The sequence below is a fragment of the Proteus sp. FME41 genome (assembly GCF_014897315.1).
Classification (GTDB): Bacteria; Pseudomonadota; Gammaproteobacteria; order Enterobacterales; family Enterobacteriaceae; genus Proteus.
Genome location: NZ_JABUYL010000006.1, coordinates 115,343 through 197,174, shown reverse-complemented (window position 1 = coordinate 197,174; position 81,832 = coordinate 115,343). Strand labels below are relative to the sequence as shown.

The 81,832-nt window shown below is 39.5% G+C and carries 70 protein-coding genes and 1 tRNA gene (1 of these 71 only partly in view); 24 read left to right on the top strand and 47 right to left on the bottom strand.

Annotated features, from left to right (window positions below):
• On the top strand, window positions 1–1,172 hold a 1,172-nt coding region (locus INT04_RS08015), incomplete at its 5' end, for an autotransporter outer membrane beta-barrel domain-containing protein (protein ID WP_226894025.1).
• Window positions 1,173–1,260: 88 nt separating this feature from the next.
• Here INT04_RS08015 and INT04_RS08010 read toward each other — a convergent pair.
• The 6 genes from INT04_RS08010 to INT04_RS07985 form a co-directional block, all read right to left on the bottom strand.
• Window positions 1,261–1,890, bottom strand: a complete 630-nt coding sequence (locus tag INT04_RS08010; protein ID WP_193015625.1) for an ATP-binding cassette domain-containing protein — start codon at window positions 1,888–1,890, stop codon at window positions 1,261–1,263.
• Between the two features lie 53 nt (window positions 1,891–1,943).
• Window positions 1,944–2,747: an ATP-binding cassette domain-containing protein gene (locus INT04_RS08005; protein ID WP_193015624.1), complete on the bottom strand. Its 804-nt coding sequence runs from the start codon at window positions 2,745–2,747 to the stop codon at window positions 1,944–1,946.
• Window positions 2,741–3,553 carry an ABC transporter permease gene (locus tag INT04_RS08000; RefSeq protein WP_193015623.1) on the bottom strand — a complete coding sequence of 271 codons (813 nt, stop codon included), beginning with the start codon at window positions 3,551–3,553 and terminating at the stop codon, window positions 2,741–2,743. Before INT04_RS08000 ends, INT04_RS08005 begins: the two co-directional genes overlap by 7 nt.
• Window positions 3,550–4,533 (bottom strand): ABC transporter permease, encoded by a 984-nt coding sequence (locus tag INT04_RS07995; protein ID WP_413465716.1) that lies wholly within the window; start codon window positions 4,531–4,533, stop codon window positions 3,550–3,552. Before INT04_RS07995 ends, INT04_RS08000 begins: the two co-directional genes overlap by 4 nt.
• Window positions 4,518–6,101, bottom strand: coding sequence for an ABC transporter substrate-binding protein (locus INT04_RS07990; protein WP_193015622.1), 1,584 nt, complete (start codon window positions 6,099–6,101; stop codon window positions 4,518–4,520). The genes INT04_RS07995 and INT04_RS07990 overlap by 16 nt, the downstream gene beginning before the upstream one ends.
• A 401-nt stretch (window positions 6,102–6,502) precedes the next feature.
• Window positions 6,503–7,492, bottom strand: coding sequence for a glycosyltransferase (locus INT04_RS07985; RefSeq protein WP_193015621.1), 990 nt, complete (start codon window positions 7,490–7,492; stop codon window positions 6,503–6,505).
• Between the two features lie 420 nt (window positions 7,493–7,912).
• Between INT04_RS07985 and INT04_RS07980 the strand changes: the two genes are divergently transcribed.
• Together INT04_RS07980 and INT04_RS07975 are read left to right on the top strand one after the other, a co-directional pair.
• Window positions 7,913–9,286 carry a type II toxin-antitoxin system HipA family toxin gene (locus INT04_RS07980; RefSeq protein ID WP_193015620.1) on the top strand — a complete coding sequence of 458 codons (1,374 nt, stop codon included), beginning with the start codon at window positions 7,913–7,915 and terminating at the stop codon, window positions 9,284–9,286.
• Window positions 9,283–9,660 carry a helix-turn-helix transcriptional regulator gene (locus tag INT04_RS07975; protein WP_193015619.1) on the top strand — a complete coding sequence of 126 codons (378 nt, stop codon included), beginning with the start codon at window positions 9,283–9,285 and terminating at the stop codon, window positions 9,658–9,660. The genes INT04_RS07980 and INT04_RS07975 overlap by 4 nt, the downstream gene beginning before the upstream one ends.
• Before the next feature lie 130 nt (window positions 9,661–9,790).
• Here INT04_RS07975 and hycI read toward each other — a convergent pair whose 3' ends face one another.
• From hycI to efp, 14 genes are all read right to left on the bottom strand, one after another.
• Window positions 9,791–10,291 carry a hydrogenase maturation peptidase HycI gene (hycI, locus tag INT04_RS07970; RefSeq protein ID WP_193015618.1) on the bottom strand — a complete coding sequence of 167 codons (501 nt, stop codon included), beginning with the start codon at window positions 10,289–10,291 and terminating at the stop codon, window positions 9,791–9,793.
• A complete protein-coding gene (locus INT04_RS07965; protein WP_193015617.1) occupies window positions 10,288–10,698 on the bottom strand; it encodes a formate hydrogenlyase maturation HycH family protein in 411 nt (136 codons plus the stop codon). Before INT04_RS07965 ends, hycI begins: the two co-directional genes overlap by 4 nt.
• The gene (locus INT04_RS07960) at window positions 10,691–11,473 is read right to left on the bottom strand and encodes an NADH-quinone oxidoreductase subunit B family protein (RefSeq protein WP_193015616.1); all 783 of its coding nucleotides are present in this window, start codon (window positions 11,471–11,473) and stop codon (window positions 10,691–10,693) included. Before INT04_RS07960 ends, INT04_RS07965 begins: the two co-directional genes overlap by 8 nt.
• Window positions 11,470–12,024: a hydrogenase 4 subunit H gene (gene hyfH / locus INT04_RS07955; protein ID WP_193015615.1), complete on the bottom strand. Its 555-nt coding sequence runs from the start codon at window positions 12,022–12,024 to the stop codon at window positions 11,470–11,472. The genes INT04_RS07960 and hyfH overlap by 4 nt, the downstream gene beginning before the upstream one ends.
• Before the next feature lie 11 nt (window positions 12,025–12,035).
• The gene (locus INT04_RS07950) at window positions 12,036–13,769 is read right to left on the bottom strand and encodes an NADH-quinone oxidoreductase subunit C (RefSeq protein WP_193015614.1); all 1,734 of its coding nucleotides are present in this window, start codon (window positions 13,767–13,769) and stop codon (window positions 12,036–12,038) included.
• Between the two features lies 1 nt (window position 13,770).
• Window positions 13,771–15,339, bottom strand: coding sequence for a hydrogenase 4 subunit F (locus tag INT04_RS07945; RefSeq protein WP_193015613.1), 1,569 nt, complete (start codon window positions 15,337–15,339; stop codon window positions 13,771–13,773).
• Window positions 15,340–15,343: 4 nt separating this feature from the next.
• Entirely contained in the window at window positions 15,344–15,994 is a 651-nt protein-coding gene (gene hyfE, locus INT04_RS07940; RefSeq protein WP_193015612.1) for a hydrogenase 4 membrane subunit, read from the bottom strand.
• A 12-nt stretch (window positions 15,995–16,006) separates the two neighbouring features.
• On the bottom strand, window positions 16,007–17,458 hold the full coding sequence (locus INT04_RS07935; RefSeq protein ID WP_319022964.1) for a hydrogenase 4 subunit D: 1,452 nt from the start codon (window positions 17,456–17,458) through the stop codon (window positions 16,007–16,009).
• Window positions 17,459–17,464: 6 nt separating this feature from the next.
• Entirely contained in the window at window positions 17,465–18,415 is a 951-nt protein-coding gene (locus INT04_RS07930) for a respiratory chain complex I subunit 1 family protein (protein WP_319022963.1), read from the bottom strand.
• A 12-nt stretch (window positions 18,416–18,427) separates the two neighbouring features.
• A complete protein-coding gene (gene hyfB / locus INT04_RS07925) occupies window positions 18,428–20,443 on the bottom strand; it encodes a hydrogenase 4 subunit B (RefSeq protein WP_193015610.1) in 2,016 nt (671 codons plus the stop codon).
• A 1-nt stretch (window position 20,444) separates the two neighbouring features.
• A complete protein-coding gene (locus INT04_RS07920; protein ID WP_193015609.1) occupies window positions 20,445–21,065 on the bottom strand; it encodes a 4Fe-4S dicluster domain-containing protein in 621 nt (206 codons plus the stop codon).
• Window positions 21,066–21,338: 273 nt separating this feature from the next.
• Window positions 21,339–21,839: a surface-adhesin E family protein gene (locus INT04_RS07915; protein ID WP_193015608.1), complete on the bottom strand. Its 501-nt coding sequence runs from the start codon at window positions 21,837–21,839 to the stop codon at window positions 21,339–21,341.
• 2 nt (window positions 21,840–21,841) lie between these two features.
• Window positions 21,842–22,441 (bottom strand): hypothetical protein, encoded by a 600-nt coding sequence (locus tag INT04_RS07910; protein ID WP_193015607.1) that lies wholly within the window; start codon window positions 22,439–22,441, stop codon window positions 21,842–21,844.
• A 755-nt stretch (window positions 22,442–23,196) separates the two neighbouring features.
• Window positions 23,197–23,763 carry an elongation factor P gene (gene efp / locus INT04_RS07905; RefSeq protein ID WP_193015606.1) on the bottom strand — a complete coding sequence of 189 codons (567 nt, stop codon included), beginning with the start codon at window positions 23,761–23,763 and terminating at the stop codon, window positions 23,197–23,199.
• A 44-nt stretch (window positions 23,764–23,807) separates the two neighbouring features.
• Here efp and epmB point away from each other — a divergent pair, with 44 nt between their 5' ends.
• Complete coding sequence (gene epmB / locus INT04_RS07900) at window positions 23,808–24,836, top strand: EF-P beta-lysylation protein EpmB (protein WP_193015605.1); 1,029 nt, start codon at window positions 23,808–23,810, stop codon at window positions 24,834–24,836.
• Between the two features lie 107 nt (window positions 24,837–24,943).
• Here the strand turns inward: epmB and INT04_RS07895 are convergent, their stop codons facing one another.
• The 5 genes from INT04_RS07895 to INT04_RS07875 all read right to left on the bottom strand — a co-directional run bounded on the left by INT04_RS07895 (window position 24,944) and on the right by INT04_RS07875 (window position 30,103).
• On the bottom strand, window positions 24,944–25,288 hold the full coding sequence (locus INT04_RS07895; protein WP_193015604.1) for a DUF4156 domain-containing protein: 345 nt from the start codon (window positions 25,286–25,288) through the stop codon (window positions 24,944–24,946).
• Window positions 25,289–25,613: 325 nt separating this feature from the next.
• Window positions 25,614–27,245: a Na+/H+ antiporter gene (locus tag INT04_RS07890; protein ID WP_193015603.1), complete on the bottom strand. Its 1,632-nt coding sequence runs from the start codon at window positions 27,243–27,245 to the stop codon at window positions 25,614–25,616.
• 189 nt (window positions 27,246–27,434) lie between these two features.
• Window positions 27,435–29,081, bottom strand: coding sequence for a chaperonin GroEL (gene groL, locus INT04_RS07885; RefSeq protein WP_193015602.1), 1,647 nt, complete (start codon window positions 29,079–29,081; stop codon window positions 27,435–27,437).
• 52 nt (window positions 29,082–29,133) lie between these two features.
• Complete coding sequence (locus INT04_RS07880) at window positions 29,134–29,427, bottom strand: co-chaperone GroES (protein WP_193015601.1); 294 nt, start codon at window positions 29,425–29,427, stop codon at window positions 29,134–29,136.
• Between the two features lie 169 nt (window positions 29,428–29,596).
• Window positions 29,597–30,103: an FxsA family protein gene (locus tag INT04_RS07875; protein WP_193015600.1), complete on the bottom strand. Its 507-nt coding sequence runs from the start codon at window positions 30,101–30,103 to the stop codon at window positions 29,597–29,599.
• 374 nt (window positions 30,104–30,477) lie between these two features.
• Between INT04_RS07875 and aspA the strand changes: the two genes are divergently transcribed.
• The 8 genes from aspA to INT04_RS07835 all read left to right on the top strand — a co-directional run bounded on the left by aspA (window position 30,478) and on the right by INT04_RS07835 (window position 43,760).
• Window positions 30,478–31,902 carry an aspartate ammonia-lyase gene (gene aspA / locus INT04_RS07870; RefSeq protein WP_193015599.1) on the top strand — a complete coding sequence of 475 codons (1,425 nt, stop codon included), beginning with the start codon at window positions 30,478–30,480 and terminating at the stop codon, window positions 31,900–31,902.
• A 158-nt stretch (window positions 31,903–32,060) separates the two neighbouring features.
• Window positions 32,061–33,386 carry an anaerobic C4-dicarboxylate transporter gene (locus tag INT04_RS07865; protein WP_193015598.1) on the top strand — a complete coding sequence of 442 codons (1,326 nt, stop codon included), beginning with the start codon at window positions 32,061–32,063 and terminating at the stop codon, window positions 33,384–33,386.
• A 182-nt stretch (window positions 33,387–33,568) separates the two neighbouring features.
• The gene (dicD, locus tag INT04_RS07860; protein ID WP_193015597.1) at window positions 33,569–34,141 is read left to right on the top strand and encodes a division control transcriptional repressor DicD; all 573 of its coding nucleotides are present in this window, start codon (window positions 33,569–33,571) and stop codon (window positions 34,139–34,141) included.
• Window positions 34,142–34,437: 296 nt separating this feature from the next.
• Window positions 34,438–34,513: transfer RNA gene (locus INT04_RS07855), tRNA-Phe, on the top strand.
• Between the two features lie 356 nt (window positions 34,514–34,869).
• Window positions 34,870–35,517: a CPBP family intramembrane glutamic endopeptidase gene (locus INT04_RS07850; RefSeq protein ID WP_193015596.1), complete on the top strand. Its 648-nt coding sequence runs from the start codon at window positions 34,870–34,872 to the stop codon at window positions 35,515–35,517.
• Window positions 35,518–35,814: 297 nt separating this feature from the next.
• Window positions 35,815–36,450: an OB-fold-containig protein gene (locus INT04_RS07845; protein ID WP_193015595.1), complete on the top strand. Its 636-nt coding sequence runs from the start codon at window positions 35,815–35,817 to the stop codon at window positions 36,448–36,450.
• A gap of 86 nt (window positions 36,451–36,536) precedes the next feature.
• Window positions 36,537–38,732, top strand: coding sequence for a hypothetical protein (locus INT04_RS07840; RefSeq protein ID WP_193015594.1), 2,196 nt, complete (start codon window positions 36,537–36,539; stop codon window positions 38,730–38,732).
• Window positions 38,733–38,822: 90 nt separating this feature from the next.
• The gene (locus INT04_RS07835; RefSeq protein ID WP_193015593.1) at window positions 38,823–43,760 is read left to right on the top strand and encodes a DNA repair ATPase; all 4,938 of its coding nucleotides are present in this window, start codon (window positions 38,823–38,825) and stop codon (window positions 43,758–43,760) included.
• Window positions 43,761–43,822: 62 nt separating this feature from the next.
• Here INT04_RS07835 and INT04_RS07830 read toward each other — a convergent pair whose 3' ends face one another.
• Both INT04_RS07830 and INT04_RS07825 read right to left on the bottom strand, forming a co-directional pair.
• Entirely contained in the window at window positions 43,823–44,179 is a 357-nt protein-coding gene (locus INT04_RS07830) for a type II toxin-antitoxin system RnlB family antitoxin (RefSeq protein WP_193015592.1), read from the bottom strand.
• Window positions 44,176–45,255 carry a type II toxin-antitoxin system RnlA family toxin gene (locus tag INT04_RS07825; protein WP_193015591.1) on the bottom strand — a complete coding sequence of 360 codons (1,080 nt, stop codon included), beginning with the start codon at window positions 45,253–45,255 and terminating at the stop codon, window positions 44,176–44,178. The genes INT04_RS07830 and INT04_RS07825 overlap by 4 nt, the downstream gene beginning before the upstream one ends.
• A gap of 678 nt (window positions 45,256–45,933) precedes the next feature.
• On the opposite strand from INT04_RS07825, the gene INT04_RS07820 reads away from it, so the two are divergent.
• On the top strand, window positions 45,934–46,899 hold the full coding sequence (locus INT04_RS07820; protein ID WP_193015590.1) for a helix-turn-helix domain-containing protein: 966 nt from the start codon (window positions 45,934–45,936) through the stop codon (window positions 46,897–46,899).
• Between the two features lie 71 nt (window positions 46,900–46,970).
• Here the strand turns inward: INT04_RS07820 and INT04_RS07815 are convergent, their stop codons facing one another.
• The 16 genes from INT04_RS07815 to INT04_RS07740 form a co-directional block, all read right to left on the bottom strand.
• Window positions 46,971–47,255 (bottom strand): ferredoxin family protein, encoded by a 285-nt coding sequence (locus tag INT04_RS07815; protein WP_193015589.1) that lies wholly within the window; start codon window positions 47,253–47,255, stop codon window positions 46,971–46,973.
• Window positions 47,252–48,538 (bottom strand): FAD-dependent oxidoreductase, encoded by a 1,287-nt coding sequence (locus INT04_RS07810; protein ID WP_193015588.1) that lies wholly within the window; start codon window positions 48,536–48,538, stop codon window positions 47,252–47,254. Before INT04_RS07810 ends, INT04_RS07815 begins: the two co-directional genes overlap by 4 nt.
• Window positions 48,539–48,601: 63 nt before the next feature.
• Window positions 48,602–49,543, bottom strand: coding sequence for an FAD-binding protein (locus INT04_RS07805; protein WP_193015587.1), 942 nt, complete (start codon window positions 49,541–49,543; stop codon window positions 48,602–48,604).
• Between the two features lie 11 nt (window positions 49,544–49,554).
• Complete coding sequence (gene fixA, locus INT04_RS07800; protein WP_193015586.1) at window positions 49,555–50,331, bottom strand: putative electron transfer flavoprotein FixA; 777 nt, start codon at window positions 50,329–50,331, stop codon at window positions 49,555–49,557.
• A gap of 54 nt (window positions 50,332–50,385) precedes the next feature.
• Window positions 50,386–51,525 (bottom strand): acyl-CoA dehydrogenase family protein, encoded by a 1,140-nt coding sequence (locus tag INT04_RS07795; protein ID WP_193015585.1) that lies wholly within the window; start codon window positions 51,523–51,525, stop codon window positions 50,386–50,388.
• 89 nt (window positions 51,526–51,614) lie between these two features.
• On the bottom strand, window positions 51,615–52,934 hold the full coding sequence (locus INT04_RS07790) for a GntP family permease (RefSeq protein ID WP_193015584.1): 1,320 nt from the start codon (window positions 52,932–52,934) through the stop codon (window positions 51,615–51,617).
• 80 nt (window positions 52,935–53,014) lie between these two features.
• Window positions 53,015–54,148: a 2-hydroxyacyl-CoA dehydratase subunit D gene (locus INT04_RS07785; protein WP_193015583.1), complete on the bottom strand. Its 1,134-nt coding sequence runs from the start codon at window positions 54,146–54,148 to the stop codon at window positions 53,015–53,017.
• Window positions 54,145–55,389: a 2-hydroxyacyl-CoA dehydratase subunit D gene (locus INT04_RS07780; protein WP_193015582.1), complete on the bottom strand. Its 1,245-nt coding sequence runs from the start codon at window positions 55,387–55,389 to the stop codon at window positions 54,145–54,147. Before INT04_RS07780 ends, INT04_RS07785 begins: the two co-directional genes overlap by 4 nt.
• Window positions 55,386–56,213: an acyl-CoA dehydratase activase gene (locus INT04_RS07775; protein ID WP_226894023.1), complete on the bottom strand. Its 828-nt coding sequence runs from the start codon at window positions 56,211–56,213 to the stop codon at window positions 55,386–55,388. The genes INT04_RS07780 and INT04_RS07775 overlap by 4 nt, the downstream gene beginning before the upstream one ends.
• Before the next feature lie 36 nt (window positions 56,214–56,249).
• Window positions 56,250–57,485 (bottom strand): CaiB/BaiF CoA transferase family protein, encoded by a 1,236-nt coding sequence (locus tag INT04_RS07770; RefSeq protein ID WP_193015581.1) that lies wholly within the window; start codon window positions 57,483–57,485, stop codon window positions 56,250–56,252.
• Between the two features lie 66 nt (window positions 57,486–57,551).
• Window positions 57,552–59,189, bottom strand: a complete 1,638-nt coding sequence (locus tag INT04_RS07765; protein WP_193015580.1) for an AMP-binding protein — start codon at window positions 59,187–59,189, stop codon at window positions 57,552–57,554.
• A 472-nt stretch (window positions 59,190–59,661) separates the two neighbouring features.
• Complete coding sequence (locus tag INT04_RS07760) at window positions 59,662–60,984, bottom strand: MFS transporter (RefSeq protein WP_193015579.1); 1,323 nt, start codon at window positions 60,982–60,984, stop codon at window positions 59,662–59,664.
• A gap of 86 nt (window positions 60,985–61,070) precedes the next feature.
• Window positions 61,071–61,358 (bottom strand): ferredoxin-like protein FixX, encoded by a 288-nt coding sequence (fixX, locus tag INT04_RS07755; RefSeq protein ID WP_109400055.1) that lies wholly within the window; start codon window positions 61,356–61,358, stop codon window positions 61,071–61,073.
• Entirely contained in the window at window positions 61,355–62,647 is a 1,293-nt protein-coding gene (gene fixC / locus INT04_RS07750; RefSeq protein ID WP_193015578.1) for an FAD-dependent oxidoreductase FixC, read from the bottom strand. The genes fixX and fixC overlap by 4 nt, the downstream gene beginning before the upstream one ends.
• A 57-nt stretch (window positions 62,648–62,704) precedes the next feature.
• Window positions 62,705–63,643: an FAD-binding protein gene (locus INT04_RS07745; RefSeq protein WP_193015577.1), complete on the bottom strand. Its 939-nt coding sequence runs from the start codon at window positions 63,641–63,643 to the stop codon at window positions 62,705–62,707.
• A gap of 11 nt (window positions 63,644–63,654) precedes the next feature.
• Window positions 63,655–64,428, bottom strand: a complete 774-nt coding sequence (locus INT04_RS07740; protein ID WP_193015576.1) for an electron transfer flavoprotein FixA — start codon at window positions 64,426–64,428, stop codon at window positions 63,655–63,657.
• Between the two features lie 600 nt (window positions 64,429–65,028).
• On the opposite strand from INT04_RS07740, the gene caiT reads away from it, so the two are divergent.
• The 6 genes from caiT (at window position 65,029) to caiE (ending at window position 72,142) form a co-directional block, all read left to right on the top strand.
• Window positions 65,029–66,543: an L-carnitine/gamma-butyrobetaine antiporter gene (gene caiT / locus INT04_RS07735; RefSeq protein WP_193015575.1), complete on the top strand. Its 1,515-nt coding sequence runs from the start codon at window positions 65,029–65,031 to the stop codon at window positions 66,541–66,543.
• A 41-nt stretch (window positions 66,544–66,584) separates the two neighbouring features.
• Window positions 66,585–67,727 (top strand): crotonobetainyl-CoA dehydrogenase, encoded by a 1,143-nt coding sequence (gene caiA, locus INT04_RS07730; protein WP_193015574.1) that lies wholly within the window; start codon window positions 66,585–66,587, stop codon window positions 67,725–67,727.
• Between the two features lie 68 nt (window positions 67,728–67,795).
• Complete coding sequence (gene caiB / locus INT04_RS07725) at window positions 67,796–69,016, top strand: L-carnitine CoA-transferase (RefSeq protein WP_193015573.1); 1,221 nt, start codon at window positions 67,796–67,798, stop codon at window positions 69,014–69,016.
• Window positions 69,017–69,090: 74 nt separating this feature from the next.
• On the top strand, window positions 69,091–70,647 hold the full coding sequence (caiC, locus tag INT04_RS07720) for a crotonobetaine/carnitine-CoA ligase (RefSeq protein ID WP_193015572.1): 1,557 nt from the start codon (window positions 69,091–69,093) through the stop codon (window positions 70,645–70,647).
• Window positions 70,648–70,723: 76 nt separating this feature from the next.
• Complete coding sequence (caiD, locus tag INT04_RS07715) at window positions 70,724–71,509, top strand: crotonobetainyl-CoA hydratase (RefSeq protein WP_193015571.1); 786 nt, start codon at window positions 70,724–70,726, stop codon at window positions 71,507–71,509.
• Window positions 71,510–71,548: 39 nt separating this feature from the next.
• Window positions 71,549–72,142 carry a carnitine operon protein CaiE gene (caiE, locus tag INT04_RS07710; protein ID WP_193015570.1) on the top strand — a complete coding sequence of 198 codons (594 nt, stop codon included), beginning with the start codon at window positions 71,549–71,551 and terminating at the stop codon, window positions 72,140–72,142.
• Window positions 72,143–72,209: 67 nt separating this feature from the next.
• On the opposite strand, the gene caiF is transcribed toward caiE, so the two are convergent.
• From caiF to INT04_RS07690, 4 genes are all read right to left on the bottom strand, one after another.
• Window positions 72,210–72,602 carry a carnitine metabolism transcriptional regulator CaiF gene (caiF, locus tag INT04_RS07705; RefSeq protein WP_193015569.1) on the bottom strand — a complete coding sequence of 131 codons (393 nt, stop codon included), beginning with the start codon at window positions 72,600–72,602 and terminating at the stop codon, window positions 72,210–72,212.
• Between the two features lie 807 nt (window positions 72,603–73,409).
• Window positions 73,410–74,072 (bottom strand): fructose-6-phosphate aldolase, encoded by a 663-nt coding sequence (gene fsa / locus INT04_RS07700; protein ID WP_193015568.1) that lies wholly within the window; start codon window positions 74,070–74,072, stop codon window positions 73,410–73,412.
• A gap of 296 nt (window positions 74,073–74,368) precedes the next feature.
• Window positions 74,369–74,980 carry a lytic polysaccharide monooxygenase gene (locus tag INT04_RS07695; protein ID WP_193015567.1) on the bottom strand — a complete coding sequence of 204 codons (612 nt, stop codon included), beginning with the start codon at window positions 74,978–74,980 and terminating at the stop codon, window positions 74,369–74,371.
• 509 nt (window positions 74,981–75,489) lie between these two features.
• A complete protein-coding gene (locus tag INT04_RS07690) occupies window positions 75,490–75,945 on the bottom strand; it encodes a regulatory protein RecX (protein ID WP_193015566.1) in 456 nt (151 codons plus the stop codon).
• 357 nt (window positions 75,946–76,302) lie between these two features.
• Between INT04_RS07690 and INT04_RS07685 the strand changes: the two genes are divergently transcribed.
• The 5 genes from INT04_RS07685 to INT04_RS07665 all read left to right on the top strand — a co-directional run.
• Window positions 76,303–77,292, top strand: coding sequence for a hypothetical protein (locus tag INT04_RS07685; protein ID WP_193015565.1), 990 nt, complete (start codon window positions 76,303–76,305; stop codon window positions 77,290–77,292).
• Window positions 77,292–78,434, top strand: coding sequence for a BamA/TamA family outer membrane protein (locus tag INT04_RS07680; protein WP_193015564.1), 1,143 nt, complete (start codon window positions 77,292–77,294; stop codon window positions 78,432–78,434). The genes INT04_RS07685 and INT04_RS07680 overlap by 1 nt, the downstream gene beginning before the upstream one ends.
• Entirely contained in the window at window positions 78,434–79,588 is a 1,155-nt protein-coding gene (locus tag INT04_RS07675) for a DUF4056 domain-containing protein (protein ID WP_193015563.1), read from the top strand. Before INT04_RS07680 ends, INT04_RS07675 begins: the two co-directional genes overlap by 1 nt.
• Before the next feature lie 275 nt (window positions 79,589–79,863).
• Window positions 79,864–80,658, top strand: a complete 795-nt coding sequence (locus INT04_RS07670) for a protein bax (RefSeq protein ID WP_193015562.1) — start codon at window positions 79,864–79,866, stop codon at window positions 80,656–80,658.
• 163 nt (window positions 80,659–80,821) lie between these two features.
• Window positions 80,822–81,832, top strand: the 5' portion of a protein-coding gene (locus INT04_RS07665; RefSeq protein WP_193015561.1) for an MBOAT family O-acyltransferase. It continues 408 nt past the right edge of the window; the window shows 1,011 of its 1,419 coding nt (coding positions 1–1,011); it begins with the start codon at window positions 80,822–80,824; its stop codon lies off the right edge, out of view.

Here is an 81,832-nt window from a genome sequence, read left to right as displayed (position 1 = left end):
AGAAAGACCGCTTAGCTGAGATTGCCAAGCAACATGCCATTCAAGCAGAGAAAGACCGCTTAGCTGAGATTGCCAAACAGAAAGAGCAAGCTGAAATCGAAAAACAGCAAGTTCAGGTAGATAAAGATCAATTACCGAAAGAAATACTCCCAGTTGAAGACGAACTAGCGCTGCGCGCTAAAGAGAAAACAGATACCAAACCATCCATTGTTGTTAGTAAGCCTGTTGATATTGAAAACACTCATAAATCCATGCAATTAATGGCTGAAAATGGCTATAAATTAATGGATATGCAGCAAGGACAACTACGTTATTTAGCATCAGCTACCTGCTCTGTAGATACTGAAAAAGCCTGCATCAGCGGCTTTACTCATTTTCAAAAGCAACAAAAAGCCAATGCAACACAAACAGGATTAAGTGGAGCTTATCGTGTTGATATCAATCATATTCCTCTTATTGTCGGCCTCGCCATTGATACAGATATCTATTCTTCATTACCTAAAGGCTATCAATATCAAGGATATGCATTACCTTTAATAGGCTTTAGCCTAGATTTAATGCCGTCACACAATGCTAAGCTAAACCGTAATGCACTACATCTTTCTTTAAAAGGCGCTTATTTAAATCGTAAAGTTTCTATTGAAAGGCAAGTATTAGGCAATACAGAAGCGGGTAAAGGAAAGGCCAGAGTTTCTGGTTATCATATTGACTTACAAGGCTCTTATCCATATTCAATAACACATGATTTTATACTTACGCCATTTGCAGGCCTAACTTTTAATCAAATTTCTCGTTCAGCGTACAGTGAAACTCAAAATGCTCAATTTGCAGCACACTACGATGCACTCAAAACATCGTCACTGTTAGCTAAAATGGGATTAGGGGTAGATTATTTATTAGGTTCATCTTTCATACTGAATACCAAAGCAGGTCTACTCTGGAATTTATCACATCATCAAGGTGATTTTCGTAGCTATATTGATTACTTAGGTCAACAGGATATTAATTACACTGAAAATAAAAAACAACTCAAGCAACGTCCATTTGCCAATGTAGGATTAACTTATCAGTTTGATAAACGATCTTCTGTTAATACTGCCGCCAATTGGGAAATGACAACCTATCGTAATCACGATATGCAAATAGGTGTAAGTTACACTTATCGCTTCTAATTCCTTATTGTTACATTTAGCAGTTATATTTGGCTTCCTATATCAAAATATAGGAAGCTTTTTTTTAACTAATCGACTAAAACAATTATTATTTTTGGTGACTAAGAGAAAAAGAACCTTCTTTATCAACCCACCACACTTTGGTCGAAACCTTCTCAAGTAAAGCTTTATTGTGACTAAAAATAATCAAACTTAAAGGACGTTTCTGACTTTCATCGATTAATACTTGCCAAATATCGGCTTGAATTTGTGCATCTAATTGTGCAGTGACTTCGTCAGCAATTAATATTTGAGTACGAGGATCTAATGCTCGTAATAACGCAATACGTGCAAGCTCTCCGCCAGATAATTCATTAGGCCTACGTGTTAGCCACTCTTGTTTTATTTTTAATTTTTCAAGCCAGCTTTCATCGGGGGACCAAGCATCACGGACACTATCTCCAGTTGAACGAAAGGGGTTAAAACATTTATCAGGATGCTGAGGAACTAATTGAATTGGACAATACCCTTTTTCAGATAACGGTTTGCCATTAAAGAGTATTAAACCTTGGCTTGGTGCTTGCCATTGCGCTAAAACACGACCTAATGTTGTTTTCCCTGTACCACTTGGTGCAGAGATCCCGAGCCGCTCCCCTGCATCTAATGAAAAGGAGAGATCTTGCCATAACACCTTACCTGCTTGTTTAACAGATAATTGTTGTAACTCTAAAAGTGGCATAAAGATAACTCCAGCAATAACAGATGAGAGGTATAAAGATAATGCTTAATAATTCAAGATGGTAATAGATTAGGTGATGTTTCTTTTCGACTGAGAAATTGTTGTTCAGGCAACGCATTCCAGAGTGTTTTTAACCACTCACTGCCTTCATGTTGATTAAGCACCGTTGCTGGAATAATTTCATTCACTTCCCCTTGATTAAGCACCGCAATTGTATCAGCAAAGCGTGCCGCTAAGGCTAAATCATGCGTAACCCAAAGTACTGATTTACCTTGATGACATAACTCTTTTAAATGCCCTAATAATAAACACGCATGTTCATCATCAAGCCATGAGGTAATTTCATCAGCCAAAATATATTGTGCGTTAGACAGTGTCGCATTACAGGCCAATACTCGTTTAGCCATACCACCTGAAAGTTTTGCTGGATAAGTCTTCACTAATGAACCAGAAAGGTGATAAAGCCCTAATTGTTGGACGATATCGTCATGCGTGACATCAGCCCCACTTAAACGAGCTGAGCGACTTAATTGATCACCAATATTTATCAACGGATTAAGTGCGGTCACACCTTGAGGAATATAACAAAAGGTATTGCCACGATAAGCAATAAGCTCTCGTTCACTTAATACATGCCCATTAAGTTTAATCGCACCACGAACGCGCATATTGGCAGGCAAAAGCCCTAATGCACTTTGTAATAATAGACTTTTTCCCTCACCACTCCCGCCAACTAGCGCCAGCATTTTTCCGGGTTTGATATCCAATGAGATTGATTTTAGCAATGGTTGCCAGTTTCGTTTTCCTAACCAACGAAATTGTGCAATATCAATGGAAAGCTGCTCAAAACTTAACATCCTGCTCCTCTTAACCACAGTTGTTGCATTGCCTTAGCAAATTGATCAAAAATCAAGACTAGGCACATCAAAATAAACCCCGGAAACACTACCATCCACCACGAACCTGTACTTAAATAACGCAATGCATCAGCTAATAATAAGCCGAGCGAAGGCTCGTGAGCCGCTTGTCCAAAACCTAAAAAGCTTAATGCTGCACTATGTAATACAGCATGAGGAAACATCAACAACGTTCCGACAATCCACTGCGGTAATAACATAGGGATATAGTGTTTTTTTACACATTCAAAAGGTGAATTACCAATACGGCGTGATAACATCACATAGTCAGCTTCACGAACACGTTGTATTTCACCCCGTAAAATTAATGCAAGCTTAGGCCAATGGGTTAATGCTACTGCCCAAATGACACCTTGCTGTCCACCACCTAAGGTAAAGCAGATCAAAATCAGTAGTAATAGATGAGGTAGTGCCAAAAGTGCATCGACAATGCCTCTGACCAGAAAATCGCAATAGCGATTAATTGATGAGATCCCAGCAAAAATCAATGCTATTGCGCCACTGACAACTGCGCTTGTTACCCCAATATTTAAACTACTTAACATGCCTTGAAAACAACGCAACCACAGTGAACGACCTAAGTTATCAGTGCCAAACCAATATTGATCTGACGGAGCCTGATTTCTTGCTAAAAAGTCCATTGCAATATCAGTATCAGAAACAGAAAAGCCATATGTTACTAACCCAATTAACGCGAGGGTAACTAACAAAAGTCGCAATAAAGGCTTGTTCGGATCGTAAATCATGAGTCTCGCAAAATTCCTTTATTAATACGGCGTAATAACGAATTAGAAATGCTATTACCAAAGAAAATCAAAATAGTACTGAAAACGACAATACCCATTAACAGAGGAATATCACCTCGTAATCCTGCATCAACAGTGGCTTGCCCTAAACCGGGATAAGCAAACACTTTCTCTGCTAAAAGAGACCCACCGAGTAATTCACCAATTGATGCAAACTGTAAGCAAAGTGCTGGTGTAATGGCATGACGTAGAACATGAAATAGCATCATAGCCCAACCTTTATCACCTTGGGCTTTTGCAAAATGAATAAACTCACTGCTCATCACTTCGGCTACTTTAGCGCGTGTATGCAGTGCAATATTACCTGTGCCTAATAATCCAAGCGCTATCATAGGTAAAATAAGGTGTGAAAAACGCTGGCTTAGCGTTGCAGCATCGGCGCTGCTTCCCATCGGCCATGCACAACAAATTGGTGCCCAGTGCAAAGTGACTGAAAACAACGATAACAGTAGCAATCCAACCCAGAATGTCGGTAATGAGGCTAATAAATAAGAGAGTGTAGAAATGATCCTGTCCGGCCAACGATTAAGATATCGACCCGCCACTAATCCCATGACAACGCCAATCACGCCTGAAAAGATCCAAGACGAAAAGAGCAAAATAAAGGAAGGCCCAGCACGCTCTCGTATCACATCAATAACGGGCATGTTATACAACATAGAATAACCGAAATCCCCTTGAATAATTTGGCTAAACCAAAACCAAAATCGCATCCATAAAGGCTGATCAATTCCCCAACGCGCGGCAATTAAAGGGTATTGTTCAGGGGGAACATTAAGTAAATCACTCCCGATATAAGCCTTGATAGGATCAATCGGCGAAAAACTTAATAAAATAAAAACACCTGCTGTTGTCACCAACAGCAGGCAGAGTAATCGCAGGAAAAAACCTGCACTTTGACGTATTACTGACAAGTCCACTTCCAAGTATCTACACTATTTAATAATGACCATGAACCATGGATTTCAGGTGTTCCTGTACCCAGATCAACACAAGGATTTGTCAGGTAAGTATGTTGTACATTCATCAGCCAAGCCCAAGCGGCATCACCTTTCACACCCACACCATTTTTGCCATCCCACTCAACCGCTTTCCAATGAGGAACGGCTTCTTGCCATGTATGGGCATCAAGTGCGGCTTGCAGATGTTTTTCAACTTCAGGGTTTTTATAATAACCTGGATTATAATACCCCACACCAGCCGCATTAGCGCTGTAGTGGTGATATAACTCCATTGGATCAAGACTGCCCCAACCAAATAATGTTGGATTTGAGTGCATATAACGCTCAACGGTATCCCAACTTCCTGATTTAAGATCCATCTGAATACCAAGAGGTTGCACTAACGCACGAATTGACTCAGCAAGATCGCGACGTGTTGCATCACCACTGGTGTACCATAAAGTCAGTTTAGCCTCTAAACCCTCTTTTTCACGAATACCGTTTTTATTGAGTTTCCAACCTGCATCTTCAAGAATTTGTTTGGCTTTTTCAATATCACCATCTTTAAACGCGGCGTCAGTTTGATCCCAAGGTAACCCTTTTACGCCGGTATAAGCAGGGATCGCGTAACCATCAAGCACTTGCTCAGAGAGTAATTTACGATCAAGTGCATAGTTAATTGCCTTACGAATAGCAATATCTGCAGTGATATTATTACCAATATCATAGCCTTGAGCGTTTTTCTCGCCTGATTTTACCATTGGGAACACAATACCGCGGTTTTCAACGCTAGGTCTTTCCCACAATTTAGTATTCGGTAAATTCTTAGCAATGGCAGCTGTTGCGGGTGGAATACGAACAATACCTAATTGCCCACTTTGAGCAGCAGCAAAAGCGGCATCTTCATCAAGAAAAACAAAAATGAGCTTTTCAAAATCGTTTTTCTGTCCAGCATAATAAGGGTTAGCTTCAACAATTAATTGCTGACCGGGTTGGAAACTGACCATGCGATAAGGGCCTGCACCAATCGGCTTTTGTGCGTAGGTTTTTTCATCATACTTATCAGCAGAAACAATGCCTAAAGAGCCCAGTACATTCACAAAAGTACTTTGTGGCGCTTTTAACGTCATAGTGATATGTAAATCATCATCCGCTTTTGCAGAGAGGAAATTCCCCATATCAACTTTACCGCCACTGGCTGCCGCATTGTTATAAGTAAACACAATATCTTTTGCCGTTAGCGGTAAACCATCAGAGAATTTTAAATCAGGTTTTAACGTTAATTTCCATATTTTACCATCTTCACTTGGCTGGTACTCACTAAGCATATTGCTATACCAAGAGAGGTCCGCATTTTGTTTTAACAATGGGCTATGAAGAAGTAAATAGCTACCATGACTCCATCCCAGCATTGGGTCGAAACCCTCTGTTGGCTCTTCACCAATCGCTAATTTCAACGTTTGAGCAGATGTTGCAAAAGGGACGCTTAACGCGGCTAAGCAAGTTAACGTTACTAATGATTGACGCCAACCAAACCGAATAGACATAAAACATTCTCCGATTTTTTAGATACGACTTATCATCAGTCTTTCTTCATTCTGAGAAAAAAGGCTGAAATAAGATAAATAGCAGTTGTAATTATGATGTTCTGCAACTTGATGCAGACAAAGAATAAACTTGTTGCATCATAATTTTTTTCATTCAAATACTCGAATAATATTCAACATTTTATTGATATTACATAAACTTTTATTAAGCAGTAATACTCATTATGGCAAACTTCCTGTGAGCGCACAGTATTTTTCTAATAAATAAGTTATATATTTATCATTGAATTTATCAGTGAGCGTAAAACGAAATAAAGTGACTTTTTAACGCAATTAGATTATTTCATTTTATTTAATATTCACTGTAAATAAAAAAGGCACATTATTGTGCCTTTTTGTGATTACGAATTTAATATTTTCTTTAATTTAAAATAGCGTCTTCCTAAACGCCAACGTAGCCTAAGATCTTTTGCATTTCTCCAAATTAATAACCATATTCCTCTATCAAAGAACTCTTTAATTATTTGTTTTTTAACGTCAATAGATTGAATAGCATTAATTGAGTGAATAATCCCCAAACCTTCTTTTGCGATTTGCCAATAACATGCATTGATATTTTTAGCGACATCCTTATGCTTTTGATTAATAGCATCAAGCATCTCTAGTATTTTCATATAATTATGAATTGTTCGAACATGAACAGTATCATTAGGTGTTGCATGAGAAACAGATTCAGAGTGAATAAAATAGTCGTAATAGCGTTCATCAATATACTTAACACGTTTGGCTGTTAATAATACCTCCGTCGTCCATGGAATATCTTGATGATGTAAACCTGGTTCAAAATAATGACCATGAGCCAGTAAGAACTCCCGTCGATAAATATTTAGCCAAGTCACATGCAAGAATTTCTTGGAGTTTAAGGCCATTTTTAGCCATTCAGGTCCAGCGAGCACGTTGGTAGAGCGTAATCGGTTAGAAGGAAATATAGGTCGCGAAGGCCGTCCATCAGCATAAACATAATGACCATTACAGGTTAAAACATCTAAATCATTAGTTTTTGCAATATTAATCATCCTACTATACATATTACAATGAATTACATCATCAATATCAGGAAAAACAACGTATTGACCTTTTGATATATTAAATCCTGTATTTCGAGCAACAGAGACACCTTGATTTTCCTGATCAATAATAGTGACATCCGGAAATTTTTCTTTCCATTCATACAATATTGCAAGGGAATTATCTTTAGAACCATCATTAACAAGAATAAGTTCCCAACCCTCTCGTTTTTGAGATTGTAAATTAATGAAAAATTGAGATAAAAATTTTTCACCATTATAAATAGCAACCACAATACTCAGTTGAGGTATAGAAGAAGACATAACCCGCCTTTTATATTATTAGATAAAAAGAAGTTTCCCTCTAAATAGTTAGTGTTAAAAATTAAAAATAGAGTCACTAAAATAGCGAATTACTTTATTAATTTATTCTTAATAAAAAGTCATTTTTTAACTAACTAAAGATGAAAATAATTATTAATGAGGATAAGTATAATTAACTTCTTTTTATCGCTTATGAAGAAAGGGTTAAGATGATTTGTTTTTTAAAAGAAATACCTAAAGGGAAAATTAAGGTTGGAGTATAAAAGTCATGTTATTAGGCATGGTTTGATTTATTAATGAGTAATATAAGTGACATTAGCACTCATGTTTATAATTAATGAGTAATATAGGTGACATTAAATTCTTTTTTATGCTTTAATGAGTAATATAATACTCATTAAAATATGAAGAATAATTGATATGGAAAAAATAACATTACAAGCCTTCCTGAACCAAGAATGGATAGATATTGCCATTATTAATTTTCCCAAATATGATCGCATGTTATACGCCAGCAAGTATGATATTACTTATCCAATTACTGAGTTAATGTATGAAACAAGTTATTCAATAGACCATCTTTATCAAGATGATCACCATGCTGTTTCTATTAATCATCCTGTTGAGCTTTATTTTGATGATAATGGCTCACCAGGCTGGCTTAAATTCTTAGATGATATTGTACCTAGTGGAGCAAGTCGGCGATATTGGATCCAATATCTAGATATTGCTGAACTTAGCATTGAACAACAAAATTATGAATTACTTCATCACGGTACTATTTCTCCCATTGGAAACTTAAGAGTAAAAGAGTCATTACCTGTACCATCTCCCTTAAATAAAAATATCTTTTTCACTATTAATGATGTGAAAAATCGAGCGAGTGACTTTTTAGATTATGCTCAACGCAAAGGAGCAGCAGCTGGTGGTGCAACAGGGGCTGGAGGTGAGGCACCTAAATTATTATTAAGATGCAACGATAATGAGGAAGTTTGGATTGATACTTATCAAGACGATATATCTAATCTTGATAAACATTATTTAGTTAAATTTCCTAGAGGAAGCCGTTCAACTGTAGATTGTAATATCTTAAGAGCAGAATATCATTTTTATCATGAACTTACAGATATAGGGTTCGATACGATCCCAATTAAAGATATGCGTTTAGAGGAAGGTGATCATTACCCTTCTTTATGGCTACCTCGGTTTGATATAAAAATAGAAAATAATAAAATTATTCGTTTAGCCATGGAGTCTGTCTATTCCATATTGAATAAAGCGCCAGGTACAACGCTATATCATGAAACTGTTATCAAAGAATTAATAAATAAGATTAACCAAAGTAATATGGTTAATCAGTTTGGTTTTCAATTTGATACAGCAAATTTTATTATCGAATGGGTAAGGCGTGATTTATTGAATATTATTTTTGGGAACAGTGATAATCATGGACGAAATACATCTTTTATAAGACATAACAACGCGATCTATCTCGCACCTATTTATGATTTTGCACCGATGAAAGCCGATCCAGAAGGCATTGCTAGAACAACAAAATGGGGCTCTCAAAGTGAAATTGGTGGCGAGTACAATTTTATTAATATTGCAGATTCTTTATCTGATTTAATACCGCCAGAACAATTGCTTAATGCATTAAAAGAAACAGCACAACAGTTACTGACTTTAAAAGAAAGATTAGAAATGAGAGATGTACCTACACAAATTTTGACCATGCCTTCATTTGGTTTTGATTTCATACCTAATAAATTAGAACGCTGGGGATTATTACCATGAACAATGTTAACAATAAAAATCATATAGATAAGTTCCCGACTAGAGCTTCTAGAAATCATCAATTTGTCGCAACAACTGATAGAAAAAAAGTCATTAGCGAGATCATGGCACATCTATTATTTGGAGAAATAACTCAAGGAGCAGCATTGAAAATGCTGAGAATTAAAGTTCTAGGTTTGAATCAAGATCTTTATGCAAAACTCATTAATGTTTCACGTAAAACTTTATCTGAAATAGAAAATGATAGGGGTAATTACTCTGCTGATATCATTAATAAAGTATTCAAACCTTTTGGCTTAAAGGTAGGACTTGTTCCTTCTTCACCGCATATTTTATCTTCACTATTAAAAGAACACTCTCTCATTAATGAGTAATATAAGTGTCATTAAAACTTATCTTTGTAGTTAATGAGTAATATAAGTGACATTAGCAAAAAACATCCGCAGAGCGGATGTTTTAGTTTTTATTTATGTCAATAATCTATGGATACTTGTACTACATTATTTATTCTTCAATGTCTTCTTCATCACAAACGTCAAGTTCAGGAAAGTAATCAACTCGCCAAGACTTGATACCTTGATAAACATCATCAACGGCATTTTTGACCGCTTCCGTCATAGGATAATAAAATCCCACGAGATCGGGCTGGATCCCTAAAAAGGTAATATCGGGAATATCATCTTTTAATTGATCAATAAGAAAATTAAGCGGCATATTATGAGTGCTCATAATAAACATTTCCGCGATATAATCAGGATCAACCACCCTAATCTCACCCGGATTTAAACCAATATCAGCAGCATCAACAATGACAACACATTGCGGTTGTAATGCTCTTACTTGATAAGAGACATTTTCAGGTGCACTTCCCCCATTGATCACTATCCATCCTTCAATGGGGTTCGCTTCCATTAACTCAGCGAGCAGAGGGCCAGCACCATCATCGCCCATCATACTGTTGCCAACCGTTAAGACCACTTTAGGTGCTGTCATTGCGTCACTCATAGTTTTCTCTTTACAATCAAATAAATAGCAGGTTCTGCGTGAATTTCACCCAGCAAGTTGATCAGCGTTTGGCTCCACTCACTAAAAATAGGATCGTCACTTTTGGTGATAGGATCGAATGCCAACGCCAATAAGTGAGTATGTTCTGAGTTAATGTTGATTTCGCCAAATGTCAGTAATCCCTGCATTTTGCGCTTCGCTTCACCTTCAGGTAATAAATCAATCCATGCTTTATATTTTTCTAAAGGGCAAACTAGCTCATTTTTCAAGCAGTCAATCATTCCCACATGGTGACCAATCGCGAGTGAGTAATACATCACTTGTTGGGCTTGCTCAGGAATATCATCATCACTATCAACAAATTTTTGTCTTAATGACCAAAAATAGACTTTAGTATCATCAGGCATATACACCCCCTTGGCTTAATGAATAAACCAAGCGTTTTACAATCTCTGATAAACGAGGATCGTTAGCTTGTCTTAGCCATTCATCAACACGTCCACTCACTTCTTGAATAGTGGCACCTTCTAGCAACGTGAGGAAGTGATCACTGATTTGTCTTCCCTGATAATAACCTGCAAGGCGACGAGCTTCTCGCTCAATCATGACTCGTGCATCAAGAGGAATAGTAGGCAGGATCAAAGAAGCATTTTCATTCTCAACTTCAATATGTGATTCGCCTTTTAATTTTTGATCAAGTAACCCTAACGCAACCGCAAAACCATAAATAGTGGCGGCGGGGGTTGGAGGGCAACCAGGGATCCACACATCAATAGGAACGATAGATTCACTCCCCCCCCATACACAATAAAGGTCGTGAAAAATCCCACCACCACAACCACAAGCGCCGTATGAGATGCAAATTTTTGGATCAGGCGCTGATTCGTAAGCACGTAATGCAGGCACCCGCATTTGACGGGTAACGGCACCTGTAAATAATAAAATATCAGCATGACGCGGTGAGGCTACCACTTTGATACCAAAACGTTCAGCATCAAAAACCGGTGTAATTGCGGAGAAAATCTCAATCTCACAACCATTACAACCACCACAGTCAACACGATAAACATAAGCTGAACGCTGAATATCTTTCAACAATGTTTGTTTTAGCTTTTGTACCTGATCATCAAGAGTGATAGGTTGGCTAACATGATGATTAATGGGAATTTCTGGTAGACTCATTTTATTGTACTCCCAATCTCGCCCATACTAATATTTTCACGGCCATCTGATAACAGGTTATGTTTACGCTTACATTCAGGGCAGGTTTCAAACTGTGGTCGCATTGCTTCCACGGTATTTTCATCCCAACCAGATTGCACCAATAATGCCATTGCATACTCAACAGATTTTCTTGGGGTAAATGGCTGATGACACTCACGGCAATTTAATAACTTAAACGTCCCTTTAATATAAAGGTCTGACTTTTTAGTTACTGCCGTTTCAAACATATCAGATAAAACAATCGCTCTTGTTGGGCAAACTTCTTCACAGCGACCGCAATAAATACAGCGACCGATAAACAATTGCCAATGGCGTTCACCTGTTTCCAGATTGGTTTCCATGGTTAACGCATTAGCAGGACACGCTGAGGTACAAGCACCACAGACAATACACTGCTGTGCATCATATTCAGGCTTTCCTCTGAAACCATCCGGTAAATCCAACGGCTTAAATGGATATTTGGTTGTAGCTTCGCCTGTTTTGATTATGGTTTTAAACAATTTTAACATCGTTCATTCCCTCACTTGAGCGGCGAATTTTTACGTTCGATGCTATAACGTTCAATTTCTTTATAAGAAACTGTTTTAGATTTACGTTTTTTCACATCGACAAGCGTTACCCTGTCAGTACAGGAATAGCAAGGGTCAAGACTACCGATAATCAATGGCGCATCGGATACCGTATTTCCTTGCAACATATAGCGTAATACAGGCCAGTTAGCATAAGTGGCTGCACGGCAACGCCAACGGAATAATTTTTGGTTATCGCCTAACATACTCCAGTGAACATCTTCACCACGTGGTGCTTCTGTAAAGCCAAGTGCAAATTTATATGGCTGATACGTAAAGCCTTCTGTTAATAACGGGCCTTCAGGCAGGTTATCTAAGGCGTATTCAATCATCGCCAACGAATCCAGTACTTCTTTAATACGCACCATCACACGGGAGAATACATCGCCACCTTCATAGCTAAAAAGGGTTAGTGGAAGGTTGCCATAGTCTGCGAAGGGGTGATCAAACCGTACATCACGTTTAAAACCACTGGCTCTTATCATTGGACCAACCGGACTAAAATCACGAGCGACTTTTTTGTCTAAGATACCGACACCCACTGTACGCTGTTCCATGTTCGGCGTAGACAGAAGGACATCTACTAATTCCGTCACTTCTAAGCGCATCTCTCTGACTAATTGAATCGTTTTCAGACGTTGGTCTTTTAAGATATCGCGACGGATCCCACCGATTAAGTTTAAACCGTAAGTTTTACGTGCACCGGTAAGCATTTCGGCAATTTGCATAGATTTTTCACGAATACGGAAAAACTGCATAAAGCCGGTATCAAAGCCTGTAAAGTGGCTAGCTAACCCAATGTTTAATAAATGGCTATGAAGACGTTCAACTTCTAACAAGATTGAACGAATGGTGTGTGCACGACGAGGAACTTCAATACCTAACGCATTTTCAACAGACGTTACATATGCCACGCTGTGAGTAAAACCACAGATACCACAAACGCGGTCTGATAAAAAGGTCACTTCGTTATAACCCATGCGGGTTTCAGCCAGTTTTTCCATACCACGGTGAACATAGAACATGCGGTAATCTGCATCGACAATATTTTCACCGTCTACGAATAAGCGGAAGTGTCCTGGCTCATCAGAAGTAATGTGCATCGGGCCAATGGGTACAACACGTGCATCTTGTTTACCATCATTGATAAAAGGATATGTTTCAATTTCTGTCGTTGGTGCTGGGCGTTGGCGATAATCCATAGCATCTTTACGCAGTGGATACATCTCGTCAGGCCAGTCATCTGGAAGCACTAAACGGCGTTCATCAGGTAAACCAACAGGAATAAGGCCATACATATCACGGATTTCACGCTCCCCCCACACTGCGGCGGGCACACGTGGTGTCACTGATGGGAATTCTAAAGTGATTGGACTCACATGAGCTTTAACCACAATCCAGCATTTTTCGCCTTCTTCCATTGATAATGCGTAGTAAACGGCATAATCGCCATTTAAACTCCGCTCGTCATTACCAAATAAGACCGGCAACCAGCCACCTAGGCCGTAATACAGGTATTCCACCACTTCAGGAAGTGATTCTGTTTTTATTGTTATCGTCAATTGATCAGCGGTTTGTCGCTCTTCATCAAGAACAGCCGATGGGAATTTTTCACGAACTTTGGCAACATAATCTGCACCGAGTTCTTTTCCCTCTTTTCTACTGACATAATTTTGGTAGCTCACGTTACATCTCCTGAACTGATGTGGATTGATTGCTGATTAAAGCCGTTGGCCATGCATAAGCTGGTGATTCATTTTTATCAATATTCATCACGATATTAGCGGCATTTTCTAACAGCTCACTAACAGGCTTAGGAATGTGAGTTCCCATTAACAGCATCAGAGCAATCAGAATGACCATTGGTAGTGTGGTTAAAATCCCCAGTTCACCTTTAGCAACAACATCAGGTTTAGGACCAAAGACCGTTTTAGCCACCATACGAACTAATCCACCTAATACGATGGTTAATAACAATAAGAGTAGAATAGTTAAGCCAATGTGTTGAGACGCTAACCCCGCCACAACAATCATAAACTCACTGATGAAAACGTTGAAAGGAGGCATTCCCCCTAACGCTAAAGCACCACCAGCAAAAAGGGCTGCACTTAATGGCATCACTTTAAACATGCCTTTCACCACATTTAAGTCTCTAGTGCCGTATTTCAATAACACGTTACCGGAGCCACAGAACAACAAGGCTTTCGCTAAACTGTGGTTTAAAGTGTGGAATAAAGCCGCCAAAATACCGATTGGTCCGCCAATTCCTAATGCCACGGCAATTAACCCCATGTTTTCCACACTGGAATACGCTAAAAGACGTTTCATATCGCGCTGAATAAGAATAAAGAAAGCCGCGATAGTCACAGAGAGGAAACCAAAGATTAACAATAAATTACGGGTAAATTCAGTACCAATTGCCGCATCAATAATGATGTAGTAACGAATGATGATTAACAGTGCACAATTCAGTAATACAGCAGACAACAGCGCACTCACTGGACTTGGCGCTTCACTGTGCGCATCAGGTAACCAAGCATGCATTGGGAATAAACCCGTTTTGGTCCCAAAACCAATTAAAATAAAGACAAAAGCTAAATGCATCAGAGTTGGGTCTAACTGGTCTGTATATTTCAACACTTCAGTCCAGAAGATGGCCTGATCTGGATCAGGCATAAAGCTTGCGGCGTTGGCATAAACCAAAATAGTGCCGAAAAGACCAAATGCCACACCCACACTACAAATGATGATGTACTTCCATGCCGCTTCTAAAGAAGAACGTTGTCCGTAAATCCCTACCAAGAATGCAGAGCTTAAGGTTGTTGCTTCAATAGCCGCCCACATTAAGATCAAGTTATTACTGGTAATGGCTAATAGCATGGTGAATAAAAAGAGGTGGAAGAAACCATAGTAATTACACAAGGTATGTACTGAAATTTCCCCTTCATCTACTTCATGGTTCATATAGCCAATAGAATAAAGCCCTGTTAAAAAGCCGATAATACCTAAAATAACGAGGAATAATGCCCCTAGGCTATCCACATGAACCCATTTAGCAGCAGCCAATATTTCGCCATGAGACATGACATCTGCCACGGTCCCTAACGCAGCAACTAACAATACGGTGATACCAATTGCATGGATACCTGTTACGACAGGACGCGCAGCCGCTTTTAATAACGGACTTAGAAACGCCAGTATTGAAAATACCAACGGTGCAAACATTAAAATTGTTAACATGGTTGTTTGGTTCATCTCCTCACCCCTTCAGCGCGGTCAGTTGATCCACGTTCAGTGTGTTGAGCGTGCGGTAAATCTTACGAGCCAACACTGCCATTACAATCACAGCAAAGATGGCATCCGTTGCTACACCGATTTCGACCAGTTCTGGTGCTCTCCACGCTAATAACGCCAGTGTTAAATGAGAGCCGTTTTCCATTAAGCAGTAACCAAAAGCTTGTTTTAGAATATTGCGTTGCGTCACGATACACAGTAACCCCAACATAAAATGCCCTAAAGAAACCGCAAGCGCGGGTTTCAAATCCACAACCATCGGTATTTGAATAGGCTCAACAACAAACCAGCTTAAAATCACAATAACCGCCGCAAGCAACATTAAGATTGCAGGACTAATAATGCTGACATTCGCACTAGGATCGGACAGCTTACGAAATGCAAATCCTAAAATAAGTGGAACAAGCAGAACTTTAGTAAAGAAGGCGGTAATCGCCCACATTGTGAGTTGATGCGCATCTAATGTATTAGCCAAAGTGACAAAAATCATCACCAAGACAAATGATTGCAATGCATAGAACCAACAAGAAGCAATCGGCTTTTTCGCGCCAATGACCAATAGCGAGGTGATCATCATTAACCCCGCCAGATTATTTACAATAAGTGCTCCAGTCATGATTTATCTCCCTTATCCTAGCCAAGTGACGGCGATAACACTGGATGCGAAGGACATAATAATCAGTATTCCAATCACAATTTGCATTGCCATAGGAACAGGTTGTCCTTCCTCGACTTCTTTACTTGGTTTGCCTGGAACAACACGACCAAACCAGTAGATAAACCAAGTGAAGCTAGCGACGGATTCAATCAGTACTAGCACCATGATAGGTGTCATCACCCAGAAGATACTCGACAATTCAAAACCTGCAGCAAAAATTGGGAATTTACTAAAGAAGCCATTCAGCGGTGGAACACCTGCAATTGCCAGTGCAGCAACACAGAACCCCACACCCAATAATGGATACTTATTAATTAACCCTTTTAAGCGCGGTAACATCCGAGTACCACAGCTATAACTCAACGCACCCGCGACTAAGAAGAACAAGCTTTTAGCAAAGGCATGGTTAAAGATATAAGCGATACCACCTTCAAACGCTTCTCGTGGTCCAAAGATAGAGATAGATAGTGCGAGGAAGATATAAGAGAGTTGAGTAATGGTTGACCATGCTAATAGGCGTTTCATATCTTTTTGTGGCAGATACATCATAAAGCCATAAATCAATGTGATCACCGCCATGGTAATCCCCACCCAACCAATCAGATGAGGGACATCACCATTTGCTGACATAATGGCACGCGCAAAGATGTAAACACCCACTTTCACCATAGAGGCGGCGTGTAAGTAAGCACTCACCGGAGTAGGTGCTTCCATTGCATCAGGTAACCAAGCTTGCAGTGGCAACTGTGCTGATTTACCCCAAGCAGCAAAGAGAATACCGCCAAACACAATCAGTTTAGTCGGTTCATCTAAAGTGGCAATGGCGGTTAATTCAAAGGTACCAGTGCTGACAAACAAGGTTGCAGCGGCAAGATAAAGACCGATAGAAGCAACATGAGTGATCAGTAATGCTTTCATTGCTGAGCGCAGTGATTTCTCAGATTGGTAGTAACCAATGAGTCCCCAAGAACATCCCCCTGTGATTTCAAAAAACAAGAGTTGGCCCAAAATAGTTGATGAAAGCACTAAACCCGCCATCGCACCAATAAAGATCAACAAGAAGGCATAATAGCGACGAGTTCCTTCATGAGGATGCTCACGGTTGCCGTTAGTCAGATACCCCGTAGAATATAAACTTACGAGTAAACCTAAGAACACAACAGCGAAAGCAATCAAGGTACTGACACGGTCAATAGTGAAACCAAAGAGTGCAATATCACCATATTGTACTAGCGTAATTGTTGTATCGACTTTACCTTCAGCGAGGAACTGCCAACCTAAAGCAACCGTTCCTAATGTGGCCAGTAAAGCGAACAGTGTACATAACCACTTCGCCATCCGATTTGGCATTAAGGACGTAATCAACGCCCCCGCAAATGGGATGAGTAAGGTCGCAAGAGCTATATTTTCCATTGTAATCATCGCTCCTTATAGACCGGTTAAATAGAAAACAAGAGCCAGTGCCGCAACACCGAATCCTAACCATGTCACATGGTGAGTCAGCAGGAAGCGACCACGCGCTAAACTGTTTTCAACCAATGACGCTAATACAAACACGACTAACAATTTCACCGCCATTAAAACCAACGCAATGATCAACGCGATAAAGGTAAACTCAGTCGCTTTACCGAAAGGAATAAATATCGCTAAAAACAATTCAGCAACAACGACTTGTTTTAAACCAAGGCCGAGTTTCACCATCGCAAAGCCAGAACCGGAATACTCCGTTAGTGGCCCTTCTTGTAACTCTTGCTCTGCTTCTGCTACGTCAAAAGGCATTTTGCCCATTTCAATAAAGGCTGCAAAAGCACAGGCTAATAAGGCTAACAATGTGGCTGTTGGTGATATCCAACCTTGTGCTAACGTTGCGCTAATAGTGCCGACATTGGTTGAACCCACAATTAAGGCAACTACTAACAGTGAAAGCACTAAGATTGGCTCGACTAACACACCGAGTGTTAATTCGCGACTTGCCCCAATACCTGCAAATGGGCTACCTGAATCCAGACCAGATAAAGAGAAGAAGAAACGATAAAGTGCAAACAGATATATCAACGCGATTAAATCTGCTGCGCCCGCAAACAGTGATGTTGCGGTAAAGACAGGCAGTGCCATAGCAACCACCAGCATGCTTCCAAGTAAAACATAAGGCATCACTTGGAAGATAACGCCAGATTGCTCAGGTGCCACGGATTGACGTTTAAATAATTTAATAATATCTCGGTAATCTTGCATAATTCCAGGGCCTTGACGCGAATGCATCTTGGCGCGAATTGTGCGCGAAATACCGGTACATAATGGGGTTATCGCAAGCAAAAATAGCGCTTGTATCAGTGCGAATATGCCCATCATTAACGTAGGTGCTTCTTGGAAAGTCATAAGTCCCTCTCCTTACGCTGCGATGACTAAAAGCAAGATGACCAGCGCGGCAACAACGTACAGACAGTAGAGTCTAAAATCCCCGCCTTGTAGGCATTGGATACGTTTTGCAAAGCGTTGGATACCACGAACCAGAGGATAAATAATGCGTTCATCCCAGAATGGTTCGACCTTTTCAGCACCGAGCTGTGTTTTATTAAAACCACGAGACAGTAATGGAGATGGATCAAGCTGTTTACGCATGCGGTAAAGTGGTGCAAACATGCTGCGCAGTGCTTGAGTAAAGCCACCTGCTGACACCGCCATATCTTTTTCCCAGACATAACCACACGCCCAAGGATTACCTTTACGACGAAACGCAGGTTGACTGCCTTTCAGACCGAGGTAAATCAGGAATGGAATAAGCGGTAAGGCAATTAATAAAACAAATGTTAATGCTGGAGAGAACATGGCTTGCGATGCAGCATCAGGAACAAGCATTGAACCTTGAGCCACCGTTAATGCACTGGTTTCACTAAGAGACATGGCAATATTAGCAATAATCGGTGCAACAAAAGCGGCACCCACCCCTAATACAACACAAAAGAGCGCTAATAAGCCCATTGCAATGGTCATTGGCAGTGGCACTTCTTTTGCTTTTGTCGCTTGCTCACTACGAGGACCACCACAGAAGCTAACGCCATAAACCTTAACGAAACACATCGCAGCTAATGCCCCAGTGATCGCCAACATAATAATGGCAATAGGCCCACTTAAGCGCATCACAAAGTTGCCTTCGTAACTCATCGAGAACAGTGATTGATAGGTATACCATTCGCTGACAAAACCATTTAATGGCGGTAATGCTGAAATAGCCATACAACCAATTAAGAACGCCGTTGCGGTATAAGGCATCAGTTTTGCTAAACCGCCCATCTTATCCATATCACGCGTATGAATTTGGTTAATAATGGCACCAGCACCAAGGAACAATAAGCCTTTGAACACAGCATGGTTTAATAAGTGATATAAAGCCCCTAATAGACCCAGTGCCGCGATAACAGGATGGTCTGTTGCCATTCCTACCATACCAACACCGACACCCATTAAGATGATGCCGATATTTTCAACGGTATGCCATGCAAGTAAGCGTTTTAAATCATGCTCCGCTAAGGCATACATAACACCTAATACAGAAGAAACTGCACCAAATCCAAGAACGACAATTCCCCACCACATTTCTGTGGCACCTAATAAATCGATACCAACTTTGATTATCCCAAAGATACCAATTTTAACCATCACACCTGACATTAATGCCGATGCATGAGAAGGCGCTGCGGGGTGAGCTTTAGGTAACCAACTGTGTAATGGCAACATACCGGCTTTGGCACCGAAACCAAAGAAACCGAGTAAGAACACCACAGAGGCCATTGCAGGAGAAAGAGAAAGTTGACGGAATGAATCGAAATCAAGGCTACCGCTTTCACGCCACATTAAGAAGAAGGCAATCATGATTAACACGGAGCCTGCGTGAGCAATAAAGAAGTAGAGTAAACCCGCGTGGATAGATTCGTCATCTTGGTCAGCAATAACTAAGAACCAAGAAGCCAGTGACATCATTTCAAACAGGATAATAAAGTAGAATGCATTATCCATCACCACTAAGCCGACCATTGAAGCAATAAATAGATTCATAAAGAATCCCATGCTCCATGCTCCACGTCCTTTATATTCTTGCACATAAGCAAGCGAATAAAGTGCACACACGCTGACCAGTAATGAAATGACGAACACCATAAAGGCGCTCAACATATCCATGCGAACCACAAAGGCAGCAAATTCAAACGGCCCAGCGGCGGTAAACGTGGCGATTTCACCACCTAAAATAACGGGCAACGCACTTAAAATACCAAGTACACCACCGATGATTGCGCTGATCCCTGAAATAAGGATTGCCAACCCTTCCTGTTTTTTTAAAAACAGTGCAATAACGCCACCAACAACATACAGGATGACTGACCACAGCAGTAACTGAAGAGGTTCCATATTACTTCCGCTCCTGTGTCAAAGTAGATAAATCGTCAAGGCTTGTAACTGATTCCATCACAGAACCTAAGCGACGCGTTTTCATCTGCTCTTCAAGTTTGTCTTCTTCAACTAAATGCAGTGCATCTGTCGGACATACCTTGACACAAGCAGGGCCTTCATCAGAGAAAGCGCACAAATCACATTTCACTGCAATAGCACGAATACCGACATTCCATGCAAGGAAAGGATTTGTGGTTGGAAGACTTGCTGGCACATCCGCCAACATCTCTTCAGGAACAAAATGGTCAAAAACAGCCGGTAAGTTAACGGGTTTACTGCCTGATGGTGTAATCGCCCCAAAAGGGCAAACCAGACCACATAACTTACAGCCAATACACAGGCTCTCATTAAGAAAAATCATATTATCTTCATGAGTGATGGCATTGACTGGGCACACGCGAGCACAAGGAGCATCCTCACAGTGCCGACAAAGCATCGGGGCTGTTTGATCCTCCACTTTTACCACTGTAAGACGCGGATGCGCCTGTAAACCCACAGCTTGGTGAACTTCTGAACAAGCTGCCATACAGGTATTACACCCTATGCATCGTTGTGGCTCTGCAATTACAAAGCGATTCATTCGCCACATCCTCCGAGAAAAACATTTAACAGCATGACTGTCGTTAATTTTTCTTTAGATGAAGCATATTTCATGCCAAGAGGAGATTTATTTTTTTATTATTTAAATCAATGCATTAAAGATAAATAATAAAGTGACATATGTCGATTCGACAGTTATGACGTTGACAAAAAAGAGAAAGGAAAAAATAAAGCGACTCTATTATTAATAGTCGCTTTACTGAGTAATATCGTTAATAAAAAAATAGCGGTATATCAATAACATTCTATTGTATTAATAAACACCCAATAATGTTTCAGGGGAGTCATCAGTTATTTCGGGTTTTAAATTCTCAATTGAAATATCACACGTTATTTGTGTTATTTTTTCGATTAAAGACGATTTCGGTGCACTTTCCCATTGCCCTATATTTGCAGACTTAATAATTGCGTTACCTTTTCCCCAAAAATCATCATAAAAGATATGGTTAAAACTAGAAAAAGTAGAATCTAGACAATTAACAACATAAGTTATTCGAGAGCTATATGTATATTTAGCTGGTTTTTTCTGAAATTGTGTTGGCTCTTTATAAATATAGACTAAGTAAAATTTACGTAAGTTAGGCTCATTCTGATAAGTAGAGATCTGCACTCTATTAGCATAAGTTAAATTTTCTTCACTAATATTAACCATTATTAAATCTTTTGGTGCTTCATCTAATTTAAGTTTTTTATTTAGAGTTGAACACCCAGTAATAAAATAAAAAGATAAAAATAAAAATAATATTTTTTTCATTTTTATTGCCCCTTCATATCAGGTCGGATATTTTCCAAAACGGCAGATGATATATTACCTTGTAAGGTACACATTAAGACAGATTTTCCATTTTCTGAGCTCAATAAAGCGACCTTTTCAATACTATTTGAATTAGGTGCAATTCCACTGACCGCAACAGTGTTATCTTGCCAAGCTTGATCGTCTATTTTTATTAACGCATTATAGGAATACTCATCTTGATTTTGCTTCCATTTTACATGATTTAGCTTTTTAACAACTTCATCAGGTTTATTATCAATAATAAATCCCCAAAAATAAAACTTACCCATTTTTTCTAAATCAAAATATCGAGTTGTATATCCCACCAAAGATAAACCATCAACATGAATTGCTTTTTTAAAGTAGATATTACTTTCACTCTTATCTTTATCTGTCATAAACCAGGCTTGATTTTGGCTATTTTCAGCCATATCAGATAAAGAATTTAGTACCTCTTTTTGTTGATATAATTGATTGAAAAATTCGCTATCACAATGAATTAAACTTTTTGTAATACTTTCAGCACTAGCCGTACTAAAAACAAAAGAAAGTAGTAGTAAAGCAATAAATTTAACTTTCATTACTTAATCCCTTAATAAACATAAAATAATATTTAATTAAATAAAAAATATATAAAATCATTTTTAATTATACTTTTTAAGCTTAAAAGGTAAACATTAGCCACTTGAAATGGATATAAATAATTAAATAAAAAATTAAAGTTTATTGTAGGTTAAATAAATAAGATTTAAATTCATATTTAAATGAAATAATTTTCACAAACGATAATATTTAGATAGAAAGGAGAGTTAATCTATAAAAAATAGACAATTTCAAGGTGTGATTTTATATTAAAAAAATAAAAGAGATATATCAAAGTAAATGTCTATATTGAAAGGGTTTCCCTAGTACAACTAAAATATAAAATAAAGATCAATAATATTACAGGATTAATGTTTTTATCTATACTCTTCAATATCTCTTAAAAGAAAGTCAAAAATAACTTAAATAAATATTGCTGTGGATTGTCTTTACCAAAACAATCTACACATACATTTTAAGAAAATGGTTATTTTTTGCCAATTCCAATATTGAATAGAACATTCAGTTTTGGCATTCAAAATATAAATGAAAGGATAAATAAATTAGGAACAAAATAATAACATTAAAAATTAAATAATGCAGTAATACAAATTAATCAATTTCTTAGAAAGAAAATAGTGTAAATGATTCAATATTTATAAATTAAAATAAAAAAATACCGCAGATAATGTTAACTATCTGCGGTAATTAATTATTGTACTTAACGTTACACTCAGTAAAATAACCTATACGATTATTTTACGCGTGATACGTATTCGCCTGAACGAGTATCTACTTTAATGATTTCGCCGATTTGTACAAACAGTGGCACTTTAACAACCGCACCAGTGCTTAATGTTGCTGGTTTACCACCTGTACCTGCGGTGTCACCTTTCAGGCCAGGATCAGTATCAACGATTTCTAATTCAACAAAGTTCGGTGGAATAACAGCGATAGGACGATTATCCCACAGTGTTACGATACACTCAGCTTGGTCGATCAGCCATTTAGCGTTTTCGCCAACGGCTTTTTCATCTGCAGCTAATTGCTCGAACGTTTCGTTGTTCATGAAATGCCAGAACTCACCATCGTTGTACAGGTAAGTTAAGTTGATATCCATGACATCTGCACCATCTGCAGAATCAGTAGATTTAAATGTTTTTTCCAGTAATTTGTTAGAAATCAGTTTACGCAGACGCACACGAGCAAATGCCTGACCTTTACCTGGTTTAACAAATTCACATTCAGTAATGACGGCTGGCTCGCCATCTAACATGATTTTAAGACCTGAACGAAAATCGTTGGTATTATAAGAAGCCATGAATATCCTCTAACTTTTTTAATTTAAAATGGCATAGCCAAAAAATGGCACACATTGTAACTCATAATCACCCCACCAGAGAAGTCTGGTTAACACAACTCGCGCAGGCAATCAGTGATCCTGTTGAATTACTCCAACTTTTAGCATTGGAACATCACGCTGAACTTCAAAAAGGGGCTCAAGCACGACGACTTTTTCCTTTACGGGTTCCCCGCGAATTCGTTGCACGGATGAAAAAAGGCGATCCTAACGATCCATTACTTTTACAAGTATTAACTGCAAATGCTGAATTTACCATAACACCTGGATTTTCTACGGATCCGTTAGATGAGCAACAAAATGCGGTGCCAGGTTTATTACATAAATATCAGAATCGTGCATTGCTTCTGGTCAAAGGTGGTTGCGCTGTCAATTGTCGATACTGTTTTCGTCGTCATTTTCCTTATGAGGATAACAAAGGAAACAAAGCCAATTGGCAAAAGGCAATAGAGTATATCAAAAATAACCCAAAACTCGATGAAATCATCTTCTCAGGCGGTGATCCTCTTATGGCAAAAGATGACGAGCTTGATTGGTTAATAACACAACTAGAAGCTATTCCACATCTTAAGCGTTTACGTATTCACTCTCGCCTACCGGTGGTTATTCCTGCGCGTATCACTGACACGCTATGTGAACGTCTGCAACAATCACGTTTGCAAAATATTATGGTATTACATACCAATCATGCCAATGAAATTGATGACGCTTTACGAGAAGCCTGTTCAAAGTTAAAAAAGGCAAATGTAACGTTGTTAAATCAAGGTGTGCTATTACGTGGTGTGAATGACAATGCTGAAGTCCTTGCTGATCTAAGTCGTTCACTGTTTGAGGCTGGCGTTATGCCTTATTATCTGCACGTATTGGATAAAGTGCAGGGTGCCGCCCATTTTATGGTGCCAGACAGTGAAGCAAGAGAAATTATAAAAGCACTGATGAGCTTAGTATCTGGCTATATGGTGCCTAAACTTACGCGTGAAATTGGCGGTGAACCAAGTAAAACCTTGTTAGATCTTGGGCTACGTCAACAATAATTGATATGACAGAAACAAAAAAGCTGTAGCTCAATTCAGTATGAAGTGACTACAGCTTTTTTATTATCTATTAGCCGATTTACAAAGAGTGAATTATTTAAACGCCTTTATTGGCATTTATAAACTTGACCACTCATTTTGCTATCTAATGGTGCGAAACTATCAACAAAGCTTCCTGCGCCAGTACCTACGTTAAAAATGACGTTACCACCCATTGCAGCGGCTTTATTACGTAAGTCGTTAGCAGCGCCACGCAGTGATTGGCTTTCAGTGCGGGAACCTGATAACCAGTTACTTTGAACGCCTGTTACTGTTCCTAATAATTGGCATTCACTGCCCGGTTGCGTATCAGTGATTTGTACCTGTGAGCCCGCAGTACTTAATGTATTTGTTGCAGAACAGCCTGCTAATAACAATGCCGCAGCAGCTCCCAATAACAATTTAATTCGCATGATCCCCTCATTTATTTGAGTGTCCGTTTAGTCACGACAACAATATACCTTGTCATCCCTCTTATGCGCAAAAATACATCATCATTACTATCTCACATTAGCCAATAGCCTTAAGATATTATTTTTGCTTTAAACTTATTTTAACGTACAAATTCAGCTTTGAGATAGACAAAGCAACAATATCTCTATTCTACACCGCTTTTGTGCTTTTAAAATGCTCTGACCGATTTTCAGCCTACACAGTGCGAGAATGAACACACTATTTGTTCATTTTTTTACAATCTTCAGACAGTAAATCACTATCTGAAGATAATATTGGCTTAAATTAACTCAAATGATGATTCAACGCTTCTTCTTTTAAATCTAACTCATGACGTAAGCGATGATAAATATGCTCACTGATATGACGAGATTTGCGCAGTTGTTGCAAGGCATCGCGTTCAACCTTTAGTGCACTACGAGATAATTTACGCTCCATGCTAAACAAGCGTTTAAGATCAAGTGCGCCTTCTTGCACACTGTCTTCACTGTCAAGACGGCGGCTGTATATTTCTAATAAATGGGAACCCGCTTCTATACGCAATGACATTTCATCTAAGTCTTCGCAAGGTTGGTTCATTAATTCATTAATATGTGCAATCGCCGCTTCGTTTAACGCTAAACGAGTACGAATTTCATCATCTTCATAGGGTAAATCTTCTGATAGCCCTTTGGTTAAAATCGGCAATGCGATTGTTGCGATTAATAATGAGCAAAGAATAACGCCCATGGCAATAACGATGGCAAGATCACGAGTTGGGAACGGTGAGCCATCAGTCATTAATAAAGGGAGTGTTAAGATACCCGCTAATGTAATTGCGCCTCTTACACCGGCCGTTGCCATAATCGCCATTAAGCGCAAATCATGACGTGATAAGCGTTTATTAGGCGAGCGGAATACCGTTAGTGACATAGACACCCATACCCACGCAAAACGCAGTACAGCAAGTCCTATTGTGATCACAATAATATAACCTAAAACAGCCCAAGAGTTAGTCGCCCCTGCCGATTGCGTCACTTCAGGCAAGATTTTCCACATTGCTGGAAGTTGCTCCCCCAACAAAATAAAGATCATACCGTTAAGGGCGACTTGTACCGTATCCCAAACCGCTTTACTCTGCATACGTGTAGCAGCTTGCATACGACCCACAATTTTTTCGTAGTGCATGGCAATACCGGCAACAACTGCAGCTAAGATCCCCGATACATGGAAATGCTCTGCCAATAAATAAGCGAAGAATGGCATTAATAAGCTAATTAAAATTTGAATTGCCGGATCTTCACCAGTGCGTTTTACCAAAAACTGATTTAATCGACCAATAATACCCGCCACAATTAAACCAATTGCCGCTCCGCCTAAAGCCACTACTAAAAATTGCCCTGTTGCTGAAACAATCGAAAAAGTTCCCGTTAAAGCAGCTACAACTGCAAAACTAAAACAGACTAGGCCAGTTGCATCATTGAGTAACGATTCCCCTTCTAGAATATGTGTCATACGTGAAGGAAGTGGTGAATTAACCGTCATGGCAGACACAGAGACGGGATCGGTCGGTGATAAAATAGCAGCTAATGCAAACGCGATCGCCAGTGAGATCGAGGGAATAAGCCAGTGAATAAAAAAGCCCATACCAATCACAGTAACAACGACTAAACCAATCGCCAGTGACATAATGGGTTTAATTTCTTGAAATAACGCCTCTTTAGGAATACGCCAGCCATCTAGAAATAAGAGTGGTGGAATAAAGAGGAACAAAAATAGATGAGGATTAAATTCAACCTCAAAACCAAAGATCGACAAACATGCACCTACAGCAATTTGGATCAATGGTAACGGAATTTTCTCTGACAGTAATCGTGAGATAAAAACACTCACAATGACAGCAAAGAGGAAAATAAGTACAATTGCGACGACAGACATGGTGAATACCCCAATTTATCTACTATTTTTTATATCGATGCAGTAAAAGCGATTTATCGTCTAATTGTAAAGAAATAAGTTGTTTCTAATTATATAAAAAATAAATTATCTGATAATTCTGAGGTAAAACAGCATAAAAAAACCCGAGCCTAAGCTCGGGTTCTTCGTGTAAAACAGTTAGCTGATGAATTACATCATGCCGCCCATTCCACCCATGCCGCCCATACCACCAGCGCCACCTAAATCCATTTTGTCATCTTTAGGTGAATCTGTGATCATCGCTTCTGTTGTGATCATCAGACCCGCGATAGATGCAGCAAATTGCAGTGCAGAACGCGTTACTTTAGTTGGATCTAAGATACCCATATCAATCATATCGCCGTAAGCATCAGTTGCAGCGTTATAACCGTAGTTACCTTCACCTGCTTTCACGTTATTTACAACAACAGATGGTTCTTCACCTGCGTTAGCAACGATTTGACGCATTGGCGATTCCATAGCACGTAATGCAACACGGATACCTACAGTTTGTTCTTCGTTGTCGCCAGTCATCTCACGCAGAGAGTTAGCAACACGAACCAGCGCTGTACCACCACCGGCAACAACACCTTCTTCAACTGCTGCGCGAGTTGCATGCAGAGCATCATCAACACGAGCACGTTTTTCTTTCATTTCAACTTCAGTTGCTGCACCGACTTTAATTACTGCAACACCGCCTGCTAATTTAGCAACGCGTTCTTGTAATTTTTCACGGTCATAATCTGAAGTTGCATCTTCGATTTGTTGACGGATTTGAGTTACACGACCACTGATTGCGTCTTGATCACCTAAACCATCAATAATAGTGGTTGTATCTTTGTTGATAACAACACGTTTTGCTTGACCTAAGTCTTCTAACGTCGTTTTTTCTAACTCCATGCCGATTTCTTCAGAAATAACAGCACCGTTAGTTAACGTTGCGATATCTTGCAGCATTGCTTTACGGCGATCACCAAAACCTGGTGCTTTAACTGCAGCAACTTTCACGATACCACGCATGTTGTTTACAACTAATGTTGCTAGTGCTTCACCTTCAACATCTTCTGCAATGATAAGCAGAGGTTTATTCGCTTTAGCAACACCTTCTAAAACAGGCAGTAATTCACGGATGTTAGACACTTTTTTGTCAACTAACAGAATGAATGGGTTTTCTAATTCTGCTGTACCCGTTTCATGTTTGTTGATGAAGTAAGGAGACAGATAACCACGGTCAAACTGCATACCTTCAACAACATCTAGCTCATCTTCTAAGCCAGTACCTTCTTCAACAGTGATAACACCTTCTTTACCTACTTTATCCATCGCTTGCGCGATCAGAGTACCGACGGTTTCATCAGCGTTAGCAGAAATTGTACCAACCTGAGCAATCGCTTTAGTATCTGAACATGGAACAGACAGTTTTTTCAGTTCTTCGACTGCAGCAATAACTGCTTTATCGATACCACGTTTCAGATCCATTGGGTTCATGCCAGCGGCAACGGCTTTTAAACCTTCGGCAATGATTGATTGTGCTAATACTGTTGCAGTTGTAGTACCGTCACCAGCCGCATCATTGGCTTTAGAAGCAACTTCTTTCACCATCTGCGCACCCATGTTCTCGAATTTATCTTCAAGTTCAATTTCACGTGCGACAGATACACCATCTTTAGTAATAGCAGGTGAGCCGAAAGATTTATCTAAAACAACATTACGACCTTTAGGGCCTAAAGTTACTTTAACTGCATCTGCAAGAACATTAACACCACGTAACATTTTATTACGAGCATCTACACCGAATTTGACGTCTTTAGCTGCCATCGTATATTTCCTTTGAATTCGTTCAGTTTAAGAAGATCTTAAAAGAGAAAAATTATTCTTCTACAATTGCTAAAATGTCACTTTCAGACATGATAAGCACGTCTTCGTTATCAATTTTTTCTGTTTTAACGCCATAACCGTCGTTAAAAATTACGATATCGCCAACTTTAACATCCAATGGTTTAACATCACCATTTTCCATAATACGGCCTTGACCTACGGCTAAAATCTCGCCACGCGTAGATTTACCCGCCGCAGAGCCTGTAAGTACGATACCGCCAGCTGATTTAGCTTCGACTTCTTTACGTTTAACAATAACACGGTCATGTAATGGACGAATCTTCATTAATAGTGCTCCTATAAAAAAGTCCATATCAGGATTAAGGTTGATACCAGTGCCTAAGATGAACCAGTACCATGACGATACAGGTGGGGGCATCCGGTAAAACTTCAAGGGGAGAAGTGTATTTTTTTTTCAAATTTTCCCCTTTTTAGTTGATTATGCTTTGGGCTAATTATTTTTTGTCAGAAAAATGGTCATTATCCTGACCTTCACCCTTATTATTCAGCTGGTTACTTGGTGAATCCTCTTTACGTTGGTACTCACCTTCAAACGTTGCCCCGTTTTGGCTTGAAGAGAACCCACTTTGACTATGACTGGCTGAATAAACACGAATACGAGAAATCAATTTAGTCACTAACAATGCTTGCAGTGGTGGCAGTAATAACAGCAAGCCTAAAAAGTCGGTAAAAAAGCCTGGGATCAACAACAAAATACCGGCCAGTATTAATGAAACGCTTTTCACCATTTCCGCAGCAGGTACTTCCCCAACAGCTAATTTTTGTTGCATTGAAGCAATATTTTTTACGCCCTGATTTTTGACCAATGAGACACCAACGCAAGACGTCAGTACCACAAGGAAGAGTGTTGTCAGTACGCCAATAGAAGATGCCACATTGACGAAAATAACAGCTTCTATATAGATAAGAAGACAGATAACAATTAATGGGAGCCAACGCACGTGGTTCTCCTTTTTATAAAAAAAGATTCATATTATTAATAGAAAGGAGTGTGAACTACATCTAAGGTGATGGTTTACGAACTCGCTTTTTCTTAGTTTATCTACATAATAATGGGGAGCCTAACACTCCTTTTCAAGGGGGAGTGAAAAGAGAAGTAGAACTGTAATATCCATGAGATAGATCACAAAAAGAAAATATTTAGACGTTATTTACTTATAAAGTGATCCAGCTTAAAGGTATTTGTTCACAACCCGAATATGATCGTGTCAGTACCAAGCAAAACGGTAAGTTATATTACATTATTAACCGTTAACGATATATTTTATTAACAAGCGCATAACTAGACAGTTAAAATTTTAATAAGAAGGTTCTCATGTCAAATAAAACTCGTATCGAAGAAGACCTGTTAGGTAAAAGAGAAGTTCCTGCTGATGCTTATTACGGCGTCCATACTTTACGTGCAATTGAAAACTTCTACATCAGTGATCGTACCATCAATGATGTTCCAGAATTCATCCGCGGTATGGTCATGGTGAAAAAAGCTGCTGCATTAGCAAACAAAGAGCTTCACACTATTCCTCGTGAAATCGCTGATACGATTATCAAAGCCTGTGACGTAGTATTAGAAACAGGTAAACACATGGATCAATTCCCAGTTGATGTATTCCAAGGCGGTGCAGGTACTTCATTAAATATGAATACCAATGAAGTTATCGCAAACATCGGTCTGGAATTAATGGGTCACCAAAAAGGTGAGTACCAATACCTGAACCCAAATGACCACGTCAATAAGAGCCAATCAACAAACGACGCTTATCCTTGTGGTTTCCGTGTGGCAGTTTATAACTCAGTTATCAAATTAACTGAATCTATCGAACTGCTGAAAGCAGGTTTTGATAGAAAAGCAGTTGAGTTCAAAGATATCCTGAAAATGGGTCGTACTCAATTACAAGATGCTGTACCAATGACCTTAGGTCAAGAATTCCACGCTTTCTCTATCCTGATGAAAGAAGAAATCAAAAACCTGAAACGCACTGCTGAGTTACTGTTAGAAATGAACTTAGGTGCAACAGCTATCGGTACTGGTCTGAATACTGCGCCGGGTTACCAAGAACTGTCTGTTAAAAAATTAGCAGAAGTAACAGGCTTAGCTTGTGTTCCAGCAGAAGACTTAATTGAAGCAACTTCTGACTGTGGTGCTTATGTGATGGTTCACAGCGCATTAAAACGCTTAGCTGTGAAAATGTCTAAAATCTGTAATGACTTACGTTTACTGTCTTCTGGCCCTCGTGCAGCACTGAAAGAAATCAATCTTCCAGAGCTACAAGCAGGTTCTTCAATCATGCCAGCTAAAGTAAACCCAGTTATTCCAGAAGTTGTTAACCAAGCTTGCTTTAAAGTTATCGGTAACGATATCTGCGTGACGATGGCAGCTGAAGCGGGTCAATTACAATTAAACGTAATGGAACCTGCAATTGGTCAAGCAATGTTCGAATCAATCTCTCTGTTAAGCAACGCTTGCCGTAACTTAGTAGAAAAATGTGTTGATGGTATCACTGCGAACAAAGAAATCTGTGAACACTTCGTATTCAATTCAATCGGTATCGTTACTTATCTGAACCCATTCATTGGTCACCATAATGGTGATATCGTTGGTAAGATTTGTGCAGAAACAGGTAAGAGTGTACGTGAAGTTGTTCTAGAACGTGGTTTATTAACCGAAGAACAACTGGATGATATCTTCTCTGTTGAGAATTTAAAAAACCCGGCTTACAAAGCAAAACGCTTCGATGATTAATAATTGTGTTTTATAACATGACACTGTTAAACATAAGAATGAGCGCTTAAAAACACAAGGCACGGACTCTTTCAGGGACGTGCCTTTTTACTTGATTGTAAAAACAAAAATTTAACTTATTTTTCTCATTTTTTTAATTATCTCAAGGAGTAAACGCTATGTTAGCCGTAGAATTGATTATCGTTCTGCTGGCCATTTTCCTCGGTGCGAGACTTGGGGGAATTGGTATCGGGTTTGCCGGTGGTTTAGGGGTTTTAGTTTTAGCTGCTATCGGTGTTAAACCGGGATCAATCCCTTTTGATGTTATCTCCATCATTATGGCTGTTATTGCCGCAATCTCTGCAATGCAGGTTGCTGGTGGTTTGGATTACCTTGTTGGCCAAACTGAAAAACTGTTAAGACGTAATCCAAAATACATCACAATTCTTGCGCCTATTGTGACTTATTTCTTAACTCTATTTGCAGGTACAGGGAACATCTCTTTAGCAACACTGCCAGTTATCGCTGAAGTTGCCAAAGAACAGGGCATCAAACCTTGTCGTCCTTTATCAACTGGTGTTGTTGCAGCTCAAATCGGTATTACTGCATCACCTATCTCTGCTGCGGTTGTTTACATGGCATCTGTCATGGAAAACCCAGCAATGGTTGGTGAAGGTAACACAGTAAGCTATATCACTCTGCTGTCTATCTTATTACCAGCAACTTTCCTTGCTATCATTCTGATGTCATTCATCGTGTCTTGGGTATTTAACTCAAAACTGTCAGATGATGCCGTTTATCGTGAGCGTTTAGAACAAGGTCTGGTTGAATTACGTGGTAGCCAAGAACGTAGCAAAACATTACCAGGTGCGAAATCATCCGTAATGCTGTTCTTACTGGGTGTTGTCTGTGTTGTTACTTATGCAATCATCAACAGCCCAAGCTTAGGCATCGTGAAAGAACCGTTAATGAACACCACTAACGCTATTCTTATCATCATGCTGAGTGTTGCAACACTTATCACTGTTTTCTGTAAAGTTAAAACTGACACTATCCTTAACTCAAGTACTTTTAAAGCAGGTATGAGTGCATGTATCTGTATTCTGGGTGTGGCATGGTTAGGTGATACTTTCGTATCAAGCAACATCGATTGGATCAAACTGACTGCAGGTGATTTAATCACTGGTCATCCTTGGTTATTAGCCGTTATCTTCTTCTTCTGTTCTGCACTGTTATATTCTCAAGCAGCAACAGCAAAAGCGTTAATGCCAATGGCTTTAGCTTTAGGTGTAACACCATTAACGGCTATTGCTTCTTTCTCTGCGGTTTCTGGTCTGTTCATTCTGCCAACTTACCCAACACTAGTTGCAGCCGTTCAAATGGATGACACTGGTACAACACGTATTGGTAAATTAGTCTTCAACCACCCATTCTTTATCCCAGGTACTATTGGTGTGGTATTAGCTGTCGGATTTGGTTTCCTCTTCGGCAGTATGATTTTGTAGTTTGAAGTAAAAAATTAAAACATTGCAAAAAAGCGCCTAGCGCTTATAAGAAATAAAAATAAGAAAATACCCCGTCATCAGATGGGGTATTTTCATTTTGGCTTGTTGTCTCCTGCTTTCATTTTTAGCTAAAGTCTGCTAATTATGGTGTTTTCGCGACAACGTGATTTAAGGAGATTTCCGTGCAACGTGAAGCATTATTAGACCACGTACTTATCCAGCTAGAGCAATGCGGCTTAGCCGCAACTTTACCGGAGCTTCTTCAACATTCAGGTATCAATGAACCTGACCTTCATCCCTTCTGGCCTGATAGAGACGCATTGATTTTTGATTGTCTTCGCCACCACGGACAGCAAATTGATATTTGGCAACGCCAAGTCATGCTAGATGAAGAACTGACTATCGAACAAAAACTACTGGCTCGTTATGATCAACTGACGATGCGTTTAGAGAAAAACCGTTTTCCCGGTTGTCTATTCGTAGCAGCTTGTAGCGCATATCCTGATGAGCACTCTCAAATCCACCAATTAAGCCAACGCCAAAAACAAAGTTCATTTGATTACTCTAAAACGCTACTACGCGAGTTGAATATTGAAGACAGTGAGTTAGTCGCCAAACAGATGGAACTCATCTTAGAAGGCTGTTTAAGTCGTTTAATGGTGAATCACCACGCTGATGATATTACTACAGCAAAATTATTGGCAGAGGATATTCTTAAGATTGCTCAATGCCGTAAAAATGGTGCGTTAAGTTAGTTTTGGGTGTTGGAAAACGAGAAAAATGATCTGTTTTTTTGCTTATACCCAATTTCTATCTGTTGAGTAACAAAAAACAAATTTAATCATCAAAAAAAGAGAAAGTTTTCTCTTTGATATGCAGAAAAGTGAATATCTTTACTGACTGTTATGTAAGCATTTTTTACTAAAAAATTGCTCATGATGAAAATTTAAACTCGAATAGAATAAAAAGAAAGCAAACGAACTTATTTTTGCATTTTTTATTAAAAAGACGTTGACGCATCACGCTGAATACGGTTTAATGCGCCTCGTTAGCCCGAATAGCTCAGTCGGTAGAGCAGGGGATTGAAAATCCCCGTGTCCTTGGTTCGATTCCGAGTTCGGGCACCATCTTTAGAAAAACCAGCCTTAGGGCTGGTTTTTTGCTTTCTAGCAGATCAAAAATATTTCACTCAATATCCTAGCTGTTTTTTTAGGGAAAGTGGACATTGGTGAATAACGTTATCATTTTTTGAAAAAAATAGAATATATAATATATTTTATAATTATTAATTTTCATCTTAATCATTAAAATAAATTTATCTTATTGTTTTTAATTCTTCTTTTGCCTCTCATTATCTATTACTTACTTTTTTAAGTATTAAAGTAGAGTAATATCATTTTCATTAGATATAATTAATATCTAAACTCTGTTTCTTATAATATCGCTCTAAACAGCATGATTTATCCCCCAAGGATTAACAAAAATGGAATTTCCCAAAGACCGAGTCTACCACTCCTTTATCTGCATACTTGCCTTTATAGGTTATTTTTTCTCCTCTTTTAGTCTATTACTGACTCCCTCTCCTGTCGCACTATTTCAATCGCCTTATATCATCTCATTGGTCAGCTTTTTTATTTACCTTCCCTACTGCTTGATTATTTGGTTTGCCTATCAAAAACATATTAAATTAATGCCGTTAGGTCGCCTTCAATGGAATACACTAAAAGCCCCCTTTTTAGCTTTATTGGGATTATATTTTATTAGTCTATTTTTAGGCTCTGAAGATGATTCATGGGTTACAGAAATCGAATCTATCACAGGTTTTGCCTTCTTCTTATTTGCACTCTCAGTTATCTTTATTGCTCCAATGACTGAAGAAGTCATTTTTAGAGGTTTTCTATTAAATGCAGGTATGTGGTATGGCAATGTAGGTAAATGGATTGCTATTATTCTCTCCTCACTCCTATTTGCAGCGATGCACACTCAATATGAGTCAATCACGACGTTTATCCTTATATTTATTGTGGGTGTTGTGTTTTGCCAAATCAGAATAGGAACTCGCTCATTAATCGCGCCGATAGTGCTACACGGAATACACAACACAATTAGTGTCGTTTTTTTAATGTTATAGCGTTTTTATTTAATAAATTTCTATTTTTTATAACAAAACACTTATTCACTTAATAAGAAATGATATGTAATAGATGAAAATGTTTTTATTATTAATTTAGAGAATGATCTGATTTTATACGCAATAATACTGAATATTATTTATCATTATCTAAATCAGTTATATTAAACCCTATAAAAAAACAAAATAAATATAGAATGTGATTATAACTACATGCTTTTTCAACGTATTGAAGTATGATAAGAGATATTAATATGATAATAATATTACCATCTCCTTAAATTAAGAGAATTCTCTATGAATCTGTTTTTCCAAAATAGCCTAGCTTTTCCCAGCATTATTTTTAGCGCACTCCTTATTATTATCTTTTTTTATTGGCTATGTGCAGCTTTTGGATTATTAGATATCGATTTATTTAATATTGACAGTGAATTAGATATCAATGTAGACGCAACAGGCCTTGCTGGATGGCTAACCAAATTAGGACTAGCAGGTATTCCTATCACGATTATTTTAACGTTCTTCACCCTTATTGGTTGGTTTATCAGTTACTTTACTCACTATTGGATTATCAGCGCTATTGAAACGAATTTAATTCGTTATTTAATTGGTTTTGTTGCCTTTATTATTATTTCTTTTATTTCTCTTAATCTTACTGCGGTATGTTTAAAACCGATTCGTAAAAAATTAATGTCTCACAACCAACCTAAATCAGTGCATCAATTGGTAGGTAAATTAGCCGCCGTTCGTTCAGCGAATGTAACCGAAAATAATGGTGAGGCAATTTTAGAAGATGGAGGCGCGGGGTTAATTTTACAAATCAGAGCGCCTGCAACAGAAAATATTAAACGAGGAGATAGCGTTATTATTATCAGTTATGATGCATCAACTCACAGTTATCAAGTCGTAACGGAAGATGAATTTCATCGCTAGTATCCACATTGGATGAAATGCAATTTAGTTAACAGACAAACACGATTAAAAATGACGGTATCGTCTGAACCTATGGAGAAAAAAGTATGGATTTGGCTTTCGTTATGCCTTTCTTAACTATCGTTGGCTTTGCAATTCTAATTATTTTAGGGTTGTTTGGATTATTTAAAGCTTTTTATATTAAGGTGCCACAAGGTACAGCCTTAATTGTCAACGACATGTCATCACAACCTAAAGTCCATTTTACGGGGGCATTAGTTTATCCTGTTATCTACAAAAAAGAGTTTATGCGTATTTCTCTTTTAACGTTAGAGGTTGATCGCCGCGGTAAAGATGGTCTGATTTGTCACGACAATTTACGGGCGGATATTACCGTTGCGTTTTATCTACGTGTTAATGAAACCACGGAAGATGTATTAAAAGTAGCGAAAGCCATTGGTGTTGATAGAGCCTCTGATCATCAAGCTGTTAGTACCCTTTTTAGTGCTAAATTTTCTGAAGCATTAAAAACGGTAGGTAAACAGTTTGAATTATCAAAACTCTTTGAAGATCGCCAAAATTTCCGTGATCGCATTGTGGATGTCATTGGCAAAGATCTTAATGGTTATGCATTAGAAGACGTCGCTATCGACTATTTAGAACAGACACCCAAATCAGCCCTTGATCCAAACAATATTTTTGACTCTGAAGGTATCCGCAAAATTACGGAAATTACCGCAATCCATAATATTGAAACCAACCAAAAAGAGCGCGACCAAGAACTTGCTATCCAGAAGAAAAACGTTGAAACACGAGAGGCAAGTCTGGCTTTAGAACGTCAACAAGCGGACGCTGAAGCACGTCAAAAACGTGAAATTGATAATATTCGCTCACGTGAAACATCAGAAACCTTACGAGTTCAAGAAGAAGAGCGTCTTAAAGCGGAACAAGCACGTATTCAAACCCAACAAGAAATTGAAATTCGCGAAGAAAATCGTATGCGAGAAGTGGAAGTTGCACAACAAAATCGCACCCGAGCAGTTACGATTGAACAAGAGCGTGTTAATCGTGCTCGTGAATTAGAAATTGTTGCTCGCGAACGTGAAGTTGAATTACAACGGATCGAGAAAGAAAAAGCGTTAGAAGAAGAGCGTAAAAATATCTCAAATGTGATCCGCGAGCGCGTGGCTGTAGAAAAAACCGTAGCACAAGAAGAAGAGCGCATTAAAGAAGTCCGTGAAATATCCGAAGCGGATCGTATGAAACAAGTCACTATCATTAATGCACAAGCTGAAGCTGAAGAATCATTAGTGCGCCAAGTGAAAAAAGCAGAAGCAGATGAAGCCAGTGCAAAGCATAAAGCAGAAGAAATCAGCACGATGGCAAAAGCAGAACTTGAAGCCTCCGTTAAGCAAGCTGAAGCCAAGAAACGCTTAGCAGAAGGTATCGAGGCTGAACACGCCGCATTAGGTCTTGCTGAAGCCCGAGTACGTCAAGCCACCGCCGAGGCTGAAGAGAAAGAAGGCCTTGTGTTTGCCAATGTTACTGCTGAAAAACTATTAGCTGAAGCTCGAGGCTTAAAAGAAAAAGGCTTAACTGAAGCCCAAGTCATGGAAGCAAAAGCGCAAGCACAACAACAACAAGGTCTTGCAGAAGCCAAAATTTTAGAAGAAAAACTCGCAGCGCAAGCACGTGGTGAAGAACAACAAGCCAATGCAAAAGAGAAACTAGGATTAGCGGATGCGAAAATTCTTGAAGAAAAACTGGCGGCACAAGCACGAGGTGAAGGCCAATTAGGTGCAGCACAAGCCGAAGTTATTCGCCAACGCCTGAAAGCAGAAGCAGATGGTTTAACCGATAAATTTAAATCAATGGATCACCTTAGCGATACGGCGCGTTCACATGAAGAGTTCCGTATGCAACTTGAAAAACAATTTGAGCAGGCTATGGCTTCTATTGAAGCCAATAAAGAAATTGCACGCGAACAAGCCGATGTATTGGCAGCTGCGTTAAGCAAAACCAATATTGAAATTGTGGGCGGTGATGGCAGCTTCTTTAATACTTTCTCTAAAGCATTAAGTTTAGGTAAAGCAGTCGATGGCTTTATGGATAAAAGTAGCTTTGCCAAAGAGAACGTTGAAAAGCTGATTAACCGTACTCAGCAAGATAAAAAACTCGATGTCGCTTCTTTATTAAAAAATCCAGAAATCCAAGATTTAATTAATGGATTTATGGCAACAAAGGGGGCGGGTCAGTTGATTAAAGAAGTGACAACAAAATCAGATGCCTCTAGAGAAGAATAATCCACGTTAAAGAGGTGAAAAGACATAGAGCAAACCTCTGTGTCTTTTCGATTATGTTTTATCGTTTAAGCCAAGGAAATCCGTTATACCATGTCTGAAATTCTGGATACGAATCGCGAGCAGGAAATACTCGATAGCGCCGTTGCACAAGGTGGCGCGTATGAAATCTTACGCAAACGCCTTACTGAGCAAGGCCAACAACTTCATCAAAAAGCCACTGATCTTAATCAGCATCGCTTAGATGAATTTGGTCAAAGCCAAATGGATATTATTGGTCGTATTCGCATTCGTACCGAGAATAACTGTCAAGCCAGAGACATTGTTCGTGTTGGCGAATGGCTACTGTTTGGCTATAACGTTTTCCTTGGATTAAAACGTGAAATTCATCTTGAGGATGTCTTTTCACTTTATCGTTTAACTGAGCATGAGGGGGAGTTTGATGTTGAAGCCGTCCCGTATGAAGAGACTTTTTTAAACGATAATCGCTTTATTCAAGATTTTACTGAGCTTTATACTTACTACAAGAACACACAACTTCTACAACTTGTTGAGCGCGATGGAAAGCTACTTGCCAGTTTTCAAATTGGTGCACGCATTACTGATGTCCGTGTTTTTCGTTGGGCGATCTCTAGCGATAAACAACGCATTGATTATATTGATAATCGAGGTGAACGTGATATTGCCCTTCCTCCTGCTTACGATTTTGAATGGACAAAAACTCAACGAGAGAATACCGTCAATGGTCGTTTTCCCCATATCAATATTCTTGATACTGTTTTCGTTGAAACAACGGGAGGCGATTTAACGGTTAAATGTGAAAATAATACCGAAGATGGCTTAGGTATTTATCGTGAAGTGGTATTAGATAAAAACCAATCGCTTGATGATGCTCAAATTGAATATGCACAAGCAGGCAGTTTAATTCTATTAAAAATCTTACCGTATCGAGAAGAGAACTGGCGTTATTTGGTCTACAACATTTTAACGCAAACCGTACAACGTATTGATGCTATTGGGCAAGCCTGCGTTCAATTACCTGAAGATCACGGTATCATTTTTCCAGGTGGTTACTACCTACAAAATGGTGAATATAAAACCTTTGATCAACCGATGGAAGGAATGTATTTCCGTCGCCTACGTCGCTCACCCAATGGCGAAGACGTGCTATACGTCTTTTATTCCCCCTCACAAGGCCGCCTCGCACTTTTTAATTACAATATGATAGAGCGTAAACTGGCAGTGCCTTTAGTGGGACATGGTTATGCACTGTTAGAAGACGGTAAAATGGTGCTGTTTGAAGGTGAAGGAGAAGAGGCTACGCGCGTTCATCCAATGCAAGTTTGGCAAACTCCCTTCTATTCTGAAGAATTCGCAGACAAACAACCAACTCGTAACGGTTTTTATGGTCGTATTGGTAATGCTGATTTAGTACGTGGTATTTCTGAAATTTTGCATGTAGCAAAAGAAATTGAAGGTAACCAAATTTCAATTGCTCGTTATGAACAACTGAGTTTACAACCCAAAAATTTATTAGACCTCTATTATTGGTTTAATGATGAGCATTGCTTAGGTATTGGTAAGCTACTGAAAGAGATTGCTCAAACCAGTGAATTAGTGCTTGATGAATACGAAAAAGTAGAAAGTATTCGCCAGCAATCTGCAAAATCAATGCTTGAAGCGGTTAATCGTCAAAAATCACTCCTCGCCTTAACACTGCCTGATAGCTGGACTGATATACAACAATTTGTTGATAGTTTAAATTCACTCAATGCCCATCGTGGACATCTGATTTCCTTGCGTGAATTTCGTTATATGGATTTAACCCAGCTTAGTGCGATGGAAACGGAAATTACAGAAAATCAGCAACGTGTTTCACAAGCAACTGCGCTCTTTCTTGCTAGTGATAAAGCATTACAACCCTTTAAATCTCAGTTAATTACCTTTGCTGACGTTATCGAGAAAGCCCAAAATAGCGCACAATTAGATCTTCCCATGAATGACATGGAAAAAATGTCTGCTGATTTGGACATGCTCTCTAACTTAATGGCATCGTTGACGTTCCAAGACGTTACCCAACAAACGCACATTATCGATGCAATCTCACAAATCTATGCGCAACTCAACCAATCTCACGCCCGACTACAACAAAAACGAAAATCACAAAGTAGTGTCGAAAGCGTGGCTCAATTTGGTGCTCAATTTCGCTTATTTAGCCAAGGGATCACCAATGCATTATCTCTGGCAACAACGCCTGAGCGCTGTGATGATCAGCTCTCACGTTTACTGCTTCAATTAGAAGAACTCGAAAGTCAATTTAGTCATCACGATGAATTTCTTGATGACATTCTTGCAAAGCGCGAAGAGTTAGTTGAAACCTTTGAATCACATAAACAAGCGCTTCTTGATGATCGCCAACGTCGTTCACACAGTTTATTAACAGCCGCGGAACGCTTGCTAGAAAATCTTCAGCGCCGCACATCTCGTCTACAGTCACAAGATGAACTAAATGCCTTTTTTGCCTCTGATCCTCTATCGCTAAAAACACGCGAAATCATTGAAAAATTAAGAGAAATCAATGATAACGTCAAAGCTGATGATATCGATGCCCGCCTAAAATCTTCTCGTGATCAGGCTGTTCGTATTCTGCGAGATAAAACAGATATTTTTGAAGATGACGGCAATATCATTAAATTAGGGCCTCGCCATCGTTTTAGTGTCAATACACAAGAGCTTGATCTCACTATCTTACCTAAAGAAGACAAGCTCTGGTTATACCTGACAGGAACAGATTACCAAGAGCCGATTGAAAATGCAGAGCTTGCTCAATTACAACCTTATTGGAATGCCTCACTTGAGTCTGAATCGGACACCGTTTATCGTGCAGAGTACCTCGCTTATTCCATTATTTATGCGGCGGCAAAACGCCAAGATGGTCTTGATTACGAAACGCTAAAAGAAGCACTCACTCTTCCTGAAAAGCTTGAAAAACTCGTGCGTGATTTTGCAACGCCGCGTTATAAAGAAGGCTATGAAAAAGGGATCCACGATCACGACGCGATCGCCATTCTGAAAAAGCTGATCCCTACAGGTGAAAGTGCTGATCTTCTGCGTTATAACCCAACCGCTCGTGCAGTTGCTGCGTTATTTTGGGAAACCAAACAAAATGAGCCATATCCTGCCCTATGGCCTGAACGTGCGCGAACTGCACTGAATATTCAGCAATTGTTCCATACCGACGATGCGTTAACCGATTTGCAAGCTGAAATAGAAGCGGATATTCGCTTATTCCTTCATGATAATCCGATTGAGTGCGAACACTATATTCCGATACAAGCTTCTGAATATTTAAGCTTTGCTTTAGCCAGAACGCCAATCGAGCTGGTTTATAGCAAATATGCTAAAGAATTAGTCATTGCACTGCAAAGTCGATTAGAAGACGCCCATATGTGGATAGATTTTAATCGTTCACAACAGAATTTAGGAACACGATACGCACAGCGTTGGGCGCTTATTCACAATTGGTTGCAAGGGTTATGCTCTTTACCTGACTATGCTGATCTTGCCCCTTATATTCCAGGTGCCATTGCCATTATTATTTTAGATAAAGTGGCGTCAGCACGTTATAGTGAAGCCGATTTATACTTTACGGTAACGGGGTTATTAGGCGCCCACCCAACCATTAAAAACCAAGCTTTATCGCTCAGTTTAGATGACTATTTCAGTCGCATGCGCGGACAAAGAAAGAACTTTATTCCTGCATTCCGTCAGTATCTTACATTACGCCAAAAAATAGTCAGTGATGAACGTGAACGTTTAAAACTGCATGAATTTAAAGCTAAACCATTAAGCTCATTTGTCCGCAACAAGCTAATTAATGATGTTTATTTGCCTCTTATTGGCGACAATATGGCAAAACAAATTGGTGCATTAGGTGAAGGTAAGCGAACCGACTTGATGGGTTTATTACTGATGATCTCACCTCCTGGTTACGGTAAAACCACCTTAATGGAGTATGCCGCAGCACGTCTGGGGCTGATTTTTATGAAAATCAATGGCCCAGCATTAGGGCATAACGTGTTATCACTTGATCCAGAGCAAGCACCCAATGCAACCGCAAGACAAGAGCTTGAAAAACTGAACCTAGCACTGGAAATGGGGAATAACGTTATGCTGTATGTAGATGATATTCAGCATACTCACCCTGAATTTTTACAAAAGTTTATTTCGCTTTGTGATGGAACTCGTCGTATTGAAGGTGTCTGGAAAGGTAAAACCAAAACCTATGATATGCGGGGCAAAAAATTCTGTGTGGTGATGGCAGGTAACCCTTATACTGAATCAGGGGAAGTATTCCGAATTCCTGATATGTTGGCGAACCGAGCTGACATTTATAACTTAGGTGAAGTGTTAGGAGGCATGGATGATGCCTTTGCACTGAGTTATATCGAAAATAGCTTAACCTCAAATTCCGTCTTAGCACCACTTGCACTGCGTGACCTTAACGATCTCTATATTTTAGTGGATAAGGCAATGGGTAAATCTATCTCTACCAATACATTAAGTTACCCTTATTCTGATGCTGAAATTAATGAAATTGTGATGGTGCTTAAGCACTTAATTACGCTACGCAATGTCATTTTAAAAGTAAATCAGCAATATATCGCCAGTGCGGCACAATCAGATAAATATCGCACAGAGCCCGCATTCCGTTTGCAAGGCAGTTACCGCAATATGAATAAGTTAAGTGAGAAAGTGTCTGCGGTAATGAATGATGAAGAAATTGAACGCTTACTCGACGATCATTACCTTGGCGAAGCTCAATTACTGACAACCGGTGCTGAAGAAAATTTATTAAAACTCGCTGAACTACGTGAAAAATTAACTGAAAAAGACGCTATTCGTTGGGCACAAATCAAGAAAGACTTTATGCGTAATAAAGCATTAGGTGGTGATAACGCTGATATTGGCGACCGCGTAGTATCACAGTTAGCCAATTTGGTGGAAAGCGTGCAAGGAATTGGAAAATAGCATTTAATTAAAAAGTAACTTTATTCACCATAGAGAACTTATAACGTAAGTATGTAAGTTCTCTATTCTTTAACTTGGTAAGATACTTGAAGGAAAGAATCTACAGTTTCTTTCGCCAAAACAGAATTGTATAAATAGTCTGCTTTTTTAGCATAAAATTTATTTTGTATATTTTCTAAAAAATAGGATTTAAATACTTTTTTTGATTGTTGTTCAAAACCATTTTTTGCATCAAATATAATAGAAATAAAACGATTTTTACTTACACCATTCACACATAATAGGTCAAAAATAACCTCTCCAGAATAATGAAGTAAAAATAACTCTTGAGCGACCTTCGTCAGTTCATAAAGTGGATTTTCATAACTAGTACTGCACACCACAACTTGGTTATCAATTTGCTTAATTTCAAAATTCATAATTTATCACAACTCTTATATAATTCATTAATAAGCCCAATAATTTCATAACTTAATCTCATTACTTCACCAAGAGTATCTATTGTTCTAGATTCAAAACCTGTTTCTCCCATATGAAATAAGCTATGCCTATTTTTACGATAAAAATGGTAACAAGCTTCCAAACAAGTGACTATTTTAGTAGTAAATTTTTCGTGATAACAATCATGAAGTTCAGTTATAGAATGACTACAATCGAAATATGAACCAATATCTAATTGTTCACTGCTAGTATAAAGCTCATGACGCATCATCACTTCTCGAATAATACCTTCTAATACTCTTAAATCAGCATAAACTAGCATTGAATATTCAGGTAGTTCAGGCGTCGCCAGTTTCACAAAATAAGAAGAAACTAGCAAATTTCTATATGTCTCATCTAAGCGGTTATACACATCGGGTAATATCATTTCAATGTGTTGATTAGCAACCTCTTCATGTACCAAGATCCTATTTTCATTATCGTTTTTTTCAACAACACTTAATAAAGATGCTTGATCTAATAAAATAGAAATATAATAACTAATTGTCCGATAAGTAAATAGAGCTCTACCTTGAATGGTAATTTTATTTGTTGTAAAAAAATAATTTAATGTCAGTGTTTCTCTATATAGAGGACATTTTATTTCATACTTAATTGTGTAATTATTTAATCTATGAAGTATTATTTCAAATGCTTTCTTACCTTTTATTTTTTCATTCTTCAAATCATTAATAATCATATTAATATTTTCTTGAGATATTCCCTTTAGTGTCAAATTTACAGTATTAGACTCACTATTATCACACTTAGAGATTAAGAAATCATAAAAAAACCTTCCAAGTTGATGATTTTTACCTGTTTTATATTGTATCGTAGTTAGCCCGTTCATTTTATAGTGTAGGATAACAGTAGCAATCTCTTGCCCTACTTTAAAAAAAGTAAAAACCTCTTTTGAGTTAGTTTGTTGTTCCTTAATAAGGGTAATATCAGTATATTTCTTTAGAAATTCATTTTTATAATTATCTAAATATTCTTTTCTTAATGCTACTGACATAGATATATTATACCTTTTAATTAGTTATTGTATTAAATAGAACCAATATCAGACTGTTAATATATCTATCATATTTTCTATATTAGATTTAAAATATACAAATAATCTTATTTTTAAAACATTAAACAGTAAAATTTGCTTTCAAACCTTATTGTTTTTAATAAATTAATTATTTAATAAATTAAATTAAAATAATATTATTAATGCATGTTATTTCCATATTATAATTAAAAATGTTATTAACTATAAAAAACCATCTTATTAACAACCAATTATATTCAGTACATAAAATCCATATTAACTCACACTCTGAAAAGAATGAAATAAATGAGATATTAATAAGAATCACTCTTAATCTATTTATGAGATCTCTCTCTAAAGATAGGAAATTAACTTAGGATTAATAGCATAGAAATGATAGCATCAAAAATGCTATAAATTAACTCTATAATTTACATGACTTTAGTTTAAATAAATTAAAAATTTTTAAATATATAGTCTTCAATTTATTAACAAGGAAGATAATAGATATCTTCATTAATAATTATTTAAGCGTACTATTCTAATTTTTAGATTAAAGTTATCGAAAAAATTATTCTATTTTTGTCTGGTTTAAGTCATTTTTATACTAGATTGAGAGCAACACAACAAAATACTTTCAATAAAAGTGGGCGTACTATGAAAAGCATGTTTACGACTCGGGAACTCCCTGACGTAGATCGGTTTTCCGTATTCAGGGATACAATAAAAGACCGCTTTTTATCGTCTTATGAATGCAATGAAGTCGAATTACCGCCTCATTCTCGATTTTATGCCAATATTGTCGAGCAGAAGGTGACAAATATTCGCTTTATTCAGCTAGAGTCTAATGGGCACTGGGCAAGTAGCCGTCCTTTAACGCATAAACTCAGCTTAGAAGAGCATTTTCAAATTGAGATACAACGTTCAGGAACCAGCCATCTTACTCAAGATGGGAGAACCGCATTTCTACGACAAGGTGATTTCTGTATTTTTGATATGGCAAGACCCGTATCATGGTCTTTTGATAACGATTATTCATTATTTAAAATTTTGATCCCAAGGGAGAAACTGGCATCCCGTTTAGGTAATACCCAAAATCTCACCGCAAGAGCGATACGTGGTAATAGTATTACCGGCTCTCTCGTTTATAGCTTTGTGATGCGCTACATTCCGTTCTTAGATTCAATGCCACCACAACATGCACAACAACTTGCCGATATTTTATTGAATTTAATTACGTCTGCTTTCAGTGAATACAGTATAGCGACACCACCGCAAAGCTTAGGAAGATCAACCCTATTTTATTTTGCTCAACACTATCTTGAGCAACATCTTTCTGATCCTGATTTAAGCGTGAATGAATGTGCAAAGGCTTGTGGGATCTCAGTGCGCTATTTACAGATGTTATTTAAAGAACAAAATACCTCCGTACTTCGTTGGATTTACCAAAAACGTCTTGAGAATTATAAAACGGCGTTAGTTAACCCGCTTTTAGCAGAGAAAAATATTACACAACTAGCTTATGAATGTGGGTTTAGTGATATTTCTAATTTAAGTCGAAAATTTAAATCTGAATTTTTTATGACACCATCCGAGTATCGAAAAATACACTCGTTGAGATAAATAGATTAATTATCTCCCCTCTAGCTTATATTTTGGAGGTTATTCTAGAGGGGGGGATAAAAGGTATCACATCAACCGTAACGAAACTCAATGCCTAATGTGCCACATGGATACTCCCATTTTTTTAAAATTGTCTCACCACATAACACTCGGCAAGTACCACACTCTAAACACCCCGCATAATCAAAAAGATATTGCCCTTTGTCATCTTTTCTATATAGCCCTGCGGGGCACGCTTTCATTAAGATTTCAAATTGTGCAGGATCGATATCATCTTTTAAAACAATATGCGGATTTTCTTCATCCACATTAAATTTATTGACGCCTAATTTAACGTCTACGTTGACTTGACTCATAAAGAACGCACTCCTTTAAAGCCATCTTTAATTAAGTTCATCACACCGACTTTCTTCACTTGAGACAATATTTTCTTACGCACAGGTTTTTCTGGGCCATTAATCACAAATAAGTCATGCATGACATTTGCCGCCATTTGCGGGTAATCCGTAAAGAATCTTGTGTTATCGAGGAAAGAAGGTAAGTCTTTGTATAACTTCATATCTTTCATAACAAAACTGTCATTTAATAAAGATTGGTAGCAACTCAACTCTTTCTGACTATAGCTGTTTTGCTCTTTCGCCATTAATACCGCTTTTGCGGCCGCTTCACCTGAAGCAATCGCTAAATCCATTCCTCTTACGGTATAACCGACGTTAAGGCAAAATCCTGCGGCATCCCCTGCCACTAAAACACCGTCTTTCACTAATTCAGACACCATATTCATGCCACCTTCTGGCACCATATGCGCTGAATATTCTAATAATTTGCCGTCTTTGATAAGCGGTGCAACAACCGGATGTTGTTTAAAATCTTCTAATAATTGAGGAACCGTTTTTTCAAATTTATCAACATTATGTAGCCCTAAAACGAGGCCTAAAGAAACCGTATTTTTATTGGTATATAAAAATCCCCCGCCTAAATATCCGCCTGATGGCGCTCCCGCAAAAAGCCACGCTAAGCCTTCATCATTAGTACAACCAAATCGGTCTTCCATTTGTTGAGGGGTAAATTCGAGTAACTCTTTAACGCCCACGGCAACAGTATGAGGATTTACTTTTTGCGTCATACCTAACTGTTTGGCTAATAGTGAATTCACACCATCTGCCAAAATCACGACATGAGCTTCAATTTCATCATCACCCGCTTTAACACCACATACTTTGCCGTCTTTAACTAACACTTCATCAACACGAACACCCGTGATCACCTGTGCGCCAGCGTCTTCCGCTTTTTCCATTAACCATTGATCAAATGAAGAACGCAATACAGTATAAGAGCGCGCCGCGCCCTCTTCTTGCTGGGTGTGTTGATAATCTAAAGTGACGCCGTCAGTTTCCGTTAGCATGGAAATTTTTTCGCGTGTCACAAGCCGCTCAACAGGCGCTTCTTGGGCAAAATTGGGAATAATTTTTTCAAGACTGTGTGCGTATAAACGCCCACCTGTCATGTTTTTACTGCCAGCGAAATTACCTCGCTCTACCACTAAAACATCACACCCTGCTTGTGCTAATACATAGGCAGCAGTACCACCAGCAAGTCCACCACCCACAATAATGGCGTCAAAAATATCGTCTGACATACTTTTCTATCCTTTTATTATGTGTGGTCGCTTAGCACACTTTCACTAAGCGACCGACGGGGATTAGCCGCCAAGTTTTGCTGTTAATGCAGGTAACACTTTGTAGAGGTCGCCGACAATTCCGTAGTCCACCATATTGAAGATAGGCGCATTTTTATCTTTGTTGATACCAACAATAATTTTCGCTCTATCCACACCCACCATATGTTGAATTTGTCCTGAAATACCGACAGCAATATAAACATCAGCACCTAAGGTCACGCCTGAAACACCGATGTAGCGATCGTGTTCCATCCAACCTTCACCTTCAGCAATAGGACGTGAGCAACCCACTTCACCTTGAAGGGCTTTCGCTAATGCTGACGCAAGTGCAATATCATCTGCCTTACCAAAACCACGTCCAACACCTACAACACAATGCGCTTTACCTAAATCAACGCTACTACCTTGTTTTGGCTTACGTGCTAACACTTTTAATGGATGCGCAGGGGCGACAAAGGTGCCTTGTACCACGGATGCATTGGGCGCATCTGTAATGACTTCCACATCTAATGCACTGCCAACGGTAGCAATAGCATACGGTGAGCGAATTTCCGCTTTAGCATGGGCTAAACCACCATAAACTTGGTGTGTTGCGATCACGGTATTGTTTTCAACGGTCAAGCTTAATGCATCACTGACAACACCCGCTTTTAACGTAACACCTAGGCGAGCCGCAATGGCTTTTGCTCGTTTTGATGATGCTAATAAAACCAATGCATTAGCACCTGCTTCTTTAATAATTTCAGCAAAAGAGGCCGCATAATCTTCGGCAATCACACCGTCTTGTGGTGCAAAACAATAGACACAATCGGCGCCAAGACTGACACATTCGCGTGTACTTTCATCATCACCGATAAATAACACATTAACCTTTTCACCAAGACCACGCGCAAACGCAATCAGCTTCGCTAAGTCATCCGCTTTCTCGGCATAAACAAAGGTCGTAGGGAGTAAACTAGCCATTTTTAATCTCCTTATTGATTAACCGCTTGGCGTAAATGCTCAGCAAAAGTGGCAATATTTTCATCTGAATCACTGTCTAAAATAATACCTAAACGATCCGATTGCTCAGGTGCACACACTTGTGTTTGCACCACAGTCAGTGCTGAAACATCAACACCGATATCCCCTAAGCCAAGTTTCTCAACTGGCTTTTTATTCGCGCCCAAAATAGCTTTCATTGAAGGGAGTTTTGGCGTGTTAATGCTTGATGTTACACACACAACTGCAGGCAACGTCAGTTCAAGTTCTTCAGTGATATTTTCTAAATCACGTTCAACAATAATTTTGTCGCCTTCAACGGTGATTTTGTTGACCGCATTCACGCAAGGTAGACCTAAATATTCACCCACGGCTAAACCTGTCTGTTGAGCATATAAATCGCCCGAGCCTTCACCAAAAACTAACAAATCAAAACCGACTTTTTTTGCTGCTTGCGCAATAATATTGGCGGTATCCGTTGAATAAAGGGCGTTACACGCATCATCAGCAACCAGTGTTAATGCATCAGGGCCACGCGATAAAATATCTTTTTTGATCTTCGCGTTTTCAACCATTGCACTTGTACCCACACTTAATGCAGTTACAGTGCTATCACCAAGAGTAGAGGCAATTTCTACTGCGGTTTCAATAGCATTCAAGTCATATAAACTAATTTTTAAACCCGCATTATCGGTTGCGAGTGTACGATCAGGCCGTGTTGTGATGTCTTGTTCGTCATGAACAACCTTACAGCAGGCAATAAGTTTCATAATTCACATTCTCCGTTTTGCTCAATGGAGCAAATTAATAAGATCCTAATGTCATTACGCTAAAATATGCTTAGCGATCACCATGCGTTGCACTTCACTTGTGCCTTCAAAAATTTCGGTGAGTTTTGCTTCACGCATCAGACGTTCCACAGGATAGGATTTGGTGTAGCCCATACCGCCATGGAGTTGAACCGCTTTTTGTGTCACATACGTGGCAGCTTCTGCGGCGTAAAGCTTGGCTTGTGCCGATTCACGGGTATAAGGTAGTCCCGCCATTTTGGCGGCAGCCGCGCGATAAACCAGCATACGAGCACAATCAACACGGGTTGCCATATCGACTAATACCCATTGAATACCTTGGTTTGCAGCAATGGGTTTACCAAACTGAATACGTTCTTTGGTATAAGTAATGGTGGCATCTAGCGCACTTTGTGCGATCCCTAATGCCAGTGCAGAACAGCTTAAACGCCCACCGTCTAAGGTTTCCATCGCGATATTAAAACCCTTACCCTCTTCACCTAACATGGCACTGGCTGAAACAACGCAATCACTGAAACTGACAGAACAGGTTTCCGATCCATTCATGCCCATTTTATCTTCTGGCAAACCAATGCTCATACCTGGGTTATCACGTTCAACTAAGAATGCAGTGATCCCTTTTACACCTTTGCTTTTATCTGTCATGGCAAACACGATAAAGAATGCGCCTTGAGGGGCTGCGGTGATCCACAATTTAGATCCGTTGATCACGTAGTTATCGCCTTGACGTACTGCCGTTGTTTCTTGAGCCGCCGCATCACAACCTGCACTGGGTTCTGATAAACAAAAACACCCTAATTTTTCACCTGAAACTACACCGGGTAATAGGCGTGCTTTGGTCTCTTCATCGGCGTATTTCTGAATAATTGGGCCAGTTAATGAGCATTGTGAGCCCATGATCATCGCGTGAGAGGCGCTGACTTTTGCCATCTCTTCGGTAGCAAGAACATAGCTAATGGCATCGGCTTCTGTGCCACCATAAGCTTCATCAATATTGAAACCAAAAAGTCCTAATTCAGCCATAGGGGCAACGCTCTCACTTGGAAAGCGGTGTTCTTTATCGATTGCACCCGCAATTGGTTTAATCTCGTTTTCAACAAACTCTCTGACCATATCGCGGATCAGGACTTGTTCTTCTGTTAGCTGAAAATCCATGTTTATTTTCCTCTGAGAATATTAGGGTTATCTCTATGGCGTGCGATTTCACGTTTGCCGTCTTATCGCACGCATTAATGGTTTTTATTCTACATCGTCGCTATGGATGCAGGTAAGAAGGTGTACAGCAGCAACATAAACATCATGGCTAGCAGTGGGATAGCTAAGGTTAATGTTCCCACAGGGCCATAGCCCTCTTTATGGCTGACACCACATACGCTAAAGACAGTAATAATCAATCCGTTAAATGGAGGCGTGGTACTCATTGATGCCATGGTAGCAACACGGTGTAAGGAGCCTTGATCAACGACTGCCGCAGGGAACATCGTGGCAATCATTGGCATGGCGATACTTAAAGCACCAGAGCCAGAACCACTGATAAACACCAAGGCGCCGACTGAAATCGCGGTGACAACCAGCGGATTAAGGCCAGATTGTGCAATTGCTTGAAATGATTCTTTGAATGCAGGTAAGGTCATAACTAATGCGCCAAACCCAACAATAACGGCTGTATTAAAGAGAGAGGTCACCCCTTCCATTGTCCCTGCAGCTAAATTAGGGACGAGCTTTTTCCAATCGAGATAGCGTAAGTAAACAAGTAACGCTGAAATAATCGCGCAGAACAGCGCTATAGCAGGATCCCATTTCAGAATATTCAGCACGACAAGCAGAATAAGCATTGGCAGTAATGCAACGAGTACATTTGGCAATTTACGGTTTTTATTACCTTCATCTGCTTTTACTGTTTTGTCGTCTTCAACCCAACCTTCACCTTTTGCTTTTACGCGTTTAAAGAGCCATGTGAGGTAAATAATAACGAGTGTAATTTGAAATGCAGCGGTCAACATACCAGGTACTAAACCTGCGGTGGCTGATGTTCCTAAAAACTTCATTGGGATCAGATTTTGAATTTGTGGTGAACCAGGCATGATCATCACAAACGTACCCGCACCCGCAAAATAAACCGCAGGAATTAATCGACGTGGTAAATTCGCTTTACGGAATAAGCTCACCATCATCGAATAAACGGTAAACAACGCGACAAAAACTGAAACGCCGCCATAAGCCAAAATGGCACATGCTGCGACTAACGATGGAATAACGGCTTTTTCGCCAAATTTACCAATAATAAAAGAAGCCACACTATCGGCCGCACCACTGATTGCCGTTAACTTACCGAAAATGGCACCGAGGACGAAAATAAAGAAGAAGCTACCAAAATAGCCACCTAATCCGCCGGTATACACTTGTAACAGTGCATCAACAGGATTAAGCATATCTGGTGATACAAGCCATGCAGTCACCGCAAGAAAAAGGCTGGTGGTAAAAACAGAAATAAAAATGTGTATACCTTTCATACACATAATCATCAAGATCGCTAGCCCAATGACTAAACAAAGAATACCCATGATTGCCCCACTTATTTGTGTTAGGGTTCAATTGACCTGCGCCATTCACACAGGTCTTTTGTGACTATTGATGAATGCCGTTAAGCAGAAAGCACATCCGCAAAAGTTTGCAGTGCCGTTCTGGCTTGTTCATACGTTTTGGTTTGCTGATCAACTTCAATGATGATGGAAGGAATGCCTTCTCTATCGAGAAATTTCTTCACAATAGGCGCATCAAATTCTTCAGGATCACAGAATTTTGTCAGTAAATAGACCACACCATCGGCACCTGTGTTTTTCACCATATCGGCAATTAAACGACCCCGTTTTTTCTCTGGGTCATACAAAAGTGAACACCCTTCAAGCTGAGCGATTTGCTCTGCCATCGCTTCATAAGGTGCGTTATTTTCTGGGATATCTTGGCGGAATTGACGAGACTCATGCGCCACTTCATCTGCCACAATCGCCATCTTGTTATCAGCCAAAATTTGTAAAAGAGAGGGGCTGTCCGCAATAATGCCAGTGACAACAATCTTGTGTCCTTTCCACGGTTCTGGAGACAAGGTTTTGCATTGTGCAACAATGGCTTCAACGGCTTTTGTGTGCTCAACAACATCCATAAAATAGCCACTTTTGATCACCGTATTACGACGTTGTGGTGTGATTAAGTTTGGATGAAGCGCAGCTATCTCTGAAAATTCGCGTAACGCGGCACGGCGCTGATTAAACAAATGGATCGCACTTTTTAGTGCATCATCTGTCACCGCTTGACCTGAAATTTCCCCTAATTGCAGTGCAATTTTCTTGTATTGTTCCGTTAAGAATGCAATACCCGCTGGCGTTTTACGGTTTTGTGGATGGACTAATTGAATAAAAGGCACTTGGGGTACACCCGATTTCCAGTTTTGCCCTAAACATTTTAAGGTGTCACAAAGCGAAGGAATTAAGGCAGCAGAGAGTTTATTTAGCGCGCCATCTAAGCCCATTTCAAGAGAAGAAAGCACTAGCGCACAATAGAAAGGAGGAAAATATTTCTTCGCTTCTGAGATTTCACGCCCTTCTGCACCCCAAATACCAAAAGGCACCATGCCTGCGGCATACACAATTTCATTTGGCGTATATTCAGGAAAACAGCCAATGACTTTTTTGCCACTGCGAATAAAACCGTCTAATTGAGCAATAGGGTTATCCACCACCGCTTGTAACTCATCAAACTTCTCCGTTAATGTTTTCATTTGATGTCTCCCTTTTTCATTTCTGCTTTGTTAGCAGCCATAATTTCAGTTAATGCTTCAATACGGGTGACATACTGCGCTTCAGAGAAAACTCGAGGATCAGCTTGGTCGCCATCAAAAGTCACTGTAGGGATCTTAAGTTCATGGCGAATACGGCGCTCAATTTCGGGCATAATGCCACTCCAGAGCTTACAACTGCGGTTAACGTGAATGATCGCACCGTCCACTTTATTCTGACGACTGACATCAATACGCATATCTGCGGCACGCTCAACAGAGACACAGTTAGGTACGTAAGAATAAGCACGCATCATTTCGTCACTGTTTTGGTAAATCACACCAAATGCAGTGGCATACACGGTGGCAGTCACGTTAATACCTTGCTCTTTTAATGGGGTCGATGTGGCACGCAAGTAAGGCCAGCACGCAATACCTTCAAAGAGAACACGGTATTTTTCTTCACCGCGATAAGTCGATTTTTTCTCTTTGATATTTTGTTCCATCTCTTCACACAGTTGCTCAAAAGCCAGCGCCGCTTCTAATTTACCGCGTGCACAAACTGCAACAGCCATGTGGTTAAAGAGGTCAAAACCATTCATTGGAGACGGCTCATATTGGCAATACTCTGCCGCTTTTAACCATGCACGCCCTGTGCGTTGTGAGATTTCACACACTTCTTTAAATTTCGCTTCGGTAAAGACCTTGCCAGTCACTTTTTCAAGTTGTTTAATCGCATCATCAAATTGCGCTTGAACATACTTCACCGTCACATCGTCCGTGTCATAATCATTTTTATAAGGAATATCGATAAGGATCATCGGAATATTCAGTTCATACGCGATATTTTCATACCATTTGATCATGCAGTTACAGATGTTGTTACAGCACAGCAAGAAGTCTGGCTGTGGCATGTCCATCTCTTCACACTGTTTAATATCCATGTAAGAGAGGCTGATGCGGGCATAAGCACAGATATCGTTGGAATATCCCATGCTTTCTGCATGTTCACACATTCTTAAACCCGCCCCTTTTGCTGCAATCGCGGCAGCTTGGTTTTCAGGGTAAACCACACATAAACCCAATGTTTCAGCGATTTCTTGAGGGAAGTTAGAGGCACACCACCCTATTTTTTCACCGCTGTTTTTAGCATCCCACGCACGCTGATAAGCATCAGCCGCGATTTTTTGCAGTCGTTTTTTCGCAGGAATATAATCCGGCGCATTCATATCTACATTGCTCATTTTGATGTTCCTATTGTTAACGCATCGTCTTCCAGTTGATGGCGGTACGCTTCAAAGGCATAAATGGCGGCACCTATCGCCCCGTTGTATTGTGATAAAGGAGAGGTGGCGATAGAGGCGTTCAACTCTTCGCTGACATAACGAACAACTTCAAAATTGCTGGCAACACCGCCTGTCATAACAACAGGAGCTTCAACACCTACACGTTTCGCAAGGCCTGCGATACGGCTAGCCACAGAGCGGTGAATACCATTAATGACGTCGGGTATTGTTTCGTTATTCGCGAGATGAGAAATCACTTCTGATTCAGAGAACACGGTACAGGTTGAGCTAATAGTGACTTTTTTAGTGGACTTTGCGCCCTCTTGTGCAAGTTCAGAAATCTTGGTTTCTAATACGCGTGACATCACATCTAAAAAGCGTCCTGTACCTGCGGCACACTTGTCATTCATCACAAAGTTTAATAAACGGCCTGCACCATCCATATGAAGTGCTTTAACGTCTTGACCACCGATATCAATCACTGTTTTTACGCCCGGAAAAAGAAAGTGTGCGCCTTTCGCATGGCAACTTAGCTCGCTCACCTCTTTATTGGCTTCTTTCAGCGAATTACGGCCATAACCCGTAGCACAGATCCAGCTGATCTGACTGAGATCGCCACCAAATTGGCGCAATACTTCATTGATCGCTTTTTCAGGGCCAGAAGTCCCAGCACCGACTGATGCCAATGACTTCGCGACAATCGCGTCACCATTTTTCATGATGATGCATTTTGATGCAGACGATCCGATATCAACGCCCATTGTGAAAATGTCTTGTTGCATGCCTTTGCTCTCCTGAAAATTAAAAAAGTAAGTGGATTATTCTTTCCACGTCATCACATCTTTATTGGCTTCAAGGTTGGCAATTTCTTCGGCGCTATACCCTAATTCCGCTAATACAGACGGTGTGTCTTCACCTAACAAAGGGCCTCGGCGATATTCAGGTAAGCCACTTTCTAAGAAATCAATTGGTGGGCGCACTAAGGCTTTTTCACTGCCATTCTTGTATTTCATGTTGTAGAAGGTGTTGATAGCCCAAGCTTGTTTGTCTTCCAACACTTCTTCCCATGTTTGAGCAATACTGAATGGGATGTCGTTTTTGGTAAAAATATCCGCCCACTCTGATGCATTTTTTTGCTCAACTTGTTGCCAAATGAGGTCATACAACTCAGGTGAACGATTATTTTTAGCCACTTCTTGTAGATGGGTATAACGAGTGTCTTCGGCTAAATCAGGGCGACCAATACACGAAATAAAGGTTGGGTAGTAAGCGTCATAAACCGGCATACAGACTTGGATAAAGCGATCATCTTTAGTCTTATAAGCTAAAATAAATGGACTGATGGTATCTCGGCGATCAATAGGATAAGGCTGACCATATTCAGGATATTGCGCCGCTTGGATCATAATCGCTTGGGTATAAATTGAGGTATGTAGCAAGTTAGTTGAAACGTACTCACCTTGACCTATATTTTTAGCACGGATATAGGCGGCTAATACGCCTGACACTAAACCTAATGCACATTGGTGATCGCCAAGGCCGGGGATCACGTTCATTGGCACAGTACCTTTTTGATACAGCGAACCTAAAATACCACCACGCGCAAAGAAAGCCGTGTAGTCAAATCCCGGTAGGTCTTTATCTGGGCCTTCATCGCCATATCCAGTCACACTGGCATAAACTAATTTTGGAAAACGTTGTTTTAAGGTTTCATAATCTAGGCCTGCACGTTCTCTTGCGCCAGGACGCCAGTTCGTTAAGAAAATGTCCGCTTTTTCTAACAGTTCAAACAGAATTTTTTTGCCTGCTTCTGTTTTGGTATTTAACACAATGCCGCGTTTATTGGCATTTTCTAAATCAAAACTGGTATTTTCATGTTGATCTAATGGGCGACCTTCTGTCGGTGCGGTGTAGCGTAAATTATCACCACTTGGGGATTCAATTTTAATTACGTTCGCCCCCATATCAGCTAAAATACGGCCTGCTGCGGGTACTGCGATAAAGGTCGCCAACTCAACTACGGTGACGCCTTCCAGTGCTTTACGACTTGTCATTTTTTCTCCTAATTATTTTTAGACTTCATACTGCTGTTGTCAGAATGTGGATAAATCCGTTGTCATTTAACCCGCTACTTTGGTGTTTTCATCCTTGAGTGAAACGCCATAACCCAATTGCAATTTCAGCGCTTGCACATCAATTTTTCCGCAAGGGGTATGAGGAAACTGCGTAAAGAAATAGAGTTCTTTGGGGATTTTGTAGCGAGCCAGTCGCGCTTGTAGAAATTCACGTAATTCGTTTTCACCTATGGTGTGCCCCTTTTGCACACAAATAGCGGCAATCACTTCTTCGCCTAAATCAGCAGACGGAATACCGAACGCTTTTGTTGCATCAACACCGGGATATTCCGCAAGCGCCTCTTCTATTTCACAAAGGCTGATATTTTCACCACCACGCACCACAATCTCTTTCATGCGATAGGCATAGTGATAATTCCCTTGTTCATCGACACAACCGATATCGCCGGTATGTAACCATCCCTCTTCGTCTAACGCTTCTTGCGTTTTATCTGGGGCATTGTCATATCCCATCATCACATGGAAACCGCGCGTACAAATCTCACCTAAAATACCGACGGGCATAGGCCTACCCGTTTTCGGATTAATGATTTTCATTTCAACAAAAGGCAAAGGTTTACCAATAGAACTGCGTTTTATCGCTAAATCATCATTAGGTAATGTTTGAGTACAACAAGGAGAGGCTTCTGTTTGACCATAAGAGACCGTGATCCCTTTCATCCCGAGGATGTTATCGATGTCATCGATTAAGGCGGGTGGAAAACTTGCCCCTGCAATAATGCCTTTATTAAGGCTGGACAAATCATAATGAGAGAACTGCTCATGTTTCATTAAACGGCTAAAAATTGTTGGGACACCATGCATAATGGTGCAATGATGATTTTGTACCGCTCTTAAAACATCTTCCGCACAATAATTATCTAAAAGAACCAGTTTGCATCCAGTTGTTAACGCAAAGAAGAGGCAGGAAGAGAGTCCAAAACAATGGAAGAGAGGTACGGCTAAACAAATCACATCGTTATGTGTTACGCCTAATCGTTGCGCTGATAACATGGCATTATTGATGACATTATATTGACTTAACATGACACCTTTCGGCATTGCCGTACTGCCTGAGGTCATTTGAATTGTCAGTAAGTCTTTCACATTGACTTGGGTAACCGCATGTTGATAAGCCGCATCAGATATCTGTTTTGCTTTTTCTTTTAATTGCGATAAAGAGCAGCTTTTTTCTGCGTTCTTATTTCCCATGCTAATAAATAACTGAGGTAATACGTCATTATTTTCAGTTGATTTTTTAGCAAGGCAATTAACCACCTCAATAAAATCATTATTTTTAAAGCCATCTGAAAAACATAATGCGTTAATACCCGTTAATCGGCATAAATCGAATAACTCTCTTTTTTTAAAATGGAAGTTAATACAAACAACAGGAACACCAATTTGAGCAGCCGCAAGAAAACAAATAATCCACTCTTTACTATTAGCAGACCAAATACCTAAACGATCACCTTTTTTTAAACCAATGGCTAAAAAACCACGCGCAACGGTATTCACTTCTTGTTGTAATTGTTGCCAAGTGAGTGTTTTTTTACTTTGGTTTTCAATCAACGCTATTTGTGAAGCATATTGCTTTACAATATTGTTTAGACATTCTTCAACTGTCGTTTCTAATAAGGTCATAAATACCTACTCAATCGCTTTTCTGCGGGTGTTTACGTCTGTAATGACCTTATTCTGGGTAGGGGAATTTATTCATTCTTGGTAAATAACGAACTGTTTTTCGTCATTTGAATAGTCTGAGAGAGATCTGTGATTGGGGTCTAGATTTGGTGAGTTAAATATAATTTGTAATTAAAGAGTAATTAATAACAATGAGATAAATTTGAAACCAAGGCGTTATAAAGGTGTTATTATTAATAAAGAAAAAGAAGAGTCATTTTATTTAAATAAAAAAAATAAAATCACTCTCTCTTTAATATAAATATATTCATCTCACTTTAAGAGATAAACAAATCTTATCAATAAACATTTATGGGATAGTTTAAATAAAAATAATATAAAAACAAATACAATAACGATTAAACTTTATAACATTTAAATGAAAAATAATTTAAATTACTTAACCTATTTTATTGTTTACCAATTAAAAGTGTTATTTACCCCGTCGCATTGGCATGGTTGAGGTTTGATTAAGCGTTAATCCTTTGGTTTCTGGTGCAAACAGCACAGACACTATCATGCCGAATAAAGAGATTGCCGCACCCACCAGCATTGTCGTATTAATGCCATAAGTGGCGATAAAAGCAGGAAGCGCACAAGTGGAAATAACTGTACCAATACGGCTTATCGACATAATAACCCCGACTGCTGAAGCGCGAATATCCGTTGGAAACAGTTCATTAGGATAAAGCCATTGTAGAATTCCAGGGCCCCCAGAAAAGAAGGCGTAAGTCGCAAACGCTAAGATAACAAATAAGATAGGTAAATCAGGGAAAACCCCTAGCACTAATAATGCCAATGTCATCATGGCAAAACTACCAATCAATAACGGACGCCGCCCTGTTTGATTTAACCAAAACATAGCGGGAATACACCCAAACATGAAGAATAGGCTAATCACCACATTACCCAGTGCCGCACTCCTTCCTGCATCCCACCCCAATAAACCCACAATTTGTGGTCCAAAGGTATAAATGGCAAACATCGGGATAACTTGACAAGTCCAAATCACGGCAACAAACAGCACAAACGAAAAATGACGTTTATTAAATAGCTCGATAAAACGTGTGGTTTTGGCATCTTCCGCTTCAAAAACGACAGGCTCGCCAAAAAGTGTGATCATCATTTCATTACACTCTTGAACTCGCCCTTTTCGCAATAACCAAAGAGGCGATTCTGGTAAATCAAAGCGGCCAATTAAAATGATCACACAAGGAATAAAGGCACTGCCCAACATCCAACGCCACCCCTCTTCAACATCATAAAGGAGATAGCCGACTAAATTGGCGCAAGTTGCCCCGATATACCACATCGCCGCAATAAAACCGACAGCAAAAGCACGTTGTTTTTTATTGGAAAACTCGGTGATCATCGAGGTCGCAATAGGATAATCGGCACCAATCACAATACCAATAAGGAATCGCATCACCAATAAGCCCACTGGCGTAGAGACAAACATGGTTGCGATAGAAATAATGGCAATAGCCACAATATCCACAAGGAACATTTTACGGCGACCCACTTTGTCACAAATATAACCAAAAAGTGATGTGCCAATAAAAAGCCCTGCTAATGTTGCCGCACCAAGCAGTCCAATCCATCGTGTATCAAGCTGTAATAACGGTGTGAGTTGCTCTAATGCCACACCGATAATCACTAACACATAGCCGTCAAGAAAAGGGCCACCACTCCCCCATAACATCACTCGACGATGTACAGAGGTAAAACGAATATCATCAAAGTTTCTGGGTTGCATGACTGCGTCCTGGTATTTTTTCTAAATAAAACCCAAAAGAAAAGCTCCCAGGCCGGAGACAGCACTGGGAGAAAAGTAGCGATACATCATCCGTAACGATATTCCACACCAAAAGTTCCGCGTGGGTATTCCCATTTTTCAAGCGCACTGTCTAAACCTAGAATTCGACATGTTCCACACTCTAAACACCCTGCATAATCAAAGCTGATGGTGCCATCTTCTTGTTTTTTATAAAGACCCGCAGGACAGGCTTTGACTAAGGTTTCTAACACTTGCCTATCAGGCTGTTCTTTAACGACGATATGTGGATTTTCTTCATCGACATTAAATTTATTGATGCCTAATTTGACATCGACATTTACGGGAGAACTCATATTGCTTTTACTCCTTTGATCCCATCTTTAATCAAGTTCATCCAACCGACTTTTTTGGTATGACGCATCATGGTTTTACGCATTGGTACGGGTGCTTCACCCGTAACGGTAAAGAGATCTTTCGCGATACCAACGACCATTTCAGGATAAGCAGTGAACATACGAGGGTTATCAAGTAAATCAGGCATACGCTGGTATGCTTTCATATCACGTAACGGGCCATCTTCTAAATGTTTGAGATATTCGTTAAGTGTTTGTTTACTAAAATCGTTTTTCTCCATAGCAGACAGCACAGTTTTTGCCGCCGCTTCGCCTGATGCCATGGCTAAATCCATACCACGGATAGTAAAGCCAAGGTTCATACACATCCCAGCAGCATCACCCGCAATTAATACGCCATCGCGGACTAATTCGTTTTGCATTCTCAACCCAGCTTCAGGTACAACATGCGCACCGTATTCCACCATTTTCCCGCCCTCAATGAGTGGCGCAACAACGGGATGCTGTTTAAAATCTTCCAGCATTTGTGGTACTGATTTTTTCGCATCTTTAATATGGTGAAGCCCACAAACAAGACCTAGAGAGAGCGTGGTTTTATTGGTATATAAAAAACCACCGCCCATTAATCCATCGGTAGGTGATCCTGCAAATAACCAAGCTGTGCCTTCGTTATCTTTTAGGTTAAAACGATCTTTAATCACACTTTCAGGCAGTTCGATGATCTCTTTCACGCCCACAGCCACATTTTCAGCCGCAACACGTTTTGTCATCCCAAGCTGTTCAGCCAAGATAGAATTCACGCCATCTGCTAAAATAACGGCTTTGGCTTCTAACACATCACCATCCGCTTCCACACCAACAATCTTGCCATCACGCTCGACGAGTTTATCGACACGGATCCCCGTAATATATTGCGCACCTGCGTTTTCGGCTTGTTCCATTAACCATTGATCAAACTCACCACGTAATACAGACCAAGAGGCAGTTTTTGGGTTCTTTCCTTCTGTATTTTGGTAATCAATTGTCATTGCGCCGGTTTCGGTCATAAATGACAATTTTTCATGAGTAATAACGCGTTCAACAGGCGCTTGTTGCGCAAACTCAGGAATGATGCGCTCAAGGGTATGTGCGTACATACGACCACCGGTTACATTTTTCCCGCCAGCGTAGTTACCTCTTTCTATTAACAAAACCTGTGCGCCTTCTCTTGCCAAAACAAGTGCAGCCACAGATCCTGCTAATCCTGCGCCAACAATAATGGCATCGAAAATATCTTCGGAATCGGACATAACATCTCCAGAACTTGCGATAAACAGCAGAGAAGTCAACTTCTCTGCTTAACTAAATCAGTGAGATAATTGACGAGTTAATGCAGGTAAAATTTTCATTAAATCGCCGACAATGCCATAGTCAGCAAACTGAAAAATGGGGGCATTTTTGTCTTTATTAATCGCCACAATAGTTTGTGCGCCATTAGCGCCAACCATATGTTGAATTTGCCCTGAAATACCCGCAGCTAAATAGAGTTCAGGTTTCAGCATCAGGTTAGAAATACCCACATAGCGCTCGTGTTCCATCCACTTCTCATTTTCAGCAACAGGGCGAGAACAAGCGATTTCAGCACCAATGGCTTTCGCTAACTCTTCTGCAATGGCGATATTCTCTTTGCTACCAATACCGCGACCGACGCTGACAACAAAGCGCGCTTTATCTAAATCAACCGCATTGATTGCGCGTGGTTGAACTGAATTGCGAACGATGGTTTGAGCTGGAGCAATCCATGCGACTTTTTGTGCATTACCCGTAGCACCAGTTTCTGGTGCAACATCAAAAGTACCCACGCTTGCAGTTACCACACAATAAGGCGTTTTCAGCGTTTCATCACCAAAGGCAAGACCACCATAAACCATGTGTTTTGCCACTAATGCATCACCATCTGCCTTTAAAGATTGCGCGTCGTTAGAAACGACCGCCTCTAAACGGTGACCTAAACGTGCAGCTAATAATTTTCCGCGACGTGTATTAGGCAGTAGCACTAAACCTGCATCACCTTTTTGTTTGATGGTTTCAACCATGCTCTGTGCATAGTCTTCGATAATGCGATCGTCAGGTTTACCTTCTAATTGGAAAACCTCTGTTGCCCCTAATTTAAAAGCAGCAACGCTTTGTTTATCATTCAATGTAAATACATTGATAGATTGCCCTAATGAAGAAGCGCCACCCACTAATTCTGGTAAACGGGAAAGTGCATCACTCAATACCCAAACAGTTGAAAACTGGCTCATAACTCCCCCTATTACTTAAGAATTTTACGTAAATGTTCTGCCAACTCAGCAATCTGATCATCGCCATCACCTTCAATAATGATGCGTTGACGTACTTTCTGTTTCGGCGCTGTCACTGTTTGCTCTGAACGCGCAGTCATCGCATCCAAACCAAGATCGGCAACACTCCATTGCTGAACAGGTTTCTTGGCAGCACCAAGAATGGCTTTCATCGAAGGAATTTGAGGTGTGTTAATGTCGGTAGAAACCGCGATAACAGCAGGTAATGGAATGGTCAGTGTTTCAATTTCATTTTCTAATTCACGTTCAACCGTAATTGAATCATTAGAAAGAGAAACAATTTTATTAATACCATTGATTGCAGGAACATTTAAGAATTCGCCTACCAGCAAGCTAACTTGTTGTGAGCTCAGATCCGCAGAGCCATCACCGCAAAGAATTAAGTCATAGCCTTTTTTAGTCGCAGCCGCAGCCAATGCTACCGCTGTTTGGTAAGGCAAAGAGGCTTCAAATTGGTCATCAACCACAACTACGAGTTCATCAGCACCACGAGAAAGTACGTCTTTACGTGCTTTTGCATTTGTCAGTGATTTACCGCCGACACTCATTGCCGTGATTTGAATACCATCAAGTTGCGTTTTAAGCTGATTTGCCGCTTCAATCGCATTTAAATCATATTGGCTAATTTTGGTATTGGCGCGAGAAAAATCCAGCGAACTGTCTGTGCTATTTACCGTGATATCCTGCTCATCGGGAACACTCTTGTAACATGTAATAATATTCATTACATCTCCTGAAATTAATAAATAATGTCATTTGCTCTGGCAATGTAATATAGAATTAACATAATTAAGTGATTAAAAAATTAAACCTAGGTCACCAATATTGAATATTGTTAAATAAAGGCAAGATAGCCTTCAATATTGCTAAATACATCACCAATATTGAAATTAATTTTAATTGAAGTGAACAACTTTCAATATTGCTACTTTGATCAACAATATTGAATATAATAAATATAAAGGTATTTAACGTTCAATATTGCCACCGAGATCAACAATATTGAAAGAGGGAATATAACAAACCGATCACATACAAACAAATAAACATTATTATCAATTGCTTACAATGAAAATAAAACGTTATAAAACGTAACATAAAATCGACAAAAAGAATAGTGTGAAGTGAATAACAGAATAGATTTCTTATAATATCCATCATTCTCTATCATTAATGGATTTGTAGATTAGCCAATGACTTTATTTTTCTATTATGATGAAACACCAATAGACAAAATATTCATAAACAAATTTAACTGTTTTATTAGATATTAGGAATTAATACTCCTTAAACTTCTGCGCTAAATATATTTGGAAAATTTACCTATGAGCAAAGATAATAAAAAGGCTGGAATAGAACCGAAGGTTTTTTTTCCACCATTGATCATTGTTGGTATTTTATGTTGGTTAACGGTACGTGATCTTGATGCTTCAAATGAAGTGATTAATGCCGTATTCAGCTATGTTACCAATGTCTGGGGTTGGGCCTTCGAATGGTATATGGTCATCATGTTCGGAGGTTGGTTTTGGTTAGTCTTCGGGCGTTATGCCAAGAAACGTCTTGGAGAAGACAAACCTGAATTTAGTACCGCAAGCTGGATCTTTATGATGTTTGCGTCGTGTACGTCCGCGGCCGTCCTTTTCTGGGGGTCGATTGAAATATACTACTACATTTCAAGCCCACCTTTTGGTATGGAAGGCTACTCAACTCAAGCTAAAGAAATTGGCCTTGCTTACAGCTTGTTCCACTGGGGTCCTCTACCTTGGGCAACTTACAGCTTCCTTTCTGTTGCATTCGCTTATTTCTTCTTTGTTCGCAAAATGGAAGTTATTCGCCCAAGTAGCACCTTAACGCCACTCATTGGCGAAAAGCACGTTAATGGGATCGTCGGAACCATTATTGATAACTTCTATCTGGTGGCTTTAATTTTAGCCATGGGGACTAGCCTGGGTTTAGCTACACCGTTAGTCACTGAATGTATTCAATACTTATTTGGCATTCCTCATACCCTGCAATTAGATGCCATTATTATCTCTTGCTGGATCTTATTAAACGCGATTTGCGTGGCATTTGGTCTGCAAAAAGGGGTAAAAATCGCCAGTGATATTCGTACTTACCTGAGCTTCTTAATACTGGGCTGGGTATTTATCGTCGGTGGTGCGAGCTTTATCGTCAATTACTTCACAGACTCTGTTGGTACATTGATGATGTATATGCCACGTATGCTGTTCTATACCGATCCAATCGGCAAAGGCGGATTCCCGCAAGGTTGGACCGTCTTCTACTGGGCATGGTGGGTTATTTATGCCATCCAAATGAGTATCTTCTTAGCCCGTATTTCTAAAGGTCGTACTGTTCGTGAACTTTGCTTGGGAATGGTTTCAGGCTTAACCGCAGGGACTTGGTTAATTTGGACCATTCTTGGCGGTAACACCTTACAACTGATTGACCAAAATATTCTCAACATTCCACAACTAATTGAACAATACGGTGTGCCTCGCGCCATTATCGAAACATGGGCAGCACTGCCATTTAGCACTGCGACAATGTGGGGTTTCTTTATTCTCTGCTTTATCGCCACAGTCACCTTAATCAACGCCTGCTCTTACACGCTCGCCATGTCAACCTGTCGCTCTATGAAAGAAGGCTCTGAGCCCCCTTTATTAGTGCGTATCGGCTGGTCTGTATTAGTCGGTGTTATCGGCATCATTCTGCTCGCACTTGGGGGGTTAAAACCCATTCAAACCGCCATTATCGCTGGAGGATGCCCACTATTTTTCGTCAATATCATGGTCACCTTGTCCTTTATTAAAGACGCCAAAGTACATTGGAAAGACTGAACCGCTATACGCAAAGAATGACATATTAAGAGGTTATTAACATGGATTTTAGATTGAATGATGAGCAGGAACTGTTTGTTGACGGTGTCCGCGAATTAATGGCCAGTGAAAACTGGGAAGCTTATTTCGCACAGTGTGATCGCGAAAGCAAATACCCAGAACGTTTTGTCAAAGCCTTAGCGGATATGGAAATTGATAATCTGCTTATTCCTGAAGAACACGGTGGCTTAAATGCAGGTTTTGTTACTGTTGCTGCAATCTGGATGGAATTAGGCCGCTTAGGTGCGCCAACTTACGTGTTATATCAATTACCGGGTGGTTTTAACACCATCTTACGTGAAGGAACTCAAGAACAAATTGATAAAATCATGGCATTCCGCGGTACGGGTAAGCAAATGTGGAACTCTGCTATCACTGAACCGGGCGCAGGATCAGATGTTGGTAGCTTACAAACTACGTATACCCGCAAAGAGGGCAAAGTTTACCTCAATGGGAGTAAATGCTTTATCACCAGTAGCGCCTACACCCCTTATGTTGTTGTGATGAGCCGTGATGCAGCATCTCCAGATAAACCGGTCTTTACTGAATGGTTTGTGGATATGAGTAAACCCGGCATCAAAGTCAACAAGTTAGAAAAACTGGGTTTACGTATGGATAGCTGTTGCGAAATCACGTTTGATAACGTTGAGCTTGAAGAAAAAGACATGTTTGGTCGTGAAGGCAACGGTTTTAATCGTGTGAAAGAAGAGTTCGACCACGAACGTTTCTTAGTGGCGCTCACTAACTACGGTACAGCGATGTGTGCGTTTGAAGATGCGGCGCGTTATGCCAACCAACGTGTGCAATTTGGCGAAGCTATCGGTCGTTTCCAACTTATTCAAGAAAAATTCGCCCATATGGCGATCAAACTCAATTCAATGCGCAACATGTTATATGAAACTGCATGGAAGAGTGACAACAACTTAATCACTTCTGGTGATGCTGCCATGTGTAAGTATTTCTGTGCAAATGCAGCGTTTGAAGTGGTTGATAGTGCAATGCAAGTGCTTGGTGGCGTTGGTATTGCTGGCGAGCATCGTATTTCTCGTTTCTGGCGTGATCTTCGTGTTGACCGTGTATCAGGTGGTTCTGATGAAATGCAGATCCTGACATTAGGACGTTCAGTACTTAAACAGTACCGCTAATTAATCACAAATAACTCTCTCATCATTAGGTGAGAGAGTGTTCACTCAACCACTGACGAGGTGACGCTATGACAGAACATTTACCAATGCCACAATTCGGCCCACTTTCTGGGGTTCGTGTTGTATTTTCAGGAATTGAAATTGCAGGGCCATTCGCAGGACAAATGTTTGCTGAATGGGGTGCTGAAGTGATTTGGATTGAAAACGTTGCATGGGCTGACACCATTCGTGTTCAACCTCACTACCCTCAGCTTTCTCGCCGTAATCTTCATGCTTTATCGTTAAATATCTTTAAAGATGAAGGCCGTGATGCCTTCCTAAAATTAATGGAAACCACCGATATTTTTATCGAAGCCAGTAAAGGCCCAGCCTTTGCACGTCGTGGTATTACCGATGAAGTATTATGGGAACATAACCCTAAATTAGTTATCGCCCATTTATCAGGTTTTGGGCAATATGGCGACCCGCAATACACCAACCTACCCGCTTATAACACCATCGCTCAGGCTTTCAGTGGTTACCTTATTCAAAACGGTGACAAAGACCAGCCAATGCCCGCCTTTCCTTATACCGCAGACTATTTCTCAGGAATGACCGCAACCACTTCCGCGTTAGCGGCACTGTATAAAGTCCAACAAACAGGCAAAGGTGAAAGTATTGATATTGCAATGTATGAAGTGATGTTACGTATGGGGCAATACTTCATGATGGATTATTTCAACGGCGGTGAAGTTTGCCCTCGAATGACCAAAGGGAAAGATCCGTACTACGCAGGTTGTGGACTTTATCGTTGCCTTGATGGCTTTATCGTGATGGAGGTCGTCGGCATCACCCAAATTCAAGAAATCTTCAAAGATATCGGTCTTGCACATCTTCTTGGTACACCAGAAGTACCCGAAGGCACTCAACTTATTCACCGTATTAATTGCCCTCATGGCCAATTATTTGAAGACAAACTCGATGAATGGTTAGCAAAACAGCCCATCACTGAGGTACTTAAACGTCTTTCAGAGCTCAATATTGCCAGCGCCAAAGTACTGACTATTCCTGAGCTGGAAGACAATCCGCAATATGTCGCGCGTGAATCAATTACCGAATGGCAAACCATGAATGGCGAAACCTGCAAAGGGCCAAATGTAATGCCTAAATTCAAAAATAATCCGGGAAAAATCTGGCGCGGAATGCCATCTCACGGCATGGACACTGACGCAATTTTGAAAAATATCGGTTATAGCGACGAACAAATCAGGGGGCTGGTCGATAAGGGACTGGCTAAAATCGAAAAGTAACACCGTCAAATTCAGACGTTATAAAGCGATAAAGCGTGTCTGAATTTACGGCAAAAGAATAGGGTAACTGTTTAATGGATGTAATTGGCAGACAAAACTTACGTCAAATGTGGGATGATTTGGCTGATGTTTATGGCACAAAAACAGCGCTAATTTTTGGATCCGCACAAGGACAAGAGAGACAATTTAGCTACAGTGAATTAAATGAAGAGATCAACAGAACGGCAAATCTTTTTCATGCTGGTGGCATAAAAAAAGGCGATCACGTTGCCTTACATCTTGATAACTGCCCTGAATTTTTCTTTTGCTGGTTTGGGCTGGCAAAAATAGGCGCTGTCATGGTGCCCATCAATGCGCGCTTTATGCATGAAGAAAGTGCGTGGATAATCAATCACTGCCAAGCCCATTACGTAGTGACACGCGATAATTTCTATCCTATTTACCAACCTATGTTGCAGGATGAGCAATGCCCTTTAACGCAACTGTTTTTAATCTCAGAAAACAGTATTCCTGCTGAAAAAGGCGTTATCGACTTTTTAAAAGAGAAAGCCAAGCACCCTGTTACGCTTAATCATCACACCCCATTAAGCGTGGATGACACGGCTGAAATTCTTTTTACCTCAGGCACAACCTCTCAACCTAAAGGCGTCGTGATCACACACTATAATTTACGCTTTGCGGGTTATTATTCATCATGGCAAAACGCATTACGTGAAGACGATGTTTATCTTACTGTGATGCCAGCCTTTCATATTGACTGCCAATGCACCGCCTCTCTCGCGGCATTTTCTGTAGGCGCGACGTTTGTTCTACTCGAAAAATACAGTGCCAGAGCCTTTTGGAAACAAATTCTTAAGTATCAAGCGACGGTGACGGAATGCATTCCCATGATGATGAGAACCTTAATGGCACAACCCATTTCATCAGAAGAAAAACAGCACAAACTGCGTGAAGTGATGTTTTATCTTAATCTTGCCGATGAAGAAAAAGAGGCCTTTATTGAACGCTTTAACGTACGATTACTCACCTCTTATGGCATGACAGAAACCATTGTTGGCTTAATTGGAGACAGACCTGGCGATAAACGCCGTTGGCCATCCATTGGCAGACCGGGTTTTTGTTATCAGGCCCAAATCAGAGACAAACAAAACCACGAAGTCCCTGATGGTGTTGTGGGTGAAATTTGCGTAAAAGGCGAGCCCGGAAAAACCTTATTCAAAGAGTATTACAACCGACCCGATGCGACAGCAAAAGCACTAGAGCCCGAAGGTTGGTTACATACGGGAGATTATGGTTACCGTGACGATGAAGGCTTTTTCTATTTCGTTGATCGCAGTTGCAATATGATCAAACGCGGCGGTGAAAATGTCTCTTGTATTGAAATTGAAAACATCCTTTCTTCACATCCTAAAATTCAAGATGTCGCCGTAATTGGTGTCCCTGACAATATTCGTGATGAAGCAATTAAAGCCTTTGTGGTACTGGTTGAGAATGAAACCTTGAGTGAAGACGCATTTTTCCATTTTTGTGAGCAAAATATGGCGAAATTTAAAGTCCCCTCTGCAGTCGAGTTTAGAGAGGGCTTACCCCGTAATTGCTCAGGAAAAGTGATTAAAAAGCATTTGAAATAAAACATAGGTAGGTTTAACCCTAACTCAATAACGTCAATCATAACTGCTTATTTTTGATGATGAAAAGGAATACAACATGAGCCAATCATTACACCTAACAACGCGTGGTTCAGTACTCGAAATTGTATTAAATAGACCGAAAGCCAATGCGATTGATGCGAAAACCAGCCATGAAATGGGCGACGTTTTTCTGCGTTTTCGTGATGATCCTAACTTACGTGTGGCGATTATTACGGGAGCAGGCGAACGTTTTTTCTCTGCGGGTTGGGATTTAAAAGCCGCTGCAGAAGGTGAAGCCCCTGACGCTGATTTTGGTGCAGGTGGTTTTGCAGGTTTAACCGAGCTTTTCAATCTTGATAAACCTGTCATTGCCGCCGTTAACGGCTATGCTTTTGGAGGTGGCTTTGAATTAGCACTCGCTGCTGACATGATGGTGTGCTCAGACAATGCTTCTTTTGCCTTACCCGAAGCACAATTAGGCATTGTTCCTGACAGTGGTGGTGTTCTGCGTTTACCTAAACGTTTACCGCCCGCGATTGTTAACGAAATGCTGATGACAGGTCGTCGCATGAGTGCAGACGAAGCGCTACGTTGGGGAATTGCAAACCGCGTTGTTAGCGCTGCTGAATTAATGGATAGCGCACGCGAACTGGCAGATCAAATTGCCAATAGTGCTCCACTGGCAGTGGCCGCGTTAAAAGAGATTTATCGTGCCACCAGCGAGCTTTCTATTGAAGAAGGTTACAAACTGATGCGCAGTGGCGTATTAAAACATTACCCAAGTGTTCTTCATTCAGAAGATGCGACAGAGGGCCCTCTGGCTTTTGCTGAAAAACGCGCACCTGAATGGAAAGGACGGTAATTATCGTTAATCTCGATAATACAATAAAGAGGAAACCGAATGAGTATCTACGCGTTTGACGGCCTTGTTCCTGTGGTTCATCCAACCGCTTATGTTCACCCATCTGCGGTATTAATTGGTGATGTGATTATTGGCGCAGGTGTTTATATCGGCCCACTTGCATCACTCAGAGGGGATTATGGGCGCTTGATTGTTGAAGCAGGTGCTAACCTTCAAGACGGTTGTATCATGCACGGTTATACCGATATGGATACCATTGTAAGAGAAAATGGACATATCGGGCATGGTGCGATCCTTCATAGTTGTATTATCGGGCGTGACAGCTTAGTCGGTATGAATAGCGTGATTATGGATGGTGCAGTGATTGGTGAAGAGAGCATTGTAGCTGCCATGAGCTTTGTGAAAGCAGGCTTTCAGGGTCAACCTAGACAAATGTTGATGGGTAGTCCAGCAAAGCATGTACGTGACATCACGAATAAAGACATGGAATGGAAGCGCATGAACACACGTGAATACCAAGATTTGACAGTTCGTTGTCGCCAAAGCTTAGTCGAAACCACACCATTAACCGTACCTGAACCTCATCGTCCACGCTTGCGAGGTACAACAGACGTGAAACCGAAAGGCGAGTAACAAACAGCGACAGGCGTTACTCACGCCTGTCGTATTTATTCAATTAACCAATGCCTAATCAGCTAAATTAGCGACGTTGCGATTTTGACAACATCCATTGCCATTTTTGTTCATGGTTTAGCCCATGAGGGATCATCGTCGATAATTTTTCTGGCGAGCTTTGACTGCTTTTGCCTTGAATATGGCCCTTTAACCGCGAATAGAGTTGAGGATCAATATGGCTGACTTTGATCATACGCTGGCACTGACATCCTCGGCCTTCTAGTTGATTAGGAACACTTTTCGTTTCACATTCAATCTCTTTTACATCAGACAGAATATAAGAAACGATATTAATCGCGTTACATTGAGGAATATCGAATTTTTTCGCGATTTCTTTTGCACTTACCCAACGTTCTTGCGCTTGAACCCAATCAGCAATTGACAGATAAAGTGGTTTGTTCATGTATTCTTCACACATATTTACTCCAGTATCACAAATAAAAATTTATTTATCTCTAAATAAAGATAATAACTGTATATGTTAATTATCATTGCACCGCGGAGTATCGGTTTTCCCTGTTAATCTGGTCAGTTAACAACCCCATCAATATAATATTTAGTTTATTTTTAACAACCAAACTCTTTAATTAACACACTCGTCACAATTTATTATTTTGTTATTAAACCTAAAGTAATAACAATTAAACCGAGTAAAAACAAAAATCAATTAAATATTGAAATATAAAATACACTTTAAAAGATCAATAATAACATATTGATATAAAAGTCATTTTTAACAACAAAATAAAAAAGAAATAGATTATATTAATAATCCATTTATAGACTAACATTATAGTAATAGATTTGAATTTGGATTGCCAGAAAGGTGGCTTATTATTAGATGTAAATCAATATTCGCTTATTTTTGGTTATTGATAAATCAGTAAGTTATTCATTAGAAAAATTAAAGATTAAAACAACTAAAAGAGCCGACTTAAATATAGATTTATCTCTTATTTGATAGAGAAATAGATTAGATAATAATAACAATAAATCATATATATATAATATGATTATATAAAAAACACTCAGAAAGATAGCAGATCACACCATTTATAATCACAAATAAAAGCAGACTATTTCAATTTAGTTTATTGGTTCATTTCTATTTATAAATAGTGCCATAATATTTTAATTAAGACGCATTTTCGTCTATTTAAAATAATCACCATTAAGCGCTATATAAATAGGATAGCGCTCAACTCTATAATCTAAGGTGATCTCACTACAAAAGCCGGCGATCAAATGCTGCTTGCCAATCATCTGCAAATCGGTTTACTGCATCATCAACAACCGGTGAATGAATAATCGAATAAGCCAATTCAACCGGTAATGTCACTGCTGAAGCTCCCGCTAATAAACAGTCCACAACTTGGCGCGGTGTTTTAAAACTTGCGGCAAGTATTTTTGTCGGTAAATTATGCATGGTAATTAGGGTTTGTAATTCTTTGACGACTCTCACGCCATCAGAACCTTGCCTATCCATTCGATGTACATAAGGGGCAATATAATCTGCACCCGCTAATGCCGCCATTAAACCTTGTGAGACACTGTAAATTGCCGTACCTAATACCAGCATGTTTTTTTGTTTTAATTGTTTAATCGCCACAAGTCCGGCTTCAGTAACTGGCACTTTAATCACGGTATTATCAGCAATATTTCCGATACGTAGCGCTTCTTCAATCATGGTATCGACATCACTGGCAATGACCTGTGCAAATACCCGACCTTTACCCCCCATTGCCGCTTTTAATTCAGGTAACAGCGTTTCGATATCTTGTGCCGATTTAGCAATAATAGACGGATTGGTAGTGACACCTGCAATAGGAAGAACTTGAGAGAGTTTTCTGACTTCTTCGATATCCGCTGTATCTAAATAGATTTCCATAATCGCGCCTCAATGATGTTGGTTTTAAGCTAAATAATTATAGGTATAACGTAGAAAGTAGCATTGTGCACGAGGGATTTCTAGTCGATTTAATGAAAATAGCGCCCATACAAAGGCGCTATTGATTAAATTTCAATAATAAATAGCTATTATTTTTATTTAATAACTAAATAATTACCAATCTAAATTTATATTCTAAATTTAAAATTCAAATTTAAAATCTGCTTATATTTAAAATAGAATAATATATAACCAATATCATTATAGATATTAAAATATAATTTTAATTAAGATGATTATCTTTTAAATTCCGCATCAATAACCTGATAAAAAGCATTACCTGTATCCGCAATATCCCAAACGCCTAAAATAACCTGATAACCTGAACGTTCTGGTACATTACACTTTAATTCTACGGTTTCTGCTGGTATTTTTCCATTATCGTCTTGTTGACAGAATGGTGTTAAATCAAAATCAGCACGAGTCAGCGGTTTATTTACATCCCACCCTGGCTTAGTAATAAAGAATCGCCATGATTCAGTGCTGTGCTTCGCAGTTAATGTCCATTTAAACGTATTTTCTCCACTTTTCATTGCGACTTTATGCCAACGATCAGCACTTTGTACATTTAAAGCAGAAAAAGTCTCTTTTCCACCACTGGCAATTTGACCATCAGCAGGTCCATCTTTGGGAAACCCTTTAAGGCCTTCAATTGATTGAGGTTCATACTGCACTGGACCACAATTTTTATTTAAATTGTTCCCTTTTGATGAACAAAGAAAAGCTCTGCTGGGAGGGACATCAATATATCCATGTTTTAACGTCACATCAGCCGACGCTGTTGAAATAAAACCGGCTGATGATAGTAATAATGTTGCAGTAAATACCCTAATTTTATTTTTCTTCATAATAAAACCTCAATAATTATTGAAAACTTTTAAAGTATAATGATTGTGTTAATCCCAATAGATATTAGTCAAAAATAGATAATTAAATTTTCATTTATTAATATTTGTGAGCAATATCGCTATTTAATTTAATATTAAAATGGAATTAAAACAGTTACTTAATATTTATTAGACATACAATTTATTATAGAAATAAAAAATAAAGTTTTAGAATTAAATATAAAAATAATAAATATCAACTGTGTTTTTACTGCTAATTTTTGTCAATTTTTTATTATCAAATTAATTTTTAATACGTATTTACCAAGAAGATAACCCCGCTTAAGTTAAATATTATATATATTAATGCAATATTATAAGAAAAGCGTGTGATCTTATTATTTCTTCTCTTGAGTTTGACTCCCCAATTAAAAACATTAATACGATTAATTTATGTACATAAAAGGTCTATTTTAAAAAAGAGAATGATAAAAAATTAGCCGATATTGTCATGGCATTGCGTTAGAAATTTAAAACAGCGAATTCATATACTCAGAAGTAAAGCCTCGATATTGCAAATAGCGAATTTGTTTCGCTTTTTCTTTATAGTCTTTGGGTTTACTTTCACCAAATTTTCGTTCTTTAACCTCTTTACATAACTCGAACCAATCGGTGTCTGTTTCTTCTAATACACGCTCAATAATTTCACTGGGGAAACCTTTTAGACGCAACTCTTGACGAATACGTAACGGTCCATAGGATTTATTTAAATAACTACGGAAAAAACTATAAATAGTACGATTATCATCCAGATATTGGCTTTCTAATAAGCGCTCGATGACTTGTGGTAAACATTCTTCTTCAGTGGGGGAGTCTTTCTCTGTTTCTCGAATTCGGCGTGCAATACGACGTTTGAGTTCAACAGTGCTGTAATCACGACGAGACAGCATAAAAACAGCATATTGATAAAGCTCTTGATAGGTCATAACGATCCTTTATTAAAATAATCCATATAGCGTGACTATTATCATAACGGTTTATCACCGGAAGATCTTATCTTGATGCGAATTTAATCAATAATATAAAAAATAATAAAATAACAATAATTAAAAGAAGAATTATCATTCTCTTTTATAATAGAATGACTTTCTTTATTAAGGTTAGCTTAGAAAAAATAAGGCTTTTTATTTAATAAACCCTTAATAATTCCATAATAACGCGAAATACAAGCATCTTTTGCTGTATTTCGCACTTATAGCTGGTGACCATTAATTAGAAAAAGATTAAAATTTCCCGCTATTCTTTTACTACTTATTATTTTTTAATTTTCCTGTGGGTTATGTATGAACTTTTCCAATTTAAATAAGGTGGTTTTGACCGCCTCTCTCCTTGCCACTGGCTTTTCTTATGCTGATAGCGATCGTCCTCTGCTCTCTTTAAGTGTGAGCCAATCAGGAGGTACTGCATTAAATAATGAAGGTTCGTTAGATACACGTACCCCAGCCAGCCAATCTCGTGTTTTACCGATTTGGGGCGATGAAGCCCGCGCCCGTGGTTATGATATTCCAGAGCCTTTTGGTGCCAGTTATAGCTATATGAATCTGCGCCAAGATATTATTGTGGATAAAATTGGTTTTATCATGCCGGAAAACCCAGAAACAGCAAAAGCACTAAAAATAGATGCAGGTCATACGCGTGAAAAAAGTGAAACCCATATGCTAAAACTGGATAGTTGGGTCTTTCCATTTTTGAATGTTTATGGGCTATATGGAAAAACTAAAGGAACATCCAATACTACATTAGCAGGCGGTAGTTTAGGTCCTATTCCATTAGATTTTCTACTTAAAGATAAGCCTTTTAAATTAGATTTTGAAGGTAAAACTTATGGTGCTGGTTTTACGTTAGCGGGTGGTTATAACCAATTCTTTACTACTTTTGACTTAAACTACACCAAAACTAATTTAGATATTTTAGATGGTGATATTAAAGCGTTAATAATCTCGCCTCGTGTGGGTTATGAATTTGTTTTTGAGCCTTTAATATCAGGCCAAGGTAATACTAAATTGCAGGTGTGGACAGGGGCAATGTACCAAGATATTACCCAACGCTTTAAAGGCGATATTAATGGATTAAATCTCCCACCAGATTTTGCTGGCTTTATTGAGGCAATGGGTGATCCTAATATGAAATTCGATGTTGAACAGCATCTTGCCCATAAATGGAACCAAACTGTGGGTGCTCGCTTAGAAGTCACTCGTAATTTTAATGTGATCACAGAGCTGGGTTTCAACAACCGTAATAGCTTTTTTGTTTCAGGTGAGTTCCGTTTTTAATGGTTAAATACCCGTTTATTTTTGGGCTGGCATTTGCCAGCCTCTTTATTTCGCACACAGCACAAGCCCAGCTCTTTCCCGATAGACAACAAATAGACCAATGGCTAGTTGGATTAGGGGGAGAAAATAACTTCGACCGCAGTAAAACTATCGACTGGGGCATATTACCGGGCCCATTTTATACGCCAGAGCTAGAATTGGGTGTAGGCATTGCGCTTGTGGGTCTTTATCAAGCGGATAGTCGTCCTGATAGTAAAATCTCGTCTCTCTCATTAAGTGGCTTTGGCTCATCAACCGGTGCTTTTGGTATGACCTTTAGCAACTACACTTATCTGGCTGATGATACTTGGCGCTTTTATCTCACAGGAACATTAAATAATGTTCCCACCCATTATTGGGGAGAGGGTTATCACGAAGGGCGTGTAAAAGATCATTTCGGTGAATACCGCTCTCAAGAATTGCGTCTAACACCCACATTACTGCGCCAAGTTACCAAAAACACTTATATCGGATTAGGGTGGGATTATTCCAACCTACAAGCAGCTGCCCCTGATAATCCCTTTAAAGCCTATATGAATGCGCGTGATTTACCTTTGCGTTCAACCAGTTCAGGAATAACTGCTCGCTTTACTTATGATAGCCGCGATTTTTTACCCAATGCTTATCAAGGTCAGGCCTTTGATATCAGTTATACCCATTATTCATCGGATACGGGCAGTAATAACCGCTTTAATGCGACACAAATACAATATAACTACTATTATCCTTTAAGTGATACTGCGGTATTGGCATTTGATAATTATGCCCGTTTCACATCGGGTGATGTGCCTTGGAGCCAATTGTCTAAACTGAGCAATGGGCACCAAATGCGAGGCTATTATGAAGGGCGATATCAAGATAATCATGTATTTTCAACCCAAGTAGAGTACCGTCAAAAGCTCGATTGGCGACATGGTATTGCACTTTGGGTGGGCGGTGGTACGTTAAGCGACCAAGCGCGTGATTTAGGCAAAGGCCATTGGTTACCCAGTGTGGGAGTGGGTTATCGCTTTGAATTTAAACCACGTATGAATGTGCGCCTTGATTTTGGTATAGGTAAAGAAAGTACAGGATTCTATTTTCAAGTGGGTGAAGCATTTTGATGTTTAAGCGTTTTCTTTTTATTAACACCATTGCCTTCTTCTTATTTATTGCAGGTTGCGCTCAAGTCACGCCGGTTACATCTCTTCATGCCAATCTTGAGAGCATCACTCATGAAGAAGCCACGCAAGTTTGGCAAACGCCAGCCCCCCTTACTGCCCCTAACGGTTTAAGACCTTGCTGTGCTTTTGGCTATGACTTAAAAGCCAAAGCATTCAGTATTCCTATTCCTTTTTACCGTATTGATAATATTGTTGAAGCCTCAGCCCTTGGTAATCATCGCTATAACGATAGTTTCTGGCTAGGTACAGCGGCTGTATTAGGTTTAGGAAGTGAAAAATCAGGCTTAATTTACTCCCATAAAGGAGGATTTCTTGATATCGCCCATATTCGCGATACCGCTGATTACACTTATTATCTCTTTAGCCATATCTATCCAAAGTTAGGCCAAGAATGGACATTGACACTCAGCGATGAACTTGCACAACGTAAAATACACTTTAATGCTTTTACGCCCCCTAAAAATGAAGCTGAACGCTATACTTTAAGCGCTTATCTTGCAGCACGATTAGGCTATCGCCTTGCGGTATGGCATGAAATTGCACAATGGTATGGCTTTCGTTCTGTGCCGGGATTCTCCGAAGGTATCTCTGCATTTTCACCTGAAGATCTCTACTCCAACTTAATTGGTGCGCGGCTCTCTCTTACCTTGATCTTAAAGGGTCACGCCACCAGCCTTGAGCACTATAATCAATCAATGCAGGGCATCATTCCCTCAGCACTTTATCAATTAGATGCTCAGCCTCGTCAATTCACCCAACAATGGTTTGATGTCATTGATGGACAGTGGTGGGATAGCCAGCAACGTGTGCCTGATAAGTTTTTAGTTTTACTGCGTGATTATCATCTCTCTGATAAACGCTATCCGGTCTTACCCTTTGAGGAAATAACACAGCCTCACTACCTTACATTACCTAGCGCTTATTCCGGTTACGTCTTAGAACAATTAGCAGAATTTCAGCTTTGGCCAACTACGCGGATGGAAGATTTACCTCATCCTAAAACCTACTGGCGTGAAGCGGATTTTACTGATTTAACAGAAAAAGCACGTGAAATTGATAATAAAACCAGACCAAAAATAACAAAATTTGACTAAATAACAAACAAAATTGACATATTAAAAATGCTTAATTTTGCTAAATTTGGGTTAAGTCACACCTTTTTACATAAGATAAATTTAAGCTTAAGGTGAAAAAGCACTTTTTGTTAAAGAAAAAAAGCGATTATAAAACGAGGCTTTCCAGTAAAACACACACAAGTTTTTAACAAATCACTCGTAGTTATCCTAATGTGAGGCGATATTTTGTAGCTATGAAAAAAGTAATTTGTTAGTATTCGTTCTATTTTTATCCAGTTAAACGAGGAGAAGCAATGCCCTCTCAATTGATGAGGACAAGTGCCGTCTTCGCTTTCTTGATTTCACTACTATTTACTGGTGTAAGTTTTGCTTCAACCAGTACCAGCAGTTCCCAGATACTGCAGGCGTATTCTTTCAAAGGCACGTCAACGTCGTTGCCAGACTTGAAAAAATACCCTTCGGGAACACAGCGTAAGAAAGCGTTTTTAAATGTCATAGTTCCTATTATTGACAATGTTAATAATAAGATAATGAGAGATCGTGAGTGGTTAACTGCTCAACGTAAAGCCCAGCACTGGGGCAGCGCAGATTTAAAAAAACTGCGTGAAATCTGTCAATACTATGGCGTCACATGTACCAGCCCGAAAAAAGTAAATTGGGATTCGTTATTAACTCGCGTTGACATTATTCCGACACACTTTGTCGCAACGCAAGCTGCAACGGAATCAGGCTGGGGAACATCAAAGTTGGCACAACAAAATAACAATCTATTCGGTATGCGATGTGGGAGTCAGTCTTGCAATAACGTTCCAGGGAAAACCAAAGGCTATGCAGCCTACCCTGATATTGAAGGCTCAGTGATTGCTTATATGCGTAATCTCAATACGCACCGCGCCTATAATTCATTGCGCTCCTCAAGAGCACAGCAAAGAATGACGCAGCAACAACTCGACTCTCGCCAGTTAATCACTGACTTGAAAGGTTACTCAGAATTGGGTTCAAGTTATAACGATTATCTGACCGAAATGTTCGACTCAAATAAAAAACTGATCACACAAGTTCAGTTGCAGTCGAAACAAGATAGTTAAGCCTTTACAGGCTTTCATCTGGCAAAAAGCCACTTTTCTGTCTAAAGAAAAGTGGCTTTTATTTATCACAAGATAATCTTTTGATTGAAAGCTAGCTTAGAATTCATAATATAGGGGGTAACACGTTTGGTATGACTTTTAAATCACACCCTTAGAGCCCTTTATGAATTTTTTTTCATTCGAGTTTCTCGGAGCCTTTGTTAGCTTTTTTATTTTATACTGGCTCTTCCAAAAACAGATTAAGATCCAAAATATCCTACTGATTACAGTAAGTTATTCTTTTCTCTTTTATGCAGATTATCGTCCTGCGATAATCTTATTAAGCTATACACTCTTTATTTATTTACTGGCGAATATATTAACTAAGTATACTTCTTCTAAAGTTATTTACTGGCTATTAGGATTATTGGTAGGCGTCTACTTTACCGCGTTTAAATATTACTCCTTTTTCCAAGAATCACTGACACAGGCATTTCAACAATGGGGACTCAGCATTGAACTTCCTCTTATTGAGTTGCTTGCGCCATTAGGCCTCTCTTTCTATATTTTCCACTCGGTCAGTTATGTCGTTTCCGTTTGCCGAAAAGAGATCCCCAAAGCCCCATTTTTGGATGTTGTGCTTTATCTGTGCTTTTTCCCAAGCATTGTGGCGGGCCCCATTAATCGAGCAAAAGAGTTTCTGCCACAAATTCAGGCGCCAACACGAAAAATCATTGATTATAAAGGGGCGATAATGCTGATTGTATTGGCTATCGCAAAACTCTTTTGGTTAAGTGGTTGGTTCTCAACAAACTATGTTGATCCGGTATTTAATGCGCCTGATTTAGCGCAAAGTGGGCAAGTACTGACGGCTATTTATGCCTATGCGTGGCACATCTACTTTAATTTCTCTGGTTACACCAATCTTGTCACGGGTATTGCCTTATTACTTGGCTTTGTTGTTCCTCGTAACTTTGATGCCCCTTATCTAGCAATAAACTTGGCGGATTTTTGGCGTCGCTGGCATATCAGTTTATCTACCTTTATTCGCGATTACGTCTATATTCCTTTAGGGGGTAATCGTAAAGGGGTAATTAGGCAAAACTTTAATGCTTTTGCCGCCATGGTGATTTCTGGATTATGGCATGGTGCCGCCATGACCTTTATTATTTGGGGTGCCATTCATGGTATTGGT

What these genes read in the sequence shown, in the direction of transcription:
- INT04_RS07895 (WP_193015604.1), bottom strand. Translation starts at nt 25,288, where the DNA reads ATGCGAATTAAATTGTTATTGGGAGCTGCTGCGGCATTGTTATTAGCA.
- INT04_RS07765 (WP_193015580.1), bottom strand. Translation starts at nt 59,189, where the DNA reads ATGACCTTATTAGAAACGACAGTTGAAGAATGTCTAAACAATATTGTA.
- INT04_RS07675 (WP_193015563.1), top strand. Translation starts at nt 78,434, where the DNA reads ATGTTTAAGCGTTTTCTTTTTATTAACACCATTGCCTTCTTCTTATTT.
- INT04_RS07740 (WP_193015576.1), bottom strand. Translation starts at nt 64,428, where the DNA reads ATGAATATTATTACATGTTACAAGAGTGTTCCCGATGAGCAGGATATC.
- INT04_RS07770 (WP_193015581.1), bottom strand. Translation starts at nt 57,485, where the DNA reads ATGACAAGTCGTAAAGCACTGGAAGGCGTCACCGTAGTTGAGTTGGCG.
- INT04_RS07690 (WP_193015566.1), bottom strand. Translation starts at nt 75,945, where the DNA reads ATGACCTATCAAGAGCTTTATCAATATGCTGTTTTTATGCTGTCTCGT.
- INT04_RS07910 (WP_193015607.1), bottom strand. Translation starts at nt 22,441, where the DNA reads ATGAAAGTTAAATTTATTGCTTTACTACTACTTTCTTTTGTTTTTAGT.
- INT04_RS07760 (WP_193015579.1), bottom strand. Translation starts at nt 60,984, where the DNA reads ATGCAACCCAGAAACTTTGATGATATTCGTTTTACCTCTGTACATCGT.
- hycI (WP_193015618.1), bottom strand. Translation starts at nt 10,291, where the DNA reads ATGAGTGACGCAATGACAGCACCTAAAGTGGTCTTAACGGTTGGCAAC.
- INT04_RS07680 (WP_193015564.1), top strand. Translation starts at nt 77,292, where the DNA reads ATGGTTAAATACCCGTTTATTTTTGGGCTGGCATTTGCCAGCCTCTTT.
- INT04_RS07685 (WP_193015565.1), top strand. Translation starts at nt 76,303, where the DNA reads ATGAACTTTTCCAATTTAAATAAGGTGGTTTTGACCGCCTCTCTCCTT.
- INT04_RS07790 (WP_193015584.1), bottom strand. Translation starts at nt 52,934, where the DNA reads ATGGGTATTCTTTGTTTAGTCATTGGGCTAGCGATCTTGATGATTATG.
- fixX (WP_109400055.1), bottom strand. Translation starts at nt 61,358, where the DNA reads ATGAGTTCTCCCGTAAATGTCGATGTCAAATTAGGCATCAATAAATTT.
- INT04_RS07810 (WP_193015588.1), bottom strand. Translation starts at nt 48,538, where the DNA reads ATGTCAGACGATATTTTTGACGCCATTATTGTGGGTGGTGGACTTGCT.
- INT04_RS07980 (WP_193015620.1), top strand. Translation starts at nt 7,913, where the DNA reads ATGGAAAAAATAACATTACAAGCCTTCCTGAACCAAGAATGGATAGAT.
- INT04_RS07945 (WP_193015613.1), bottom strand. Translation starts at nt 15,339, where the DNA reads ATGAACCAAACAACCATGTTAACAATTTTAATGTTTGCACCGTTGGTA.
- efp (WP_193015606.1), bottom strand. Translation starts at nt 23,763, where the DNA reads ATGGCTTCTTATAATACCAACGATTTTCGTTCAGGTCTTAAAATCATG.
- INT04_RS07785 (WP_193015583.1), bottom strand. Translation starts at nt 54,148, where the DNA reads ATGAAAACATTAACGGAGAAGTTTGATGAGTTACAAGCGGTGGTGGAT.
- INT04_RS07865 (WP_193015598.1), top strand. Translation starts at nt 32,061, where the DNA reads ATGTTAGCCGTAGAATTGATTATCGTTCTGCTGGCCATTTTCCTCGGT.
- INT04_RS07850 (WP_193015596.1), top strand. Translation starts at nt 34,870, where the DNA reads ATGGAATTTCCCAAAGACCGAGTCTACCACTCCTTTATCTGCATACTT.
- INT04_RS07815 (WP_193015589.1), bottom strand. Translation starts at nt 47,255, where the DNA reads ATGAGTCAAGTCAACGTAGACGTTAAATTAGGCGTCAATAAATTTAAT.
- hyfH (WP_193015615.1), bottom strand. Translation starts at nt 12,024, where the DNA reads ATGTTAAAATTGTTTAAAACCATAATCAAAACAGGCGAAGCTACAACC.
- INT04_RS08000 (WP_193015623.1), bottom strand. Translation starts at nt 3,553, where the DNA reads ATGATTTACGATCCGAACAAGCCTTTATTGCGACTTTTGTTAGTTACC.
- INT04_RS07880 (WP_193015601.1), bottom strand. Translation starts at nt 29,427, where the DNA reads ATGAAGATTCGTCCATTACATGACCGTGTTATTGTTAAACGTAAAGAA.
- INT04_RS07795 (WP_193015585.1), bottom strand. Translation starts at nt 51,525, where the DNA reads ATGGATTTTCAGCTAACAGAAGAACAAGTCCTGATCCGCGATATGGTC.
- INT04_RS07840 (WP_193015594.1), top strand. Translation starts at nt 36,537, where the DNA reads ATGGATTTGGCTTTCGTTATGCCTTTCTTAACTATCGTTGGCTTTGCA.
- caiC (WP_193015572.1), top strand. Translation starts at nt 69,091, where the DNA reads ATGGATGTAATTGGCAGACAAAACTTACGTCAAATGTGGGATGATTTG.
- aspA (WP_193015599.1), top strand. Translation starts at nt 30,478, where the DNA reads ATGTCAAATAAAACTCGTATCGAAGAAGACCTGTTAGGTAAAAGAGAA.
- INT04_RS07920 (WP_193015609.1), bottom strand. Translation starts at nt 21,065, where the DNA reads ATGAATCGCTTTGTAATTGCAGAGCCACAACGATGCATAGGGTGTAAT.
- fsa (WP_193015568.1), bottom strand. Translation starts at nt 74,072, where the DNA reads ATGGAAATCTATTTAGATACAGCGGATATCGAAGAAGTCAGAAAACTC.
- INT04_RS07835 (WP_193015593.1), top strand. Translation starts at nt 38,823, where the DNA reads ATGTCTGAAATTCTGGATACGAATCGCGAGCAGGAAATACTCGATAGC.
- INT04_RS07780 (WP_193015582.1), bottom strand. Translation starts at nt 55,389, where the DNA reads ATGAGCAATGTAGATATGAATGCGCCGGATTATATTCCTGCGAAAAAA.
- INT04_RS07965 (WP_193015617.1), bottom strand. Translation starts at nt 10,698, where the DNA reads ATGCCTGATGATACTAAAGTCTATTTTTGGTCATTAAGACAAAAATTT.
- INT04_RS07825 (WP_193015591.1), bottom strand. Translation starts at nt 45,255, where the DNA reads ATGTCAGTAGCATTAAGAAAAGAATATTTAGATAATTATAAAAATGAA.
- INT04_RS07890 (WP_193015603.1), bottom strand. Translation starts at nt 27,245, where the DNA reads ATGTCTGTCGTCGCAATTGTACTTATTTTCCTCTTTGCTGTCATTGTG.
- INT04_RS07745 (WP_193015577.1), bottom strand. Translation starts at nt 63,643, where the DNA reads ATGAGCCAGTTTTCAACTGTTTGGGTATTGAGTGATGCACTTTCCCGT.
- INT04_RS07985 (WP_193015621.1), bottom strand. Translation starts at nt 7,492, where the DNA reads ATGTCTTCTTCTATACCTCAACTGAGTATTGTGGTTGCTATTTATAAT.
- fixC (WP_193015578.1), bottom strand. Translation starts at nt 62,647, where the DNA reads ATGTCCGATTCCGAAGATATTTTCGATGCCATTATTGTTGGCGCAGGA.
- INT04_RS07935 (WP_319022964.1), bottom strand. Translation starts at nt 17,458, where the DNA reads ATGATTACAATGGAAAATATAGCTCTTGCGACCTTACTCATCCCATTT.
- caiA (WP_193015574.1), top strand. Translation starts at nt 66,585, where the DNA reads ATGGATTTTAGATTGAATGATGAGCAGGAACTGTTTGTTGACGGTGTC.
- epmB (WP_193015605.1), top strand. Translation starts at nt 23,808, where the DNA reads ATGGCACACATTGTAACTCATAATCACCCCACCAGAGAAGTCTGGTTA.
- groL (WP_193015602.1), bottom strand. Translation starts at nt 29,081, where the DNA reads ATGGCAGCTAAAGACGTCAAATTCGGTGTAGATGCTCGTAATAAAATG.
- INT04_RS07960 (WP_193015616.1), bottom strand. Translation starts at nt 11,473, where the DNA reads ATGAGTCTACCAGAAATTCCCATTAATCATCATGTTAGCCAACCTATC.
- hyfB (WP_193015610.1), bottom strand. Translation starts at nt 20,443, where the DNA reads ATGGAACCTCTTCAGTTACTGCTGTGGTCAGTCATCCTGTATGTTGTT.
- caiT (WP_193015575.1), top strand. Translation starts at nt 65,029, where the DNA reads ATGAGCAAAGATAATAAAAAGGCTGGAATAGAACCGAAGGTTTTTTTT.
- INT04_RS07830 (WP_193015592.1), bottom strand. Translation starts at nt 44,179, where the DNA reads ATGAATTTTGAAATTAAGCAAATTGATAACCAAGTTGTGGTGTGCAGT.
- INT04_RS08010 (WP_193015625.1), bottom strand. Translation starts at nt 1,890, where the DNA reads ATGCCACTTTTAGAGTTACAACAATTATCTGTTAAACAAGCAGGTAAG.
- INT04_RS07845 (WP_193015595.1), top strand. Translation starts at nt 35,815, where the DNA reads ATGAATCTGTTTTTCCAAAATAGCCTAGCTTTTCCCAGCATTATTTTT.
- INT04_RS07915 (WP_193015608.1), bottom strand. Translation starts at nt 21,839, where the DNA reads ATGAAAAAAATATTATTTTTATTTTTATCTTTTTATTTTATTACTGGG.
- hyfE (WP_193015612.1), bottom strand. Translation starts at nt 15,994, where the DNA reads ATGACTGGAGCACTTATTGTAAATAATCTGGCGGGGTTAATGATGATC.
- caiD (WP_193015571.1), top strand. Translation starts at nt 70,724, where the DNA reads ATGAGCCAATCATTACACCTAACAACGCGTGGTTCAGTACTCGAAATT.
- INT04_RS07805 (WP_193015587.1), bottom strand. Translation starts at nt 49,543, where the DNA reads ATGGCTAGTTTACTCCCTACGACCTTTGTTTATGCCGAGAAAGCGGAT.
- INT04_RS07930 (WP_319022963.1), bottom strand. Translation starts at nt 18,415, where the DNA reads ATGACTTTCCAAGAAGCACCTACGTTAATGATGGGCATATTCGCACTG.
- caiE (WP_193015570.1), top strand. Translation starts at nt 71,549, where the DNA reads ATGAGTATCTACGCGTTTGACGGCCTTGTTCCTGTGGTTCATCCAACC.
- caiB (WP_193015573.1), top strand. Translation starts at nt 67,796, where the DNA reads ATGACAGAACATTTACCAATGCCACAATTCGGCCCACTTTCTGGGGTT.
- INT04_RS07990 (WP_193015622.1), bottom strand. Translation starts at nt 6,101, where the DNA reads ATGTCTATTCGGTTTGGTTGGCGTCAATCATTAGTAACGTTAACTTGC.
- fixA (WP_193015586.1), bottom strand. Translation starts at nt 50,331, where the DNA reads ATGAAACTTATTGCCTGCTGTAAGGTTGTTCATGACGAACAAGACATC.
- INT04_RS07975 (WP_193015619.1), top strand. Translation starts at nt 9,283, where the DNA reads ATGAACAATGTTAACAATAAAAATCATATAGATAAGTTCCCGACTAGA.
- INT04_RS07820 (WP_193015590.1), top strand. Translation starts at nt 45,934, where the DNA reads ATGAAAAGCATGTTTACGACTCGGGAACTCCCTGACGTAGATCGGTTT.
- INT04_RS07695 (WP_193015567.1), bottom strand. Translation starts at nt 74,980, where the DNA reads ATGAAGAAAAATAAAATTAGGGTATTTACTGCAACATTATTACTATCA.
- INT04_RS07775 (WP_226894023.1), bottom strand. Translation starts at nt 56,213, where the DNA reads ATGCAACAAGACATTTTCACAATGGGCGTTGATATCGGATCGTCTGCA.
- INT04_RS07670 (WP_193015562.1), top strand. Translation starts at nt 79,864, where the DNA reads ATGCCCTCTCAATTGATGAGGACAAGTGCCGTCTTCGCTTTCTTGATT.
- INT04_RS08005 (WP_193015624.1), bottom strand. Translation starts at nt 2,747, where the DNA reads ATGTTAAGTTTTGAGCAGCTTTCCATTGATATTGCACAATTTCGTTGG.
- caiF (WP_193015569.1), bottom strand. Translation starts at nt 72,602, where the DNA reads ATGTGTGAAGAATACATGAACAAACCACTTTATCTGTCAATTGCTGAT.